The 112,055-nt window shown below is 64.6% G+C and carries 107 protein-coding genes, 8 pseudogenes and 1 other annotated feature (1 of these 116 running past the window's edge); of the genes and pseudogenes, 53 read left to right on the top strand and 62 right to left on the bottom strand.

Translation table 11 applies throughout. The features are described 5' to 3' along the window. The 4 genes from gstA to QM789_RS20905 all read right to left on the bottom strand — a co-directional run. Positions 1-36: the beginning of a glutathione transferase GstA gene (gene gstA / locus QM789_RS20890; RefSeq protein WP_420353750.1), read on the bottom strand. Its footprint begins 606 nt before the window's first position; the window shows 36 of its 642 coding nt (coding positions 1-36); the start codon lies at positions 34-36; its stop codon lies off the left edge, out of view. Between the two features lie 28 nt (positions 37-64). Next, on the bottom strand, positions 65-451 hold the full coding sequence (locus tag QM789_RS20895; protein ID WP_420353751.1) for a cytochrome b: 387 nt from the start codon (positions 449-451) through the stop codon (positions 65-67). 252 nt (positions 452-703) lie between these two features. Further along, positions 704-1,315: an NAD(P)H:quinone oxidoreductase gene (wrbA, locus tag QM789_RS20900; protein WP_420353752.1), complete on the bottom strand. Its 612-nt coding sequence runs from the start codon at positions 1,313-1,315 to the stop codon at positions 704-706. Positions 1,316-1,464: 149 nt separating this feature from the next. Beyond that, positions 1,465-1,809, bottom strand: a complete 345-nt coding sequence (locus QM789_RS20905) for a hypothetical protein (protein ID WP_420353753.1) — start codon at positions 1,807-1,809, stop codon at positions 1,465-1,467. Positions 1,810-1,907: 98 nt separating this feature from the next. Here QM789_RS20905 and QM789_RS20910 point away from each other — a divergent pair, with 98 nt between their 5' ends. Both QM789_RS20910 and QM789_RS20915 read left to right on the top strand, forming a co-directional pair. Further along, entirely contained in the window at positions 1,908-2,843 is a 936-nt protein-coding gene (locus QM789_RS20910) for a LysR substrate-binding domain-containing protein (protein WP_420353754.1), read from the top strand. 177 nt (positions 2,844-3,020) lie between these two features. After that, complete coding sequence (locus QM789_RS20915) at positions 3,021-3,947, top strand: aldo/keto reductase (RefSeq protein WP_420353755.1); 927 nt, start codon at positions 3,021-3,023, stop codon at positions 3,945-3,947. A 934-nt stretch (positions 3,948-4,881) separates the two neighbouring features. Here the strand turns inward: QM789_RS20915 and QM789_RS20920 are convergent. The 11 genes from QM789_RS20920 to QM789_RS20970 form a co-directional block, all read right to left on the bottom strand. Continuing rightward, the gene (locus tag QM789_RS20920; RefSeq protein ID WP_420353756.1) at positions 4,882-5,262 is read right to left on the bottom strand and encodes a hypothetical protein; all 381 of its coding nucleotides are present in this window, start codon (positions 5,260-5,262) and stop codon (positions 4,882-4,884) included. A 171-nt stretch (positions 5,263-5,433) separates the two neighbouring features. Then, positions 5,434-5,886 (bottom strand): hypothetical protein, encoded by a 453-nt coding sequence (locus tag QM789_RS20925; RefSeq protein ID WP_420353757.1) that lies wholly within the window; start codon positions 5,884-5,886, stop codon positions 5,434-5,436. Further along, a complete protein-coding gene (locus QM789_RS20930; RefSeq protein WP_420353758.1) occupies positions 5,870-6,550 on the bottom strand; it encodes a TniQ family protein in 681 nt (226 codons plus the stop codon). The genes QM789_RS20925 and QM789_RS20930 overlap by 17 nt, the downstream gene beginning before the upstream one ends. A gap of 164 nt (positions 6,551-6,714) precedes the next feature. Beyond that, entirely contained in the window at positions 6,715-7,110 is a 396-nt protein-coding gene (locus tag QM789_RS20935; RefSeq protein ID WP_420353759.1) for a TniB family NTP-binding protein, read from the bottom strand. Between the two features lie 76 nt (positions 7,111-7,186). Then, a complete protein-coding gene (locus QM789_RS20940; RefSeq protein WP_420353760.1) occupies positions 7,187-7,555 on the bottom strand; it encodes a hypothetical protein in 369 nt (122 codons plus the stop codon). Between the two features lie 4 nt (positions 7,556-7,559). Beyond that, positions 7,560-7,784, bottom strand: a complete 225-nt coding sequence (locus QM789_RS20945; protein WP_420353761.1) for a hypothetical protein — start codon at positions 7,782-7,784, stop codon at positions 7,560-7,562. Between the two features lie 71 nt (positions 7,785-7,855). Next, complete coding sequence (locus QM789_RS20950) at positions 7,856-8,476, bottom strand: hypothetical protein (RefSeq protein WP_420353762.1); 621 nt, start codon at positions 8,474-8,476, stop codon at positions 7,856-7,858. Next, positions 8,454-9,404 (bottom strand): hypothetical protein, encoded by a 951-nt coding sequence (locus QM789_RS20955; RefSeq protein ID WP_420353763.1) that lies wholly within the window; start codon positions 9,402-9,404, stop codon positions 8,454-8,456. The genes QM789_RS20950 and QM789_RS20955 overlap by 23 nt, the downstream gene beginning before the upstream one ends. Further along, on the bottom strand, positions 9,405-9,686 hold the full coding sequence (locus tag QM789_RS20960; protein WP_420353764.1) for a hypothetical protein: 282 nt from the start codon (positions 9,684-9,686) through the stop codon (positions 9,405-9,407). Further along, positions 9,683-9,883, bottom strand: coding sequence for a hypothetical protein (locus tag QM789_RS20965; RefSeq protein ID WP_420353765.1), 201 nt, complete (start codon positions 9,881-9,883; stop codon positions 9,683-9,685). Before QM789_RS20965 ends, QM789_RS20960 begins: the two co-directional genes overlap by 4 nt. Before the next feature lie 138 nt (positions 9,884-10,021). Then, the gene (locus tag QM789_RS20970; RefSeq protein ID WP_420353766.1) at positions 10,022-10,405 is read right to left on the bottom strand and encodes a hypothetical protein; all 384 of its coding nucleotides are present in this window, start codon (positions 10,403-10,405) and stop codon (positions 10,022-10,024) included. Positions 10,406-10,544: 139 nt separating this feature from the next. On the opposite strand from QM789_RS20970, the gene QM789_RS20975 reads away from it, so the two are divergent. Beyond that, entirely contained in the window at positions 10,545-11,891 is a 1,347-nt protein-coding gene (locus tag QM789_RS20975; protein WP_420353767.1) for an IS5 family transposase, read from the top strand. Positions 11,892-12,991: 1,100 nt separating this feature from the next. Here QM789_RS20975 and QM789_RS20980 read toward each other — a convergent pair. Beyond that, the gene (locus QM789_RS20980; RefSeq protein WP_420353768.1) at positions 12,992-13,333 is read right to left on the bottom strand and encodes a hypothetical protein; all 342 of its coding nucleotides are present in this window, start codon (positions 13,331-13,333) and stop codon (positions 12,992-12,994) included. Positions 13,334-13,734: 401 nt separating this feature from the next. Here QM789_RS20980 and QM789_RS20985 point away from each other — a divergent pair, with 401 nt between their 5' ends. Together QM789_RS20985 and QM789_RS20990 are read left to right on the top strand one after the other, a co-directional pair. Next, on the top strand, positions 13,735-14,202 hold the full coding sequence (locus QM789_RS20985) for a DJ-1/PfpI family protein (RefSeq protein ID WP_420353769.1): 468 nt from the start codon (positions 13,735-13,737) through the stop codon (positions 14,200-14,202). After that, positions 14,199-14,537, top strand: a complete 339-nt coding sequence (locus QM789_RS20990; protein WP_420353770.1) for a helix-turn-helix domain-containing protein — start codon at positions 14,199-14,201, stop codon at positions 14,535-14,537. The genes QM789_RS20985 and QM789_RS20990 overlap by 4 nt, the downstream gene beginning before the upstream one ends. Before the next feature lie 285 nt (positions 14,538-14,822). On the opposite strand, the gene QM789_RS20995 is transcribed toward QM789_RS20990, so the two are convergent. Together QM789_RS20995 and QM789_RS21000 are read right to left on the bottom strand one after the other, a co-directional pair. Beyond that, complete coding sequence (locus tag QM789_RS20995) at positions 14,823-15,227, bottom strand: GFA family protein (protein ID WP_420353771.1); 405 nt, start codon at positions 15,225-15,227, stop codon at positions 14,823-14,825. Between the two features lie 164 nt (positions 15,228-15,391). After that, complete coding sequence (locus tag QM789_RS21000; RefSeq protein WP_420353772.1) at positions 15,392-16,051, bottom strand: GntR family transcriptional regulator; 660 nt, start codon at positions 16,049-16,051, stop codon at positions 15,392-15,394. A gap of 182 nt (positions 16,052-16,233) precedes the next feature. Here QM789_RS21000 and QM789_RS21005 point away from each other — a divergent pair, with 182 nt between their 5' ends. Together QM789_RS21005 and QM789_RS21010 are read left to right on the top strand one after the other, a co-directional pair. Continuing rightward, the gene (locus QM789_RS21005; protein WP_420353972.1) at positions 16,234-17,262 is read left to right on the top strand and encodes a trans-3-hydroxy-L-proline dehydratase; all 1,029 of its coding nucleotides are present in this window, start codon (positions 16,234-16,236) and stop codon (positions 17,260-17,262) included. Between the two features lie 15 nt (positions 17,263-17,277). Continuing rightward, positions 17,278-18,225 (top strand): ornithine cyclodeaminase family protein, encoded by a 948-nt coding sequence (locus QM789_RS21010; protein ID WP_420353773.1) that lies wholly within the window; start codon positions 17,278-17,280, stop codon positions 18,223-18,225. Between the two features lie 71 nt (positions 18,226-18,296). Here QM789_RS21010 and hpbD read toward each other — a convergent pair whose 3' ends face one another. Genes hpbD through QM789_RS21025 form a run of 3 tightly spaced genes read right to left on the bottom strand, consistent with a single transcriptional unit; the run spans position 18,297 to position 21,780 of the window. Beyond that, the gene (gene hpbD, locus QM789_RS21015) at positions 18,297-19,406 is read right to left on the bottom strand and encodes a 4-hydroxyproline betaine 2-epimerase (RefSeq protein WP_420353774.1); all 1,110 of its coding nucleotides are present in this window, start codon (positions 19,404-19,406) and stop codon (positions 18,297-18,299) included. A 50-nt stretch (positions 19,407-19,456) separates the two neighbouring features. Then, the gene (locus QM789_RS21020; protein ID WP_420353775.1) at positions 19,457-20,512 is read right to left on the bottom strand and encodes a 2Fe-2S iron-sulfur cluster-binding protein; all 1,056 of its coding nucleotides are present in this window, start codon (positions 20,510-20,512) and stop codon (positions 19,457-19,459) included. Further along, entirely contained in the window at positions 20,509-21,780 is a 1,272-nt protein-coding gene (locus QM789_RS21025) for an aromatic ring-hydroxylating oxygenase subunit alpha (RefSeq protein ID WP_420353776.1), read from the bottom strand. The genes QM789_RS21020 and QM789_RS21025 overlap by 4 nt, the downstream gene beginning before the upstream one ends. Positions 21,781-21,898: 118 nt before the next feature. Between QM789_RS21025 and QM789_RS21030 the strand changes: the two genes are divergently transcribed. Next, positions 21,899-22,741 carry a LysR substrate-binding domain-containing protein gene (locus QM789_RS21030; RefSeq protein ID WP_420353777.1) on the top strand — a complete coding sequence of 281 codons (843 nt, stop codon included), beginning with the start codon at positions 21,899-21,901 and terminating at the stop codon, positions 22,739-22,741. A 15-nt stretch (positions 22,742-22,756) separates the two neighbouring features. On the opposite strand, the gene QM789_RS21035 is transcribed toward QM789_RS21030, so the two are convergent. The 6 genes from QM789_RS21035 to QM789_RS21060 all read right to left on the bottom strand — a co-directional run bounded on the left by QM789_RS21035 (position 22,757) and on the right by QM789_RS21060 (position 28,906). Then, positions 22,757-24,226 carry an FAD-dependent oxidoreductase gene (locus tag QM789_RS21035; protein WP_420353778.1) on the bottom strand — a complete coding sequence of 490 codons (1,470 nt, stop codon included), beginning with the start codon at positions 24,224-24,226 and terminating at the stop codon, positions 22,757-22,759. Continuing rightward, entirely contained in the window at positions 24,223-25,020 is a 798-nt protein-coding gene (locus QM789_RS21040) for a pyrroline-5-carboxylate reductase family protein (RefSeq protein WP_420353779.1), read from the bottom strand. The genes QM789_RS21035 and QM789_RS21040 overlap by 4 nt, the downstream gene beginning before the upstream one ends. Further along, positions 25,017-26,039, bottom strand: coding sequence for a quaternary amine ABC transporter ATP-binding protein (locus tag QM789_RS21045; RefSeq protein ID WP_420353780.1), 1,023 nt, complete (start codon positions 26,037-26,039; stop codon positions 25,017-25,019). The genes QM789_RS21040 and QM789_RS21045 overlap by 4 nt, the downstream gene beginning before the upstream one ends. Next, a complete protein-coding gene (locus tag QM789_RS21050) occupies positions 26,032-26,919 on the bottom strand; it encodes an ABC transporter permease (RefSeq protein ID WP_420353781.1) in 888 nt (295 codons plus the stop codon). Before QM789_RS21050 ends, QM789_RS21045 begins: the two co-directional genes overlap by 8 nt. Positions 26,920-27,163: 244 nt before the next feature. Then, complete coding sequence (locus QM789_RS21055; RefSeq protein WP_420353782.1) at positions 27,164-28,165, bottom strand: ABC transporter substrate-binding protein; 1,002 nt, start codon at positions 28,163-28,165, stop codon at positions 27,164-27,166. A 102-nt stretch (positions 28,166-28,267) separates the two neighbouring features. Continuing rightward, the gene (locus QM789_RS21060) at positions 28,268-28,906 is read right to left on the bottom strand and encodes a TetR/AcrR family transcriptional regulator (protein WP_420353783.1); all 639 of its coding nucleotides are present in this window, start codon (positions 28,904-28,906) and stop codon (positions 28,268-28,270) included. Positions 28,907-29,075: 169 nt separating this feature from the next. Between QM789_RS21060 and hpbA the strand changes: the two are divergent. The 14 genes and pseudogenes from hpbA (at position 29,076) to QM789_RS21130 (ending at position 41,883) form a co-directional block, all read left to right on the top strand. After that, positions 29,076-31,113: pseudogene (gene hpbA, locus QM789_RS21065) on the top strand (N-methyl-L-proline N-demethylase HpbA). Between the two features lie 33 nt (positions 31,114-31,146). Next, on the top strand, positions 31,147-31,752 hold the full coding sequence (locus QM789_RS21070) for a dimethylsulfonioproprionate lyase family protein (protein WP_420353784.1): 606 nt from the start codon (positions 31,147-31,149) through the stop codon (positions 31,750-31,752). Positions 31,753-31,754: 2 nt separating this feature from the next. Next, positions 31,755-32,513: an electron transfer flavoprotein subunit beta/FixA family protein gene (locus QM789_RS21075; RefSeq protein WP_420353785.1), complete on the top strand. Its 759-nt coding sequence runs from the start codon at positions 31,755-31,757 to the stop codon at positions 32,511-32,513. Beyond that, positions 32,513-33,439 (top strand): electron transfer flavoprotein subunit alpha/FixB family protein, encoded by a 927-nt coding sequence (locus QM789_RS21080; protein ID WP_420351094.1) that lies wholly within the window; start codon positions 32,513-32,515, stop codon positions 33,437-33,439. Before QM789_RS21075 ends, QM789_RS21080 begins: the two co-directional genes overlap by 1 nt. A gap of 8 nt (positions 33,440-33,447) precedes the next feature. Next, positions 33,448-34,836 (top strand): Glu/Leu/Phe/Val family dehydrogenase, encoded by a 1,389-nt coding sequence (locus QM789_RS21085; protein ID WP_420351095.1) that lies wholly within the window; start codon positions 33,448-33,450, stop codon positions 34,834-34,836. Between the two features lie 75 nt (positions 34,837-34,911). Next, positions 34,912-36,043 (top strand): annotated as a pseudogene (locus QM789_RS21090) (S-(hydroxymethyl)glutathione dehydrogenase/class III alcohol dehydrogenase). Between the two features lie 53 nt (positions 36,044-36,096). Next, positions 36,097-37,044 (top strand): LysR family transcriptional regulator, encoded by a 948-nt coding sequence (locus tag QM789_RS21095; protein ID WP_420353786.1) that lies wholly within the window; start codon positions 36,097-36,099, stop codon positions 37,042-37,044. A 164-nt stretch (positions 37,045-37,208) separates the two neighbouring features. Beyond that, the gene (locus QM789_RS21100; protein WP_420353973.1) at positions 37,209-37,760 is read left to right on the top strand and encodes an alcohol dehydrogenase catalytic domain-containing protein; all 552 of its coding nucleotides are present in this window, start codon (positions 37,209-37,211) and stop codon (positions 37,758-37,760) included. Further along, on the top strand, positions 37,739-38,002 hold the full coding sequence (locus tag QM789_RS21105) for a zinc-binding dehydrogenase (RefSeq protein WP_420353787.1): 264 nt from the start codon (positions 37,739-37,741) through the stop codon (positions 38,000-38,002). Before QM789_RS21100 ends, QM789_RS21105 begins: the two co-directional genes overlap by 22 nt. Continuing rightward, the gene (locus QM789_RS21110; RefSeq protein WP_420353788.1) at positions 37,999-38,268 is read left to right on the top strand and encodes a hypothetical protein; all 270 of its coding nucleotides are present in this window, start codon (positions 37,999-38,001) and stop codon (positions 38,266-38,268) included. The genes QM789_RS21105 and QM789_RS21110 overlap by 4 nt, the downstream gene beginning before the upstream one ends. Before the next feature lie 24 nt (positions 38,269-38,292). Beyond that, complete coding sequence (locus tag QM789_RS21115; RefSeq protein ID WP_420353789.1) at positions 38,293-38,619, top strand: hypothetical protein; 327 nt, start codon at positions 38,293-38,295, stop codon at positions 38,617-38,619. Further along, positions 38,600-39,403, top strand: coding sequence for an enolase C-terminal domain-like protein (locus QM789_RS21120; RefSeq protein WP_420353790.1), 804 nt, complete (start codon positions 38,600-38,602; stop codon positions 39,401-39,403). The genes QM789_RS21115 and QM789_RS21120 overlap by 20 nt, the downstream gene beginning before the upstream one ends. 279 nt (positions 39,404-39,682) lie before the next feature. After that, positions 39,683-40,684 (top strand): glycine betaine ABC transporter substrate-binding protein, encoded by a 1,002-nt coding sequence (locus QM789_RS21125; protein ID WP_420353791.1) that lies wholly within the window; start codon positions 39,683-39,685, stop codon positions 40,682-40,684. Positions 40,685-40,830: 146 nt separating this feature from the next. Then, complete coding sequence (locus QM789_RS21130; protein WP_420353792.1) at positions 40,831-41,883, top strand: proline racemase family protein; 1,053 nt, start codon at positions 40,831-40,833, stop codon at positions 41,881-41,883. 328 nt (positions 41,884-42,211) lie between these two features. Here QM789_RS21130 and QM789_RS21135 read toward each other — a convergent pair whose 3' ends face one another. Next, a complete protein-coding gene (locus QM789_RS21135) occupies positions 42,212-43,240 on the bottom strand; it encodes a hypothetical protein (protein WP_420353793.1) in 1,029 nt (342 codons plus the stop codon). Between the two features lie 88 nt (positions 43,241-43,328). Here QM789_RS21135 and QM789_RS21140 point away from each other — a divergent pair, with 88 nt between their 5' ends. Next, on the top strand, positions 43,329-43,553 hold the full coding sequence (locus tag QM789_RS21140) for a DUF6118 family protein (protein WP_420353974.1): 225 nt from the start codon (positions 43,329-43,331) through the stop codon (positions 43,551-43,553). Here QM789_RS21140 and QM789_RS21145 read toward each other — a convergent pair. After that, positions 43,525-44,634, bottom strand: a complete 1,110-nt coding sequence (locus QM789_RS21145; protein ID WP_420353794.1) for an NAD(P)-dependent alcohol dehydrogenase — start codon at positions 44,632-44,634, stop codon at positions 43,525-43,527. The two genes, QM789_RS21140 and QM789_RS21145, sit on opposite strands and share 29 nt — an antisense overlap. A gap of 102 nt (positions 44,635-44,736) precedes the next feature. Then, complete coding sequence (locus QM789_RS21150) at positions 44,737-45,786, bottom strand: aldo/keto reductase (RefSeq protein WP_420353795.1); 1,050 nt, start codon at positions 45,784-45,786, stop codon at positions 44,737-44,739. Positions 45,787-46,186: 400 nt separating this feature from the next. Between QM789_RS21150 and QM789_RS21155 the strand changes: the two genes are divergently transcribed. From QM789_RS21155 to QM789_RS21180, 6 genes are all read left to right on the top strand, one after another. After that, positions 46,187-46,330 (top strand): helix-turn-helix domain-containing protein, encoded by a 144-nt coding sequence (locus QM789_RS21155; RefSeq protein ID WP_420353796.1) that lies wholly within the window; start codon positions 46,187-46,189, stop codon positions 46,328-46,330. A 56-nt stretch (positions 46,331-46,386) separates the two neighbouring features. After that, positions 46,387-47,070 (top strand): LysR substrate-binding domain-containing protein, encoded by a 684-nt coding sequence (locus QM789_RS21160; protein ID WP_420353797.1) that lies wholly within the window; start codon positions 46,387-46,389, stop codon positions 47,068-47,070. Between the two features lie 212 nt (positions 47,071-47,282). Next, positions 47,283-48,146, top strand: a complete 864-nt coding sequence (locus QM789_RS21165; protein ID WP_420353798.1) for an aldo/keto reductase — start codon at positions 47,283-47,285, stop codon at positions 48,144-48,146. An 85-nt stretch (positions 48,147-48,231) separates the two neighbouring features. Next, positions 48,232-48,696: a cyclophilin-like fold protein gene (locus QM789_RS21170; protein WP_420353799.1), complete on the top strand. Its 465-nt coding sequence runs from the start codon at positions 48,232-48,234 to the stop codon at positions 48,694-48,696. Positions 48,697-48,894: 198 nt separating this feature from the next. Continuing rightward, a complete protein-coding gene (locus QM789_RS21175) occupies positions 48,895-50,082 on the top strand; it encodes an MFS transporter (RefSeq protein WP_420353800.1) in 1,188 nt (395 codons plus the stop codon). Between the two features lie 118 nt (positions 50,083-50,200). Beyond that, positions 50,201-51,004 (top strand): aldo/keto reductase, encoded by an 804-nt coding sequence (locus QM789_RS21180; protein ID WP_420353801.1) that lies wholly within the window; start codon positions 50,201-50,203, stop codon positions 51,002-51,004. 410 nt (positions 51,005-51,414) lie between these two features. Here QM789_RS21180 and QM789_RS21185 read toward each other — a convergent pair whose 3' ends face one another. From QM789_RS21185 to speB, 4 genes and pseudogenes are all read right to left on the bottom strand, one after another. Continuing rightward, positions 51,415-51,699 carry a hypothetical protein gene (locus QM789_RS21185; RefSeq protein WP_420353802.1) on the bottom strand — a complete coding sequence of 95 codons (285 nt, stop codon included), beginning with the start codon at positions 51,697-51,699 and terminating at the stop codon, positions 51,415-51,417. Further along, on the bottom strand, positions 51,675-52,496 hold the full coding sequence (locus QM789_RS21190; RefSeq protein ID WP_420353803.1) for an AAA family ATPase: 822 nt from the start codon (positions 52,494-52,496) through the stop codon (positions 51,675-51,677). The genes QM789_RS21185 and QM789_RS21190 overlap by 25 nt, the downstream gene beginning before the upstream one ends. Positions 52,497-52,570: 74 nt before the next feature. Then, positions 52,571-52,876, bottom strand: a pseudogene (locus QM789_RS21195) (DUF6634 family protein); the annotation flags it as partial. Positions 52,877-53,263: 387 nt separating this feature from the next. Next, entirely contained in the window at positions 53,264-54,259 is a 996-nt protein-coding gene (gene speB / locus QM789_RS21200; RefSeq protein WP_420353804.1) for an agmatinase, read from the bottom strand. Positions 54,260-54,381: 122 nt separating this feature from the next. On the opposite strand from speB, the gene QM789_RS21205 reads away from it, so the two are divergent. After that, the gene (locus QM789_RS21205) at positions 54,382-55,281 is read left to right on the top strand and encodes a LysR family transcriptional regulator (RefSeq protein ID WP_420353805.1); all 900 of its coding nucleotides are present in this window, start codon (positions 54,382-54,384) and stop codon (positions 55,279-55,281) included. Positions 55,282-55,459: 178 nt separating this feature from the next. Here QM789_RS21205 and QM789_RS21210 read toward each other — a convergent pair whose 3' ends face one another. Then, positions 55,460-57,436, bottom strand: coding sequence for an AAA family ATPase (locus QM789_RS21210; protein ID WP_420353806.1), 1,977 nt, complete (start codon positions 57,434-57,436; stop codon positions 55,460-55,462). Between the two features lie 259 nt (positions 57,437-57,695). Here QM789_RS21210 and QM789_RS21215 point away from each other — a divergent pair, with 259 nt between their 5' ends. From QM789_RS21215 to QM789_RS21250, 8 genes and pseudogenes are all read left to right on the top strand, one after another. Next, a complete protein-coding gene (locus tag QM789_RS21215) occupies positions 57,696-57,890 on the top strand; it encodes a hypothetical protein (RefSeq protein WP_420353807.1) in 195 nt (64 codons plus the stop codon). An 88-nt stretch (positions 57,891-57,978) separates the two neighbouring features. Then, positions 57,979-58,137: a hypothetical protein gene (locus tag QM789_RS21220; protein WP_420353808.1), complete on the top strand. Its 159-nt coding sequence runs from the start codon at positions 57,979-57,981 to the stop codon at positions 58,135-58,137. Positions 58,138-58,194: 57 nt separating this feature from the next. Further along, on the top strand, positions 58,195-59,022 hold the full coding sequence (locus QM789_RS21225) for a HugZ family protein (protein ID WP_420353809.1): 828 nt from the start codon (positions 58,195-58,197) through the stop codon (positions 59,020-59,022). Between the two features lie 194 nt (positions 59,023-59,216). Beyond that, positions 59,217-60,344, top strand: a complete 1,128-nt coding sequence (locus tag QM789_RS21230; protein WP_420353810.1) for a TonB-dependent receptor plug domain-containing protein — start codon at positions 59,217-59,219, stop codon at positions 60,342-60,344. 57 nt (positions 60,345-60,401) lie between these two features. Next, a pseudogene (locus tag QM789_RS21235) lies at positions 60,402-61,394 on the top strand (TonB-dependent receptor domain-containing protein); the annotation flags it as partial. Between the two features lie 298 nt (positions 61,395-61,692). Beyond that, positions 61,693-61,854: a hypothetical protein gene (locus tag QM789_RS21240; protein ID WP_420353811.1), complete on the top strand. Its 162-nt coding sequence runs from the start codon at positions 61,693-61,695 to the stop codon at positions 61,852-61,854. Between the two features lie 255 nt (positions 61,855-62,109). After that, the gene (locus tag QM789_RS21245) at positions 62,110-62,319 is read left to right on the top strand and encodes a hypothetical protein (RefSeq protein ID WP_420353812.1); all 210 of its coding nucleotides are present in this window, start codon (positions 62,110-62,112) and stop codon (positions 62,317-62,319) included. A 528-nt stretch (positions 62,320-62,847) separates the two neighbouring features. Then, positions 62,848-63,063: a hypothetical protein gene (locus QM789_RS21250; protein WP_420353813.1), complete on the top strand. Its 216-nt coding sequence runs from the start codon at positions 62,848-62,850 to the stop codon at positions 63,061-63,063. A 16-nt stretch (positions 63,064-63,079) separates the two neighbouring features. Here the strand turns inward: QM789_RS21250 and QM789_RS21255 are convergent, their stop codons facing one another. From QM789_RS21255 to QM789_RS21265, 3 genes are all read right to left on the bottom strand, one after another. Beyond that, positions 63,080-64,219: a YncE family protein gene (locus QM789_RS21255; protein ID WP_420353814.1), complete on the bottom strand. Its 1,140-nt coding sequence runs from the start codon at positions 64,217-64,219 to the stop codon at positions 63,080-63,082. Positions 64,220-64,304: 85 nt separating this feature from the next. Continuing rightward, positions 64,305-64,676, bottom strand: a complete 372-nt coding sequence (locus QM789_RS21260) for a hypothetical protein (protein WP_420353815.1) — start codon at positions 64,674-64,676, stop codon at positions 64,305-64,307. A gap of 564 nt (positions 64,677-65,240) precedes the next feature. Further along, the gene (locus QM789_RS21265; RefSeq protein ID WP_420353816.1) at positions 65,241-66,470 is read right to left on the bottom strand and encodes a CaiB/BaiF CoA transferase family protein; all 1,230 of its coding nucleotides are present in this window, start codon (positions 66,468-66,470) and stop codon (positions 65,241-65,243) included. A 483-nt stretch (positions 66,471-66,953) separates the two neighbouring features. Here QM789_RS21265 and QM789_RS21270 point away from each other — a divergent pair, with 483 nt between their 5' ends. From QM789_RS21270 to QM789_RS21280, 3 genes are all read left to right on the top strand, one after another. Then, positions 66,954-67,691, top strand: a complete 738-nt coding sequence (locus QM789_RS21270; RefSeq protein ID WP_420353817.1) for an IclR family transcriptional regulator — start codon at positions 66,954-66,956, stop codon at positions 67,689-67,691. Positions 67,692-67,724: 33 nt separating this feature from the next. Next, the gene (locus QM789_RS21275; RefSeq protein ID WP_420353818.1) at positions 67,725-68,879 is read left to right on the top strand and encodes an acyl-CoA dehydrogenase family protein; all 1,155 of its coding nucleotides are present in this window, start codon (positions 67,725-67,727) and stop codon (positions 68,877-68,879) included. An 85-nt stretch (positions 68,880-68,964) separates the two neighbouring features. Continuing rightward, complete coding sequence (locus QM789_RS21280; RefSeq protein ID WP_420353819.1) at positions 68,965-70,221, top strand: MFS transporter; 1,257 nt, start codon at positions 68,965-68,967, stop codon at positions 70,219-70,221. Between the two features lie 137 nt (positions 70,222-70,358). On the opposite strand, the gene QM789_RS21285 is transcribed toward QM789_RS21280, so the two are convergent. Next, positions 70,359-71,132: a hypothetical protein gene (locus QM789_RS21285; protein ID WP_420353820.1), complete on the bottom strand. Its 774-nt coding sequence runs from the start codon at positions 71,130-71,132 to the stop codon at positions 70,359-70,361. Between the two features lie 558 nt (positions 71,133-71,690). Next, positions 71,691-71,748, top strand: a sequence feature (sul1 is cis-regulatory element that is thought to sense ions involved in sulfur or methionine metabolism; They are found in Alphaproteobacteria). Between the two features lie 44 nt (positions 71,749-71,792). Between QM789_RS21285 and QM789_RS21290 the strand changes: the two genes are divergently transcribed. Then, the gene (locus QM789_RS21290; protein WP_420353821.1) at positions 71,793-73,247 is read left to right on the top strand and encodes a SulP family inorganic anion transporter; all 1,455 of its coding nucleotides are present in this window, start codon (positions 71,793-71,795) and stop codon (positions 73,245-73,247) included. A gap of 73 nt (positions 73,248-73,320) precedes the next feature. Then, positions 73,321-76,638 carry a DEAD/DEAH box helicase gene (locus QM789_RS21295; protein WP_420353822.1) on the top strand — a complete coding sequence of 1,106 codons (3,318 nt, stop codon included), beginning with the start codon at positions 73,321-73,323 and terminating at the stop codon, positions 76,636-76,638. Between the two features lie 160 nt (positions 76,639-76,798). On the opposite strand, the gene QM789_RS21300 is transcribed toward QM789_RS21295, so the two are convergent. Genes QM789_RS21300 through QM789_RS21315 form a run of 4 tightly spaced genes read right to left on the bottom strand, consistent with a single transcriptional unit; the run spans position 76,799 to position 83,292 of the window. Beyond that, a complete protein-coding gene (locus tag QM789_RS21300; protein ID WP_420353823.1) occupies positions 76,799-77,104 on the bottom strand; it encodes a DUF2149 domain-containing protein in 306 nt (101 codons plus the stop codon). Further along, the gene (locus QM789_RS21305) at positions 77,104-77,568 is read right to left on the bottom strand and encodes a MotA/TolQ/ExbB proton channel family protein (RefSeq protein ID WP_420353824.1); all 465 of its coding nucleotides are present in this window, start codon (positions 77,566-77,568) and stop codon (positions 77,104-77,106) included. The genes QM789_RS21300 and QM789_RS21305 overlap by 1 nt, the downstream gene beginning before the upstream one ends. Beyond that, complete coding sequence (gene cobN / locus QM789_RS21310) at positions 77,565-81,320, bottom strand: cobaltochelatase subunit CobN (protein ID WP_420353825.1); 3,756 nt, start codon at positions 81,318-81,320, stop codon at positions 77,565-77,567. The genes QM789_RS21305 and cobN overlap by 4 nt, the downstream gene beginning before the upstream one ends. 4 nt (positions 81,321-81,324) lie before the next feature. After that, positions 81,325-83,292 (bottom strand): TonB-dependent receptor domain-containing protein, encoded by a 1,968-nt coding sequence (locus QM789_RS21315; protein ID WP_420353826.1) that lies wholly within the window; start codon positions 83,290-83,292, stop codon positions 81,325-81,327. A gap of 133 nt (positions 83,293-83,425) precedes the next feature. On the opposite strand from QM789_RS21315, the gene QM789_RS21320 reads away from it, so the two are divergent. Both QM789_RS21320 and QM789_RS21325 read left to right on the top strand, forming a co-directional pair. Further along, positions 83,426-83,635: a hypothetical protein gene (locus tag QM789_RS21320; protein WP_420353827.1), complete on the top strand. Its 210-nt coding sequence runs from the start codon at positions 83,426-83,428 to the stop codon at positions 83,633-83,635. Between the two features lie 745 nt (positions 83,636-84,380). Beyond that, a pseudogene (locus QM789_RS21325) lies at positions 84,381-84,928 on the top strand (IS5/IS1182 family transposase); the annotation flags it as partial. Positions 84,929-85,071: 143 nt separating this feature from the next. Here the strand turns inward: QM789_RS21325 and QM789_RS21330 are convergent. The 4 genes and pseudogenes from QM789_RS21330 to lldD form a co-directional block, all read right to left on the bottom strand. Further along, entirely contained in the window at positions 85,072-87,195 is a 2,124-nt protein-coding gene (locus QM789_RS21330; protein ID WP_420353828.1) for a TonB-dependent siderophore receptor, read from the bottom strand. 185 nt (positions 87,196-87,380) lie between these two features. Beyond that, complete coding sequence (locus QM789_RS21335; RefSeq protein WP_420353829.1) at positions 87,381-87,668, bottom strand: L-lactate permease; 288 nt, start codon at positions 87,666-87,668, stop codon at positions 87,381-87,383. Positions 87,669-87,711: 43 nt separating this feature from the next. Further along, positions 87,712-89,010: pseudogene (locus tag QM789_RS21340) on the bottom strand (lactate permease LctP family transporter); the annotation flags it as partial. Positions 89,011-89,072: 62 nt separating this feature from the next. After that, positions 89,073-90,221: an FMN-dependent L-lactate dehydrogenase LldD gene (lldD, locus tag QM789_RS21345; protein WP_420353830.1), complete on the bottom strand. Its 1,149-nt coding sequence runs from the start codon at positions 90,219-90,221 to the stop codon at positions 89,073-89,075. 604 nt (positions 90,222-90,825) lie between these two features. On the opposite strand from lldD, the pseudogene QM789_RS21350 reads away from it, so the two are divergent. Then, a pseudogene (locus QM789_RS21350) lies at positions 90,826-91,091 on the top strand (IS5/IS1182 family transposase); the annotation flags it as partial. A gap of 167 nt (positions 91,092-91,258) precedes the next feature. Here the strand turns inward: QM789_RS21350 and QM789_RS21355 are convergent. Both QM789_RS21355 and QM789_RS21360 read right to left on the bottom strand, forming a co-directional pair. Further along, positions 91,259-92,605 (bottom strand): FAD/NAD(P)-binding protein, encoded by a 1,347-nt coding sequence (locus tag QM789_RS21355; RefSeq protein ID WP_420353831.1) that lies wholly within the window; start codon positions 92,603-92,605, stop codon positions 91,259-91,261. A 4-nt stretch (positions 92,606-92,609) separates the two neighbouring features. After that, entirely contained in the window at positions 92,610-93,164 is a 555-nt protein-coding gene (locus QM789_RS21360) for an NAD(P)H-dependent oxidoreductase (protein ID WP_420353832.1), read from the bottom strand. A gap of 310 nt (positions 93,165-93,474) precedes the next feature. Here QM789_RS21360 and QM789_RS21365 point away from each other — a divergent pair, with 310 nt between their 5' ends. Then, on the top strand, positions 93,475-94,044 hold the full coding sequence (locus QM789_RS21365; protein ID WP_420353833.1) for a hypothetical protein: 570 nt from the start codon (positions 93,475-93,477) through the stop codon (positions 94,042-94,044). A gap of 18 nt (positions 94,045-94,062) precedes the next feature. Then, positions 94,063-95,637, top strand: a complete 1,575-nt coding sequence (locus tag QM789_RS21370) for a rhodanese homology domain-containing protein (protein WP_420353834.1) — start codon at positions 94,063-94,065, stop codon at positions 95,635-95,637. 193 nt (positions 95,638-95,830) lie between these two features. Here QM789_RS21370 and QM789_RS21375 read toward each other — a convergent pair whose 3' ends face one another. The 10 genes from QM789_RS21375 to QM789_RS21420 form a co-directional block, all read right to left on the bottom strand. After that, positions 95,831-96,553, bottom strand: coding sequence for an ABC transporter ATP-binding protein (locus tag QM789_RS21375; RefSeq protein ID WP_420353835.1), 723 nt, complete (start codon positions 96,551-96,553; stop codon positions 95,831-95,833). Then, a complete protein-coding gene (locus QM789_RS21380) occupies positions 96,526-97,365 on the bottom strand; it encodes an ABC transporter permease subunit (protein ID WP_420353836.1) in 840 nt (279 codons plus the stop codon). Before QM789_RS21380 ends, QM789_RS21375 begins: the two co-directional genes overlap by 28 nt. Next, positions 97,362-98,306 (bottom strand): ABC transporter substrate-binding protein, encoded by a 945-nt coding sequence (locus QM789_RS21385; RefSeq protein ID WP_420353837.1) that lies wholly within the window; start codon positions 98,304-98,306, stop codon positions 97,362-97,364. Before QM789_RS21385 ends, QM789_RS21380 begins: the two co-directional genes overlap by 4 nt. Before the next feature lie 10 nt (positions 98,307-98,316). Beyond that, positions 98,317-99,642, bottom strand: coding sequence for an LLM class flavin-dependent oxidoreductase (locus QM789_RS21390; protein ID WP_420353838.1), 1,326 nt, complete (start codon positions 99,640-99,642; stop codon positions 98,317-98,319). A 125-nt stretch (positions 99,643-99,767) separates the two neighbouring features. Next, positions 99,768-101,612 (bottom strand): copper resistance protein CopC, encoded by a 1,845-nt coding sequence (locus QM789_RS21395; RefSeq protein ID WP_420353839.1) that lies wholly within the window; start codon positions 101,610-101,612, stop codon positions 99,768-99,770. Further along, the gene (locus tag QM789_RS21400) at positions 101,609-102,373 is read right to left on the bottom strand and encodes an ABC transporter ATP-binding protein (RefSeq protein WP_420353840.1); all 765 of its coding nucleotides are present in this window, start codon (positions 102,371-102,373) and stop codon (positions 101,609-101,611) included. Before QM789_RS21400 ends, QM789_RS21395 begins: the two co-directional genes overlap by 4 nt. Further along, a complete protein-coding gene (locus tag QM789_RS21405) occupies positions 102,367-103,350 on the bottom strand; it encodes an ABC transporter permease (protein WP_420353841.1) in 984 nt (327 codons plus the stop codon). The genes QM789_RS21400 and QM789_RS21405 overlap by 7 nt, the downstream gene beginning before the upstream one ends. A gap of 9 nt (positions 103,351-103,359) precedes the next feature. Further along, positions 103,360-104,361 carry an ABC transporter substrate-binding protein gene (locus QM789_RS21410; RefSeq protein WP_420353842.1) on the bottom strand — a complete coding sequence of 334 codons (1,002 nt, stop codon included), beginning with the start codon at positions 104,359-104,361 and terminating at the stop codon, positions 103,360-103,362. Further along, positions 104,358-105,506, bottom strand: coding sequence for an acyl-CoA dehydrogenase family protein (locus QM789_RS21415; protein ID WP_420353843.1), 1,149 nt, complete (start codon positions 105,504-105,506; stop codon positions 104,358-104,360). Before QM789_RS21415 ends, QM789_RS21410 begins: the two co-directional genes overlap by 4 nt. A 344-nt stretch (positions 105,507-105,850) precedes the next feature. After that, positions 105,851-106,051 (bottom strand): hypothetical protein, encoded by a 201-nt coding sequence (locus QM789_RS21420; RefSeq protein ID WP_420353844.1) that lies wholly within the window; start codon positions 106,049-106,051, stop codon positions 105,851-105,853. A gap of 635 nt (positions 106,052-106,686) precedes the next feature. Here QM789_RS21420 and QM789_RS21425 point away from each other — a divergent pair. Beyond that, the gene (locus QM789_RS21425; RefSeq protein WP_420353845.1) at positions 106,687-106,890 is read left to right on the top strand and encodes a hypothetical protein; all 204 of its coding nucleotides are present in this window, start codon (positions 106,687-106,689) and stop codon (positions 106,888-106,890) included. A 285-nt stretch (positions 106,891-107,175) separates the two neighbouring features. Here the strand turns inward: QM789_RS21425 and QM789_RS21430 are convergent, their stop codons facing one another. The 3 genes from QM789_RS21430 to QM789_RS21440 all read right to left on the bottom strand — a co-directional run bounded on the left by QM789_RS21430 (position 107,176) and on the right by QM789_RS21440 (position 108,672). Next, complete coding sequence (locus QM789_RS21430; protein ID WP_420353846.1) at positions 107,176-107,340, bottom strand: hypothetical protein; 165 nt, start codon at positions 107,338-107,340, stop codon at positions 107,176-107,178. 378 nt (positions 107,341-107,718) lie between these two features. Next, positions 107,719-108,135: a hypothetical protein gene (locus QM789_RS21435; protein ID WP_420353847.1), complete on the bottom strand. Its 417-nt coding sequence runs from the start codon at positions 108,133-108,135 to the stop codon at positions 107,719-107,721. A 9-nt stretch (positions 108,136-108,144) separates the two neighbouring features. Next, complete coding sequence (locus QM789_RS21440) at positions 108,145-108,672, bottom strand: hypothetical protein (RefSeq protein WP_420353848.1); 528 nt, start codon at positions 108,670-108,672, stop codon at positions 108,145-108,147. A 274-nt stretch (positions 108,673-108,946) separates the two neighbouring features. Here QM789_RS21440 and QM789_RS21445 point away from each other — a divergent pair, with 274 nt between their 5' ends. From QM789_RS21445 to QM789_RS21460, 4 genes and pseudogenes are all read left to right on the top strand, one after another. After that, positions 108,947-109,087 (top strand): hypothetical protein, encoded by a 141-nt coding sequence (locus QM789_RS21445; protein ID WP_420353849.1) that lies wholly within the window; start codon positions 108,947-108,949, stop codon positions 109,085-109,087. Between the two features lie 89 nt (positions 109,088-109,176). Next, the gene (locus QM789_RS21450; RefSeq protein ID WP_420353983.1) at positions 109,177-109,446 is read left to right on the top strand and encodes a hypothetical protein; all 270 of its coding nucleotides are present in this window, start codon (positions 109,177-109,179) and stop codon (positions 109,444-109,446) included. Further along, positions 109,446-110,462 (top strand): isopenicillin N synthase family dioxygenase, encoded by a 1,017-nt coding sequence (locus tag QM789_RS21455; protein WP_420353850.1) that lies wholly within the window; start codon positions 109,446-109,448, stop codon positions 110,460-110,462. The genes QM789_RS21450 and QM789_RS21455 overlap by 1 nt, the downstream gene beginning before the upstream one ends. Before the next feature lie 293 nt (positions 110,463-110,755). Continuing rightward, positions 110,756-112,055, top strand: a pseudogene (locus QM789_RS21460) (IS701 family transposase).

Below are 112,055 nucleotides of genomic sequence, written 5' to 3' on the forward strand. Positions count from 1 at the left end.
GAGCGAGCAGCTTCCGGGGGCGTAATAGAGTTTCATCTTGGGGTTTCCTTTCGTGATTGTTCGTTCACGCCTTCCGGGGCGGGCCGGCCATGCGCGACAGGGTGCCGTCGCGCCACATCGCCTGGTGCAGCCCGACCATGACCACATGGCCCAGGATCAGCACCGCCATCACCCAGCTCAGTTCGCCATGCAGTGCCCCGGCCAGGGCGACGGTCCATTCGACAGCCTCGGCGCGGGCCGGGAAGATCGCGACGCTGAAGAGCGCAAAGGCGCGTTCCGAGCCCCATGCCCGCAGCAGAGCCACGCCCGGCACGACCAGCATCAGCAGATAAAGCGCCAGATGCCCCAGCCGTGCGGCCAGCCCTTGCAGGCCCGCGCCGTGGGCCGGGCGCTGCCTGCGATTGGCGACGGCCCAGATGAGCCGCAGGACGATCAGCACGAACAGCGTCACGCCGATGGGCTGGCGATGGTGGCGGCGATCGACTCTCGCCCCAACAGACGCATCAACCCCATGCCCAGAAGTTCCCACAGGATCAGCGCCGCCATGCTTCAATGCAGCAGGCGGGTGATCCGGCCATAGCGTCGGGATGTGTCGCGCAAAGGCAGGTTGGCTTGGTCTGGCATCACATCATCTCCTTCTCGGGATGCCACCGGGACTGGCGGCGCGTGGATTGTTTCGACGATCCGAGGGGCGCGGGCCGCATCAGCAATTGCCGAAGGCGACCGCCTTCAGCCCGCGCGCGATCTTTGCCACATGCGCGCCCTGAAAGCGGGCACCGGCCAGATCGCCCTCGGCGGGCGCGCCGTCGGGACCGGCCAGCGTCGAGGCTCCGTAGGGGCTGCCGCCGGTGATGCGGCCGGTTTCCGTCTGGCCCTTGAAGCTGTAGGGCAGCCCGGCCACGACCATGCCGAAATGCAAAAGCGGCAGGTGGAAGGACAGGATCGTGGCTTCCTGCCCGCCATGCTGGGTCGAGGAGGAGGTGAAGACCGACCCCACCTTGCCCACCAGCCTGTCCTGAAACCACAGCCCGCCCGCGCGGTCCAGGAACTGCTTCATCTGCGCCGCCATGTTGCCGAAGCGCACAGGGGTGCCGAAGACGATACCGTCGTAATCGGCCAGCTCCTCGACCTCGGCGATGGGGGTGTCGAAATCGGTGCGATAGCCCGATTGCTTCGCGACTTCTTCCGGCACCAGTTCGGGGACGCGTTTGAGGGCGACTTCGGCGCCTTCGGAACGCGCGCCCTCGGCCACGGCCTGCGCCATGGCGTGGATATGGCCATAGCTGGAATAGTAAAGGACAAGGATTCGGGTCATGATCATCTTCTCTTTCTGCGCTCATCGACGAAGCGCGGCACCCGTGATCGGGAGGCGTTCGTTGGGCCCTGTCAGCCCTTCGGCTCGTAGACGGTTTCCGCCGCCCATTGGCCGTGCGGTTGGGAATGGAGTTTCCGGACCGCCGCCCGTCAGCAGGATGGTTCCATCGCCACGCGCGACGAATGCACCCGCCGCCTGAACGGCGACCAACGCACCGCCGATATTGGTCGCGATGCTGCCGCGTGCCTGCTGATCAAGGGTGGCGTTGCGCAGGTTGGCCGCGTTGTAATGCAGCCCCCGTGCCGGTCTTCGACGGAACCCACGAAGGCGGCCAGGGCATCGGTCACGTCCACGCGCTGCGCTTCGGCGGAAAGCCCGCGATCCTCCACCAGCTTCGCGACATTCTCCAGGTTGCGCGCGGACAGGACGGCATGAAAACCCTGCCTGGCGAACTGCAAGGCCGTCTCATGGCCGATGCTCAGAAACGTCTTCATATTGTGGACCTCTGGTGCAAGCATTGTCATCGACTGCCAGATAGGCTTTGATCGAAACCACATTAACCACCTCGTTCTGCATTTGACTGTTGCAATCCATGCAAGAAGATCCCCCCTCGATCGAGGAACTCAGAACCTTCATCGCCGTCGCGGATTTCGGCAGCTTCGCCGAGGCGGCGCGGCATATGGGCCGTGACACTTCCGTGCTGTCGCGGCGCATCAACGCCTTGGAGCGGCGCTTGGGCGTGCGTCTGCTGGCCCGCACCACGCGCGCGGTCGTCCTGACCGAGGCCGGAGAACAGTATCACCGCCGCGTTCAGACCATTCTGGAAGAGCTGGAGGCGGCCAGCCGCGACGTCAGCGACATCGCCGTCACGCCGAGGGGGCTGCTCCGGGTCTCGATGCCGCTGGCGTTCGGGCGCCGCTGGATCGCCCCGCTTCTGCCGGGCTTCGCCGCTGATTTCCCCGAGATCCGCGTCGATGTCCGTTTCAGCGACCGCCATGTGGACCCGGTGCCCGAAGGCTTCGACCTGACCCTGCGCGTCGGCCAACTTGCCGACAGTGCCTGCATCGCCCGCCGGATCGGCACATATCGCACGATGCTCGTGGCCGCGCCTGCCTATCTCGCCGCGCGGGGGGTGCCGGAACGGCCCGAGGATCTGGGCGAACACGCCTGTCTTTGCTTCACCGGCCATGTCACCTGGCCGCGCTGGCCGCTGAGCAAGGGCGGCAGGCGGGTCATGGTCGAACCGAAGGGCCCGATCATCTCGGACAGCGCCGAGATCCTGGTCGATGCCGCCGTCGCGGGCGCGGGCATCATCCTCGCCCCGGACTGGCACGTCATCGACCACCTGCGCCGGGGAGAACTGGTCGAACTGCTGCCGGGCTGGAGCGCCGCCAATGACGGCCCGATCAACGTCATCCTGCCGCCCGGCCGCATAGTCCCGGCCAAGGTGCGTGTCTTCATCGACCGCGCGGCCGAGCACCTGCGCGAAGGATGGGACTGGGAGAGGGCGGCTGGTTCTCAGGGCTGAGATGGCGGTCCGCGATCCTTCGACGCGCAGGGCGGAGGTTCACCAAGGGGCAGCGCATGGTGGCCTCAGCCCGCGCCATCCTGCCTTCAGTAGACGACCCCGGTCAACGCAAGCCACGCTTGCCCTCGCCCCGGTAACGTGCTCGAACTGGCCCCGGAACCAATTATGGAGGCCCCCATGGAACATCGCGATCTTGGCAGGACCGGCCTGAGGATCATGCCGCTGGTCTTCGGCGGCAATGTCTTCGGCTGGACCATCGACGAGGCGCAGAGCTTCGCCGTGCTGGACGCCTTCGTCGACCACGGCTTCGACGCCATCGACACGGCGGACTGCTATTCCGCCTGGGCGCCCGGCAACAAGGGCGGCGAATCCGAGACGATCATCGGCAACTGGCTGAAGGCCCGGCCCGGCATGCGCGACAAGGTAACGATCTTTACCAAGGTCGGCTCGGTCACCGGCGGCCCGCACGAGGGTGGGTTGACCGAGGCGCATATCCTGCCCGCCTGCGACGCCTCGCTGCGGCGGCTGGGGATCGAAGCTATCGACCTTTACTTCGCGCATTGGCCCGATCCGCTCGGCACCAGCTATCAGGAAACGCTGGGGGCCTTCGACAAGCTGCGGCAGGCCGGGAAGATCCGCGCCGTGGGCGTGTCCAATGTCGATGCGGCGCAGCTTAGGGACTCGCTGAAGGCCGCGCGGGATGTCGGCCTGCCGGGCTATCAGGTGTTGCAGCCGGAATATAATCTCTATGACCGCAACGGGTTCGAGGGGCCGCTGCGCGATCTGTGCCTGGCCGAGAATATCGGCGTGGTGACCTATTACAGCCTCGCCGCCGGGTTCCTGTCAGGGAAATACCGTTCGGAGGCCGACCTTGGCAAATCGGCGCGCGGCGGTGGGGTGGGGAAATACCTGACGCCGAAGGGCAGGGCGATCCTCGCCGTACTGGACGACGTTGCCAATGCCCATGGCGCCAAGCCCGCCGAGGTGGCGCTGGCCTGGCTGATGACGCAGCCCGGCGTGACCGCACCGATCGCCAGCGCGACGACGGTGGCACAGGTCGAGAAGCTTCGCCAGAGCAGCGGCGTTGAGGCTGAGCGCGGATGAACTTCAGGCGTTGACGCAGGCGGGTGAATGATCGCGATAGGGCCGGGTTTCTCGGCCCTTCAACCACTCCGCCGGATCACGAGGCCCGCGCCAGCTGGACCGCAAGCCGATCGCCGATTTCAACGCCACCCTGCCCGCTGTCAGCCAAGAGGGCACAGCGCCGGTTGCCTGCCGCCGCGGCCTTCTTGAGCAGTGCGCGCGACAATAAGGGCGCGCCGAAGGATCCGGTCGAGCATCACACGGCAACCGATCAGCTTTGCCGCGAGATCCGCTGCTTCCCGGTCGAACTGTTTTGGGTCGAAGGACCGGCTTGATCTGGTCGCCTCGCTGATCGAGGAGGTGGATTTTCCCTGGTACCGTCGGAATCACGTTACCAGATCGTCCGACGGGTGAAGCGCGGGCCCTTCTTGGATGCGGCGCGCGGGATGCCGAACCCTGAAGCCGGGGCTGAATCAGGCGATGAACACGGCGCTGCTCATGCCGGGCGCCCGTCCGCTGGGTACAGTGTCCTGCCGTGTGTCGAAGAACGGCGATGGAAGGTCCTGCAAAACCGCGGGTTCGGCGATCATCCTGTAATAACAGCCAGTTGAGATTTTATGGTGATTTTTAATATATTGATTTTCAATGGTTATAATTCTGGATGAAGTGATCTGGGCGGCCCAAACGCCTTTTCGACAAGGGAGTTATCGCCCACCGAAACTTCCCGTCAGGGTATTAAAACCGCCCCCGAAGGAGCGGTTACAGATCGAACTGGTGGAATGATCAGAAAACGGAGCGCGGGTAGAGACCGAACTCGAATCGCGGGGCGCGCAGAACGGGTTCGATTCCGCCCGCAGAGAGAGTTCGCGCCAAGGCCCGAGGGTCAATCATGCGCTCCTGCGCGGCGCGGGCAAGGGTTACATGGTTTTCACAAAACAAATGAAAGTCGGCTTCTTCAAGGTGCCAGAACGTTTTTGTTCCAGCCGATAAGTGGCGCGACGCGCCGGACGATGGGGGCGCCATTGGAAGCGGCTGCTCGGAACAACTTGTCGATCACGGCACGGTCAACCCCGAGAAGGCGTGAGGCTTCGAACTTCGAGAAACACGCGGCCGTGGCGGGGGCCTCGAACAGGTGACGAAGATCTTGCTCATCAATAACGATGGAAGTGAATCCCGATCGGCCGGGCTGCCGTGCGATCCGTTTCAGAACGCCGGACAGAACCATGCGCAGAATGCGGTTGACACGCCAGTGGAACCTATAGGCTGCCTTGCTCATGTCGAGCGGTTTGACGATTGCCGCGAAAGGCAGGGTGGCGAAGCCCTTCAGATTCCTCATGAACCGGTCGATCGACCCCGATTTTGATCAGATCGAGCGAGTTTGGGCACTGAAGCCCTGTCTCATTATGCCCTTCGATGCGGTCTACATGACCATAGGAAACCAGCATCGCAGCGGTTGTGGCGTCGCAACCGAGATATTCGCCAAGGGCATTCATGGGAATGGAGTTTTTCAGTTGATGCGCGATGGCTTCCCCGACTTTGGCGTCGAAAACCTGGCTTTGATGTGGTCGGCCGGTTTCGGGTGGGGTGAGAAGACCTTGATGCAAAAGCATCTTTGAAAGCGACGGTGCGAACCCCCCTCCTGTCGGGAGAGGCTGATGATGCTGTGATTACGGCGCACCTCAACGGGCGTGCCGAGCAGCACGGTCCCCGCGGCGACAGGCATGTTGTCAAGGATGTGCGCGCGCAGAATCGGCCGTAGCGGTGCATAGAGATCAGAATCCCGGTTCGCATGGCGGTAGGCCGCGCCGTAAGCCGCCATGACCGACAACTCTTTCGGGCGCATTTGTGCCTTGGCAAGCATCCGGTCCAGCCCGGTGAGAATGCGAGCACCGCCGCCGCGCAGCATGTCGAAACCACAGGGCCCGGCCGCATCAAGCTGCTGTTCATTGAGATTGGCCATGACAGTCTCGGCACCGTATTGCAGACAGGCCCCCATCAGCGTGGAACATGCCGCGATCTGGTCGATACGATGACTGTCCGGCCATTCCTGGCTTTCGAGACCGTCGAAACGGTATTGGGCGTAAATCCGCAAAGAGGAAAGGGCGCGGGGGAGGGCGTTGTCCGCGAGTGATTAGCAGCTCAGGGGCGGGATAGACGCCGCCTTCGTGCAGATCGACGATTTCCAAGTTGTGTTCCTCATGCCGACGGAACAGGGCAGCGCCGTGCCGGGGGCAGGTGCGGATCGGCGCGAAATCCCAGATCTGGCGGCCGATGCGGCGGCTTCCGGTATGGCTGCACGTGCGGTCCTCAAGCAGGCAGCGCGGGCAGAACGAAATCATGCGGGCAAGACGGAATGGGGCGGCGAACGGTTCTCTCCGATACCGGCGCATTCCCGTGCGATCGGCAAGAACGGCGGCTTCGTTCAACATGCAGCGTTCGGTTCCGGAAAGGTCTGCGATCCGGTCGAGAGTCGGATCATCGGGCACAAGGATGGTGGCCAGGCGCAGGCCGAGGAAGGACAGAAACGCGGTCAGGGACCTGCCCGCCCGACACCGGACCAGGCGGGTCATATAGGAAATCAGGCTTTCCCCTGAGAGAAGGAGAGCGAGCGGAAGCAGCGCCATCGGTCAGCGCCCCTTGTGTCGCTTTGCGCGATGTCCGCGCGGGGAAACGAGATCCAGCGTTTCGGGTTCCAGAACAATCTCGGCCCAGTTGTCGGCAACGAAGACGTTTTTCGACCAGGAACAACCTTCGTTGGAGCCTCACGCTTCGGCGAAATGCTCCGCGGTCAGGATTGGGCCCCTTCTTGCAGCGCCCGTCCGGTGGCGTCGATGGCGGTTTCGATGATGCGGCCGAAGCGGCCCCGGCTGGCATGGATCAGGCGACTGGCCGGGTTGCTCTTGAAGGCACAGCGCAGTCCGGCCTCGTCGCAATAGAGACGAACGAGATCGGCGACATCTGCGGTGTCGGCACCGACCGCCAGGGTGCGGGGGTAGATTTTACGGAACCTGCGGTCGATCTGCGGGTCAGAACGCACGATGCCGGAGAGCAGGTCGGTGCCGCTCAGCACCACGATGACCGCAGCGTCGCCCTGCATCAGGCTTTTGAGCATTTTCAGCATGTCATCGAGTTCGCGCGGCGAGCGCCGGTCGAACAAGTCACGCGCCTCGTCGATCCAGAGCATGACGGTGCCCATGCCCGCGAGGCGATGCCGCACGAGGCGCCAGATCTCTCAGACCGTTGCGCGAGGTGCAACCTGATCAATGCCGGTTTCGCGCAGAATGGCGATGCCGAGGCTTTTTGAGTGGCGGGCTCTCGACACCGACATGGATGAAGCGGGGCGCGCCGGTCTCCGGATTGTGGGCCAGAATGCTGGAGCCGGTCAGCACGGTGCGGATCGCGGTGGTCTTGCCGCCGCCGGCCGCCTCGATCACCGCGATTCCCCGCGTTTCGAGATCCGCAGCGAAGCGGACAGGGATCGGCGCGGGCGTTCGATCGGGCGCTTTGTCGCGGAGGAGCTGTTCTTCAAAGTCGCGGCCGCGTTCATTTTCGATATGGATGCGGCGCAGTCTGGAAAGGGTGCTGGCGGTCCCGTGTGGGGTCGCCTCCGGTGAGGGTTTGTGGGTCATCCGATCAGTCCTTCTTCGACCAGTTGTCACGCTTGCGAGGGGCGGGAAGGGCTCCTTCGGGCGCGATCGGCGCGATGGAGCGCCCGCAACCATCGCCGGCATGGCGGGTTTGCGGGCGCGATTTGCTGATGCAAAAACCCGCGATGAGAGAGAATTCACGCTTGTCGAGGTCCTCCTGGTTCCAGTTCTTGTCGACGATTTTGGCCGCGAGTTGACGGGCGGCATTCATCTCGCGGATTTCCCTGATGGCGTCAGCGACGACAGCTTCGTCCCAGGCCTTTTGTTTCTCGGAACGGGCGTTCAGCGCGCGCCGTATCGCGATCTATTCCCGGGCGTTGAGGCCGTCGAAGAGTCGGCAGTTTCGTGAACCGAAGGAACTTCATTCCAGCCGTCATCGAAGAACACCCCGATCGTGCCGAGATCGGTATGGCTCCAGCGCAGGTTCAGTTCCTGGCCGCCGTCGTGCAGGAACGCGGCCGCCAGTTCCTCCGAGTGGTAGAGGACACCAAGAATGGTCAGGCCGTCCTTGTGCAGATTGCACTTCAGGGCGACCCCGAGGGCCAGTCGCTTGTGGCGCTGGTCCGGCACCGCGTGCAGCGGGAAGTTGCCTTCCTCGTGATCGCAACGCCACTGTTGAAGCGGGACGTGCCCGCCAAGGCCCGACTGCGGGGCTTTGTGATAGACATCGACGATCCAGCGGACGAGGGCAAAGCACAGATCGCTGGTGCTCAGGCAGGCCCGTTCTTCCGCCTCGTGATCGCCGCGCTCCGGAACATTGGCGAAGGTGCGTCCGGACAGACGGCTGCAAACGCCCTCGATCGCGGTCCGGAAAAAGCGTTCGACCTTCCCGCGCATCGCCGGGTGCCCGGCAATGGTGCGTTCGAGAATGATGCCAAGGTCAGCGCAGCAGTCCGTGAACACACGCGACTTGAAACAGCCGTTGTCGGTGGCGAGGAATTCCGGTTTGCCAAATATGTTCCAGGGAGTGACTGCCCCCACAGCATCCGCGAATGCGCCCTTGTCCTCCATCACCATGCGCAGGCATTCCACCGTGGCGGTGGTGCGGGGGGTGTTCACGAGCTGCGACGCGGGTCCGGCAGCCGATGGCGACTGCCACCCACCACCGGCCCTTGCCGTTCTTCGGGCCGATCGCGTCAAGCTCCTCCGGCGTGAAAAGCTGAAGCAGGCCGCCTTCCGCCATCAGGCTGATGAGGTCGATCCGCCATTCATCCATCTCGACGCGTTCGAGCGGGTGCGAGACTTCCAGCCCCTGGCCCACCGGTCCCATGCGCTTCATCGCGACCGTAGCGGGCGACGGTGACGGCGAACCTGTCCAGTTTCCGGATATGAAGCCGCACCGCCTCGCGGCTGGGGATGCGAAAATGCGACAAGCCTTGCGCGTCGCGCTTGCGGTTTTCCTCGGCATAAGCGGCGGCCACATCACGAGCGTCGCGGCAATAGAGATGCGTTGCAGGGTGAGGTGGCGTTCGTTGATCACCCGCGCCATGAGCGCCTTTTCCTGTGGGGAGAAGTAGGTCGCACGGAAGCCGCGGCGACTATAGCTCGGCATCACACCGTATTTGCCGTCACGCCGGACCTGCGTGATCCATTTGCGCAGTGTGCCGGGATGAACGGCATTCGGCATCGGTGCGGATTTGCCGCCCTTGAGCTTGCGACCGCCTCCCGCCCGGTAAAGGCGCAGCTTTTCGATCTGTTCCGGGTCCGGCAAGGCCGCGACCAGATAGTCCGTCAAGAGTTCGCGGATCAGATCCATGTTCGCCTGCAATGCGCGTTCGGTCTTGCTGATCCTGACATCGGGATCTTCATGTTCCTGCAAGTGGATGGCCATCTATGCCATTGCGCAAGCCGTATCCATCCGATCCCGCGCTGCCTGGGTTACAGGTCCGATGAAGCTGAAATCGGGGATGCGTTGCCTTGCGGAGCGCATGTTCTCGTGCAGGCAGTATTCCACCTCATGGGCGATTTTTCTGCTGGCGTTGAGATGATCAGATGCAAAGATCTCGGCGACGCCAGCGCTTTCAACCGGCTTCAGGACGGCACCGCTCCCGGACATATAGGCAAGGCGGAATGCCTTTCCGCCGATGGTGAGGCGGTCATGTTCGCCGATCATAAAGGGCGGGAAGCGGCGATCGAAATCGGTGCTGATTGCAGGAACTCCTTGCGGGTGACGAGAAGGGAAGGGGTGATGCGCCGGCCGGGCTCGAAGCGAATGCGGCCATTGCGGATCAGGCGGAGGAGGGCGCGATAACCGCGCGCATCCATGCCGATCGACCGGATGAGATCGTGAAGGGTGCGGTCGCCGATCATGTGGCGAACCTGCATTCAGGCCGCGCCATCGGCTTCGGCCTCCGGTTCCCGGATCTTGGCGTTATGCACTAGAACAGGGTCGAGATCCGCTTCGGTAATCAGTCGGACGTCATCGGCGAAGCCCTGCTTGCGGACCCATCAGGTGATGATCTGTATACGTTCGAGGAAGGGCAGGCCAATAAGATCGTCCTTACGGTGACGATGCAGATAAGCTTCAGGCTTGACGGAGTAGGCGATACGCCGACCATTGCGACGAACGGCGAGAGCGTCGAAATAGTGCTCCTGTTCCATCTCGGGACCGAAATGGAACAGCACCTGCTCACGCAGTTCGGCGACATCGGGGGAGGCGTTCAGGATCAGCAGGTTCAGCAACTCGGTGTGGGATTCTGCCTGAAAACGGATGCCCGCTCCGTCGCCAAGCACAGCAAAGGCCGTGCAATGGCCGGTGGCGGCATTTGCGATGGGTCTTTCGGCTTTGGAAGCGTCAGGCAACACGATGCCGCCCGCATTCGAGCGGTTCATGAATGATCGCCGATGGATTTAGTCGGCTCTGAACAACGCGGAACACATTGATTTTGCGTTGTTATATTGCTGTTTTGTTGGCATCAGATTGCAAGGTTTCGTAATCTGGCCCCAGAAACCCTGCAAATTCCGATCGCCCATGAAGCCCCATTCCCGCGCCCCCGAACAGAATGATCTCCTGCGCCCCAGGCTGGTGGACATAATCGATGCCCGCCACGAATTGGTGAAGCTCGCCGCCCTGATCGACTGGGAGTTCTTCGAGCGGGAATGGGCCGGGTTCTTCCCCTCGAAGACAGGCCGTCCGGCGACCTCGCCACGCCTGATCGCCGGGCTGATGTATCTGCAGCACGCCTTCAAGCTGTCGGACGAGGCGGTGGTCGCCCGTTGGGTGGAGAACCCCTACTATCAGCATTTCACCGGTGAGACCTTCTTTCAGCACCGCCCGCCGATCAATCCCTCATCACTGGTGCGCTGGCGCAAGAGGATCGGTGAAGAAGGCGTCGAATGGCTGCTGACCAAGACGATCGAAGCAGGCCGCAATTCTGGGACGATCACGGACAAGGCGCTGAAGCGGGTGGCGGTCGATACCACCGTGATGGAAAAGAACATCGCCCATCCTACGGATGCCCGGCTTTACGAGCGGGCCCGGGCCCTGCTGGTCGGCTTGGCGAAGAAGGCCGGGATCGATCTGCGCCAGAGCTATGCCCGTCTTGCACCGCGGCTGGCCATCCAGGTCGGGCGCTACGCCCATGCCCGCCAGTTCAAACGCATGCGCAAGGCGCTGCGCCGGCTCAGGGGGTATGTCGGCCGGGTGCGCCGCGATCTGCGCCGTCACCTGCAGGACATCCCGCAAGGCCCCCTGCACGAGAAGGTTCTGGACGCGCTCTGGCTGGTCGGGCGCCTGCTGGAACAGGGGCCGAAGAGCCGCGACAAGCTCTATTCCCTGCATGAGCCCGAGGTCGACTGCATCTCAAAGGGCAAGGCCCGTGTGCGCTACGAATTCGGCACCAAGGTCAGCCTCGCCACCACCCTCGACAGTGGGTTCGCCGTCGGCGCCCGCAGCTTCGCGGGCAATCCCTATGATGGTCACACCCTGGCGCCGGCGCTGGAACAGGTCGCCATCCTGACCGACCAGGTGCCCGATCTCGTCGTCGTCGACCGCGGCTATCGCGGCCACGGCGTGAACAGCACCAAGGTCCTGATCAGCGGCCAGCGGCGCGGCCTAACGCCATTACTGGCCAAACTCCTGAAACGGCGCAGCGCCATCGAGCCCGAGATCGGTCACATGAAGATGGACGGACGCCTTGCCAGATGCCCCCTGAAAGGCCGTATCGGCGATGCGGTCTTCGCCGTTCTCTGTGCCTGCGGCCACAACATCCGCAAAATCCTGACCCATCTCAGGGCCATTGCGTCCCTCGTCATCCAACTCATACTCTCCATCATCGTGGTTGCTGACAGCTCTCTTTGCAAACCCTGCGCGGCATAAACGCGTTGTTCAGACCTGACGATTTAAGAAAGGGGTGGCTGTCGATCAACCCAGGCGGCGCTTGACCGGCTTTGCCATGCGAATCCACAAACGGGTTCACGTTTCGTGCAGGGTGATTTCGTCGGACAGGCCGAGCGGGTTTCAGCCGGCCCGCCGATGATACCGGATCCGCGTTTGGTTGCAGACGGGGATATCTCCGGTCAATCCTTGAAGGATGGAATTGAAGGTCATTGCGTTTCTCCGAGAATTCTATTTTCCTATCCGGGTTTTTGGTAAGAAAAAATCATAGCCGGTGATTTCTTGCGGAATGCGAAGCATTCTTCAGAGAAACCGGTGGATTTTTCAGGCGTCGCCGCGTGGAAGAAGGCGGTTTCGGACTGCAAAAATGCAAATCCGTAAAGCTATCTCTCCTCTCAGCTGCCGTTCATGTCCGGGGAGGCGCGGAACCATTGCAGCCCGTGTCTGGATCTGCTATGGGACAGCTGCTTGATGGCTGGCTTCGGTCTGCTCTGATGCGGCCTTGGCCGGATGCTGGAACATCCTTCCGGGGTCGGTTTCGCTTTGTGTTACGTCATGTCTCGTCTTGCTCCTTTTTGTGCCGGGCTTGGACAGCGGCGGCTTGGCGTTCATGGTGTATTTCGGAAATAGACGATCTCGTAATATCTTGACTCGAAATTGATTTCCTGAATAATTTCTGATTATGGCGGATGCGTAATGCGAAAAGAGAAACGATTTTTTCTGGGAGTCATCCCGACTTCACCGATTTCTCCCCGAATGTTTCCCTGATCCTGTAGATGGCTTCGCGGTTCTGGCCAGATATGCGCATCGTTATTCAAATATTTTTCCGGTGTTTCTGCTTTCACATCCGCGCCTGCCCGGAATTTCGTGAAAATGGAGTCCCCATCCGGTCAGATTGCAGCCACGAACGATTTGGCGGAGTATATGTCAGGCCGAGTTCGGCGCGAAAATTTCTTCGGGAGTGGTGAAATTTTTCGCACAGAGCCGTCTGAAACGGTGACTGATACAAGAAGTCTGGGAGCTGTTTTCGCCGTGTTCCGGTCCCGAAATCGAGGGTGGGATGAGAATTTTCCTGACAAAAATCAGCCTTCCCCTGACCCGAATTCCATTTCGAGGACGAAGACCGACAGAGGCGTCGCCGCACCAAAGATGTTCATCTTGAGAAAAGTCATGTTCCGTTCCTTCCATGAAAACGGACCAGACGGCCCGTCGATGCCGGGTTTGGAATGGCGTGGCCAAAGCAATGATCTGGCCGCCTGTTTCCCCTGCTTCCGATCCGGTCGGATCGGCCTGTTCGCCTTCAGGCGGATATGAGGTGCAGGGTCGGGGTCATGGCTGTTCTCGCAAGGTGAACATGTGAAGGTCGGTTGCCAGCAAGCGGCGACAAGAAATTCTCTGACCACATCGCTGCCGGAACGCAACATCTGAATTTAATTGGATTCCTGACTCTGAACACCCTCGTGACAAGGGCCCTTCTATACTCCCTATGGTCATAATTGTAGAAGGGCCGCCGAGCCGGTGCCCCTGTTTATTTTATCTCTTGAAATCTTCCAACTCGCTGTGTTGCACATGAACATGCCTGAAAAATAGGCAGTTTTACGAGAATCCGGGAGATGAACATCATCTGCCTCGCCGGAGTTGCAATTGTGGTGATCCAAGTTCTCCGGAACGAAGCGCGGTGATTCGTCAGGCCGCGGGTCGATTTGCCGGTGTCAGCCCACCACAGGCGCTCCGGTGAAGTGGTCCCGGAACCCGTATCGGCAGATGGCTTTCCATTGCAGTTTGCGCTGTGCACGGGGAATCACACTGCGGGGTGAACCAACACATGAACCTTCCCGACCAGCGCTTACGCTCGACGCCGGGCCGCCGCCCGAAGGTCCGCTGGCGACGGTCATCGTCGCGGGTGCCGTGGACATTCGGGCGGCGCTCGCGCGAGAAAGTGGACTGGCGCCGCAGGCGAACGCCAGAGGCCGAACGCTTCGCGGCCTTGTGTTCCGGGTCGTTCTTCCTTGCGTCGGCGGGCCTGCTGGATCGCCGCCGGGCGACGACGCATTGGAGTGTGGCCGGGCTGTTGCCGCACAGCTTTCCCATGGTGCGTGTCGATGCGGATGCGATCTTCGTGCAGGACGGCAGCCTGTGGACATCGACCGGGGTGACAGCGGCGATCGACCTGACGCTAGCTTTTGTCGAGCAGGATTTCGGCCGCGACCTGGCGCTGGCGCGCGATGTGGTGACCTATCTCAAGCGGCCGGGCGGTCGTCCCGGTTCAGCACCGCCCGGACCGGCCAGATGACCGCCCCGCCGGGGATACGCGACATCCAGTCCTGCTTGCTGGCCTATCTGGACCAGCCCCTGCGCATTCCAGACATGGCGGCCCGCGCTGGAATGAGCCCGCGCAACTTCAGCCGCCTGTTCAGTGCCGAACTCGGCGCAACGCCAGCCAGCTATCTGAAAGGCAGGCGCTGCGAGCGGGCCAAAACGCTGCTGCTGGACGGCGACCTGCCGCTGAAGACCATCGTCTTTCGTAGCGGTTTTTCCTCGGACGAGCAGATGCGCAAAGCCTCCGCCCGCCGCTATTCGTTGACCCCGCGCGACTATCGCGACAGGTTCAGGGCCGCACGGGCGTGACAACGCGGGATGGACCCTCGCCGCCGGATCAACCCGCCCGGACAGATCGGAAAGAAGCCATTCGTCCGGGGAGGCCAATGAGCGCAACATTGCTGTTCGGCCTCTGCCGGGAAGACATGGCGACGGGAATCGACGCCGCTGGTCGTATGTTTCCGCGCCCGGAAGATATCGTCCCCCCTGCGGCTCGGCCTTGGCGGCCTGCTCCCGCAGCGTATTGCCCGCACAGGCTGAGCCGGGGAATGACCGGCCATGCCGCGTGTCCTCCCGGGTCCGGCCGCAAGTCTGTCAATCGCCGGAGCGGCCGGGAATATCCGGGATATCTTCCAGCCATGGCAGGGCGGAAGCGCACCAGATCTGTGATGTCGGCCTCAACTGGCTGCGTTGACTCAGGGTGCCGGTTCGGATGCCGATTTCACGTGCCGCCGCTCCCTCACCGGTCGTGTAGATCGGCGTGCCGCATTCCTGGCAGAAGAACTGCAACCTTCGTTTGCCGTTGTCTCCGGTCTTTATGTAACAACGCGGAGCGGCGCCGGTCAGCCGGAATGCCTCGCGCGGGACTGTCGCGGTCACGCGAAAAGCACTGCCGGTCAGTTGCTGGCAGTCCGTGCAATGGCAGATCGACACCTGTTTCGGGTCGATCTCTGCCAGGTAGGTGATATGGCCGCAGTGGCAGCGTCCGTCGACTTTCACCCCCGTCTCCGCCTTTCGTCATGATTGTCCGGCCCATCCTGTCATGGGCAACAGAAAATGAAATCCCCTGCCATCTTGAAACTTTGGGCACTCTTTGACTTTTGTGACCGGACTGCTTTCGCGAATGTCGCGGGGGGGGGGGCAGGAAAGCGGATGGGACGGCTTCAGCGGACGCTTTTCTCGGCTGGCAGGTGATGCAGCAGCGAGGAACAGGCCCCCATGATATGGCCATGGACGCATTCGGCCGCCCGGTCGGCATCCCCGGACCGGCAGGCGGCGAGGATCTCGCGGTGCTCGCGGTCGGCGGTCGCCTGCCCATGCGAGAGGCTCAACTGGATGCGCAGGTAGCGTTCCAGCCGATCGTTGACCGAACGGATCACGCTGACGAGAAACGGCCTTTGTGCGTCCAGATAGAGGCGGCTGTGGAACTTCCAGTTCAGCGCCGACCATTGCGCGACATCGGTTTCGCGGGCGAAAGCGTCACAGAAGGCCTCGGCCTCGGCGAATGTTTCGGGCGTCATATGTGGCACTGACAGCCTGATGGCATTCGATTCCAGAATGGCGCGGGTCTCGAAGATCTGGGCGATTTCCGGTTCGGTCAGTGCAATGACGACGGCGCCCTTGTTGCGCTGAAACGCGACAAGTCCCTCGGCCTCCAGTCGCTTCAGCGCCTCCCGGACGGGGATCTTGCTGACGTTGAACAGGCGCGCGACATCATCCTGACGGATCGGTTCGCCTTCGTCCAGCGAACCGTCGGCAATGGAATCGCGAATGAATCTCAGGATGATATCCGAGGCGGTGGGGGCCTTTCCAAGGTCGGGCACCTCTGCTTCCCTGAATGGCATCCCTTACCTCCCGCCTTGTCATGAACGTGCGAAGGATATGGTAGTCGATATTTGGCCGCAAGAGACGGCCGCTGCGCGTATTGACAGCAGGGGCTGGTTTCGCCAATCTTAATATCGTATACGAAATATAATGCTGACAGCCTCCGATGCAGGGAAAGCAAATGCGGACGTCGAGAATAGTGCATATCGTCTCCTGCCACGCCGAAGGCGAAGTGGGCGACGTCATCGTTGGCGGTGTGGCGCCGCCCCCGGGAGAGACGGTCTGGGATCAGGCACAGTGGATTGCCGCGGACGGGGGGCTGCGGAATTTCGTGCTGAACGAGCCGCGTGGCGGGGTGTTTCGGCATGTCAACCTGCTGGTGCCGCCCAAGGATCCGCGCGCCCGGATGGGCTGGATCATCATGGAGCCTGCGGATACGCCGCCGATGTCTGGGTCGAATTCCATCTGCGTGGCGACGGTGCTTCTCGATACCGGGATCGTTCCGATGCAGGAGCCGCTGACCCGCATGATCCTTGAACCGCCGGGCGGGCTGATCGAGATCGAGGCCGAATGCAGGAACGGCAAGGCAGAGCGCATCCGGGTGCACAATGTGCCCTCCTTCGCCGACCGGCTGGATGCGCGGATCGAGGTCGAGGGGCTGGGCACGCTCACGGTGGACACCGCCTATGGCGGCGACAGTTTCGTACTGGTGGATGCGGCCTCGGTCGGTATGCGGATCGTTCCCGATCAGGCGCGCGACCTAGCCGAATGGGGGGTGCGGATCACGCGCGCCGCCAATGAGCAACTGGGCTTCCGGCATCCGGCAAACGACTGGAGCCATATCTCGTTTTGCCAGTTCACCGACCCGCTGACCGAAACGGACGGGGTGCTTTGCGGCAGGAACGCCGTGGCGATCCGACCGGGCAAGATCGACCGCTCTCCGACCGGGACCGGCTGTTCGGCGCGGATGGCGGTGCTGCATGCGCGCGGGGAAATGAAGGTCGGGGACCGCTTCATCGGCCGGTCCATCATTGACACCACCTTTCATTGCTCGATAGCTGAAGAGGTCGATCTGAACGGCAGGCGGGCGATCCGCCCGGTCATCTCGGGGCGGGCCTGGGTGATCGGCACCAGACAGCTCATGGTGGACCCCGACGATCCGTTTCAGAGCGGCTATCGTCTGTCGGATACCTGGCCGATGGGCCTGTAAAAGAGGTGTATTTTCATGGCAAGCAGCAAGGCCCCGCGGCTTCTGTCCTATGATGCCGCCATCGGTCGGCTCGACTGGCCCGGCGCGGTGGAGGCGTTGCGGCAGGGGCATGGCCTGCCGCGGGCGCAGATCGCGGATGTGTTCCTCGGCCCGCCCACCGGCACGATGATGAGCCGCTCGGCCTTCATTCCGGGGCTGGGCTACGGCGCCAAGACCTTCACCGTTTTTGACGGAAATGCCGCGATCGGCCTGCCCACGGTGCAGGGCGCGATGCTGGTTTTCGACAGCGAAACCGGAGTGTTGCAGGCGGTCGTGGACAGCCCTCTGGTCACCGAGTTCAAGACCGCCGCCGATTCCGTCCTGGGCGCCAGCCTGCTGGCGCGCCCTGACAGCCGCCACCTTCTGATCGTCGGGGCGGGCACCGTCGCGGCCAGTCTGGTGCGGGCCTATACGGCGGTGCTGCCGGGGATCGAGCGGGTTACGGTCTGGGCGCGCCGGGCGGAACAGGCGCGGGAGCTGGTCGCGGGGCTGAAGGGCATCGGCGCCGATCTGGCGGTGACCGAGGATCTGCAAACGGCGGTCGGGCAGGCCGACATCATCTCTTCCGCCACGATGGCGCGGCAGCCGGTGATCCTGGGCGACTGGGTTCGCCCCGGGACGCATGTCGATCTGATCGGCGCCTTCAAGGCCGACATGCGCGAGGCGGACGATGCGCTGATGGCCAAGGCATCGCTGTTCGTGGACAGCCGCGAGACGACCCTGAACCATATCGGCGAATTGCTGATCCCCATCGCCTCGGGTGCGATCACGCGCGACAGCGTGCGGGGCGATCTCTACGATCTGGTGCGCCCCGGTGCGCTGCGGCGGCAATCGGGCGAAGACATCACCGTTTTCAAGAACGGCGGCGGCGCGCATCTGGACCTGATGATCGCCGTCTGGATCGCCCGGATGCTGGCCGATTGAACCATGCCTGTCCTTTGCCGGGGGGGAACGCCCCAGCATGATCTCGCGCGCCGTCTTCTGGTGACCCCGCGTCAGGAAAACGACGCAACCGGCGGGCCGAAGAGACTTTCATCGGGGATGATCCCGAGACCGGTCCCCCGGGGCAGGGCGATATGGCCGTCCGTGATGCGGATGCCGTTCCTGTCGTCGTAATTCCCGGAGATATAGGGCTGTGCGACCCAAACGCCTTCGTTCAGGCGCGGCAGGACGGTGGCGCCGATATGGGTGCAGGCGGCGGCGATGATGTCTCCGCCCCAGGCGTCGTCGCAGGTGTGCGGCAGGGTCCGCGCCTCGCAGATATCGCGGAAGGCCCGCATGGCCTGCAACCCGCCGATGCGCGTCACCTTCATGCCGAAGCCATCGCACAGCCCCTGTCCGGCGGCGCGGATCACCGTCGAGAGGTCTTCGCCGTTTTCGTCCAGATAGATGCCGTGATGAACGCGACCACGAATGGCGGCGATTTCCTCAAGCGTATTGCAGGGCTGCTCCAGAACGAAGGGGATCTCGGGGCATTCGCGGCTGAGCCGCAAAACGTCGCGGGCGGGCAGGCTGCGGTTGCCGTCCACTGCAAGCCGGGTGCCGGTGCCGCGGATGCGCTCCCAGACCTTGCGGACGGTTTCGATATCCAGTTCGACCGGGCGCGAGCCGATCTTGATCTGTAGGCGCGGGAAGCCATCGGCCACCTTCTCCGCCGCGATGCGGGCAATCTCATCGGGTTCGCCGATGCCGGTCGCGTAATACGAGGGTACGCGCTCCGCCGCGACGCCGCCCAGCAGTTCGGCCACGCGCAAGCCGTAATGCTTGCCCATCAGGTCATGCACGGCGATGTCGATGGCTGCTTTTGCATAGTTGTGCCCGCAGAGCAGCCCGTCCATCCTGCGCCGCAGGATCAGCGGTTGCAGCGGGTCGGCGCCGATCAGGCCGGGCGCCATCTCGGCCAGCGCAGCGCGGGCGCCGGCGGCGTGGCTGGGCGCATAGGTCGGGCCGACCGGGCAGGTCTCGCCCCAGCCTGTCAGCCCGGTGTCCGCGACGATCTTGACCAGCGTGGTTCGCAGTGACCAGACCGTCGAACTGGCGATGGTATAGGGACCATTCTTGACCGGAAGGTCGTGCGCATACAGGTGGATTTCGGAAATCTTCATGGCCTGTCCTTGTGGGATCGAATGAGGGGATTCAGCGACCATCGGTCCTGTTACAGGTCGATGGTCACGTTGCCGATCGGCCGCGAACAGCAGGCGAGGATATAGCCCGCCTCGACATCCTCGTCGGTGATGCCGCCATTATGGACCATGTGGACCTGACCCGAGAGTTTCTGCACCTGACAGGTGCCGCAGATGCCCATTCCGCAACCGGAGGGAATGGGGATGCCCGCCGCCCGCGCTGTGGCCAGGATCGTTTCGGTCTCCGCCGCGCGCATGGTCTTGCCCGAAGCCGCAAAACGCACCTCCGCGAGGGCGTCGTGCTGAGGCACGACATCCTCGGGCACGGTCTCGGCCTCGACCGGCGGAGCGCCGAAGCTCTCCTGATGATAGCGCGCCATATCGTAGCCCAGCCCGTGCAGGATGCCGCGCACCGCCTGCATGAAGGGCTCGGGTCCGCAGCAATAGACGTCGCGCTCCAGGTAGTCGGGCGCGACAAGGCCCAGCATCAACTGATTGAACATGCCGCGAAAGCCGGTCCAGGGGCGGTAGGGATCAGGTTCCTCGACGATCCATTTCGGGTCGATCCCGGGCGAACGGGTGGCCATATATTCCAGCCCCTCGCGGAAGATGACCTCGGACGGGCGGCGGGCGCAGTTGACGAAGACGATATCCGGATCAACCCCGGAATCGTAAAGGAAGGTCGTCATCGACATCATCGGCGTGATGCCCGACCCCGCCGAGATGAACAGGTATTTCCGCGCCGGATCGCGCATCATCGAGAATCTGCCCGCCGGTCCCCGCGCCTTGATCCGCATACCGGGCCGCAGATGGTCGAACATCCAGCGCGTGCCAATGGACTCCTTCTGCGCCTTGACCGTCACCGTCAGCGAGGTCGGACGCGAGGGTGAGGAGGAGATCGTATAGGTGCGGTGCAGCACCCCGCCGGGCAGGGGCAGTTCCAGCGTCAGGAACTGCTCCGGATCGAAGCTGAACAATGCGCCCGAGGGGCTGCGGAAACAAAAGGTCATGACATTCGGCGCCTCCCGAAGAAAGGAAGCGCATTCGAGGTCCTCGGCATCGGTCCAGAAGGCCAGCGCCGGTTTCATTCGGCGGCCATGCGGGTGGGGGCGGTCGCCTTTTCCATCCAGTCGGCATACCAGTCGATGAACTGGATCACGCCGCTTTCCCAGTCGGGCGAATAGGGACCGGGGATATAGGCGGGGGAAAGGATGCCGTCCTGATTGGTCTCGACGATCTCGCGATCCTCGTCATTCGTGGCAATCCAGACCTCGGTGAGACGGTCGAAGTCGTAATCCACGCCCTCGACCGCATCCTTGTGCACGAGCCATGTCGTCGTCACCTCGGTCTCGGTCGGGCTGATCGGCGTGACGCGGAAGGTCAGCGAATGGTCCGGCAGGAAGTGGTTCCAGGTCGAGGGGTAGTGGAAGACCATCAGGGAACCGGCATCGGGTTTTGCGACGCGGCCCAGTTGCCGGGCGACCGCCGCCTTGCCGTCCATCGTGTAGCTGACGGCGGTTTCCTGTAGCGGCATGCGCGCCAGCCGGAATTGCCCGTCGCCGTTGATCAGGAACTGTGCCGGGGCGCCGATTGCGGCACAGGCATCGAAATGGTCCTGAATCCGCTGCGACAGCGACCCGTCCGCCGACACACCCGCAACCTCCGGGTCCAGCGGGAAGGACCGGCACAGCGCCGGGTGGTTGCCGCTGCAATGATAGCATTCGCGGTTGTTTTCCCAGACGAGTTTCCAGTTGCCCTTCTCGATGATCGAAGACGTATGGGCGACCTTGGCCTCGGACAGGTCGTGGACCGCCAGATAGGGTTCGGCCTTCCGGGCGAAATCCTCGAAATCCGGCGGGGTGTCCGACAGGCAGATATAGATCAGCCCCTTGAGATTGCGCAGCGCCACCGGGCGCAACCCATGCTGTGCCGGATCGAAATCAGGTCCCATGCTGTTCGCCCAGAGCAGCTTGCCGTCCAGATCGTAGGTCCATTGGTGGTAGGGGCAGACCAGCTTCGCCACCTGACCCTGACGCTGCTTGCAGACGATCGAACCGCGATGGCGGCAGGTATTGTGGAAGGCGCGGATCTCGCCGTCGCGGCCCCTGACGATGACGATGTTATAGGCGCCGACCCGCAGCGTCGCATAGCTGCCCGTCTTGACCAACTGGCAGGCGGGGATGGCATAGAGCCATTCCCTGTAGAAGATATACTCAAGGTCGAGCTGATAGATTTCCGGCGAAACATAGAAGGGCTGCTCCAGCGCATGCCCCGGACTCCGGCGGGTGAGGAGATCTGGCAGATTCGGATCGGTGGCGGACATGTCGGCTTCCATATGATGAAGGTGAATCTGCATGGACGTTCCATCGGGGGTGGCATCTTGACAACGGCATAAAAATTCACCCTGAGTTAGATCATCTAATCTGAGAGCGATAAGGGGACATTGGTTGCCCAGGCCCTATGACCTTTCTTCCATGACCGCGCTGATATGTTTCGAGGCTGCCGCCCGGAACATGAGCTTCAAAGTCGCCGCAAGCGAAATTAATGTCACCCCGGCTGCCGTCAGCCATCAGATCAAGGCGCTGGAACAGGATCTGGGCTGCGCGCTGTTCATCCGTCGGCATCGCGGCGTTGAGCTGACCGAGAAGGGCGCCTTCCTGCTGGTTGCGCTACAGCGCAGTTTCGAGACGATCTCGGACACCGTGGCGCACCTGCGCGCGCGCCCCGAAACGGTAGACGTGACCATCCGTGCCTCGACGGCGATCAGCGCGCTTTGGCTGACGCCAAAGATCGGCGCCTTCTGGAGGATTTATCCGGAAATAACGGTGTCGCAGATCATCTCCGATGTGCCGGGTTCCGCCGGGCGGCATGACCTCAGCATCCGCTACGCCATTCCGCAGGACAATGGCGAAGACTGGCGCCCGCTGTTTCACGACCGGATCTTCGCGATCGGCACGGAGCGGTTCCGGCAGGAGCATGGCATTCGCAACGTGGCCGATCTGCTGACCGCGCCGCTGATCCACCTGCGAAGCGAGGAAAACGACTGGACGGGCTGGTCCGATTGGTTCGCGGGGCTGGATCATCCGGCGCCAAGGGGGCGCAGTCTGCATGTGAACAATTACATGATCGCCCTGCAAGCCGCCGAAGACGATATTGGTGCGGTTCTGGGTTGGGACGGGCTTCTGGGCAATCTGCTGGATCAGGGGCGGCTGGTCCGGCTGGTGCCGGAGAGCATTCCGTCGCCCGCCGGATTTTACCTGACCGTCCATCCCCGCGCCTCGGCCAAGGCGCGGCTGTTTGCCGACTGGCTCTGCTGACGCGCCCGAAAGGCGCTACGGCTGACGATAGACCCGCGCGGTATCCGCTTCGAAGTGGCGCAATTCCTCCGGCCGCCGGGTTTCGGACCAGCCGAGAGCGGCGGCGGCGATCTGCGACAGGTCTTCGGCCCGGCTGCGGCCAAGGTCTGGGTCCAGCCCGTCGGGCAGGCGGCGGCGGATCAGGTCGGCCAGCCGCACGACAGGTTCGCGCGCGAGCCGCTGGCCGATGTCCTCTTCCGGCACGGGTATCACGCCCCGGGGTTCCGGCCCGCGTTTGCCCAGCCGGTCTTCGACCGCGCGCGCCACCTTCCGCGCCGCATGGCGGTGCAACATGATCGTCGAGCCGGTGACGGCAAGCAGCCCGGGCCGCGCCGCCTCCTCGGTCACCTCAACCGGCAGGCTGGTGACCTTGCCGTCGCGGGTCGAGGTCGGGCGCACGCCGCACCAGCAATGCACCACATCCGCGCGGCTCAGGCGCAGGTCGGGGAACAGGTGATTGGCCTCGGCGAGGATATAGTCGATCTCGGCGTCCTCGACGCGGATGTCGTCGGGGTTCGCGGTGACTTCGGTCTCGGTCGGGCCGATGAAATGCAGGTCGCGCCAGGGGAAGACGTAATAGGGCTCGCCCTTGCTGGAAAAGGCTTCGAGCCCCTGCCCCCGGAACGCTTCCGGCAGGCGGACCATGACGTTGACGCCCTTGACCCCGATCACCCGTCGCCTGCCGGTGCCGCCGCCCGGCACCCGGTCGATCCACGGACCGGCGGCATTCACCATCAGAGGCGCGCGGACCTGCGCCTGTCCCTGCATCCCGGGCGCGCATTCGTCCAGCGTGACCTGCCAGCCCGCGCCCGCGCGGCTGATCGCGGTGACTTCGGCATAGGTGCGCAGCGTGGCGCCGCGCCGCTCGGCATCGAGCGCGGTATCGACACAGATCCGCTCCGGCCAAGCATACATATATTCCTCGAACACGCCCACGCCCCGCAGCGGTCCGCCAAGCGCCGCCGCCAGCGCGCTTTCGCGCCCCGCCTGCTGTGCGGTCAGGCGGCGATAGGCCAGCGGCACCCGCCAGCCGTCCAGCGCCGCGACCAGACGAAAGCCGATGTCGACCAACCAGGGCGGATAGCGGTCGCCCGGGCGGAACGGATAGTGGAAGCGGTGCTTCGTCAGGTGGCCCGGCATGTCGCGCACCAGCTCCGCCCGGCAGCGCATGACATCGCGGGTATAGCGCAGCCGCTGGACCATATCGCCGGGGCGGAAGGGCATCTGCCACAGCGGATAGCGCGCGGCGAGATAGCCCAGCCCGGAATAGAGCATCCGGCTGGATCGCGACGAGGTGCCCGCCCCGATATCGCCCCGGTCCACCAGCAGGGTGCGGAAGCCGCGCCCCGCCAGTTGCCGCGCGCTGGCGCAGCCCACGGCCCCGGCACCGATGACGATCACGTCGTAATCCGTGCCGTCGAGACTGGCGATGTCAGGGCGCGTCATGCCGGGTTCCCCGCATCCCGGGTCATCTGGCGTGACTTCTCGGTTGCCGCGGTGAGAGCTGCCTCAATGGCCTGGTTGAAACCCGCAGCCTCGGCAGCGTCCAGTCCCGCCTCGGTGGGGCCGCGATAGGCACGATAGGCGGCAAGCAGGGCGGGGGCCTCGGTGATGCGGCCTTCCAGCAGCCGGGCGCCGCCGGTGACCGCAGCCTCGGCCGCGCGCCATGCGGTGGCCTCGGAAACGCCCTGTGCGCGCATGAAGCCGGCCATCGCTGCGGCCATGAGCGCCGGATAGGCCGCGCCCGAGCCGGGGAGCGCGGCCATCAGGTCGATTTCGGCTTCGTGGGTAAGTTCGTCGGTGGTGCCGATGGCCGAGAGCAGGTGGCGCACCGTGTCGCGGTCTGCATCGGTCACGCCTTCGGAGGCCCAGAACGGCGAATAGGAGGCACCGATCCCGGCGGCGGCGTTCGGCATCGCTCGCACGATCCGGCCGCCACAACCGGCCAGCGTGGCCGCGTCCACCCCGGCCATGAAGGACAGGACCAGCCGCCCTTCGGCCCGCAGCGTCAGCCTTGACCAGTCCTCGGGCCGCACCGAGACCACGATCACATCGCTTTGCGCCGCGAGATCCGCCACGTTTCGCGCCCAGATCACATCGGCATGACCGTGGTAGTCAGCGTGCGGGCCACTCCGATTGAGCAACACCAGATCGCCCGGTCGGACGATCTGGTTCGAAAGCAATCTGGCACCTAGGGCCGACCCGAGCCAACCGGTGGCGCCGATGATGCCGATCTTCATGCCCTTGCCCCGGTATATGCGTCGATGGCGGTCTGGAACGGGAGCCAGCCGATGATCTGGCCGTTGTCTTCGACCTGAAGGGCCTGTGTCTGATGCGCGCCCATGGCCTTCAGCGCCTCGGCGAGGGTGGCGGTGGCGGGGATGGTCGGAGCGACCGCCGTGCCGGGCGGAGCCATGACGGAAGCGACCTTGAGCACCTTGCCACGATCGACATGCTGGACGAAATTGGCGACGTAATCATCCGCCGGACGCATGACGATATCCTGCGCGGTGCCCTGCTGGATCACCGATCCGTCGCGCAGGAGCGCGATGCGGTCGCCGATACGCAGGGCCTCGTCGAGGTCGTGGGTGATAAAGACGATGGTCTTGCGCACCTCCTGTTGCAGGTCGAGCAGCACCGTCTGCATGTCGTAGCGGATCAGCGGGTCCAGCGCGGAATAGGCCTCGTCCATCAACAGGATCGGCGCGTCATTGGCCAAAGCCCGCGCCAGCCCCACCCGCTGCTGCATCCCGCCGGACAACTGGCTCGGATAGCTCTTCTCGAACCCCTTCAGGCCAACGCGCTCGATCCAGCGCATCGCGGTGCGATAGCGGTCGGCCTGCCCGATGCCCTGCACCTCCAGCCCATAGGCGGCATTGTCGAGCACGGTGCGATGCGGCAGGAGGCCGAATTTCTGGAACACCATCGCGGTCTTGTGCCGGCGGAAGTCGCGCAGTTCCTCGGGCGACATCTCGACGACATTGCGCCCCTCGACCACGATTTCCCCGGCCGTCGGGTCGATCAGCCGGTTGATGTGGCGGATCAGGGTGGATTTGCCCGAGCCCGACAGCCCCATGATCACCTGGATGCTGCCCGCCGCGATGGAGATGTTGATGTCACGCAGGCCAAGCACATGGTGGCGATCGCGCTGCAATTCGGCCTTCGTCATGCCGGCGCGGACAACTTCAACCTGCGCCGCAGGATCCGGGCCGAAAATCTTGTAAAGGCTGCGGATTTCAATGCCGATGGGATCAGTCATGGCTGGCCTCGCGATGCTTTTGCAGCCGCTTGCCCCAGGCCTGGCTGATGCGGTCGAACAGAATGGCGATGCCGACGATGGCAAAGCCGTTGAACAGGCCGAGCGTGAAATACTGGTTCGAGATCGCGCGCAGCACCGGCTGGCCCAGCCCCTGCACCCCGATCATCGAGGCGATCACCACCATCGCCAGCGCCATCATGATGGTCTGGTTGATGCCCGCCATGATGGTGGGCAGGGCGAGCGGCAGCTGCGCCTTGATCAGCTTTTGCCACGACGAGGAGCCAAAGGCATCGGTCGCCTCCAGCACCTCGCGGTCGACCTGCCGGATGCCGAGGTTCGTCAGCCGGATCATCGGCGGCAGGGCATAGATCACCACCGCGATCAGGCCGGGCACCCGGCCGATGCCCAGAAGCATCACCACCGGGATCAGATAGACGAAGCTCGGCATCGTCTGCATCACATCCAGAACCGGGTTCAGGATCGCCTGCGTGCGCGGCGAGCGCGCCATCAGCACCCCGAGCGGCAGGCCAATGGCGATGGACAGCAGCGTGGCGGCGAGGATCATCGACACGGTTTTCATCGTGTCGGTCCACATGCCGAACATGCCGATCAGGACCAGCGTCACCACCGAGCCGATGACGATCCGCCAACTCCGGCTCGCCCCCCATGCCAACCCCGCGACGATCAACAGGATCACCGGCCAGGGCGTGTTCAGAAGCAGCCGCTCGAACCAGATCAGCAGCGTTTGCAGCGGGCTGAAGAACCCCTCGATGACATCGCCATAAGAGCGGGTAAAGCTGCGGAACCCGTCGTCGATCACCTTCTTCAGGTCACGAAGAAAGCCGTCGCTCAGTTGCGGAAAGGTGGTGAAAACGCTCATGGGGTGTCACCGGCGCAGCGCGCAAGAAGTAATGACATGCTTGTTTTCCCTGTCGCGACATATGGTCTTGCTGCCCGGTTCGTCGCAATGCCCCGGGCGGCTGGATGAAAGTGCGAAGGACGCCGGGTTCGGCCTCGCGACACGGGGTCCGTTTTTCCTGTTCGTCCCGGTTTCCCGAGGCTGGCCTTTCGGAAACGCCCCGGGGTTCTACCAAAACGCCGCCCCGGGGCGCCCGCAGACGGGCTTACAGTGCCGCCTTGATCTTCTCCGCCGCCTCGGGCGTGACCCATTGAGTCCAGATTGCTTCGTTGCTGCGCAGGAATTCGCGCGCGCCATCCTCGCCCGTGGCCTGATTGTCGGTCATCCAGGCCATCAGCGCGTTCACCGTGGCATTGGACCAGGACCGTTTGGACAGGTAATCCATCACCTCCGGCGGGGCGGCGTCGGCAAAGCCCTTGGCAACGACGGTCTGCACCTTGTCAGTGGGCCAGTCGTTCTTCTTCGGCTCGGCGCAATCGGCATTGGAGGTGCAGGCCTTCCATTCCTCCGGATCGAGCGGCACGCCGTGGCCCAGCTTGACCATCTCATAGCGACCGAGCAGCGCGGTCGGCGCCCAGTAATAGCCGACCCAGCCCTGCCCGCGCTCATAGGCGCGCGCGATAGAGCCGTCGAGTCCCGCCGCGGAACCGCTGTCGATCAGGTTGAATCCGGCCTCCTCCGCACCGAAGGCCTTGAACAACTGGCCGGTGACCACCGTGCCGCCCCAGCCCTGCGGCCCGTTGAAGATCGCGCCCTTCGACGGGTCCTCCGGATCGGGGAACAGTTCGGGATGCTTCAGCAGATCGTCGATGGTCTTCAGGCCGGGGTTGGCATCGGCGATGTATTTCGGAATCCACCAGCCCTGCACCGCCCCATCAGACAGGATGTCGCCGGTGACGACGATCTTGTTCTCGGCAAGGCCCGCCTGGATCACCTCGGGCACCAGATCGACCCAGCCTTCCGGAGCGATCTCGGGCTGGCCCTTTTCCACCATCGAGGTCAGCGTCGGCACCGTATCGCCCTGAATCACCTCGGCATCGCAGCCATAGCCGTTGTTCAGCACGAAGGCGTCCAGCGCGGCCGCAACTTCGGCGCTCTGCCAGTTCATGCTGGCGATCGTCAGCCTGCCGCAATCCGCCGAGGCGGTGCCGGCCAGCGCCATGAAGGGCAGCGCGGCGATGGTGCCCAGAAGAAAGGATCGTTGCATTTCGGTCTCCCTGTCGCGACTCTTACAATCTTGCTGACCCGGGATGTCGCATTGCCCGGACGGCTGGATGGAGGAAACCTCTAGGTCGGGACCGCGCAGGATCTACCGCGGGCGGGCCGAACTTTTGACGCGGGCCTGGAACCGGGCGAGTTCGCGCGGTGCGGCGGCCTGCCCCGTATAGATTTCGATATAGGCGGGGATGCGGGCGAGGCGGGTGTCCGTATCTTCCTGCGCACGCATCGAGATATAACCGATCTGGGTCAGATAGATGGTGCGTGCACGGACATCGGCCTCCTGCTCCTCGCATCCCCATCGGGTCAGCATGTTGCGCAGGGCCACCAGCCGTTTTTCATCCGCCGCCGCGAGGCGCGCCTCCACCTTTTCGTCCTGCAAGGACCAGCCCCGCACGACGAATTCCAGTTTGCTGTCGAACAGGCCGCAGAGAAAACAGGCCAGGACGTTCAGCATCCCCTCGGCCAGCGTTTCGGCATATTCCTGTGTCGCACGGATCAGCGGATCGGTCGTGCGTTCCTCCCACCCCTCGATCAGGGCAGTCAGCAGCGCCTCGCGATCCTCAAAAAACCAATAAAAACTGGTGCGCGACAGATTCAGCCGCTTCGCCAGAGGCTGAATCTTCACCGCGTCGATGCCGCCTTCGATCAACGCCTGATAGCCGGCCTCCAGCCAGCCCCTGCGTGATCCGCGCCATCCCGTTTCTGCCGTTTCTGCGAGGTTTTCCATATCCAATGGCTAACCCGGTCCCTGATTCGGTTCAATTGGAATGTTCCGCTCTGATCTTTTTTTGTGCACATATGATTTTCAATAGTTCACTTGTGAATTTATAATTGACACATATGAACATTACTTCGATCCTGAAATTCGACTCTCCACCCTTTCACAGGCAGATCCGATGTCGAACGATCCCCTTTTGCAGCCTTTTCAACTGAAGCATCTGACGCTTCGCAACCGCATCATGATCACCAGTCATGAGCCCGCCTATCCCGAGGACGGGATGCCGAAGGACCGCTACCGTGCCTATCATGTCGAGCGGGCAAAGGCGGGTGTCGCGCTGACGATGACGGCGGGATCGGCCTCGGTCTCGCGCGACAGCCCGCCGGTGTTCAACAATATCCTGGCGTGGAAGGACGAGGTTGTCGGCTGGATGAAGAAGCTGACGGACGAATGCCACGATCACGGCTGCGCGGTGATGATCCAGTTGACGCACCTTGGCCGCCGCACCCGTTGGGACAAGGCGGACTGGCTGCCGGTCGTCTCGCCCAGCCATGAACGCGAAGCGGCGCACCGTTCCTTTCCGAAGAAGCTGGAGGATTGGGATATTCAGCGCATCATCGGCGACTATGTTGATGCCGCCGAGCGGATGAAGGCTGCCGGGTTGGACGGGCTGGAGCTGCAAGCCTACGGGCACCTGATGGATCAGTTCTGGTCGCCGCTGACCAACGACCTGGACGGCCCCTATGGCGGCAGCCTGGACAACCGCCTGCGCTTCACCTTCGACATTCTGCGCGGCATCCGGGAACGCTGCGGCGAGGATTTCCTGCTGGGCGTGCGCTATACCGGGGATGAGGACCTGCCCGGGGGCTTCGACGCGAAGGACGGGATCGAGATCTCGCAGAAGCTCAAGGACAGCGGACTGGTCGATTTCCTGAATGTGGTGAAGGGCCATATCGACACCGATGCGGGCCTCACCGACGTGATCCCGGTGCAGGGGATGCGGGGCGCGCCGCATCTGGAATTCGCCGGTCAGATCCGCAATGCCACCAACTTTCCGACCTTCCACGCGGCCAAGATCCCCGACGTGCCGACGGCGCGTCATGCCATCGCCGCAGGGTTGGTGGATATGGTCGGCATGACGCGGGCACACATGGCAGACCCTCATGTGGTGCGCAAGATTGTCGAGAAGCGCGAGGATGATATCCGCCCCTGCGTCGGCGCGAACTATTGCCTCGACCGGATTTATCAGGGCGGCATGGCGTTTTGCCTGCACAACCCCGCGACGGGCCGCGAAGAGACGATGCCGCAGACCATCCCGGCGGCGGAGGTGAAGAAGCGCATCACCATCGTCGGCGCCGGTCCCGCAGGCATGGAGGCGGCTCGAGTCGCTGCCGAACGCGGCCATGCCGTCACCGTCTTCGAAGCAGCCGATCAGCCCGGCGGGCAGATCCGTCTGACCGCCCTGCAAGAACGGCGGCGGGAGATGATCTCGATCATCGCCTGGCGGCAGGCGATGTGCGAAAAGCGTGGCGTCACCTTCAACTTCAACACCTTCGCCGATGAAGGCGACGTCCTGGCCACGAACCCCGACGAGGTGATCATCGCGACCGGGGGCCTGCCTCATACCGAGGTTCTGACGAGTGGCAACGATCTGACCTGTTCGGCCTGGGACGTGCTGTCGGGGGATGTCAGGCCCGGGCGGGATGTGCTGATCTACGACGATGCGGGCGATCACGCTGCGCTCCAAGCCGCCGATCTGATCTCGGCCACCGGCGCCCGGGTCGAGATCGTCACCCCCGACCGCAGCTTCTCGCCCGAGGTGATGGCGATGAATTCTGGTGCCCTACATGCGCAACCTGCAAAAGCGCGACACCACATTCACCGTGACCTGGCGGCTGATCTCGGTGACGCGCGAAGGCAACAAGCTGCGCGCGGTTCTGGGCAGCGACTATGGCGGCGTCACCCGCGAGCGGGTCGTGGATCAGGTCGTGGTGAACCACGGCACCCGACCGCTGGACGACCTGTATTTCGCGCTCAAACCGCTGTCGTCGAACCTCGGAGAGGTGGATTACGAAGCATTGACCACCGGGCGGTTGCAGGCGGTCCGTAAAAACCCCGAGGGCGGCTTCCGGCTGTTCCGCATCGGCGATGCGGTGGCCGCGCGCAACACCCATGCCGCGATCTATGACGCGCTACGGCTGGTCAAGGATCTCTGACCCAACAGGCGATGGCCGACAGGAACAACCGCAATGGCACGATGCAAGGCCCTGCAAGACTTTCTCGATCTCGCGTTGCCGGCGATGCAGGCGCGCGCACGGGATGGGGGTTCCCCGGCCTCCCTGTGCCGTATCGTCGGCGCGATGCGGCATGTCGGCGCCCCCGGCGCCGAAGCCGCCACGCTGCCGGTCTGCCAATGGCTTGGACCTGCGCTCGACTGGCAGGGGGATTTTGCCAGGCTGCCGGCGGCCATTCGTGCGTTGTCTCCGGACCTCTGCTGGCGGCGGCGGAGCGGCGATACGACTGCCAGCGCGAATTTCGCCGACAATCATGCCAATGCGATGCTGCTCGGCCCGGGCGGCATCGAGGAGCGCCGCGATATCTGGATCGGGCTGAGCCTGCTCGCGCCGCACACACGCTATCCCGACCATCGACACGCGCCGGAAGAAACTTATCTGGTGCTTTCGCCCGGGCAATTCCGCAGGAATGGCTCGGATTGGTTCGAACCGGGGATCGGCGGCAGCTTCTTCGTCCCGCCGCACGCGGTTCACGCCATGCGTTCCGGCGACGTCCCGCTGCTTGCGCTTTGGGCGTTATGGGCGGGGCAAGAGGTTTCGGCCGCTCCGATCGGAGGATGAACATGAAGGTTCTCGTTCCGGTGAAGCGGGTTGTCGACTATAATGTGAAGGTCCGTGTGATGGGTGACGGGTCTGGTGTCGACCTTTCGAATGTGAAGATGTCGATGAACCCGTTCGACGAGATCGCGGTGGAAGAGGCGATCCGGCTGAGGGAGAAGGGCCGGGCCGAGGAGGTCATCGCCGTCTCGATCGGTGTCAAGCAGGCGGCGGAGACGCTGCGCACCGCGCTGGCGATGGGCGCCGACCGCGCCATTCTCGTCACCGCTACGGACGATGTGCAGCAGGACATCGAGCCTTTGGCGGTGGCGAAGATCCTCGCCGCGGTGGCCAGGGCGGAAGGCGTACAGCTCGTCATCGCCGGCAAGCAGGCGATCGACAACGACATGAACGCCACCGGCCAGATGCTGGCGGCGATCCTGGGCTGGGCGCAGGCGACCTTCGCCAGCAAGGTGGAGATCGAGGGCGAGGCGGCCAAGGTCACCCGCGAGGTGGACGGCGGGTTGCAGACCATTGAGGTCAAGCTGCCCGCCATCATCACCGCCGACCTGCGCCTGAACGAGCCGCGCTACGCTTCGCTGCCGAACATCATGAAGGCCAAGAAGAAGCTGCTCGATGAGAAGGCCGCCGCCGATTACGGCGTCGACGTCTCGCCGCGGCTGGAGGTGGTCTCGGTGCGCGAGCCCGAGGGCCGCAAGGCCGGCATCAAGGTCGGCTCGGTGGACGAACTGGTCGGCAAGCTGAAGGAAGCGGGGGTGATCTGATGGCTGTTCTTCTGGTTGCGGAAGTGACGAACGGGGTGCTGAACCGTGACGCGACGGCGAAGGCGGTGGGTGCGGTCAAGGGCCTGGGCGATGTCACGGTGCTCTGCGCCGGCGCCTCGGCCCGCGCCGCGGGTGAGGAGGCGGCAAAGATCGCCGGCGTCGCCAGGGTTCTGGTCGCGGAAAACGCGCTCTACGGCCACCGCCTGGCCGAGCCGACGGCGGCGCTGATCGTGGGCCTTGCCGGTGATTACGACCACATCGCCGCCCCGGCGACCACGGACGCCAAGAACGTCATGCCGCGCGTGGCGGCGCTTCTCGACGTGATGGTGCTGTCGGACGTCTCGGCCGTGATCGACGCGGACACGTTCGAACGGCCGATCTATGCGGGCAACGCCATTCAGGTGGTGCGCTCGAAGGATGCCAGGAAGGTCTTCACCATCCGCACAGCGAGCTTCGACGCGGCGGGCGAGGGCGGTTTGGCCAGCGTGGCGGAGACCGCCGCCGCCGCCGATCCGGGCCTGTCGGCCTGGGTTGCCGACGAGGTAGCCGAGAGCGACCGCCCCGAGCTGACCTCGGCCAAGCGGGTGGTCTCGGGCGGCCGCGGTCTGGGCTCGAAGGAGAGTTTTGCCATCATCGAGGCACTTGCTGACAAGCTCGGGGCCGCGGTGGGGGCAAGCCGCGCGGCGGTGGATTCGGGCTATGCGCCGAACGACTGGCAGGTGGGCCAGACCGGCAAGGTGGTGGCGCCGGACTTGTATGTCGCGGTCGGCATCTCGGGCGCGATCCAGCACCTTGCGGGGATGAGGGACAGCAAGGTGATCGTTGCGATCAACAAGGACGGGGAGGCGCCGATCTTCCAGGTCGCCGATTACGGGCTGGTCGGAGACCTGTTCACCAATGTCCCAGAACTGACACAGAAGCTGTAGGGGAAGCCATGACGGATACCCGGATCACATCGTTCCTCGCCAGCGTCGGTGCGCATTTCGACGGCGCCTTTGCGCATATGACCCTGCCCAAGGGGCTGGCCGAGCGGATCAAGGCCACGAACTCGATCTATCGGGTGACCTTCGGCGTCCGGCTGCGCGGCGAGTTGATCAGCTTCACCGGCTGGCGCGCGGTGCATTCCGAACAGATCGAGCCGGTCAAGGGCGGGATCCGCTACGCGCCGGACGCTACCGGTGAAGAGGTCGAGGCTCTGGCGGCGCTGATGACGCTGAAATGCGCAGTCGCAGGCGTGCCCTTTGGCGGCTCGAAGGGCGCACTTTGCATAGATCCGCGTGAATGGACCGAACTGGAACTGGAAAAGATCACCCGCCGCTTCACGCAGGAACTGGCCCGGCGCGGGTTGATCAGCCCGGGCCGCAACGTCCCGGCGCCCGATATGGGCACGGGCGAGCGCGAGATGGCCTGGATGGCGGATGAATATCGCCGGATTTCGCCTCTGGAAACGCTGAACGCGGCGGCCTGCGTCACCGGCAAGCCGCTGTCGCGCGGCGGCATCGCCGGGCGGACCGAGGCGACCGGGCGCGGCGTGGCCTATGTGCTGGCCGAACATTGCGGGGCCGAAGGGTTGGCGGGCAAACGGATCGTCATCCAGGGCTTCGGCAATGTCGGCTCGCATGCCGCCCATGTGCTGGCCGAGGAATACGGCGCCCACATCACCGGCATCATCGAGCGCGACGTCTTTCTGTTCCGCGAGGACGGCATCGACATCGCAGCGCTGCGCGCCCACTTGGCGCAGGGCGGCGCGCTGGCCGGTTTCGGCGGCGCCGAGGTGCAACCGGTCACGCCCGAGGCGCTTTGCACGGACTGCGACATCCTGATCCCGGCGGCGCTGGAGAATGTCATCACCAGCGAGAATGCCGCGCGGATCAAGGCGCGGATCGTCATCGAGGCCGCCAACGGGCCGATTGATTTCGAGGCCGACCGGATCCTGTGGGAGCGCGGCATCACCGTCATCCCAGACCTCTGCGCCAATGCGGGGGGCGTGATCGTCAGCTATTTCGAATGGGTCAAGAACCTGACGCATATGCCCTTTGGTCTGATGGAGCGGCGGATCACGCAGCGCCGCTTCTCGCATGTGGCGGACCTGATCCAGTCGGCAACGAGCCAGGCGATCCCCTCGCGCGTGCGGTCCGATCTGGCTGACTCCGGGTCGGAGCTTGACCTGGTGCGCTCGGGCCTTGAGGAGATGATCCGCGCCGCCTATCGCCGCATCGCCCAGAGGCTGGCCGAACAGCCCGAACTCGGCTCCCTCCGCCGCGCGGGCTATGTGCTCGCCATCGAAGAAGTCGCCAACGCCTATCGCGACCTCGGAATTTAGGGGACGGGCGCTCTTTATGCTGTCGAGACGGCAAACCGATCAACCAATTGATATGAGACTGAAGGAGAATTCGAAATGAGAACCCGTGCTGCGGTAGCTGTCGCCCCCGGAAAACCGCTTGAAATCATGGAAGTGAACCTCGACGGCCCGAAGGCGGGGGAGGTTCTGGTTGAGATCAAGGCGACGGGTATCTGTCATACCGACGAATTCACGCTTCTCGGGCGCCGATCCGGAGGGGATCTTCCCCGCGATCCTGGGCCATGAAGGGGCGGGGATCGTGCTGGAAGTGGGCGAGGGCGTCACCACGCTGAAGCCCGGCGACCATGTGATTCCGCTCTACACCCCCGAATGCCGGCAGTGCCCGAGCTGCCTGAGCCAGAAGACGAACCTCTGCACCTCGATCCGGGCGACTCAGGGGCAGGGGCTGATGCCGGACGGGACCACGCGGTTTTCGATGCTCGACGGCACGCCGATCTACCACTACATGGGCTGCTCGACCTTTGCGCAGCACACGGTGGTGCCGGAAATCGCGCTGGCGAAGATCCGCGACGACGCGCCCTTCGATAAGGTCTGCTACATCGGCTGTGGCGTCACCACCGGCATCGGCGCGGTGATCAACACGGCGAAGGTCGAAATCGGCGCCAAGGCGGTGGTCTTCGGCCTGGGCGGGATCGGGCTGAACGTGATCCAGGGCCTGAAGATGGCCGGGGCAGACATGATCATCGGCGTCGATCTGAACAACGACAAGAAGGAATGGGGCGAGCGCTTCGGCATGACCCATTTCGTCAACCCGAAGGAGATCGACGGCTCCGTCGTTCAGCACATCGTCAACATGACGAAGACGCCCTTCGATCAGATCGGCGGCGCGGATTACAGCTTTGACTGCACCGGCAATGTCAAGGTGATGCGCGATGCGCTGGAATGCACCCATCGCGGCTGGGGCGTTTCGGTCGTCATCGGCGTCGCGCCCGCCGGGGCCGAGATCCAGACGCGGCCGTTCCAACTGGTGACGGGCCGCGTGTGGAAGGGCACGGCCTTCGGCGGCGCGCGCGGCCGGACCGATGTGCCGGGCATCGTCGACTGGTATATGAACGGCAAGATCGAGATCGACCCGATGATCACCCACACCCTGCCGCTCGAACGCATCAACGAAGGCTTCGACCTGATGCACAGGGGAGAATCCATCCGCGCTGTGGTGGTGTATTGATCGCAGGGCAAAGGGCGGATCAACCCCACCCCTATCGGAGATAGGCGTCGGTCTTGGTCCGCCGTTATTATGGTCTTCCGTCTCTCAGTGCACTCGCCGTGTTCGAAGCCGCGGCGAGGCATTCAAGCTTCAAACTGGCGGCACAGGAGCTGAACGTAACGCCGGATGCGGTCAGCCGTCAGATAAAATCCGTCGAACAGGAGCTTGGTGCGCGGCTTTTCGTCCGAAACGGTAAGGGAGTTGTGCTGACCAGCGCCGGAGAAGACCTGTTTCGCGCGCTGGCCAGCGGTTTTTCTCGCGCCGCAGGGGTCGTCCGCTCGATCAAGGACGGAGAAATTACGAACAATGTTGCCATCTCCTGTAGCGATGTTTTTGCAACGATATGGCTCATTCCAAGAATGTCGGATTTCTGGAGCAGACATCCGGGGATTCTCGAAGATCATGTCGTTTGGGAGAATGTGCGAAATTATCGTCGTAGCGATGTCGAACTGCGCATTCGATATGGCTCCGGCTCATGGTCTGGTGAAACGGTAGAACTGCTTTTCGATGTCTGGGTTTACCCGGTATGCAGCCCGGAGTTCGCCCGGGATCACAAAGGGGCGACAATCGGCGATCTGGCCGATTTGCCGCTTCTGAGTGTGAAATGGGTCGAATCCGATTGGTTAGGTTGGGAAGAAATTCTGTTTCGTGGCGGGATCAAGGCAGAGGCGCTGAGGGGGCGGCGCTTTGGTAAATTCAGCATCGCCCTGCAAGCCGCCGTGGCGAACCAGGGATTGGTCATCGGGTGGCACCGGATAGTCTGGCCACTTGTCGAGCGGAGAGATCTGGTACGGTTCAGCGACCTGATCATGCCGGCGCCGGGGGCTATTATCTCACTTGGAACAGCGTGCGCAAGCTGTCCGAAGCGGCTGAGGTCGTGCGCGAATGGATACGCCAAGTGCGGGCGTTACCCTACCCGACGGGGCGCTCGCTCTGACTGCATGTCACGCCTTCCCGGTTGACTTCAGATCAACTCGCCATGGAATTTTTCGTGCATTGCCCCGAATCCAAATCTTTCCCCTGATGGACGGATGATCATCCCGGCTCCGGATCGTTCGGGCTCGGGAATGAGCCGCGCGAGCCAGGGACAGATGCAATGCCATCATACGATAAAATTCCGATACGAATGACCGGTGCTTTGTTGACTGAGCATGTCGACTTCGAAAAGATTGAAATTCGGAATGATATCCCGGTTCCGCTGCCCGGTCGGGGCGAGGTTCTTGTCAAGGTTGCGGCGACCGGTATCAACAACACCGACACCAATACCCGGATCGGATGGTATTCGAAGAGTGTGACCCGCGCAACGTCGGATGGTGGAGTCGAAGGATATGACATCACGAATGAAAATGATGCGAGTTGGTCGGGTGTGGCTCTGATTTTTCCGCGTATCAAGGGCGCAGATTGTTGCGGCCGTATCGTAGCGGTTGGAGAAGGTGTAAATCTCGACCGTATTGGGGAACAGGTTCTCGTCCGCAATATGTTGCGTTCCTATGTCGACTATCTTCCATGGAAATGCTCTGGACTTTCGGGTCGGAATGTGACGGAGCCTTCGCGCAATATGCCAAGGCGCCTGCGCGGGGAACATACAGGATCGACTGCGATTGGAGCGATGTCGAACTGGCTTCGGTGCCCTGCGCCTATTCGACCGCAGAGGGTATGGTTCACCGGGCGCAGGTGAAAGCGGGCGAGCATGTGCTGATCACCGGAGCCTCGGGTGGGGTTGGTTCTGCAGCGATACAGCTTGCGAAACGCAGGGGTGCGCGTGTAACTGCGGCCGCGGGAAAGAACAAGGCGGAGCAGCTGAGGTCCCTCGGCGCGGAGCAGGTGATCCCGCGTGGCGATCTGTTAGCAGATCATTTCCGCTGCAATCCATTGATGTTGTTCTGGATGTGGTGGGCGGTCCCGGATTTTCCGAATTGATCCAATTGCTGAAACGCGGTGGGCACTATGCAGTGGCCGGAGCTATCGCTGGACCGATCGTGGAGCTGGATATACGCAGATTATATCTCAAGGATCTTACCATTTTGGGATGCACATTTCAGGAAGACGAGGTATTCGAGAACCTGATCTCTTACATTGAGCATGGAGAAATCCGTCCGAATGTTGCGAGTGTTTGGCCGCTGGAGCAGATTGTGGATTCCCAGAAGGAATTCCTCTCAAAGGCCACGGGGGGAAACTGGTCCTGACCATTCCCCAATAGGATGAAACTCATGTTTGAACTTGCAATCGAGAAAATCGACGTTTACCAGGTAAATTTTCCTTACTCTGGAGGGGTATATACATTATCGGGAGGGTGGGAGTATCGCAGCTTTGATACGACGATCGTGCGGATCACGGCGGACAATGGCATTGCAGGATCGGGCGAGAGCACGCCGTTTGGTTCGACCTATATCGCGTTGCATGCCTTTGGTGTCCGAGCGGGAATAGCCGAGATAGCACCTCACCTGCTGGGCTTGGATCTGCGCAGAGTGAAGCGGATCAACGAGGCCATGGATCAGGCACTTCTTGGTCATGAACATGACCAAAACGGCACTTGACGTGACGTGTTGGGGTGTTTTTGGGAATTCCGGTCTGCGATCTTCGGGGGGGCGCACCAATGCGCGGATGCCGCTCATTTCCTCGATCTATATGGGTGACTCCCAGGATATGCGCAATCGCGTTGCAGAACATCGGGCGCGCGGGTATATTGGCCATTCCGTCAAGATCGGCGACGATCTGGCGGATGACGCCGCCCGCATTTCTGCGTCTTTGGCGGACAAACGTCCGGGTGAATTCTTCATCGTGGATGCGAATGGTGGGATGAGCGTTGAAACCGCCTTGCGTATGCTGCGCTTACTGCCGCATGGTCTCGATTTCGTGCTCGAAGCTCCTTGTACGACCTGGCGTGAATGCCTTTCGCCTTGTCGTCGCACGGATGTGCTGATTATTTTCGATGAACTTTCCTTGAGCGACGCTTCGATCGTCCAGCTCATTGCCGATGACTTTGCCGAGGGGATTGGTCTGAAAATCTCAAAGAACGGAGGGTTGACGCGAGGGCGTCGTCACCGTGGTATTTGTCTGGCCGCCGGTTATACGCTCAGTGTGCAGGAGACGACCAGATCTGATATTGCCTTTGCGGCGTTCGTCCACATGGGACAAACAGTCCCGGAAAGGCAGCTCCGTTGCTTGCTGGAATGCCGAGATATAGTGTTGTTGAAGACAGCCGACGGGAACTTCCGTATAGAGGACGGACGTGTTCACGCACCGGATGCGCCAGGCCTGGGGGTGACTCCACGCCTTGATGTGCTTGGAGAGCCCGTCGTCTCGTATAGGTGGGAGTGATCCGATGCGAAATCTGATCCTGATGAACCATCATGCGTGGGAATGTGCGATCGCCTTCGATCCCTGTTCTTCACCTCGTGAAAGAGGATGTTGGAGTTCCTGTATCAGCGCGATTCTTAAAATAATTCCTTGACAGAATCGCGCCTACTGTAAAATATCGTATACGATACACGATCAGGCAGATCAAACCCGAAGCCCACCAGCCTTCGGACGACAAAACTTACTCAACAATAACAATATGATACTTGATTCTCACGACGCCAACAATAGGGAGATAAAATGCAACGGCTTCTTGCTACTACTGTTTTGGCAGCTGGCTTCTTCAGCGGCGCATGTTCGGTCAACGCTCAGGATTGCGGCACCATAACGCTCGCCCTCCACAATGTTCAGAGCGCTGAGCTTTTGACCTATGTCGACAAGATTATCCTTGAAAAGGGCTATGGTTGTAGTGTCGAGACCATCCCGGGGGATACGGTTCCCTCCACGACATCCATGATCGAGAAAGGAACGCCTGACGTTTCTTCGGAGACCTGGGTGGATCTTCTTCCTGAAATTGTTCCGCAGGGCCTGAAGGACGGGAAAATCGTTTATGGCGCGTCGGCTTTGCCGGACGGCGGAATTCAGGGATGGTGGATTCCAAAATACATCGCCGAAGCACACCCTGAAATCAAAACGGTTGAGGATGCGCTAGCGCATCCCGAACTTTTCCCTGATCCAGAAGATCCCAGCAAAGGCGTGATTTTCAATGGCTCTGAAGGATGGGGGGCGACTGTGGTGACGGCCCAGTTGTTCAAGGCCTATGATGCTGAACAAAAAGGCTTCAATCTGATGAGGCCTGGATCGGCTGCTGGTCTGGATGGCGCTATTGCCAGGGCATATGAACGGAAGGTGGGGTTCATTACATATTACTGGGCTCCGACCGCCTTGTTGGGACGGTATGAGATGGTGCTACTCGAACCCAATGCCGCACAAGATTCGGTGGAGTGGCAAAGATGCATTACCAACCTGGATTGCCCGGATCCCAAGGTAACCGCTTGGCCCGTCGATACGGTCATGACGGTCGTGACCAAAGATTTTTCCAACCGCGTCGACCCTGCGATCATGAAATATTTCAACACTCGGGGCTGGCGAAATACTACGGTGGCTTCGCTGATAGCGTGGCAGGGAGACAATCAGGCCATGGGAGAGGACACCGCAATCCATTTCCTGAAAGAGAACAAGGATATCTGGAAAGAGTGGCTGCCCGCCGATATCGCGGAAAAAGTCGAATCTGGTCTTTGAGTATAGTTGTAGCACTCTGTTCCTCCGATGCGCCGGACAAATTCTATCACAATGCACTGTTTGACAAACCATCGGGCTTGTCCGATTTCACCCAGTCGGGCGAGCTACATAAGTTTCCCCGGAATATCTACTCAGGAGAATGAATAATGGAATTCAAGCGAATGATCCATGCTATCGACACACATGCAGGAACCCCGATGCGAGTCGTCACGGGGGGCATTCCTCATATCCCGGGAAACTCGGTTTATGAAAAAATGAAATGGCTGGAAGCCAATGATGATCAGTTGCGTAAGTTGCTTCTACGCGAACCTCGGGGTTATTCGGCGCACTGCTGCAACATCCTTGTTCCGCCTTCGCATCCCGAGGCCGATGCGGGCTATGTGATTATGGAGCAGATCGAATATCCGGTTATGTCCGGTGGCAATACAATTTCGGTTGTCACTGTGCTTCTGGAAATGGGTCTGCTGCCGATGAAGGAACCTGTCACTGAACTTGTCCTTGAGGCTCCAGCAGGGTTGATACGGATACGTGCCGATTGTCATAATGGGAAGGTTACCAGTGTAACATTTCGCAACGTGCCGGCCTTCGCCGCCCATCTGGATGCCGAGATCGAGGTCCCTCATCTGGGTAAAGTCCGGGTCGACGTCGGTTGGGGTGGCATGTTCTATGCTATTGCCGATGTTAGGCAGTTTCCCGGCCTTGAACTCATTCCCCAGCATGGCCGCGAAATCTCCCGAATCTCGGCGATGATCCGGCAGGCGGCGATTGAGCAATTACCGGTCGTGCACCCTGATTACCCGGGAGTTGGTATCACCATTTCACAGCTTTCCGGACCGACAGATGACCCGAAAGCGGATTGGAAAAACGCGGTTACCATGGCTTCGGGTGATTTTTCCTGGGACAACCCGGCAACCTGGACCGGCGCCCTGGACCGCTGCCCTTGTGGCACCGGCACCTGTGCCAAGATGGCGGTGCTGCACGCCAAGGGCGAGTTGCCGCTGGACCAGAGCTTCCGCCACCAGAGCATCTTGGGCAATGTCTATACCGGGCGGCTGGTCGAGGAGACCGAGATCGCGAACCACCGCGCCGTGGTGCCGGAAATCTCGGGAACCAGTTGGATCTATGGCCTCAATACGCTTGTTCTCGATCATGATGATCCCTTTACAGAGGGCTTTACCGTCGGCGATACTTGGGCCTGATATGCAAGAGCCAAACCAACTTTCGTATTGGGGAAGGGGCCGGAGTTATAGACTTAGCCCTCCCGGGATATCTGTTATTTCTGCATTCCCATATTTCCGGAGAATGAGGGTGATGGATAACCGTCCGGTCTGACCGCCCTACCGCGGGGTGAGAGAGGCAGATAGTGTCCGCCAACGATAGTGGACACTATAGTGTTTGCGTGGCGCGTTGAACGAAGCGGCTTTGGACGGATGATGAGAAAGCGGTCGATCTGTTTCCGGCTCACCGTGCCTGGGGTTTCCGTCGCACAGGTGGCACGGCGCTACGCTGCTAACGCGAACCTGATCTTCAAGTAGCTGCGCGATCCGCAGTTCGCGCCAGACCCGGTTTCGGTGCAGTCCCCGTCGGAAGAGGCACGCTGTCTGCCTGTAGAGATTGTCGCGGAGAGCAGGCTTGCCCCGGCAGCACCTGTCGCCGAGAACCATATCGAGATCGAACTGGCTGGCGCTCACCGGATGCGTAGCAACGGCAGCTAATGACACAGAAGCATCCGTCGACCACATCGCCCACCGTTGCCCGCGCGATCCCGGCGACGATGGCGACTTCCGAGCGCAGATGTTCCGACGCGGGCAGGTTGATCCCGCCCGAGCCATGCACCATCGACATCGAATCCTCGACGGTGACGATTTGGCGCGCCCCCGCTGCGTTGCGGTCGATTTCGGTCCGGCCCAGACAGGGCAGCAGGAAGCCGACCTTGCCCGGCAGCAGATGGCCGTGGTTCAGCTTCGTCGCCACATGCACCGTCATGTCCAGCCGGTCCATCGCCCCGGCGATCAGCGCGCTGTCGGGCGTCGCGCGCGCGAAATTCCCGCCCAGCCCCATGAACACCCGCGCCGAGCCGTCCAGCATCGCCCCCATCGCCGCCAGCACGTTATGCCCATGCCCGCGCGGCAGCGGGACGCCCAGTTCGCGTTCCAGCGCGGCGATGAAGGCCTCGGGCGCCTTTTCGTTGATCCCCATCGTGCGGTCGCCCTGCACGTTGGAATGGCCCCGCACCGGGCACAGCCCCGCGCCGGGACGGCCGATATTGCCGCGCAAGAGCATCAGATTCGCGATTTCGCGGATGGTCTGGACCGAATGGCGGTGCTGCGTCACGCCCATGGCCCAGGTCGTGATCACACGATCCGCGCCCATATAGACCTCGGCCGCCGCCTCGATCTGCGTGCGGGTCAGGCCGGATTGCTCCTCGATCACCGCCCAGGGCGTGGCCGCCACCTGCGCGGCCCAGGCGTCGATGCCATCGGTATGTTCCGCGACGAAGGCATGGTCGATCACCGCGCGCCCGGCAGCTTCGGCGGCGAAGACCGCCTTCGCCATGCCGCGCCATCCTCGAAAGAGTGGCGCTCGCTGCGATCAGGTCGGGCGCGTAGCGCGATCGAGTTCCTGAAACCCGGTGCCGTTGAGCGTGACGCTCACGTCTGCGACATTGATCCAGACCGGCGACCCAGGACAGTATCAGCGCGTGTTCAGAGCCGAATGGGTCTTCGCGCATAACAGCGAGGCGTTGAAAAAGTGCGTTACGGACATGCAGGAATCCAAGCAGGATCAGCGATGCACCGTCTCCGTGCCAGCGCCGGCGCATAAAGCACCCGCCGGCTTCGTCATGCCGCCAGTGTCGCGTTGTCTATGACGAAGCGATATTTCACGTCGCCCTTCAGCATACGTTCATAGGCATCATTGATGCCCGAGGCGCTGATGAGTTCTATATCCGCCACGATGCCGTGCGCGGCACAGAAATCGAGCATCTCCTGCGTCTCTGGGATGCCCCCGATCATCGAGCCTGCAATCGAGCGGCGTTTCTTGATGAGGTTGAACACTTGGGGCGCGGTATGCGGCGAGGGCGGGACGCCGACCAGAGCCAGCGTTCCGCCCAGCTTCAGCAGAACCAGAAACGCATTGAGGTCATGGGGCGCGGCTACCGTGTTCAGGATCAGATCGAAACTCTTCTCATGGGCAGCCATTTCTTCCTGGTTGCGTGAAACGACAACTTCATCCGCCCCGAGCGCCCGGGCGGCCTCGCGTTTGGATTCCGACGTGGTGAAGGCGACGACATGCGCACCCATCGCATGGGCCAGCTTGATCCCCATATGACCAAGGCCGCCGATGCCGACCACGCCCACCTTCTTGCCCGGACCTGCCTTCCAGTGTCGAAGGGGAGAGTAGGTGGTGATGCCCGCGCAGAGCAGCGGTGCCACGGCCGCCAACTGGTCTTCGGGATGCCGGGTTCTCAGCACATATCGCTCATGCACCACGATCTTCTGTGAATAACCGCCAAGCGTATGCCCGGGCGCATCCGAGGCGGGGCCGTTATAGGTTCCTATCATCCCGTCACAGTAATTCTCAGCGCCATTCTCGCATTCGGCGTAGGTCCTGCAACTGTCCACGATGCAACCGACGCCGACGAGATCGCTCGGCCGGAAGCCCTTGACGTGTTCACCGACAGCCGAAACCCGACCGACAATCTCGTGCCCGGGCACACAGGGAAACACGGTGCCGCCCCATTCGTCGCGCGCCTGGTGCAGATCGGAATGGCAGACGCCGCAATAGGCGATGTCGATTTTGACGTCATGCGCACCGACTTCGCGGCGCGTGATATTCATGGGTTCAAGGGGGTTGGAACTGGCATGGGTGCCATAGGCTTTCACGGCCATTGGATGATCCTTGATATGACTGTGCGGGAAACGCTCATCCCCCACTGCCGAGAGGATCAAGCTGCCATCCCATGAGACGGATGGCGCAAGTTTATCTGGTCGCAGATACCAGATTGCTTTGGTGGGGTGGCGCCGCCCTGAGTGGGGCGGCGCCTCTGGCGGTCATGTCGGGCGCGCGATGCTGTCCACGGCCTCGAACTCTTCGTCCGTCAGGGTCATGCCGGCCGCCGCGACGTTCTCTTCGAGATGGGCCAGACGGCTGGTCCCCGGGATCGGCAGCATGACCGGGCTGCGCTGAAGCAGCCAGGCGATGGCGAGCTGGGCATTCGTGACGCCTTTCGCCTTGGCGATTTCCTCGTGGACAGCGCCCGGCCGTGCCAGTGTGCCGAAGGCCAGCGGCCACCACGGAATGAAGGCGATCCCTTCCTTTTCGCAGTAGTCGAGAACATCCTCGTGTTCCCGGTCGTTGAGGTTGTAGCGGTTCTGAACCGACGCGACGGGGAAGATTTTCCGCGCAGCCTCGATCTGCTCGATCGACACTTCGCTCAGCCCCGCATGTCGGATCAGGCCCTTGTCGATAAACGACTTGATGGCCTCGTATTGCACGGTTTCCGGCACGTCGGGGTCAACCCGGTGCAGGTGCCAAAGGTTGATCTGCTCCAATTTCAGGCGGCGCAGACTCATCCGCACGCATTGTTCCAGATAGGCCGGGTCGCCAACGGCTACCCACGGGTCCGTTTCCGGGTTCGGACGAACGAAACCGCCCTTGGTCGCGATCTGCGCGCCCTCATAGGGGAAGCCTTCGTAGGGTGCCAGTGCCTCGGCAATCAGGTTCTCGCTGACGTAGGGGCCATAGGCGTCGGCCGTGTCGATGAGATTCACACCGAGTTCGGGCAGACGCTTCAGCAATTGGATCGCTTCGTCGCGACGATCATTTTCACCCCACACCATCGGTCCACAGATCGGTATCCCGCCAAAGCCAAGGCGGTTGACGGTCAGGTCGCCGCCGATCCTGAATTCGCCCGATGCGCTGGCATTAACGGTCGCCGCCGCGCCGCCGCTTTGGGTCTGGGCTATGGCGGATGATGCAATGCCCATGAACGGGGCGGCCGCCAGGCCGGCACTGGCCATTGCCAGCAGCCGTCGCCGGCCCGGTTCCGGCTTGTCGCCATGCCCGGTTATTCTCTGGCCATCATTGTCCTGCTTGTGCATCTCGAAACTCCTTGATCCGGAAATACAGGACAGGCCGTCCTGCTCCGAGTTCGGGTGATCCCGTCACCATCACGTTGTCGGTGACGGACGCAGAGCAAGGTAATCTCGGGCACGGGCTCGCAACACCCGGCACACCTTCATGCTGAGCATGAAGCGGATTCATGGCGCATGAGGAGATTGTGATTTGGGTTCCGGCGGAAAATAAAATCAGCCCCGCGCGCCTCTATGCAAGTTCAATATAATTGGCATGTATTCAAGCATATGAAATATGTGCCTTCAGTGCCCTGGTGCCGAAGAATGCCGCATTTTCATGGTCACCATGATCTTGATTCATGCCTGATGGCGAGAACGCTTGGGTTCCGCCTGGTCTAAGGTGCCGTGACGAAAACAGGAGACCCACATGAAGCGAGACGAACTGGGAGACCTGGCCGTGTTCCTGGCGGTGGCTGAAGAACGGAATTTCACGCGTGCCGCCGCGCGCCTCGGTGTCTCGCAATCCGCGATCAGCCACACGATCCGGCGGGTTGAGGCATCAAGCTGCTGAACCGAACGGCGCGCAGTGTCACCACCACCGACGCGGGCGACAAACTGCTCGCTGCGTTGCGCCCCTGTTTCGGCCGGATCAATGCGAGGATCGAAGAGCTGCGCCTGCTTGGTGATGTGCCAAGCGGCCTTATTCGGATCACGACAAGCAAGACCGCAGCCAGAACCATCCTCTGGCCCGTCGTTGACAAGCTGGTGACCGACTACCCCGAGATACAGATCGAGATCAGCACGGAGACACGGTTGACGGACATCACCGAGGACCGCTTCGACGCCGGAATCCGCATGGGCGAGTTCGTCGCGCCCGACATGATCGCGGTGAAGATCGGCCCCCCGGTTCGACTGGCCGCTGTGGCGGCGCCAGGCTACTTCCGCAACCGACCGATCCCTGAACACCCGGACGATCTCGACCATCACCTGTGCCTGACCATGCGTTATGCCCCCCATGCACGGCCATATGACTGGGAATTCGAAAAGGACGGCGAGGAAATCGTCAAGAAAGTGTCGGGTCCGTTCATCTTCAACGACAGCGATATGGTGATCGAGGCGGCGAAGGAAGGGCACGGCATCTGCATGGTGACGGAACCAGACGTGATCGACAGCATCAGGGACGGCAGCCTGCGCCGGGTGCTGGCCGATTGGTGCCCGCCCTTTGATGGCTTCCATCTGTTCTATTCCGGGCGCCGGCAGGTCAGTTCCGCCATGCGGCTGCTGATCGACCGTCTGCGCTATCGGGAGTGAGGTCCGCCCCCGCGTAAGGCACGCTGACCAACCATGAATCCGGTTCATGGTTACAATGCAAATCCGGCGGATACTGAAACCCCCGGTGCTTTGCTACATATGAGTCACGCTGTTCGCTGTCCGAAACAGCCGCAAGGACTGATTTCGCGGGCAACACAACAAGACGACCCATCCCGTCAAGCTGCGGTATCGGATTGAAAAAGAGAAGCAAAATGATCCTGAATGACTCCTACATGCTGTCCAATGGCGTGGCCATCCCCAAGCTCGGCCTCGGCACCTGGATGATCGAGGATGACCGGGCCGCGCAGGTCGTGCTCGACGCGGTGGAAATCGGCTACCGGCATTTCGACACCGCCGCAGGCTACGGCAATGAGCGCGGTGTTGGCGAGGGCATCCGCAATTGCGGGATCGCCCGCGACCAGCTTTTCGTGACCACCAAGCTGGAAGCCGACTACAAGACTTATGCCGAGGCCAAAGCCGGCATCGACGGTTCGCTGAAGGTGTCCGGTCTGGACTATTTCGACCTGATGATCATCCACAGCCCGCAACCCTGGGCAAAGTTCCGCGAAGGCGAGCATTTCTTCAAGGGCAATCTGGCAGCCTGGCAAGCGCTGGAAGAGGCGCATCAGGCGGGCAAGCTGCGCGCCATCGGTGTTTCCAACTTCGAGCAGGTCGATCTGGACAACATCCTCGACCACGGCACCGTCAAGCCGGTGGTCAACCAGATCCTTACCCATATCGGCAATACGCCCTTCGAACTGATCGACTACTGCCAGAGCAAGGGGGTTCTGGTCGAAGCCTATTCGCCTATCGCGCACGGCAAGATTCTTGCCGATGGAAAGCTGGCCGATCTGGCCGCGAAGTATGGTGTCAGCGTCCCCCAGATCTGCATCCGCTATTGTCTTCAGCTTGGGCTGCTGCCACTGCCCCGAACGGCGACCCCGGCCCATATGCGCGGCAATGCCGCCGTGGATTTCGAGATTTCCGATGCCGATATGGCGGCACTGAAGGCGACCGAACACTTCACCGATTATGGCGATGCCAGTCATTTCCCGGTCTTTGGCGGGAAAATGTAAGGCGGGGACATATCCGCCGTGACCTCTATTGCGCGTCGAGAACGTGGGAACATGGAAGGGAATAGCAATGAACAAGAGAAAGTTCATGATGCTGGCCGCCACGGCTTCGATCGCCGGTATTGGTCTGGCGGGCTGCCTTTACGCCCAGGGGCAGCGTTCCGATAACGCCCATCTGCGGGTGCCGAGCGGCGAGCAGGTCGTGATGCGCATCGGAGACAAGGCTTTCACCGTCGATCTCTACGACAATCCGACGGCGGCGGACCTGTTGCCACGGTTACCGCTGACCGTGCAGGCCAGCAACTACCCGGGCTATGACGAGAAGGTCATCCGGCTGCCGATGGCGCTGTCGATGGAAGGCGCTCCGCGCGGCGACGATCCGCTGATCCCCGAAGTCGGTTACTACCATCCGGGAAAATGGATCGCGCTCTATTATGGCCCCATCGGCTACTGGTCGGGCAAGGTGCCGCTCGGCACCATCAATGCCAGCGTGGATGAACTTCGCGCCATCCCCGACAATGCGCCGGTCGCCATCGAACGGGCGGCCGACTGATCGCCCGCACACAGAAATGAGGCTGCCCGCTGACGGCCTCATCATCTGACCGACACGCCTTTCCCTTTCCTGAGACCATCCAATTTGCCAGCCGCATTTTCGGGCTCTGCGGCCGGTCTTGTTTCGGCCACGGCTATCCCGCGCTGTGGAGCCAATTTCCTCGGAGTCCGGCATAGAATGCCCTGGGAACGATCCTCCATGAATGACGACACAGCATCCGCCCCGGCATATTGGAGCGGCGACTATTCGCTGGCCCTTTGCTCTTTCGTCCTTGTCGCTGCGGAGTTCATGCCGGTCAGCCTTCTGACCCCGATTGCAGCGGACCTTGGGCTGACCGAAGGCGAAGCCGGGCAGACCGTCACGATCTGCGCGCTCGCCGCACTGATAGCCAGCCTGACGATCCGCAAAATCTCCGGGGGCACAGATCGTCGCCACGTTCTGTTGTTCCTCACGGCGATGCTGATCCTCTCCGGGCCTCTCGTCGCCTTTGCACCGAATTACAGCGTGCTGATGTTCGGGCGCATCCTCGTGGGGGTCGCGCTTGGGGGGGGCTGGTCGCTGTCGGCGGCAACATCCATGAGACTTGTTCCCCCCGCATCCGTCCCGAAGGCGTTGGCGGTGATTTCCGGCGGCACGGCTCTGGCGTCCATCATCGCCGCCCCGCTCGGCAGTTTTCTGGGCGGCCTGATCGGCTGGCGTGGGGCGTTCCTCTGCATCATTCCCATCTCGCTGGTGGCTTTTCTCTGGCAGGCGCGGGCGATTCCCCACCTCCCGCCCCGAGGCCGGATCGCACCTGTCGGCATGCTTGGGTTGCTTTGCCAGCCGCCCGTCCTCGTCGGATACCTTGCCGCTATGGTGTTCTTCGCCGGTCAGTATTCCCTGTTCACCTATCTTCGCCCCTTTCTCGAACAGGTGACGAATGCGGGCCTGAGCCTTGTGTCCTTCAGCCTCCTGGTCATCGGGATCGCGGGGTTCGTCGGAACCCTGCTTGTCGGCCGTCTGATCGGTGATCGGCTCCACCTTACGATTACCGGCCTTGCGGCAAGCATGGCCGCCGTGACCCTATGCCTTGCGCTTCTTGGCAGCGTGCCCGCACTCACCATTGCCTTGCTCGCTGTCTGGGGATTTGTCGGAACGGCAACGCAGGTGGTTTGGTGGACGTGGGTGACGCGCGCGGCGGCCGACGATGCCGAGGCCGGGGGCGGGATACTGGTTGCTGTCGCGCAGGTCGGGATTTCCGCCGGCGCAGTCATCGGCGGAATCGCCTATGACAACATCGGGCCTCTCTCTGTGCCCATAGGAAGCGGCTGCGTCCTTGTCATGGCCGCTGTCATCGCACTCATCATGGGGCGATTGGGACGGCGCGCAGTCCATGCAATCCCTTGATGGGCGCTCGCCGTCGTCCGGGCCGGGCTGCGGTTCGGCCGATTTGAGGAAAGCCCCACATGAAGCCGCAGGAGGCAACCATATGGGCAAACATGGAGTCACTCTCAATGACGGGACCATGATGCCCCGCCTTGGCTTCGGTGTCTGGCAAATCCGTGACCAGCGGGCTGAATCCATCGTAGGTAGCGCCATCACGGCCGGGTTCCGTCATATCGACACAGCACAGGCTTATGGCAACGAGGCAGGTGTCGGCCGCGCGGTGCGAAGCACCGCTGTTCCACGCGAAGAGCTGTTCGTCACCTCGAAGCTGCGAGGGCGGGACACGGGCCATGCTCCGGCGCTACGGTCATTCGATGAGAGTCTGAAGCGGCTCGGCCTCGATTATCTGGACCTCTGCCTGATCCACTGGCCGATGCCGGCCCTGGATCGCTACGTCGAGACATGGCAGGCGCTGATCGAGCTGAAGGCCACTGGTCGGGTGCGGTCAATCGGCGTGTCGAACTTCACCCCCGCCCATATCGACCGGCTGCAACGCGAAACTGGCGTGATCCCTGCGGTGAACCAGATCGAAGTCCATCCATTCTTCCAGCAGCGGGCCCTGCGTGATTATCACCATGCGAACGGCATCGTCATCGAGAGCTACAGCCCGCTTGGCGGCAGCGGCAACGGCGTTTTGCGCCATCCGACAGTTACGGCGATCGCAGCAAAGCACGGACGCACCCCGGCGCAGATCGTGCTTCGCTGGCATTTGGAACAGGGCCTTGTGCCGCTGCCCAAGACGGGAACGACCTCACGCATCCCCGAGAACCTGGCTGTGTGGGATTTCGCGCTCAATCCGGCCGACATGGAGCAACTACGCGGCCTTGACCAGCGCCACGGCAATACGCAGCCGTCACCGGATTCGATGAATTCGTCCTTCTAGGCGCGAGCTTGCGATAAATCCACTGTCGTTTGAGATAGAACCCGATGTCGCGGGTGGCAGCTTCGCTCTGCATATGCTGGACCCGCGGCCCCAGCATGGGATAGTTGCCGCTGGCGCCGGCACATTGAAGCGCCATGACCATCCGGTGACGGCTTCCCACCAGACCGACATCGGCTGCATGTGTCCGCCGATCAACATGGCTTCAGCCGGCATCCGGCCCGATCGCGATCAGCGGATGCCCGTGACCTTGCCCCAAAGAACGACGTGGCCGTGCGTCGAGAGCCGGAGCATTGAGCAGATCGGCGCGGTGGGGCCAGTCTCGGCGGCGGCGATCGCGTGCAACACCTTGTCACACCGGATACGCAGGTCGGGAGCGAGCTTCATGGGATGATAGAGATTGGAGGCACCGCTCATTGCAGCGGCGGTCGTCGCTGCATCCGCTCGGCCCGGTCGAGCATGCGGAGCGCGGTGCGCAGGGTCGGCAGGCGATCCTGCGTGGCGGTCCGGTCCAGCGTGGCGCGGATCGCGTCGACCGCCTCGGGCATAAGACCCCGACGTGCACCCTCGTTGGCTGCAAAACCATGCAGATGCTCCGGCGCAGGAACTTCCAGCCGGATCGGAGGACAACGGCTGATCTTTGGATCCGGCAGCAAGCGCCAATTGTTCGAGATCAGCACCCAGATGATCCAGCCCATGTCGAAGCGCAGGTCCAGTTCCCGGCACTCAGCGGTTCGAGCAGCGGCAGCAGGGCGGCGGTCAGATCGAACGATCGCCCCTTGTCCGACTGCGCGATCCCGGCCTTCTCCACCTCGTCGGCCACGACGACCGGGTTCGCGACGCGCTCGGTCAGGGTCAGGTTCACCAGCCGTCCCGGCGCGGCATTACCCCGACCGCGCTGGCTGCCGGCCAGACCAAACGACGCATTCTCGGTGGTCGCATCATAGACCATGCCAGGGGCGCCGATCAGCGTTCCAAGCCGCCGGGCCCAATGGCCCTTGCCGATCCCGGGCGGGCCGTCGAGCAGGATCGGCGGCAGCCGCAACCCGGCATCGCCGCGCTGAACCAAGCGGCGCATCCCATGCCACGCCGTTTCGGTTGCCGGCCCCATCCAGAGGAACTCCGCATGCAGCGTCGCGGCCAGCTCATCGGCCCGGTGTTCGTTCGGGATGCCGATCAGCTCGACCCCACCGCGCAGAGGCGTGATCCGCTTCCGGTCCACGGTCTTCAGCCGCGACAGCGGCGACTTCTCGGTCCGGCGCTCGACAATCCTTGTTGCGCGCTGGCGCAACCGCAAGGTCTTTGCATAGGGCATGCTCTCCAGCAGGGCGTTAAGCCCGGCCTCATCAATGGTGTCATCGGCGTTCAGGGGCGGCTTCATGCCGATCTTTGGCGCGATCAGACCGGCAAGGTGGAGCCGCAAGCGACGTTCGATCACCTCGGCGGACAGGTTCGGGTTCGGGAAAGGGAACAGGGCGAAGGGAATGCGGGTCATGGGGAGACTCCGGGCATGAGAGGGCCGTCGGTCGGGAAACGCCCGCCCGCGGAAGAGGGTTGTGGTGAGGGCTGTCAGCCGTCGGGGAAAATCAGGCCGCGCAGCAGAAGTTCGGCCTCGCCGCCCTCGGGCAACGCGTCGGGATGGCCGGGTGGAACCGGGGCCTCGTCCGCGATGACGAGCGGAGCGCCGAGCCGATACCATCGGTTGCGCGTCCTGGCCCGGCCCGCCTGTGCATCAATGCCGAAGAGCTGCGAGGTGACGATATCGGTGTTGGACTGGTTCGGATGCCCGGTGACTCTGCCGGTCAGGACGATACGACCGATGAACCCCCGCATCGCGAGCCAGCGGTCGAGATGCGGGACATCGGCCAGATCTTCAGCGGAGGGTCGACCTCGGCCAGGGCAAGGATGGAACGGCGGAGGGCGAACTCATCGCGCAGATGTTCGGGCGGCATGGCGGGTTTCCGAGTGGATATGCAGTGCCGGTCCGGAAAGCGGGGCTTTCCGGGCGGGGACTGCAAGGGTGGCGAATTCCGGAAGGGGGCCGCGGCGGGGCCGGGGGATGTCCGTACGATGCGGAAAGGGGCCGGGGCCGTCAAGGCGGGCGGGCCGGAAGCGCCGATGACGATGCGGCGGGACTGCCCGGTTTCGCCGTTCTGGGCGATTCAGGATAACGCCATGAACTATAAATATATTCAGCGGGTGAGGCGGAGAGTGGGCGATAACTGCCTTGCAAGTAACCGCCGAAAACCCGGAAAATGGCTCTCAACAGGCTGTCGTTTCACATCCCGTCTTTCTCCCCCTCGCGTGGAAGATGAAACCAAGGAAGTTCAACAGCACCTGCGCCGCCAGGATCGCGGTCGAGCCGGTCTGGTCGTAATCCGGCGCCACCTCTACCAGGTCGATCCCCACCACCTCGTGTCGGCGGGCCAGCGCTTGCAGCATCTCCAGCACCTCGTAATAGAGGAAACCACCGTGCGAGGGCGTTCCCGTCCCCGGCGCGATCGAGGGGCAGAAGCCGTCGATGTCCAGCGTCACATAGACCCGCGCCCCCTGCGGAATGCGTTCGATCACCGCTTTCGGGCCAAGCGCCCGCGCCTGCCGCACCGACAGGATGTCCGAGCCCATCGCCCGCGCGGCCTCGTAACCGTCCTTCGTGGTCGAGCTGACGTTGCGGATGCCGACCTGTGTCAGCCCCGTCACATAGGGCTTTTCCGCCGCACGGCGCAGCGGGCTGCCATGTCCGGTGCGGACGCCGTGGCGTTCGTCCACGAAATCCAGATGTGCGTCGATCTGTAGGATGTGGATGTCGCCCCGGCCCTCGAACGCCTCGATGCAGGGGATATTGACCGAATGGTCGCCCCCGATCACCACGGGGAATGCGCGGGCATCCAGGATCGCCTGCACGCCCGCGCGGATATTGGCATGGCTTCTTGCCGTGTCGGTGTGGATGATGTCGGCATCGCCGATATCGACGATGCGGATGTCGCTGCCCAGATAGGTGCAGTCGTCCTCGTGATCATAGGCGCCGGCATGGCCGAAGCTGAACAGGGTCGAGGCCTCGCGCACTGCGCGCGGCCCGAAGCGGGCGCCCGCGCGGAACTGGGTGCCGAAGTCGAAGGGCGCGCCCAGCACGGCGACATCGGCCTCGATCCGCGACCAGTCCGCCACATAGGGCCGCTTGCCGAAGGTCGAGATGCCCACGAAGGGCAGGTTCAGCCGAACGGTGTGATGGCCGGGCGAGGAAGGCGTGTCGGACATGGTTCTGGTTCCCTGATAACGCCGCGATCCGGGCCGTCGCGGCTGAAGGCAACTATGCGGCGCTGTAATTTTCGATAAACTGAAATCATGCGATCTTTACTTTCGGTTCAGCGAAGCAAGCCATGCGGATCAGTGACTATACCCTGCGCAACCTGCGCAGCTTCTGTGCCATGGTCGAACATGGCGGCCCCAGCGGCGCGCAGGCCGTGCTTGGGGCCAGCCTGTCGGCGATCTCGACCCATCTGAAGGACCTGGAACTCAGCCTGGGCTTCACGCTCTGCCAGCGGGGCCGGGGCGGCTTTGCCCTGACCGACAAGGGTGAAGCCGTCTATCGCGAGGCGAAGAAGATGCTAGGCGGGATCGAGCAATGCGAGGCCAACCTGGGCACGCTGCGCAAGGTGCGGACGGGCCATCTGCGCATCGGCATCGTGGACAGCGAGGCCGACAATCCCGACCTGCCCGTTCATCGCGCCATCCGCCGCTTCTTCGGGCGCGAGCAAGAGGTGCGCCTGACCCTGGAAATCGGCACGACGCAGGCACTCAGCAAGGCGTTACAGACCGGCGAGGTCCATGTCGCCATCGGTCCCTTTCCGAACCGACAGCCGAACGTCGAATATACCCCGGTCTATACCGAGGAACACGCGCTTTATTGCGGGTGCCTGCATCCGCTTTATGCCCGCGCCGAAGGGGTCGTGACGCTGGAGGAGCTTTCCCTCTATCCGATCACCGCGCGTCCCTATCTTCAGCGTGCCGAACTCGCCGCCTTGCACGATCCGAATGTCGTGGCGTCGGTGTCGAACATGGAGGCGCAGGCGATCCTGATCCGAAGCGGCCGCTTCCTGGGTTTTCTGCCACTGCATTTCGCCAATACCTGGGTTCGGCGCGGCGAAATGCGACAGATTACCGGGCTGGGGCTGGAATGGCTGTCCCAATTCCATATCGCGCTGCGCATCCAGCCGGAACCGCTGGAGATCGCGCGGCTCTTCGCCGCCGATCTGGCGGCGGAACTCGCGCGGGCCTGATTGCCCGGCTGCCGTCCGCTGCCAGGCCCTGCTGTTGCACCAGAGCGGAGAACAGTCGCGTTGGGGGCATCTCGACATCTACCCTCGCAGGGGGGCCGCAACCTTTACAGCGGTAAGAAGGGCTTGTCGCCTGTGGAAGCCGATCCGGCACATTGGTCAGGCCGGATGCGCGACCGGCCTAGGTTTGCGATCCGCGCGGTGGCTGGCCCATGACCTTTTGCCAATAGTCGTCGGCCCGCTTCTCGAATGTCGCGGCGTCGCGGGCATCGCTTTGGTAAACCGTGCCGGGCGGGAGGGGAGAGTATTCCTGTTCGACCCAACCGCGCGGATCGTCATGCGGCAGGCGATAGCCAGTATGGCCAAGCGCCTCGGCGCCCTTATAATGTGCATCGCGCAGGTGCAGCGGCACCGGGGCGGGCGGGGTCGAGGCCACCAGGTGCAGCGCCGCCATGATGCCCCGGCAGGCCGAGGCCGATTTCGGCGCGCGGGCCACATGCAGCGCGGCATGAGCCAGCACGATCTGCGCCTCGGGGTAGCCGATCTTTTCCACCGCCTGCGCCGCCGCCACCGCCGTTTGCAATGCGGTGTTGTCGGCCAGCCCGACATCCTCGGACGCATGGATCATGATCCGCCGGGCGATGAAGCGCGGATCCTCGCCGCCATGGATCAGCCGGGCCAGCCAGTAGAGCGTGGCATCCGGGTCGGACCCCCGCATCGACTTGATGAAGGCGGAAACGACATCGTAATGCGCATCGCCCGCGCGGTCGTGGTTGATGGGCGCCGCTGCATAGGCTTCCTCGATCATCGCCTGCGTGACCGGACCCTGATGCCCAAGCGCCAGGCTTTCCAGCGTGGTCAGCGCGCGCCGCGCATCGCCGCCGGATCGGCCCGCGACAAGGCGGACCTGTTCGGGCGTCATCTCGACCCCCGGCAGATGGTCCAGCCCGCGCCGCACCACCTTTTCCATGTCTTCGATCGACAGCGGCTCCAGCTTCAGAATGGTCGAGCGCGAGACCAGCGCGGGCGTCAGGACGTGATAGGGGTTGCCGGTGGTCGCGCCGATGAAATCCGCCGTGCCGTCCTCGCAGATCGCCAGAAGGTCGTCGGTCTGGGTGGCCGAGAACCGCTGCACCTCATCGACGAAGATCAGCAGCGGGTTCATCCGTGCCTCGTCCGCCAGGCGGCGGATGTCGGCAACGCCGGCGCGGGTGGCGTTCAGCGGGCGGAAGCCCTTGCCCAGCATGTTGCCCACCGCCCGCGCGATCGAGGTCTTGCCGATCCCCGGCGGACCATACAGGATCACGCTGCCAAGCGCCCCCGCCCCAATCCGCCGCCGCAGGATCGAGCCGGGGGCGGTCAGCGCATCCTGCCCGATAACATCGTCCAGCGTGGCGGGACGCAGCGCCGCCGCCAGCGGCATCCGGCCCTTGTGCGGGGCGGCGTCGAAAAGATCGCTCATGCGGGACCCGTGATGTGCGTGTTTTGTTCCGGATAGCAGGAAGGCCCGGCGCTGGCAATGAAGCTTGCCCCGTATCGGCTTCGAGAGCGCGTGTAATGGCGTTTTTGGTTGGGCACAGAAAATCTCGCTGGGAAGATACATGCCTTGCCGATGCCCGAAAGGACCGGCCAACCAGGACCGTTCAGGCGCTTTCGCAGGCAGATTGGAGTTCCAATGTCCCTGAAGGGTGGAGGTCGAGCCCGGCCGCACCTGGCGGCAGCTAACATGTGGTGCTGCCTTGAGATTTCGGGCTGAACGGAGGCTTCTGCCGGTTGGATGGAACCCGGAATGCCGCCCCGGCACCTTTCGTGTGCCCGGCGCGGCCAGCATCAGCAGCACCGCCAGCATGACCAGCGGGGCGATCCCCTTCAGTGTCAGGATCGGTAGCGCGCCCAGATCGGTCCACCAGACGAGGCTGTAGGCGCCAAGGAAGCTGCCGATGCAGAAGAAGGGCAGGGCCAGCAGGCCGACCGGGTTGCCGCTGCCTGCGTTGACCAGCACCACCTGCATCGCGGCGCCAAAGACGAAGGCCCCGCCCACCATCGCCCAGCCGATAGGTGCCTGCGCACCCGCGATTTCTCCGGGACGCGCAGCCAGCAGCGGACAGGCCACCAGCGAGACCAGCGCGATGGCCAAGGGATCGCGGCGCAGGATCATCGCCCGTCAGGGCCCGGCAAAGCCGAAGCGCAAGCCTTCCAGCACGATCCATTCGGCCGACGCCCAATGGCCGGTATTGCAGAAGGCCACGACCGCCTTCCTTGCCGATGCCCAGCTTCGCCGCCGAAGGCGCGTTCATCACCGGAGGCGGGTTGCTGAACCAGACCGCGTGCGAGACGTTCCCGGCCCCGGGCAGGGTGCCGGGCTTCGTGCCGCCGCGTGGGATTGCTGGCCCTGACAGTAGGCTTCGGGGCGCAAATTGATCATCCGCGCCTGTTTCTGGCCGCCGACATCCTCGGTCGTGGCCAGCCAGCGGTTCGAGAAGCTGATCTCGACCTCGGATGGCTGCGGCTGGTTCGCCCGGGTTTTCAGCGGCAGCCCCTCGGCCGCCCGGGCGTTCGTACCGCTGTTCAGGATCGCCAGATGGCTGACGCCCGAGGGTTTCAGCGCTTAATAGACCCGCGCACCGGGGTTTTCGGCCGGGCCGCGGAACAGGGCACTGGAGGCCGGGATCGCGCCGACGACATGGCCCGGGGCAAAGGATGTCCGGAACCAGCGGCGCATCGGGGCCGGATGCGGCCTTTGTGATGACCTTGCAGACGTTCGCGGCGGTGATCTTCGGGCCGATGCTGGCGAACGCAATCGCGCGTGATCTGTCCGCGCTGAGAGCGGCGGAGATCCCTCGCCCGGACCCGATATGAGGCGGCAGGCCTTTGCATTGACCCGCCCCCTTGGCGCGATGGAACCGGGCGGCTACAATGAACCTACCCTGTATCGCCAGCCAGTCGGCCAGCCATCCCGACGCTGAGGAGGCGATTTTGGTCGATCACGTCATCACCCCCCGCGCACAGCCGATTGACGAGACCGTCGGCGCGCCGTTTGACGCGCGTCAGGCGGCGCGCGATCTGCTGCGTACCTCGCGGATGGCGGCGCTTGCAACGCTCGACACGACCAGCGGCTATCCTTATGGCACAATGACCAATCTTTCGGTCGAACCGCAGGGGATGCCGGTATTCTACGCCGCGGGGCTGTCGCTTCACGCCCGCAATATTCTGGCCGAGCCTCGTATCTCGCTGACGCTGGCGCAGGTCAGCGGGCTGGACGTCCTGAACGAGCGGCGGTTGACGCTGGTCGGGCGGGCGCTGCCGATGGAGGGCGCGGATCTGGCCGCTGCCCGTGCCCGCTATCGCCGCCGCTTTCCCAAAGCCGCGACCTATACCGCGCTGAAGGATGCGCGCTTCTTCCGGGTCGAGGTCGAGGGGCTGCATCTGAACGGTGGGCCCGCGCGCAATACCGATGCGCTGAGGCCGGACGATCTGCGCATCGACCTGACCGGGGCCGAGGATCTGATGCGCCACGAAGAGGAGGAAATCGCCCGGATCAATGCCGACAAACGCCTCATCGGGCCGCTGTCCGAACGCGCGGGCGGGGTGCGGGGGCGCTGGAAGGTCACGACTATCGACCCGGAGGGGCTGGATCTGGCGGGGGAGGCGGCGGTTGCCCGGATCTGGCTGCCGCAGCGGATCACCAGCCGCGCCGGACTTCATGCCTGGATCGCCTCGGTCGGCGGGCCGACGCGGGTTTGATCGCCCGCACCGGCCGACGGATAAAAATGTAACAGACATATGCCTTTTTTCACACCGGCGGTTGTGGCCCGGGGCCGGGCTGCGTAATAGTGCAACCGCTGCGTGCCGCAGCGCACGACGATCCGAGACAGCTGCCGGGACTCCGGGCGATCGAGGGGAATGTCGCATTTCTCAAAATCGACGAGGAGACAGAGATGTCACGCGACACGGGCGCATTCCTGCGCCTTGCCCGGCTGATGCTGACCACCGCCCTGGTGACCGCCCTGCCGGTTCCCGTGCTGGCCCAGACGGCCGGCCCCGATACGGAAAAGACGCCGACGGTTCTTGATACGATCGTGCTGGGCGCAGGCGCGCCCGGGTTTGGCGTGCAGGGCGATGGTGTTTATGAGACCCCCGCCGCCGTCAGTTCAACCGATGCCGCGCAGATCCAGACCCGCAGCGGCGGCAATCCGCAAGGCGCGCTGCGGATGATGCCCGGCGTCTTCACCCGGCAGCAGTCGAACCAGCCGGGCATCGAGGTCAACATCCGCGGCATGAGCGGCTACGGCCGGGTCAACGCGATGATCGACGGCGTGCCGCAGACCTTCCGCAATGTCGCGGGGCACGAAGGCTCGGGCGGCGCGATGCTCTATGTCCAGCCCGACCTGCTTTCGGGCATCGACGTGGTGCGCGGCGCCGTTTCCGGCGCGGCGGGCAGCGGCACATTGGCGGGGGCGGCGAACCTGCGCACCATCGACATCGGCGATGTCGTCGCCGAAGGCCGCAAGACGGGCGTGCTGACCCGGGTGAAATTCGGCGACAACGGCTTTCACCGCTCCGGCATGATCGCGATGGGACAGCGGTTCGGCGGGCTTTGGGGCGGCGCGGGCGAGGTCAACTACATCATCGGCACGGCCTATACCGTGCAGGGCGAATACAAGGGCGGCGACAGGACCGAGATCCCGGGCGGCGCCTATGGCCGGGCGTCGGCCAGTTCGCCAAGCGGCTCGCTCGCCAAGATCGAGATCCGGCCGAACGCGGCGCATGAATTCTCGCTCGGCTGGCGCGACTACGACAACACCTTCCAGAACTCCTCCTACGCCTGGAACGTCCGGAACAGGACATGGACCGCAGGCTATAGATACGATCCGGGCAGCCGCTGGATCAACCTCGACGTGGAAGCCTATTACAACGACACCAACCTGCGCTATCTGAACCCCTTCGGCAGCTATGCCGGGCGGCGCACCGAGGACGAAACCACCGGGATCAACATCACCAACCGCGCCCGGATCGACTGGCAGGGCCATCCGCTCAACCTGCAATATGGCCTGAGCTGGAGCTAGAATGACTTTCAGACCCATTACGCGCGCGGCGGCAACCACCCCGGCACGCTCGACAAGGCGAGCCTGTTCGGTGACGCGATGCTCGACCTCGGGCGGGTCACGCTCAACGGCGGGCTGCGGTATGATTACTGGAAGATTGACGGCTACCGCCCGCCCTATCGCGCGGGGTGGGGCGATTGCCCGGCGAGCGGGCCGGACTGCGGCGACGACTGGGTAAGCCGCGACGGCGGCAAGCTGCTGCCGAAGATCGGGGTGACCTTCCGCGCGCGCGAGGATCTGGACCTCTATGCAAGCTACGCCCACACCTTCCGCCCGCCGACGACGCATGAGGCGTTCTTCGCGCTGATCCCCTTCGGCGACGGCATCGGGACCGGCGCGGCGAACAACCTCCACCTCAAGCCCGAAACCAGCAAGACCATCGAGATCGGCGCGAATTTCACGCGCGACGGGCTGTTCCGGCAGGGCGACAAGGCGCGGCTGAAGGTCGGGCTGTTCCACAGCGACATCCGGAATTTCATCGTCAACGATTTCGTCGAAGTGCCCGGGCGCGGCATGACGGCGATGTGGGTCAACCGTTCGGGCACGACCGGCATGGACGGGATCGAGATCGAAGGCGGCTATGACCTCGGCTTCGCCTATGCCAACATTGCCATCACCGCGAGTAACACCGACGATCAGCCGCATGGCGACGGTGCGGGCATGGGCAATGGCGAGGGCTCGGTCCTGCCCGATACGGTCGCCACGCTCGACCTCGGCACCCGGCTGCTGGACCGGCGGCTGACGCTCGGCGCGCAGTTGCGCTATGTCGGCAAGGGCAAGGAGGCGATCCCCAATTTCGGCGGTATACCGGATCAGTGGGGCAGGACCGATTCCTACACGCTCGTCGATCTTTACGGCAGCTACGCGGTCACCGAGCGGGTCGAGGTATTCGTGTCCGTCGAGAACGTCGAGGACAAGAAATATGGCTATGCCGGATCCGGCCTTGGCGGCTATTCCGCCGAAACCGGCCGGGGGCGGACCTTCATCGCCGGTGTGACAGCGCGATTCTGATCCGCGCGGCCTTCGGACCCGGCCCCATCGCAGGGCCGGGTTTCGTCGTTCAACCAGCCGCAATTCTCGGATCCCGCCCAAGGCTTCCGGCGGGCGATGGGCGGCGCAGATCACCCGCGCCATTCGCGCGGCGCCGCGAAGACGCCGATCTGATACAGGGCACCGGCTGCATCCACGGTTCCAGCGCGTCCTAAAACGCCTTGCTCCAGGCGATCCCGCGCAGCGAGATCCAGATGCCCGAGGATCGTTGTGACCACGCCATGCAGCAGGGCCAGCGGGCGGTCGCAGGGGCAGGACTGTGGAACGCGCGACCTTTTGCGCCAGTGCGGCATTGTCGATCACCGATCCCGGCGGTTTTCCCTGTGGCACGCTCACCAGTATCGTGGCCGGACACGACGGCAGCCCGATTTTCTTTGCCGCCAAGCTGACGCTTGCGGCGGCCGGACGGGGGATGTGCTGATACGACTGCGGCTGACGCTGGTCGGCGCTGTCTCGCGCGGTTCCCGAAGGCAAGGCTGTATCTCGCTGCCCGACGCGATCCCCTACCGGATGACGGTTGCCGACCTTCGGATCAACGGCGTACCGGCGCGCGATGCCGCCCGCGTGATGGCCAGGGGACTGGCAATCGACCTCGAAGGCGCCGAAGCGGAGATGCTCGACCGTCTGTCGACCCCCGGACCGTCCGCGCGTCTGGTTCGGGCCGGGGCGCTGGCGGGTGACCGGCATCGAACGCGAAGGTCTGGACCTCGCGGCGGTCACATTGCTGTGGTTCGGCAGGACCGCCGCGCTCGATGCCTGGGGTCTCTTCGACGGCCCGGACAGGCCCCAGACATCGCGCCATTCCGGGCAGTGGGATCAAACACCAGCCATCGCCCATCATGGGATTCTTATGGCGTCACAGGAACTCGCCCCGGAGCAGGCGTGAAATCCCCTCCATGCCAGATGCCCCATGTCGCTTGCGATCCGCTGTCGCCGAGATCGCTGTTTTTCAGGCTCACCGCATCCCGCCCGGCCCGCACCGGTGGGTAACCCATGGCCGGTGATCGCACCGATGCTCCCATCGACAGGCCGAGCGCGGGTTCGTGGCGGTGGCACAAACCGGCCCCCTGAAGGACGCCACCCGGATCGCCCAAGGACGACGCGCACAGGTTCAACATTCAAACCGGGTCTGGAGCAGGAGGTGAACCGGCAGGATCCGGATCCGACCTGACGTCTCCGCAGGCTATACGTTCCGCACTTCGAAGGACAAGGACGGCAATAAGTTCGCCGCCGATCAGCTGAAACGCGCGACGGATTACAGCCTCGGCGACAGGCTGACGCCCGGCGGCGCGATGCGCTGGCAGACCGGCACCGACAGCATGGATTTCGCCTCGGATGTGGCACGGCCGAACGTGCATCAGGGATCCTGAACGCCGCCTGTGCGCTGTCGGAACGGGCGGATCTGACGCTGAGCGTGAACAACATCCTCGACAGGAAATATGACGCCACAACGGGGTTCTGCGACACCGTGGTCCATGGCGAGGATCGCAGCCTCGAACTGACCCGCGCGGTTGCCTTGCGATGTGGCGAGCGGGGCGGGGCGCAGGAGATCGTGCTGCCCCCGCGCGGTTCTGACGGCCCTCAATCGTGCCTGCGCTGTCCGGCTATCCCCCGCGGCTCTGACCTTTGAGGCGCGGGGGCAGCCTTCAATTCGCGGCGGCGAGCCGAGCGAGATCCAGCCGCAGCACCGAATCCAGCCCACCCGCGCGGTAATCCGGGTGGTCCTTGTCATGCGGGGCCTTCACCGTCACGAACAGCGTCCGGCCATCGGCGCTGACCTCCAGACTGTTGGGGTGGGCGGGCAACGACAGCCGCTGCTTCACGCTGTAATCCCCCGCGTCGATCACCGTCAGCCCGCCGGTTCCCGCCTTTTCGTCGCGTGTCACGCCGCGCCAACTGACGTAGATCTCGCCCCGCGCCGGATTATAGGCCACGTCGAGCGTCCCGGGGCCGGTCGGCACCTGCGCCACGCTCCTGCCGCTGGCGATGTCGAAGACATGGAGCGTGCCGGTCTCGGCATCGGCGGCGAACAGGCGCTGACCCACTGTGTCGATCGCCAGGTTGACGAAGAAATGCCGGGAGTCGTCCTCGCCCGTGCCGGTGGTGTCGCCGGTCGAGAGCGCGCCGATCCGCTGGCCGCTGGCGTCGATCACCGAAATCTCCTCGGTTCCGCCGCCGCTGGCATAGAACCGCCCCGCCGGATCATAGGCGGCCCCGGCGGTCCAGAGCCCGCCCTCGATCCGGTGCAGCAACCGGCCCGCGCGGGTGTCCACGATCCAGACCACGCCCTGCCGCCCCGGGCTGGTGACGAAGGCGAGGCCCCGCGCCTCGTCCAGCGCGATCATCCGGGTATGTTCGACGCCCTCGTCCTCCGGCTGGCCAAGCTGGATCGTGTCGATGACCTGCCCGCCCCGCGCGTCGATCACCGTCAGCGAGCCGTCCAGCGTATTGCCCGCGTACAGCCGCCCGGTGCCGCGGTCCAGTGCCAGCGCGAAGGGCCGCCGGGGCAGCTGGATCTGCCGGATCGGGGCGAGGGTGGCCGCGTCCAGCACCTGGATGAACCCTGCGCTGCCCTTGTCGAAGGACGGCACCGAGGCGACGAAGATCAGCCCCGCCTCGCCCCAATGCACCACTTCATAGGCGCCGGAAATGCTGTCCGTGCGGATCAGCGCGGGCGCAACCTGCGCCGTACTCAGGAACTCGGGCGGCTGCGCCACCGCAGGAAGCGCCAGCGCCATTGCAACGGCCAGCGCCACGCAACAGCCCATTCGGGTCGGAACATACATCGGTCTCTCCTGAAAACAGCCGCATCGCGGCATCTCGGTCAAACGCTGGCAAAACCGCTTGCGGGATCATCGGGCGCGAACCCGGTCAGGGATTCGCGCGCAGGCGGAACCGGATCAGAACCGCCCGTGAAGTGTCAATACGATGTTGCGCGGCTCGCCGGTGGCCGCAGGCGCGATGTCGTATTCCAGAATGCCGTTGAGGACATGTTTCGTCCCGTCGCCGGGGGAATGGAAGAAATCGCGTGCCTGCCAGCCGACCGCGCAGTGCGCCGCTTGTATCGGCGTCGATCGGGCGGTTGTTCCAGCTTCCCCAAAACAGGGCGACGGCGGATTGCAGCCGCTCCGTGGGCCGCTTGCGGACGAGGTTGACGCTGCCGGAAAACAGCTCCTCCGCGCCCCGGGCATGGATCGCCATGTCGAAATCCGGCCGGAAGGAGGACACATAGGTCGGGCCCATGCCGTCGATCTGGCAATTGTTGATCTTGAAGCCGCGCGCATGGGGCGCTGGTCGCCTCGCGCGTTGTGACGATGCCGGGCGCCTTCGTCGTCAGGTTCTGGTCGTGGAGCGCCTGACGCGTGACGGGATTGTCCGGCGCGTTCTGGCGTCGGATCTTCAGGTCCATGGCCTCGTCGAGCAGGCGTGGCTTCCTGTCCAGCGGATCCGGCGGCGCCATCTTACCCCACGGTACGCAGAACGATCCGCCGGTAGCTATCCCCGATCAGTTCCCATATCCGCGTCGGCGATCCTCGCGCCCGGTTCATGCCGCAGCTTCATCACGGCACTGCAACCGTTTACCCTTGGCGCCAATTATTTGCGGACCCCGGGGCAGGGCGCAAGCCGATGCCCCCGGGATTCCGGGTTCGGTTCCTGTCCGATGGCGAGACGGTGGCCGAAGGGTTCGTATTCCTCGGCCACCGGCAGCATGCCCCTGTCCCCGCCGTCTCGGCTGCGATCCGTCCGAACAGCGGGAAAGCCGGCAACCGGCACCGGCCCATCGGGGGAGCGTCAAGCCGGGTTTCGTCAGCGCTGCTCGACCACTCCCTTCGCCTTCAACTCGTCCAGCGTCTCGTCGCTCGCCCCGGCCAGTTGCTTCAGCCACATGTCGGTATGCTCGCCGAGCATCGGCGCCGCGCGCGGATACGCCACCGGCGTTTCCGACAGCTTCATCGGGCTGCCGACGGTGACGAAATCGCGCTTCAGCGGATGCGGGATATTGACCAGCATATTGCGCGCCTTGACCTGCGGCTCGTCCAGCGCCCGAGCGATGTCGTTGATCGCACCCACGGGAACGCCGCAGGGATGGATCCGGCCCACCCAGTCATCCGCCGTTCCGGTCAGGAAATGTTCGGACAGCAGCGCGACCAGAACCGCGCGATGCACCACCCGGTCGGAGTTGCGCGCGAAGCGCGGATCCTCCGGCAGATGCGGCAGGCCGATCGCCTTGCACAGCGAGCGGAACTGCGAGTCGTTGCCGCAGGCGATGATAAAGTCGCGGTCGGCGGCGCGGAACACCTGATAGGGCACGATATTGGCATGGGCATTGCCATAGCGCCCCGGCGGCTTGCCGGAGGTCAGGTAGTTCTGGCTCTGGTTGCACAGCGCGGCGACCTGCACATCCAGAAGCGCCATGTCGATGTGCTGGCCCTTGCCGGTCTTCTCCCGGCTCAGCAGCGCCGCCTCGATCGCGATCGTCGAATAAAGGCCGGTCATCAGGTCGGCCACGGCGACCCCTACCTTCTGCGGGCCGCCGCCGGGCAGGTCGTCGCGCTCGCCGGTGATGCTCATCAACCCGCCGATGCCCTGGATGATGAAGTCATAGCCGGGTTCCGCCGCGCGCGGGCCGGTCTGCCCGAAGCCGGTGATCGAGCAATAGACCAGCCCCGGATTGATCGCCGACAGGGTGGCGTAATCCAGCCCGTATTTCTCCAGCGACCCGGCCTTGTAGTTCTCCAGCAGCACATCGCATTCGGCCACCATCTTGCGCAGCATCTCCTGCCCCTCGGGCGTGGCGATGTTGAGCGCGACGGAGAATTTGCCGCGGTTGGCGGACTGGTAATAGGACGCCTCGCGGGTCGGATTGCCCGCGTCGTCCTTCATCCATGGCGGGCCCCAGTCGCGGGTGTCGTCGCCGCTGCGCGGGCGTTCGATCTTGATCACCTCGGCGCCCAGATCGGCAAGGATCTGGCCACACCACGGCCCGGCCAGGACGCGGCTCATGTCGAGCACGCGATATCCGGTTAAAGCTCCCATCTCTCCTCCTTCGACTATTCCGCTTCGGTCAGGTCCAAGCCGGCGGAATCAGATCCCGGCCAAGACGGCGCCGATGAAGCCGCCCTCGGGATCCGACATCTTTCCGCTTCGGAAATTCCGCGTGGCGGACCAACCGTTCGTCAACGCATCATAATATCAAATCCCCATAATGCAAAGCCGGTTGCGAAACGCCGTGTCAGGTTTGCGATAACATTTTGATTGCAAAGGGCGGGAAATCGCTTCTCCCCATGAAAAATACCGAATCTGCGGAACGGATTCAGGCTTCCATGTCCTTAGGATATTCGCTATGCGAAACTCAATTCCGCTATATTGACAAAGAGAAAAGGTGCGCTAAAAATGCCCCGCAGCAAGACAGACTTGGACGCTACCGACAGGGAGAACCGCAAGGCGGAGGTCGGCAACGTGGGTGAGTCCGCGCAAGCTCCCTTGCGCGCGGCGAAAGAGGGGAAGGATCGCCAGTTCGTGACAGCGCTGGCCCGCGGGCTGGATATCCTGCGCTGTTTCACGCCCAAGGAGCACATCCTTGGAAACCATGACATCGCGCGCAAGACGGGCCTGCCGAAACCGACGGTTTCACGCCTGACCCACACCTTGACGCAGCTTGGCTATCTGAAGCTGGATACCGGGTCGGGGCGCTACAGGCTCGATGTCGGGGTTCTGGGATTTGGCTATGCCATGCTGTCGAACATGATGATCCGCACGGTTGCGGGGCCGCTGATGATGGAGCTTGCCCAATATGCCAAGGCCGCGGTGGCCCTGGCCGCCCGCGACAACCTGCAAATGGTCTATGTCGATGTGGTGCAGGGCGGCGGCAACAAGACCATGCGGCGTCAGGTGGGAAGCTACCTGCCGCTGGCGCAAAGCTCGGTCGGGCGGGCCTGTCTCGCCGCCATGCCGGAGAGCGAGCGGGTGTTCCTCATGGATCACATCCGCCGCCGCGATCCGGAGGGCTGGCCCAGCGTTCGGCGCGGGCTGGAACGGGCGCTGCGCGATTATCAGGACTACGGCTACTGCCTGTCGATCGGCGACTGGCACAAGGACGTCAATTCCGTGGCGGTGCCGCTGGTCCATGAACAATACGGGGTCGTCGCCTTTAACTGCGGCGGGCCCAGTTTCCAGCTTCCGCAGGAAAAGCTGGAGGAGGACATCGGGCCCCGGCTGATCGCCATGGTCCGGAACATCGGTTCCGCCGTCCCCTAGCGGCGGGGCCCCGACATGCCGTTAGGAGAAAGCATGATCCGCGACCCTGAGACCGCCCGGCTGCTGGTGGAGACCGTCCACCAGTTCGTGACCGAAACCCTGATCCCGCGCGAAGAGGAGGTCGCCGAGACCAACGCGATCCCCGCCGATGTCGTGGAACAGATGAAGGAGCTGGGCTTCTTCGGCCTGACCATCCCGGAGGAATACGGCGGGCTTGGCCTGACGATGGAGGAGGAGGTCAACGTCGCGTTTGAACTGGGCCATACCTCCCCGGCGTTCCGCTCTTATATCGGTACCAACAACGGCATTGGTTCCATCGGGATTCTGGTCGATGGCACCGAGGCGCAGAAGAACGCCTATCTGCCCCGGCTGGCGAGCGGCGAACTGCTCAGTTCCTTTTGCCTGACCGAACCGGATGCGGGGTCGGATGCCGCCTCGCTCAAGACCACGGCGGTGCGGGACGGCGACCATTACGTTCTGAACGGCACGAAGCGGTTCATCACCAACGCGCCGCTGGCCAGCATCTTCACCGTGATGGCGCGCACTTCGCATGAGATCAAGGGCGCGGGCGGGATCAGCGCCTTCATCGTCGAACGCGGCACGCCGGGGCTGTCCTTCGGCAAGCCCGACCACAAGATGGGCCAGAAGGGCGCGCTGACCAGCGATGTGATCTTCGACAATGTGCGCATCCCGGCCAGTCAGTTGATCGGCGGGGTCGAGGGTGTCGGCTTCAAGACCGCGATGAAGGTGCTCGACAAGGGCCGGATCCATATCGCGGCGCTGAGCGTGGGCGCGGCGGAACGGATGCTCTCCGATGCGCTGGCCTATGCGATGGAGCGCAAGCAGTTCGGCCAGCCGATCGCGGAATTCCAGTTGATCCAGGCGATGCTGGCCGACAGCAAGGCCGAGATCTACGCCGCGAAGTGCATGGTCCTCGATGCGGCGCGCAAGCGGGACGAGGGCCTCAACGTCAGCACCGAAGCCTCCTGCGCCAAGATGTTCGCAACCGAGATGTGCGGCCGCGTGGCCGACCGCTGCGTGCAGATCCACGGCGGCGCGGGCTATGTCAGCGACTATGCCATCGAGCGCTTCTACCGCGATGTGCGGCTGTTCCGGATCTACGAGGGCACGACCCAGATCCAGCAGGTGGTGATCGCGCGCAACATGATCCGCGCGGCACGCGGCTAGGACACACCCGGATCGGGGGGATTTTCGAGGCGGGCGCAGCGCGTGCCCGTCCATGGCGGAGCCATGACATGGAGGGAAGAGGACAATGACGAACACACAAGCCACGGAGGCGGGACATAGCAAGGTCTGGATCCTGGCCTTCATCTTCTGCTTTCTCGGCCTGATGATCGACGGGGCCGACCTGATGCTGCTGTCCTACAGCCTGACCAGCATCAAGGCCGAATTCGGCCTGACCGCGGTCGAGGCCGGTAGCCTGGGCAGCATCACGCTCGCCGGTATGGCGATCGGCGGCATCTATGGCGGCTGGGCCTGCGACCGGTTCGGGCGGGTGCGCACGGTTTCCTGGACCATCGTCGTCTTTTCCGTCGGCACGGCGGTTCTGGGGCTGACGCACAGCTACCTGCAATTCGCCGTGGCGCGGTTCATCGCCTCGCTGGGGCTCGGGGCGCTTTACGTCGCGTGCAACACGCTGATGGCGGAATATGTGCCGACGAAATACCGCACCACGGTTCTGGGCACGCTTCAGGCGGGCTGGTCGGTCGGCTATATCGTGGCGACGCTGCTCGCGGGGTGGCTGCTGCCGACCTATGGCTGGCGCTACCTGTTCTACGTCGCGATCATCCCGGTGGTTCTGGCGCTGGTGATGCGCCGCGCGGTGCCGGAACCGCAAAGCTGGATCTGGGCTCAGGCTGCGCGGGGGAGCGAAACCCCGAAGGCCAAGGCCGCGGGCAAGAGCGAAGGGGCCTTCAAGGCGATCTTCGCCAATCCGCAGGCGCGGGCGATGTTCCTCCTCTGGGCGGCGACGGCGGGCTTCCTGCAATTCGGCTATTACGGCGTGAACAACTGGCTCCCGTCCTATCTGGAAACGGAAATGGGCATGAACTTCAAGTCGATGACGGCCTATATGGTGGGCAGCTACACCGCCATGATCCTGGGCAAGATCCTTGCCGGGATTGCCGCCGACTGGCTCGGGCGGCGCGCGGTCTTTGCCTTCGGCGCGCTCGGCACGGCGGTGTTCCTGCCGGTCATCGTGCTTTACCACAGCCCGGATACGATCCTGTGGATGCTGGTGGTGTTCGGCTTCCTCTACGGCATCCCCTACGGCGTCAACGCCACCTATATGTCGGAGAGCTTCGAGGCCCGGTATCGCGGCACTGCTGTCGGCGGCGCCTATAATATCGGCCGTGCGGGGGCGGCGGTGGCGCCGATCATCATCGGCTTCTTCGCCAGCCAGTCTTCCATCGGCCTCGGCTTCCTGGTCATGGGCGGTGCCTATTTCATCTGCGGCATCATCCCGGCGCTGTTCATCCGCGAAAAGCAGTTCGACCCGGAAAAGCAATAAAAACTTGGTCAGGGCCCGCATGCACGGGCCCTGACATTTGCCATCCCCGCGCAGATGTCGAGCGTGCGGCTATTGTATTGATGTTCGATGATAAACCCTTTGCGCGGGCATCTGGCGGAGTATGGTGTGGTCGCGGCTCAGGCGCGGGTGCGTCTGACGATGCAATCGACTGATGGAAAGCAGATACCCGGGACGGCATCGAAGATGCGCCGGCTGCTGATGCCCAATGGCAATGGTCCGCAACTGTGCCCCAGGCACTGCATACCCGCAGAATGACGGCTGACGCGTATGGTGGTCGCGATTGCATTGGCAAACAAAATAATCCGCGGTATCTGGGCGACGCTGATCAAATAGAAGACCTGTCGGGATTCGGTGGCGACAGCATGATGTCCACCGCCCTCGGGGAGACCGGAATATGAGGGGTCTGCGAAAGGTAGGGGAAAATAAACCAGACTGAAATAGGGACCCCAGAGCCCGCGAATGTGATCCGAACTCGATCTGCGAATCTCCATACCGGCCTGCGGCCATATCAATCGCCGCAACGAGAGGCCGGATACATGACCGCATCCGATTACACGCTCAAGCCGTTCAGGAACCACTTGCTTCAACGTGGGTATCCATACAGGATTCATCTCCATGCGGTTGATGCCGCCATCATTCGGCACCGGATTACGCTCAGCATGGCAGAAACCGTTGGGCGATGGCGAGATAGCGAAGAATCTAGTAATCCGTCTTATGTAATAAAACTGGCTCGTAACGAGCGGATAGCGATTGGAATGAGACTCGATGAAGCACACCAGCCAGCCTATCGCGGCGGGGCCGATTGTTTCGATATCGTCAATCCCGTTGAAGACTATCGCTCCGCCGAGCAAAGCGCGGTCGCGCGGGAAAAGGCTGTCATAATTCATCATGGTTTTGGCCAGAAGCCGGGCGCCTGATCTCGACCGGGCAATGTTCCCTCGATGCCCGGCCAGTGTCCGCGCGGACCATCAGGGGTACGAGAAGCAAGGGGATCAGGGTTGGGGCCATAAGCATTGAGAGCACTGACCCTTTGCGTGATCCCGGAAACGAACTGGCCGTGGGCGCGCATCATAGGCCGCACCGCCAGTTTCTCGACAGAGCGACGCAGGAAGTTTTCCTCATGGCCTAGATTTACGAGGCAGCAGATGGTGCCGCCCGTGGGGTGAATGATCCCGGTCATGTCGAAGGTGATGCACGGAGGGCTTCGATGTCCGTACAAGGGTCATGGTCGGTTCAGGCGAATGCTCTCGAAAACATGCGTCTTGCCATGGCGTTTCCGGATCGGTCGGCGGCCACCTTCCTCAGGCACCTTTGTGCAATCGGGACGAAGGTTTTCCAGTGTCGCGCTTGAACCTCATGTTTTCCCTGCCACCCTCCCCCCTCGCCGCTATCATGGCTCCAAACCGACTTGCCCGTTGTCGCGGTTCCGATTATGACGCCGCGAACCGCCAGGACTCGGGTGTGACTCCCGGGTGGCTCTTCCGGCCGCCGATCCGCCGGACCATTCTGATGACCCGTTCCGATGATTGCGTTTCGGGCATGGATTCCACATGAATTCGCTTTCTTCCTATCGGCAGGAGTGGTTCGGCAATATCCGGGCCGACCTGCTGTCGGGCCTTGTCGTCGCGCTGGCCCTCATCCCCGAGGCGATCGCCTTTTCGATCATCGCGGGGGTCGATCCGAAGGTGGGGCTTTATGCCTCTTTCTCCATCGCCGTCATCACCGCCATCGCGGGCGGGCGGCCCGGCATGATTTCGGCGGCAACGGCGGCGACGGCGGTATTGATGGGAACGCTGGTGCGCGACCACGGGCTGCAATACCTGCTGGCGGCCACGGTTCTGACCGGGCTGATCCAGATCGGCATGGGGCTGCTGCGGCTGGGGTTCGTCATGCGCTATGTGTCGAAATCCGTGATGACCGGCTTTGTCAACGCGCTGGCGATCCTGATTTTCATGGCGCAGCTGCCGGAGCTGGATCCGGCGCGTGTGCCGCCGCTGACCTATGTGCTGGTGGCGGCGGCGCTGGCGATCATCTACCTGCTGCCAAGGCTGACGCGCGCCGTTCCCTCGCCACTGGTCGCGATCGCCGTGCTGACGGCGCTGAGCCTGAGCTTTGGCTGGGACGTGCGCACGGTGGGCGATATGGGCGCGCTGCCCGATGCGCTGCCGGTTTTTCTGCTGCCGGATGTGCCCCTGACGCTCGACACGCTGGTGATCATCCTGCCCTATGCGCTGGCGGTGGCCGTGGTCGGGCTGCTGGAAAGCCTGATGACGCAGAACCTCGTGGATGAACTGACCGACACCCGGACGGACCGCAATCAGGAATGTATCGGCCAGGGGCTGGCCAATGCGGCCACCGGCTTCATCGGCGGGATGGCGGGTTGTGCGATGATCGGGCAGTCGATGATCAACGTGCGCTCCGGCGGGCGGGGGCGGTTGTCGTGCTTTGTGGCGGGGGTGTTTTTGCTGATCCTCGTCGTGGGGCTGGGCGATCTGGTGGCGCGCATCCCGATGGCGGCGCTGGTCGCGGTGATGATCATGGTGTCGGTGGGCACGTTCTCCTGGGCCTCGATCAGGAACCTGCGGACACATCCGCGGTCCTCCTCGACGGTGATGCTGGCGGTCGTGGCGGTGGTGGTCTGGAGCCACAACCTCGCCATCGGGGTGCTGGTGGGGGTGCTGCTGTCGGGCCTGTTCTTTGCCGCCAAAATCGCGCATTTCTTCCGCGTGACTTCGACCCTCGCGCCCGACGGGCGCAGCCGGACCTACCGGGTCGAGGGGCAGCTTTTCTTCGGTTCGGCAGAGGATTTCACCCGCGCCTTCGACTTCCGCGAGCGGCTGGAGCGCGTGGTGATTGACGTTTCCGCCGCGCATATCTGGGATTTGTCGAGCGTACAGGCGTTGGAAACCGCCGTGCAGAAATTCCGCCGCGACGGGGCCGAAGTCGAGGTCATGGGCATGAACGAGGCTTCCCGAACCATTGTCGATCGTCTGGGCCGCGCGTAACAGAGCGGGTGGCGTTGCCGGTCGGATTTGGGCATAGTCGCAAAGACACAGCATCGACACTCAGGGCAGCGCGGTGACCAGTATTGCCAACCACAAGACCGATGATCTTCTGGAAATCCTCAGATTTTGGCACCGCCTTGAGTTTTTCACCCCCTTCGATCTGAGCAATCGCACCGAACCTTCGGAGAAGAAAAAGGTTCTGTGGCTCGACGGCGACAATCTGGACGGACAACTCGCCGAGCTTCTGTCCTTCCGCCCCCCGGATGGAATGCGGATTTCCTCCGCTCATCTGTTTGCGGGTGTTTTCCCGATGTCTGACCTGAAGAAGTTCGCCCGGGAAATCATGCCGGAGGCACCGGCGACATTCGAGGATGACGAGCGCGGGCTGGCAGAGGGGCGCAGTTGTTTTGCCAGATTTGGCGTTGATGTCGGCGCCGCATTCCGGATCAATTTTGCCGATATTGAGATTTCGACCCTGCCATGGGCCATCGGCCAAAGCCGTCAATATGGTCTGGAAATTCTCAGGGATTCGACTTACTTTGACAGCCTGCCACGTCTGAAAGACCAGTTGCGGCAGATATCCGATCGTGCAGCCGATGATACGGGCCCTGCCCTCGGTTCCGCGACCCTGCGCGACGTGATCCGCGCATTGGAGATCTGGGCCGGCTATGATTTGCCGGGCCATGGATTGCCGATAGCCTGTATCGAAATCAATCTTGCGGATGCAAAGCGCACCCCCACACAGAACGAGGAGGAAGATGAGGAACCCACAGCCGAGACGGAAATCGGTATCCTCAACAGCTTCTACATTACCGATCTGGAAATGGCCATGGCTCGCCTTGCGAAGGGCGAAGATGTCGGCGCCTTGCTTCCCTATCTTTCGGCTTCCATGACCGGCGCACCGGTCGATCTTTACGGACCGGAGGGGCAACGTGCCATTCTGGAGGGTGTCGCGCCCCGACTATCCAATCGGGGCAGATGGATGAGCCCTCCCCACCATGCCATGAGCTTGATGCAGCAATTTGCCATCAACAAGGCGATCGGGCTGCGCAATTCCTCCGGGATTTTTTCCGTCAACGGACCACTCGGCACCGGAAAAACTACATTGTTGCGCGATATAATCGCGGATAATCTGGTTGCCCGCGCCGAGATCCTGAGCAAACTTCCAAACGCCAGAGACGCATTTGAAACCGGGAAATGCGCCGACCGGGGTGGCTCAAAACAGAATACCGGTATGCTTTCCATCCTGAAGCCGGAACTGTGCGGTTTCGGGATGGTGGTGGCCTCATCCAACAACGCGGCAGTCGAAAATATTTCACTCGATCTGCCGAAATCATCCTCAATTCAGGATCCGCCGGATTTCGGATATCTGAAACCGGTCGCTTATAAGATCGCAGCGCAAAAACGCGATGGCGGCTTCGCGATCTTGTCGCAAAAAGACACGCCATGGGGCCTGATCGCCTCGGCCTTGGGAAAGAAGTCGAACCGGCGTCAACTCCGGGAACGGCTATTCTTCTCTCCGGATAGATCGGCTGCAAACAAGAATTCCTATCCGGTGACACCGCAAAGCATCTGGGAGTGGCGCAAGAATTACACCGGCCCCGGATTCCGTGAAGCAGCGAAAGAGTTTCGCGCCCTGTCAGCGCGGGTTACGGCGGAAATCGAACTCGCCGAACGCTTTTGCACATTGGCCCTCAGCCTGTCCGGTCAGACCTGTGACAGCTACGTTTCGGACTTTCGGATCAAGCAGCAGGAAGCCGAGGCGCAGGCTTCACGCAATCGCGATGCGCTGGATCGGGCTCGGGAAACCGTGCAGGCCCTTGAGCGGAAACGAGATGAATTGCGCGAAGACGAACGCCTGCTTGATCGCCAGCGTCCGCCGTGGTGGAGCCGTCTTCTGGGGCTGCCGGAGGCGCGAAAGCATCATCAAAAGGTTTCCAAAAACGCCGTCCTGCAACAGGAATTACAAAAGGAAATTGCCCGGGCCACCGCGCATGTCGAAACGGATTGTGCCCGCCAACAGGAAGCGGATCTGGTGCTTCAGAAAGCAACAGATGAACTGGCCCGCGCCAGAACCGATTTTGAAACAAAAAAATCGGAATTCAGGGCGCTGAAACAAGAGGGATTTTCCTTACCAGAAACCGGTTTGTTTGATCTGGATCAGGAGAGCGTGCAGATTGAAGGGCTTTGGCACCATGACCGGATTGCCAAATCACGCTCGGAACTGACATGTGCCGCCTTGCGGTTGCATGAGGCCTGGCTTGCGGAAGTCAGCCAGACCGGTGGTGGTTTCGGAACCAATTTGGTTGCGATCTCGAAATTCCTGAACGGCGAATATGAAGGCGACCCGGCGCCGGTCTGGGAAAGCCTGTTCATGGTGGTGCCGCTGGTATCGACAACCTTCGCATCCTTCACACGGCAGTTTTCCGGGATGGCGCCGGGCTCTATCGGCTGGTTATTCATCGACGAGGCCGGCCAATCCGTGCCGCAGGCCGCGGTCGGCGCCATCATGCGCGCGCGCCGGGTTATCGTGATCGGTGATCCGCTGCAAATCGAGCCCGTATTCACCTTGCCAACTGCATTGATTGATGCGCTCGCCCGGCTGAACTCCGCCACCTCTGATGGATCCCGTTCTCCCGACCGGGTATCGGTGCAGGTTCTCGCCGATCAGACCAATCGGTTCGGCGCCCGAATTACAAAGGATGCGGACGAAACCATTTGGATTGGCAGCCCGTTGCGCGTTCATCGCCGATGTGCGGATCCGATGTTCAGCCTCGCCAATGAAATTGCCTATCAGGGCAAGATGGTTTTTGGCGCCGAACAGCGGCTGCCCGCCGAAGATGTCCCGCCTTTCCTGGGCGAGAGCGCATGGATCCATCTTGGTGGCCGGGTCGTGGGAAAGCAGACGGTTCCGGCGCAGGTGGGGTTCATGGTGGAACTTTTGCATGCGGCCTGCCAACGGCAAGGAACGCTCCCCGACCTCTATGTCATTTCGCCCTTCAAGGAAATCGCCTCTCAGTTGAAGGATCAACTGATGCGGGCGGATTGGACCGGTCTGAAAAAGCGCGATCTCAATACATGGGTGACCCGGCATGTCGGCACCGTCCACACCTTTCAGGGCAAAGAGGAGCAGACCGTTTTCATGGTTCTGGGTGCGGACGGAGACCATGCTGCGGCTGCTCGCTGGGCTTCCTCGAAACCCAATCTGCTGAATGTTGCGCTGACCCGGGCGAAGAAACGGTTTTATGCGGTTGGTGATCGTGACCTGTGGTCCGAGATGGCGGGGTTTGAACTGGTGGCGCGGACCTTGCCGGTCATATCGTCTCAGGAAGCGCTGCAACGTGCCCGCGTTCCGGATCAGAGTGCCAATGGGCGGACAACGCAGGACTAGAGATTTCCGATCCGGCCTGCACCGCGCGGAAACTGACTGCCTCCCCGCGATACCATAGGAATATGGAGTGCCCCATGCACAGAAAGGCCCTCCGCCAAATGCAAAGGCGCATATCGCCCCCGAGCACGCTGATGAAACATGTCCGGACGCCCACCGCAGGCTAATCCTCGGGCACATAGATCATCCGGCCGTCGTCGAGCCGATAGGTGATCCCGGCGCGGATGCCTTCGCCTTCGCCGATGCCGTCGCTGGCCTCATAGCGCCGTAGTTCCTGGCCTTTCTTCACGGTGATCCGCATCTGTTCAGTGCCCGGGTTTTCGACCACGGTCACATTCTGCGCCGCAAAGGGGTTCAGCGGGTTTTGCAAGATCACGATCATCAGGATCCCGATCACCACCAGAAACAGGTCGATCAGGTTCACCACCGACAGGATCGGATCGTCATCCTCGGCCTCAAGAAACCGCATCAGCCGCGCTCCCGTTCGATCGCGCGCAATTCGCTCAGCAGCCAGCGGCGGCGCACGGTCAGCACCAGAAAGCAGATCGAGGCCGCGACCAGCGCGAGGATCACCGCCGAAAAGGCAACGACGAGGTTATCCGCCACGCCTCCGGCATCGCCCCGGCCAAGCGCGAGCAGCGCCGGCCCCATCGGGATCATCGTCGCCACCAGACCAAGCATCGGCGCCGCGCGCGACACGATCCGCAGCCATTCGGTGCGGCGCAGGATCTCAAGCTCCAGATCGTCGCTGGCCGAGGAGGCTGCCCCGCGCGCAAGGCCCGGCCGCCAGTGTCCGCGCCGCCGCTGTGCCGCCTCGGTCAGGAACATACCAAGCGATACCAGCGCATAGGCCAGCGCGGCGAGGATCAGCCCCAGAACCGGCAGCAGGAACAGCCGGGAGATTTCGTAAAGGGTGGATTTAAAGAGGGTCATTCGGTCTTTCTGCCTGCGATACGGTTGGATCTGATCTGCATTCCGGCACCAAGGGCGACGAGCGCGAGCAGGGCCCCTGCCCCGAGAAGCGCCCGGTGATCGGGCACGCCTGCGGGCGGCGGAACGGGTTCCAGCACCTGCCCGCTGACCTGCTCGGGCACGGTTTCGCCCGCAGAAACGGGAGCCTGCGCACCGATCCCGTAACCCGCCGCCAGATCGGCCAGAAACTCCCGCGTGGCCTTCGCCTCTCCGGCACGAACCTCCGGATCGGCGTTCAGCTCCTGCCAGCGTTCGGCCATTTTGCGGCGGGTGTCCTCGGGCGCATCCCAATAACCCTTGCGCACCGCTTCGGCCATGCGGGCGATGATCTGCGCCTGCGCCGAGGGGTTATGCGCCTCGAACCAGGCGTCGATGCCCAGATCGTTGCTGTCCTTCACATAGGTGTCGAACATCGCCTGCCACTGATCGGCGCGCACGCTTTCGGGGGCGGTCACCTGCCAGCCGAACAGGTTGTTGGTACCGTCCAGAACCGCCAGCGTCCCGGCATAGCCCTCGGCCTGCATCGCGGTGATCCATTGCGGGCTGAGATAACGCAGCCGCAATTCGTCCGACAGGAAGGCAGCCAGCGTCGCGGTACGCGGGCTGCCCCGGCGCAGGTCCGAGATGAAGAGATCGGGGCTTTGCCCATCCAGATGCCGGATCGCCAGCGCCAGCCCGCCGAGGAACTCGAACGGGTGATCGCTGCCCAGCACGCCATGCAGGTTCGACGACCGCGACATGATCGCCGCATCGCTGCCGCGCAGTTGCTCGGCGAACAGGTTCACGCCCTTCGGCGCCTCGCCCCAGGCTCCGGCGCCATAGGCATGGCGGGTGCCGTCGAGATAGGTCTGCGCCGGAACCGCCTCATCCTCCCAACCGGAGGAATTGAGCGTCACATGGCTGACGCCAGAGCCATAAGTGTCGGGCGAATTGCTGAAGATCCGATAGCGCGACAACCGCGCGGCGTCATCGGGCGCGGTACCCTGCCCGATCAGCCCTTTCGCGATGCGGCGGCTGTTGGTGGCGACCGGATTGCCCGGCTCGTCCAGCGCCGCCAGCCGGGTGATCGCCCCGTCGAGCAGCCGCATGAAGCCGTCGAACTGATCGCGGTAGACGCTGGTGACCGAAACCACCACGTTGATCCGGGGGCGGCCAAGCTCCGCCATCGGGATGATGTCCAGCGCGGTGACGCGGCCCGCGCGATCGCGCACCGGGCGCAGGCCGAGGGCGTGGAGGATCTGCGCCTCGGTCACGCCCAGATGGCTGATCGCCTCCGAGGCCCAGAGGCTGAAGGCGAGCTTTTCCGGTGCCGCGCCGTCATGCCCCTGTGCATAGGCGGCAATGACCTGTGCCAGCGCCTCGCCGCCCGCGGCATAGGCGCTTTCGGCCGGGATGCGGTCGGCCTCGAAGGCATAAAGGTTGCGCCCGGCGCGGATCTCCGGATCACGGACCGGATCACCCCCTGCGCCGGGCAGGACGAACCGCCCCGCAAGCCCCGCCAGCAGCGCCTCGACCTCGCCCGGTTCGGCCAGGGCGGCATCGAGTTCGGCGGCCCGCGCCCGCAGCGGATCCCCCACCCCCTGCCCGTCCCGCAGCCAGCCGCGCAACATGGCGACCGGGGCGCTTTCTCCGATCCGCGCCGGATCGTCGCTGAACGGTTCCGCATCCATGCCGAAGCGCGACAGGAACGGCGCGCCCAACTGCTGCATCACTGTGACCAGCCGATGCTCCGGCTCCGCCGCGCGGCCAAAGCTGTGCAGCCCCAGTGGCACCGCGCTTTGCGCGAGGAAATGCAGGTGGTCGTGCAGTTCGGCCAGATAGCCAGCGAAATCGGCGTCGATCCGCGCGGTGTCCCATCCCATATCCGCGCCGATCCCGCTCGCCTCCACCGCGGCGCGGATCCGCCGGGCGGCTTTGTCCTGCACCGGGCCGGGTTCGAGCTGCGCATGTTCATGGATCAGATGATGCAGGTCGCGCAGGTCGTCGTGCAACCCGGCGGGGGCAAAGGGCGGGGTCTGATGGCTTATGATGACCGCCCGGCCCCGGCGCTTTGCCTGCATCGCCTCGGCCACATTGTCCTGAAGATAGGGATAGAAGACCGGCACATCGCCCACGGCGAGGTAAGGATAATCCCCCGCCCAAAGCCCGCGATCCTTGCCCTTCAGCCATTCCTGCGTGCCATGGGTGCCAAGGTGGATCAGCGCATCCGCCCCGAACCCCTGCCGCAGCCACAGATAGGCCGCGAGATAGAGGTGATCGGGCGCGCTGGCGGTATCGTGGTAATGCCCGCCATGGGCATCGCGCGGCATCTGCGGCAGGATCACCAGATTGCCGAGGCTGAGACGCGGAATGACGAAGGCGGGACGGCCATCGACCTCGCGCACCGCCCAATGCCGCTCCGGCGTGCCAGAGGCGCGCATCTCGCGGCGCCGGTCCTCGGGCAGGGTGGCGAGCCAGGCGGTATAGTCCGCCACCGGCAGCGCCACCGCCAGATCCTTTGCCAGCAGGTCTTCGGGCGGGGTGCTGCGCCAGATCCCGGCCAGCAGCGCCTGCGCCCCTTCGATCGCGGCCGTCTCGCTCAGCGGTGTCACGCCATACCCCGCCTGCGCCAGCCGGGTGGTGATTTCCTCGATGCTGCGCGGCACGTTCAGATTGGAGGCCGACAGGTTCTTCTCCCCCGCCGGATAGTTCCAGAACATCAGGGCCAGCCGCTTCTCCGCCGCCGGTTTGTGCCGCAGCGCCACCAGCGCGCGCAGCTTGCCGGTCAGCGCGGCGAGTTGTTCGGGGATCACCACCTCCGCGCCATCCTCGACCGCCATCAGCACCAGCGGATCGGAGGCCCCCCAGACCTCGGCCCCGGCAAGGAAGATCGCCGCCGTGCCCTGTGCCACCCCGCTTTGCGCGGCGCGGAATGCCTCGGGCGTGCCGCCGCGATACCCGATGGTCTGGATCACCGGGACATCCATCCCCCGCAGCGCCGCGGCAAAGGCTTCGCCGCCCTGCGCATGGGTGCGGATCACCAGCGCATCGAGCCCCTCCGGCATCTGCCCGACCGGTGCCCAGAACGCGACGGGGAGCAGCCCTTCCGCCTCGATCGCCCGGATCAGCGCATCCTCCACCCCGCTTTGCAGGCCCGACACGGCGCCCGAACTGATCAGGATGCCCACCGTCCCACGCGCCGCGATGCCCCGCCAGTCGCGGTATTCGGCGACCGAGGCAAAGATCCGGGGCGCATCGGGGTGATAGATCCCGGTTTCCGGCAACGGCACCGGATCGGGAAAGCCCTCCCGCTCCGCCCCCCGCGCCAGGGCGGCGACATAGCGGAAGAACTGCCGGTAATTCGCGGCCCCGCCCGCCGCATACCAACCGGCAAGGCGCGTGGCATCCTGTTCCGTCAGCCCCTGCCAGTCGGGCCGCCCGCCGCCGACGGTCAGCCGGGGGCTGTCGCCCGCCTGCCCTTCCAGCGCGGCCTCGACCTGTGCCCGATCGCTGGGCCGGGGAACGTCGAGCACGACCAGATCCGCCCCGCGCAACGGTGCCTCCCCGCCCGTTTCGATCCGCACCCCCTCCGCGGCGGCCAGCGGCTCCAGCGCGCGGAACTTGCCCGGCAGCACGAAATCCGAGGTCAGGAACCGCACCAGCGGCCGCTCGTCCGCCAGCGCCGGGGTCATCGCCACAATCAGAACGGCCAGCAGCCAGAAAACACCGCGCATCGGTTCAGAACCGCGTCGTCAGGCCAAGGAACAGCCGCCGCCCCGGATCGGCCAGCGCATAGGCCGCATTCTCATCCGCCAGCCGCTCGTCGCCCAGGTTTTCCACCCCGAAGCGGATCGCCGTCGCCTCATTGGCCGCATATTCGCCGAACACCGAGGCCATCGTATAGGACGGCGCCCGGCCGCTGCCCGTCGAGGTCTTCTGCACGCCCACATATTGCACCCGCAGCACCGCCGAAAGCGCCTCGGTCGCCTGCCAGTCCAGTTCCGCCGTGGCGGCATGGCGCGGCCGCCCCGTCAGCTGCCCGCCATCGGTCCGGTTCACCGCGTCAAGATAGGTGTAATTCCCGCGCAGCCGCAGATCCGGGCGCAGTTCGACATCACCGCCCAGTTCGGCGCCCCGGATCCGGGCCTTGTCCACATTGTCATAGCTCCAGATCGCCCCGCGCGGTGCGGCACAGCCGGTCAGGCAGGTGGTCCGGATCAGATTGTCGACGTCATTCTGAAACAGCGTCGCCGTCAGCCGCCAGCCCTGCCCCGCGTAATCCACGCCAAGTTCCGCCGTCACGCTGGTTTCCGGCTCCAGGTCCGGGTTGCCGATGATAGTGAACCGCCCGCCGCCCGCCAGCGCGCGATATTCGGGCGACAGTTCCTTGAGCGTCGGCGCCCGGAACCCCTTGCCCACCCCCGCACGGAAGGTCAGCGCCTCGTTCGCATGCCACAGCAACGCGGCGCGCGGGCTGATTTCCCAGCCGAAGGTCTCGTGATGGTCGAAGCGGCTGCCGAAGACCAGCTCCACCCCGTTGCCCAGCCGGATTTCATCCTGAACGAAGGCGGCGTAATGGGTCTGGCGGGCCTTGCCCCGGGTGTTCACCGTCTGATCGGTAAGCGTCTCCTCCCGGATCTCGCCGCCCAGCGTGGCCTGATGCACCCCCCAGGACGCAAAGGCCAGATGGCCGTCGAGCGTGGTATCGGTCAGCCGATGCGGACGCGACGCCTCCGCGCCATCGTTGCGGTGGTTGCTGCGGTCAAGCTCGGTCCGGGTCAGCCGCAACCGGCTGTCCGCCCAGCCCCACGCGCCTTCATGCGACAGCATCAGGCGGTTGCGCCGGATCTTGTCCTCCGACCGATAGGCCCCGCGCGCCGAAACCACATCGCCCCAGCGGGTTTCATAGCCCGCGCCCAGGCTCAGGTCGATGCGCTGGCGGTCATCCGGCGTCCAGGTCAGGCCGACCCCCGCCATGCTGGCCTTTTCCTCGCCCATCGACGTCGCTTGCGGTTCGCTCTCCGAGGTCAGCGCCTCGCGGTTACGCTGTTCGACCCATAAGCCCAGCCCAAGCACCCCGGGCACCAGTGGCCCGCCGGTATGGAACGCGATCCCCCCCTGATCACCGCCCCGCCCGTGCCCCGTCGCCGCGCCGTTCAGCGTAAGGGCGGAGCGCCATTCATCGGTGGGCCGCCGGGTGATGATATTGACGACGCCCCCCAGAGCTTCGGAGCCATAGAGCGCCGACATCGGCCCGCGCACCACCTCGATCCGGTCGATCGCCGTCACCGGGATCCAGCCCAGTTCGTAATCCGAATGCGCCACCGCCGAGGCCGAATTCGACAGCCGCGCCCCGTCGATCAGCACCAGCGTGTGATCGGTATCCATCCCGCGCACCGAAATGCCACGATTGCCAAGGCCGACGCTGCTCACCGTCACCCCCGGCGTGCCCTGAAGCGCGTCGGCGAGATCATGGACAGGGCGCCGTTCCAGTTCCTCGCCGTCAATCACCGAAATGCTGGCCGGAACGTCGCGCAGGTTGCGTTCGGTTCCGGTCGCGGTGACGACGAGCGTGTCGAGCGTCACCGCCTCCTGCGCCGTCACCGGGCCGGCGATGAGTGCAGCCAGCGTGATCGCGGACGTTCCGCGGAAGAAAGAGAGTTCGAGCGGACATGGGCGGCCTCCGTTGGGTTCGAGCGATTGCATTATGTAATATCATCACATAATGCAATCGCAGAAATCTGATCAGCGGCCCCATGGTCAGAGGGCAAGGCGCAAACCGCCCCGGAACTCCTTGGAGCTATGCTGCGCGAGCAGTTCCGCCGGACAGTGCCCGGTCATGATCCCGAACGAAGCCGTGCACAACACGGGCGCGCATCATGCCTCAACAAATCGCGCAGGCGACCAATGGCCAACGCTTTGGCATTTTGCAGCGGTCACCGGGATCACGGTGAAGTCAGGCGAAGCCTGCATCCGGCCGCCCATCTTCACCGGGATCAGCGATGGCCCCACCAAGATACAGTCGTCCCATCTCGACAAGCTGGCGTAAAGGCCGGACCCGCTTCGTAGCAGAAATGCCACCGTGCCCCACTGGCCGCCAGCTTCCGGAGATGATCCGGGCGGTGTGGGACCGTTTCCCAGCGGCGCACCTCATCGCCACGCGCAACCGATATCGCCTCCGTGGACATCCGCGCTTCCGGCACCTGGTCTCTCCCCCTAGTCCTGAGGTTCGGCGCCAGCCAACCCGGTGCAACCCTCGAACGGAGAATGCCGCAGGAGAGGCGACCACCCCAGCCACCTCACAGCGCGATCCTGGGGTATAAGGGATATCTTCATGGCCCCCCCGATTACCGCTTCTATATTCGGCGCGAGAACTAAAAATAACAAAACCGCCGCACCTCCGCGCTGGACCTGTTGGATTTTTTGCGGCGACCGCGCCGCTCTGATTTAATTTCGGCCCCAGAGGGGCGCTGCGATGAGTGATATGTTTCTGCTTTCCGAGGATCAGATGGCGCGGATTTCACCGTTCTTTCCGCTCTCGCACGGGGTGCCGCAGGTGGATGTTCGACGGGTGATCAGGGCGCGCTCCGCAACGGTCTGCGCTGACGGGACGCGCCCGCAAGCTACGGGCCGCACAAGACAATCTGCAACCGCTTCATCCGCGGGAGCGATTTGGGGGTGTTCGGGCACGTCTTCGTCGACCTCGCGAAAGGGGGCGGTGAGACCGGCGAGATCATGATTGACGCAACCCACTCTGGCCGGTCGGTCGCCTGCTGTAGCGGGGGCCGAAGAGCAAGATCTATTCCCTGCACAAACCCGAAGTCGACTGCCTCTCCAAGGGCAAGGCGCGGGTGCGATACGAATTCGGCACCAGGGTCGGCCTCGCCACCACCCTCGACGGCGGCTTTATCGTTGGCGCCCGCAGCGTTCCGGGCAATCCTTATGACGGCCACACCCTGGCGCTGGAGCAGGTCGAAATCCTGATCCCCACGCGGCCCACCCTTGCCGTCGTGGACCGCGATGGCGTCGAGACCACCCATGTCCTGATCCGCGGCCAGCGGCGCGGCAACGCCCCGGTGCTGGCGAAACCCTGAAACGGCGCAGCGCCATCGAGCCGGAAATCGGGCACATGAAATCAGACGGCAGAGTGGCCAGATGTCCCCTGAACGGCAGGATCGGTGACGCCATCTTCGTTCGGCGTATCGCTTGAACCAGTGCTGCGGTACCTCACGGCTCTGCGCCTGCGGCCACAACAAGGGCGCTTTGGCGCCGGATCACCCATCTGATCGTCGGAATCATCATCGCGAAGGCCACCGAGCCCCGAAAGATGACGATAGCCTGATGCCTTGTTCAGAGCCGACTAATTCAGCTTGGTGTTTTCAGGAAGCCAACCCTACGAACAGTTGAGGGCATAGACCCGGCGACGCCCTCAGCGATCATGGGGGGCCATGCTGGACATGCCCCCCATTCCGGGATCCTTCTGTCTCAGAATTTTGCGGAGAGTTTGAAGGTTATGCTGCGGGGTTCGCCGTAGAAGTTGAAGACCGAGGTGCCGCCGACGCGTTCGTAATAATCCTTGTCGAAGACATTGTTGACCGAGAGCGAGGCGGTCACCGACTCGGTGAGGTCGTAGCTCGCCATCAGGTCCACCACGGCATAGCCCGGCGCCTCGATCGGGCTGGCGGTTCCGGCGCGGCGGGTGACGTTCTTGAAGCCGCTGAAGGCCTTGATCCCGCCGCCCAGTTGCAGCCGGTCCCATCCCGGCTGCTGGAACCGGTATTTCGACCAGATCTGCACCATGTTCCGGGGCGAATAGAATTCGGCGCCCGAGGCCATTTCCGTGCGCTCGAAATCCGTGTCGGTATAGGTATAGCCCGCCGTCAGCTCCCATCCCGGCAGGGGCGAGCCGCTGGCCTCAAGCTCCAGCCCGCGCATATGCGCCTTGCCCAACGCGAGCGACGAACCCGGGTTGTCCATATCCCCCACGGCGCGGTTTTCGTCCTTCAGGTCGAACAGCGCGGCCGAGGCATTCACCCCCGCCAGCACCTCGGACTTCAGGCCCAGCTCGTATTGCCGCCCGGTCCGGGGTTTCAGCATGCCGCCCGCGGCATCGGTCTCGCTCTGCGGCTGAAAGATCTCGGTATAGCTGGCATAGGCCGAGGTCGTGGCGTCGATGTCGAAGATCGCGCCCAGATAGGGGGTGAATTCGCCGTTTTCGCTGACCTTGCCGGTCGTAACCGACCCATCCGACAGGCTCGTGCTGCGGACCTCGCCCTCATACCAGCTCACGCGGCCCCCGGCGATCAGGGTCCAGTTCGCGGCGGGTTTGATCCGCCATTGGCCATAAAGGCCGGTCTGGTGGATGTCGGCCTCTTCGCGGGTGGCGAAGCGGGCATCGGGGCGGGGAACGGCGGTGTTCCAGTTCCGCAGATCGAAGCTGCCCGGGATCATGCCGGTGCCGTTCAGCGTGGTGCTGTTGTCGCGGCGGTGGTCGATGCCGACGATCACATTGCTGTCGGCCCAATCAAGCGGCTTGCTGATATGGGCGTCGAGCGACAGCGCGTCTTCGGCGTAATCGCGGTAGAGGTAGCGCATGCCGTTGACGGTATCGCCCACCGCCGCGCCCGCCGCATAGCCATAGAGGAAATCCGCATCGACCGTGGAATACAGCACCGACAGCTTCGCATGCCCGCCATCCGCGAAACGATGCTCCAGTTCCGCGATGTAATCGGTGACATTGTTGTCGAAGTGGTTCCAGTCGGCGCCGGTGAAGGTCTTGTGCGACAGGTCCAGCAGCTTGCCATCCGCAGCGGTCGGCAGGCCGTTGAACGGCGTCATCTCGCGCGCGCGGTGGTTGATCGAGAAGGTCGCCGTGGTGTCCGGCGTCAGGTCGGCGGCGATGGTGCCGTAAAGCACGCGGGATTTGTTCGTGACGTCATCGACCCAGCTGTCCTTGTCGCCATAGGCGGCGACGAACCGGCCGCGCAGGGTGCCGCTGTCGTTCAGCTTGCCGGTCACATCGGCCTCGACCCGGCGGTTGTTCCACGAACCGGCCTCGCCGCTGAAGCGGAAGGCGGGCTCGGCCTGCGCCTGCTTCAGCCGCATGTTGATCGCCCCGGCGGGTTCGCCCGAGCCGGTGAACAGCCCCGAAGGCCCGCGCAGGATCTCGACGTGATCGACCGTCGCCATGTCGGCCTGCGTGCCGTAGATGCTCGACAGCGGCGTCGGCAGCCCGTTCAGATAGAGCGAGTCGAATTCGAACCCGCGCGAATAGAGCGACGAGCGCCCGTCGTCATTGGTCATCACCACGATGCCCGGCGTCTTGCGCATCGCCGTGTCGAGCGAGGTGAAATTGCCGTCCTCCAGCCGCTCGCGGGTCAGCACGGTGGCCGATTGCGGCACCTCGCGCGGGGCGCGGGTGTCCTTGTCGCCAACGCTGATCTGCCCGGTGGTATAGCTGCCGGTGCCCTCGGTCTCATAGCTGGCGCCGATCGTGATGGTGTCGAGCATCTGCGGCTCGGCCTCCTGCGCCCGCGCCGGCACGATTGCAAGGAGACAGCTGCCTGTCAGGATCGAGGTATATGCCAGCGCGGGCCGGATGCGAGCCATGAGACGGATTTCCTGTCACGATAAGAAACTGAGCTTTTCCATCAACTATACCCAGGAGCCCGCCGGATCAACCCGCAAGCTACGGAAGCAATCCGGGGGGGGGGATTTAGGATCGGGCCACGACGTCCGCGCAAGAACAACGCTGTGCTGGACAGCAAACCCCCATAGCCAACCCGGTCACGCGGCTATCCCGGCAAGACGAAGGACAGCACGAAGATCAGAACCGCCGCCGCCACGACCAGCCCGAGGCTATAGGCCAGTGTCCGGCGCAGGATCTGGGATTCCTGCCCCACCTGATTCGTCGCCGCGGCAGCGATGGTGATGGATTGGAGCGAGATGAGCTTGCCCATCACGCCGCCGACCACATTGGCCGCCACCAGCAACGCCGGGCTGATGCCGATCTGCTGCGCCGTAACCGATTGCAGATAGGCAAACAGCGTGTTCGCATTCACCACCGATCCGGTGATCAGCACCCCCAGCCAGCCGAGGAGCGGCGAGATCAGGGGGGAACACCGCGCCCGTCGTTGCCAGCGCGAGGCCAATGGTCGAGGTTCCGCCCGAATAGTTGGCGATATAGGCCATGGCCATGATGATGCAGATCATCGCGATGGAGCGCCACAAGGCGGCAACCGCATTGCCCAGTTGCGCCCGCGCCATCGTCCAGTTCGCCCCCGGAACCAGCAGCACGGTCAGGATCACCGTCAGCAGGATCGCCGTGCCCGAAGCCCCGATCGGCGAAAACGTCCAGACGGCGGCAATCGTGCGCGGCTCGGGTGCGATGGGGGGCAGTTCCTGCACCAGCCCGTCAAGGCCGGGGATCGGCAGGCGAAGCACCGTCCCCTCCAGAACCCCGCCTTTGGCAAACATCGCGCCGAACGGCGGCAGGCTCCAGAGCAGGATCATCGCCGCGAGCAGCGCGAAGGGCAGCCAGGCCCGCGCCACCCCACCGGGCGACAGAGGCGCACCGGTCCCCGCCACGGCGGCGCCGTCCTCGCGATAGGTTTCGGCCGGAGACCAGCGCCGCATGAGCCATGCCAGCGCCGCGATGCAGGCCGCCGGGGCAAAGAAATCCGCAAGCTCCGGCCCGACGAACAGAAGCGTCGCGCTTTGAACCACGGTGAACAGGACGCTGACGATGACAAGCGCCGGGGCGGTCTGGCGGATGCCGCGCCAGCCATCCAGCGCCGCGACCAGAAGCCACGGAACGAACAGGTTGGCGAGTTGCAGCGTGACCATCAGCATCTGCGCGAGTTCGCTCAGCTCCACCCCGCCCTGACGCGCGGCCACCAGCGTGGGAATCCCGATCGCGCCATAGGCCGCCGGCGCGGCATTGGCGATCAGGCACAACATGGCCGCCTTCAGCGGCTTGAAGCCCAGTTCCACCAGCAGGGCGGCACAGATCGCGATCGGGACGCCGAATCCCGCCGCCCCCTCCAGAAACGCGCCGAGGCAAAAGGCGATCAGCAGCACCTGAATGCGCTGATCGTCCGAAATGACGGATATGCTGGCGCGGATCACGTCGAAATTGCCGCTCGCCAGAGCGATGCGATAGAGCCAGAACGCCATCAGGATGATATATCCGATCGGCACCAGCCCGTTCAGCACGCCCAGGGCGCCCGCCCCGGCAATCGCGGGCAGCGGCATGCCGAAGAACAGCCATGCCACAGCGACGGCCAGACCGAGAGAGATCAGCGAGGCGGTCAGCCCCTTCATCTTCAGCAAGGTCAGGGCGAGGAGGAAGAACAGGATCGGAAGCGCCGCCACGAGAGCAGATTCATATGCGTTTCCGGTCGGATCGTAGACTTGTTGCCACATGCGGGGGCACTCCGATCAGGGAGGGGACGGGGTGTGAAACGGCACGCGCCAGCCAGCGCGGCTCAGGACGGCGGCAGCCGCGCGAGGAAGCTCGGGTCCAGATCGGTGACGCTCTTCGCCCCGGTCAGGGTCATCGCCACCCGCATTTCCTTGGCAAACAGGTCGAGGACATTGCGCACCCCGGCTTCGCCCGCCGCGGCCAGCGCATAGATGAAGGCGCGGCCAAGAAGGATCGCATCGGCGCCCAGTGCCAGCCCGCGCACCACATCGAGCCCGTTGCGGAACCCGGAATCGGCCAGGATCGCGATCTGCCCCTTCACCGCATCGGCCATCGCGGGCAGGGCCTGCGCCGAGGACAGAACGCCGTCCAGTTGCCTTCCGCCGTGATTGGACACCACGATACCATCGGCGCCGAAGGTCACCGCATCGCGGGCATCTTGCGGATCCAGAACGCCCTTGATGATCATCGGGCCGTCCCAGAATTCGCGGATCCATTCCAGATCCTTCCACGAAATCGACGGGTCGAAATTGGCGCCCAGCCAGCCGATGTAATCCTCAAGGCCCGTCGGTTTCCCGCGATAGCGCGAGACATTGCCCAGATCGTGCGGGCGGCCCCGCAGACCGACATCCCACGCCCACCGCGGATGCAGCACGGCCTGCGCATAGCGGCGCATCGCGGCGTTCGGCCCGCTCATTCCGGAATGGGCATCGCGATAGCGCGCGCCGGGCATCGGCATGTCCACCGTGAAGACCAGCGTCCTGACACCCGCGGCCTTGGCGCGTTCCAGCGCGTTCTTCATGAAACCGCGATCGCGCAGCACATAGAGCTGAAACCAGATCGGCCGGTCGATGGCATCCGACACTTCCTCGATGTCGCAGACGGAAACCGTCGAAAGCGTGAAGGGGATGTTGCACGCGGTGGCGGCACGGGCGGCCTGCACCTCGCCCCGGCGCGCATACATCCCGGTCAGCCCCACCGGCGCCAGCGCGATCGGCATGCCGAGCGTCTGGCCGAACAGCGTGGTTTCCAGGCTCAGCGCCGACATGTTCTGCAAGACGCGCTGGCGCAACGCGACATCGGCCAGATCGGCCTGATTGCGCCGCATGGTGTGTTCGGCATAGGCGCCGCCGTCGATGTAGTGAAAGAGGAAGGGCGGCAGTCTGCGCCGCGCGGCTTCGCGGTAATCGGTCGGGGAAGAGATGATCGGCATGGCAACTTCCGTTTTGCAAGACGGAGTGCGGGGTGTATCGGGCACAGCCTCCTCCACCGCCGATGTGGCAGGTGAAAGGGTCAATCCGTATCGCCCCGGCTCCGTAGTGATTGGCCAAGGTGGCGATTCGCTGCCCTTATGGTAGGACCAAGATGCGCTGATTTGTCGCGTCATATTGGTCTTGCGCGCCAGATGCCGCTTTGCATTGGCCCTTGTCAAGGGTTTTGGCCACCTTTCCGATACATTCCGTGCCGCAATGGTCGGACCAATGGGGGCTGACGTTCCGGATAATCTGGCCAGCGTCCCGCGGCTGTGCCCCAATCCCACGCGCCTTTCGGTGGGCAACGGATTGAACGCCAGCGCATCTGTCCATTGACTGGCGGGCCTGCTAACGGCCATCCAGACACCTGCGCCACGGACCGGCGCGGCTCGCGGTGGTTTCGTTGTCCTGCAACTGGCCGGGGAACGTCGCGTGGTATTCGCGGCGAAACAGACCAGCCTCGGACAGGCGGGGAACCCGCGCGGCCACTGTCAGGTCCAGCGACGAACGCCCCCTTCGGCACCGCGATGAAACTGCGGAGCGGCGCGTGAGCCGCCACGGTTCAAGGCCTCGCGGCAGATCAAGGGCCATGTCGGCGGGGTGCGCCGTCATTTCGAAGGGCCCTGCGCGGAGGGGGTCTGACTGGTCGGGTGCCTGCTGGAGCAGGCCCCGAAGAGCAGGGGCAAGATCTATTCCCTGCACGAGCCCGAGGTGGGTTGCATCTCCAAGAGCAAGGCCGCATCCGCTACGAGTTCGCCACCACCCTCGGCGGGGGCGTTGTCGTCAGCGCCCGCAGCGTTCCCGGCACCCCCTATGATCGCCACACCCTGACGCAGGAGCCTGACCGACCAGATACCGGGGCTGGCTGTGGTCGACCGCGACGGCCCCGGCAGTGCCGCCGGAGTAACGCCACTCGGCCTTGGCGCCAGTGGTCGCATCGGCCTGCGGCGACCTGTTGCCAGCCGCTGCGCGGCACCTTTTCGGCAGAAGGCCGCTGTCAGGCGGCCCTGGTGGCACCGCGAAGCGCCAGGGCGCGGGCGATCCGCTCGGCCCAGGCGGTGATCTCGGGCACGCCCATCAACTCGCCCACGGCGCCACGCGCAAGCGGCCCGGCGACCAGCAGATCGTCCTGCGCCCGGCCATCCGCCGCGATCGCCCGGCACTCGGCCGTGGTCCGGATCCCCAGCCCGTGCGGATCCGCCGTCACCGCCCCGCCCGCCGCCAGCGCCGCCAGAAGCGGGTTTTCCACCAGTGCCCGGTCATGCGCCGGCCCCGTCGCCAGCACGATCCGGTCAACGGTCAGGTGGTGCGCGCCGATCTCGACCACGATCCCATCCGGCCCGCGCCGCGCTCCGGTGATCCGCCCCCGCAGCGGCGTCACCCGTTTCGCGGCGATCTGCCGGTCCAGCACCGCCTCCGTCTGCGGCGCGATGCGGAAGCGGTGAATGTCCCACAGCCCGCGCAGATGCCGCAGCAGCCGCGCCCGCTCCGGATGTGGCAGCGCGGCCCAGATCTGCGGCCCCTGCGCGCGCAGCCGGTCGAACACCGCGTGCCAGGTCAGCCCCGCCTGCGCATCGCGCGCCACATCGCGGCGCACCCGGCGCAGCAGGCCAAGCGCAGTGTGTTCGGGCGTGGTGGCGTAATCGGCGGCGGTCTCTGGCTGTCGCGGCCCATGCGGCTGCGACCGGCGGCCATGGCGCGAAAGCATCCAGACCGGCCCGCGCTGACCCCGCCGCGCCAGCGTCGCGACCACATCGGCCCCGGTCAGCCCGCTGCCCACGATCAGCACCCGTTCGTCGGGCGCGATGGTATCCACCCCGTCAAGGAGCAGCCCCTCGTCCCCCCGCAGCGGTTCCAGCGCCGCCGGAACCCGGGGCGCCGGATGCGCGACCGCCAGCACGATCCGCCCGGCACTCAACGTCCCGCCATCCTCCAGATCGACCAGCCAGCCCGCACCCTCGCGCCGCGCGGCCAGCGCCCGGGTCCGCCGATGCGTGATCCGCCCGGAGGCGATCCAGGGTTGCACGGTCTGCGCCACATACTGGCCAAACACCCCGCGCGGGGCAAAGACCTCGCCCCGCAGCGTCGCGGAACCGGGCGGCAGGAAGGGCGCCTCGGGCGAGCTCAGCCAGCGCCGGAAATGCAGCAGATCGGCGGTGTCGAGGGTCATCCGATCCTCGGGTACGTTCAGCTTGTGGTCCGGATCCGTCGTGCCATAGGCCAGCCCCCGGCCCAGTTCGGCGCGCGGCTCGACCACCACGATCCGCACCGCGCTGCTGCGCGCGAGGTGCCAGGCCACGATCGCCCCCGACAGCCCGCCGCCCAGGATTGCCACCGTGTCCATCGCCTCACTCCGCCGCATGGCGCAGCGCCGGGGGGAAGATCCGGCCGAATTCCGACACCGCCCGATCGAGCCGCGCCAACGCCGCCTCTCCGGTCAACGCGCCCTCGGTGAAATCCCGGTCGGAGACATGGACGGCGGTGGACAGCACCTGCGCCTCGAAAAACGCGAACAGCGGGCGAAGCTGGTGTTCAACCGCCAGCGCATGGCGATCCCCGCCCCCGGTCATGCCGATCAGCACCGGTTTGTGCAGCAGCGATACCGGGTCGAGCAGGTCGATCAGATGCTTGAACAGTCCGGGATAGGAGCCCTTGTAGATCGGCGTTGCGACGACCAGCGCATCGGCGGCGGCGATCCGCGCCACCTTCTCCTGTGCCGCCGCGGACAGGTCCGAAAGCCGCCGCGCCCGCCCGAGGTCATTGCCGAAATCGGCGATCTCGAACAACTCGGACGTCGCGTCGAGCTGCCCCTCCGCCCGGTCGAGCGCCGCCCGCACGAAGGCCCGCGTCTTCGACGGGCTGGAAATATTGCCGGACAGACCGACCAGCGAAAGCGCAGGCATCACCGCCTCCTTCTGACATCACGATTGCAAACAGGGATAGGCCCCCCGCCGCCTTCGCTCCATTCCAAAGACCACGACGCAGGGAGAAGGCGATACCGGCGAAGCGCGCGTCAAAGAGCAGATCTTTCCCATCTGCCCGCCACGGCGCCAGGGGGAACGCCCGCGGACGTGGCACCGGGCCGTTTCCGCGCAGAAGGATTCCCCCTTTCCGCCCCCGGGCGCGAAACGGATCCGCCACGGCGACCCCCCACAAGAGAATGGTCCGGATCCGACGCCCGCCTATGATCGGGGCGACAAACAGGAGGCAGAGATGACACAGCGACCATTGCGGGATTTCGTGGTCGAGATGACCCGGCTGGTGGAGCGCGAAACCGGCGAGGCGGCGCTGTTCGGTGCGGCGCGGCCGCTGCTTGCCGATCTGCTGCGCGACCGGCACTGGCTGCCCGAAGCCTTTGCCACCACCGGCGCGCGCTATCAGCAATACCTGCTGCATTGCGACCCGCTGCAACGGTTCTCGCTCGTCAGCTTCGTCTGGGGGCCGGGGCAGGCGACGCCGATCCACGACCATACGACATGGGGCCTGCTCGGCATCCTCGAAGGCGCCGAAACCGCGCAGCGCTACGCGCGCGACGATGGGCTGTGGCATCCGGTGGGCGACGAAGACCGCTTCGAGCCCGGCGATATAGATGCCGTTTCCCCCGGCATCGGCGACATCCACCGCGTCAGCAACGCCCGCGCGGACAGGGCCTCGATCAGCATCCACCTTAACGGCGGCAATATCGGCGCGATCGACCGCCACATTTTCGACCCCGAAACCGGCGCCGAGAGGCCCTTCCGCAGCGGCTACACGTCGGACGTCGTGCCGAACCTGTGGCTGTGACCCTTCCGAGGACATCCCATGACCCACGCTTTCCCCACCCTGACGCCCGCCGAAGTCCGGGCCGACCTGCTTGCCCGGCGCGAGATCGCGCTGATCGACCTGCGCGAGGAAGACCCCTATGCCCGGGGGCATCCGCTCTGGGCCGCGAATTTCCCCTTAGGCCGGCTGGAGCTGGACCTGCCGCGCCGGATCCCGCGCCGGGATGTGCGGATCGTGCTTTATGGCGATCAGGCGCCGCTGGCGGCGCAGCGGCTGCGGGGGTGGGGCTATGGCAATGTGTATCTGCTGAAGGGTGGGCTTGCCGCATGGCAGGCGGCGGGCTACGAGACCTTCATCGACGTCAACGTGCCGTCCAAGGCCTTTGGCGAACTGGTCGAGGCCCGGCGCCATACTCCCCTTCTCCCGGCGGAAGAGGTCGCCCGGCGGATCGCCTCGGACAGGCCGCCGGTGATCCTCGATGCGCGGCGGTTCGACGAATACCACACGATGAGCATCCCGACCGGGATTTCCGTTCCCGGTGCGGAACTGCTGCTGCGGCTGCGCGACCTGGCGCCCGATCCGGAAACGCCGGTAATCGTGAATTGCGCCGGGCGGACGCGCTCGATCATCGGCACGCAGTCGCTGATCAATGCGGGCGTGCCGAATCCGGTTGCCGGGCTGCGCAACGGCACGATCGGCTGGACGCTGGCGGGGCTGGATCTGGACCACGGGGCGGAGCGGCAGTTCGGCCCGGTGTCGGACGAAGCCCGCGCCGCCGCGCGCGCCCAGGCCCGCCAGGTGGCCGAACGGGCGGGCGTGCCCCGGGTGGCGGCGGACGCGGCGGTGGCGGATCCGGGCCGCAGCCTCTACCGTATCGACGTGCGCACCGCCGAGGAATATGCCGCCGGGCATCTGCCGGGCTTCATCCACGTTCCGGGCGGGCAGTTGGTGCAGGAGACGGATCACACCGTGCCGGTGCGCGGCGCGCGGATCGTGCTGGCCGATGACGATGGCACGCGGGCGGATATGACGGCCTCATGGCTTGCGCAGATGGGGTGGGAGGTGGCGGTGGTCGATCCCGTCGATCCGGCGCAGCGCAGCGAGACGCAGCCCCCCGCCCCCGCGCCGATCCCGGCGCCGGTGGTGGAGGAGGTCACCCCCACGGAGCTGTCCCGCTGGCTGGCGGAGGGCACGCCGCGCACGGCGGTGATCGACCTGACCACCTCGGCTAACCATGTCCGCGAACATATCCCCGGCGCCTGGTTCGCGCTGCGCCCGCGGCTGGCCGAAGCGCTGGACAGGATCGGCCCGGCTGACCGCTATGTTCTGACCTGCGGATCAAGCGCGCTGGCCCGTTATGCCGTGCCAGAGGTGCAGGCGCTGACCTCGACGAAGGTGGTACTGCTGGCGGGCGGCACGCAGGCGTGGAAGGCCGCGGGCCTGCCGCTGGCCTCGGGCGAAGACAGCCTCGCCGCGCCCCGGATCGACCGCTACCGCCGCCCCTATGAGGGCACCGACGCGCCGCGCGCCGCAATGGAAGCCTATCTGGAATGGGAATACGGCCTCGTCGCGCAACTGGACCGGGACGGCACGCATTTCTTCAATGTGATCTGATCGGCGGCGGCCCGGGGGGATACCCCGCCGGGCCCCGCGTCCGCCCCGGCCCGGCCGAGGATAGCGCCCAGGCCGCATTGATGTTCCCCCGCGATCAGCTCGCGCGAGGTCGTATCGCCCGCAACGAACAGGTCCGTTGTCGTGACGCCCGAAGTGCCGAGTCAGCCCTTCCCGATCCCCAGAACATCCGCCATCAATGCCGCACCCCAAGCCAGTCGAGCAAGACCCCCCGCCTGCGGGCGAAATCGGGGGCGGCGACGTCGCGCGGGCGCGGCAGGGAGATGTGTTCGTGATGCGCGATCACCCCGTCCTTCATCACCAGAACCCGATCGGCGAGCAGCAGCGCCTCCTCGACGTCATGGGTGACCAGAAGCACCGCGCAGCCGCGCCGCTGCCAGAGTTCGGCGACCAGCGCCTGTGCCCGGATCCGGGTCAGGGCATCGAGCGCGGCGAAGGGTTCGTCGAGCAGCAGCAGGTCCGGCCCGCGCACCAGCGCCCGGGCCAGTGCCACGCGCTGCGCCTCGCCACCCGAAAGCACCTTCGGCCAGACATCGGCGCGATGGCCGATGCCGACCTCCGCCAGCGCGCGATCCGCCAGCATCCGGTCCGGCCGCCCCGGCAGGCCGAGAACGACATTGCGCCACACCCGTTTCCACGGCATCAGCCGGGGCGCCTGAAAGGCGATCGCGCGGCGGGCGGGGACGGTGACATCGCCCGCGAACTCCGGATCCAGATCGCCGAGGATTCGCAGGAGCGTCGATTTCCCACAGCCCGAGGCGCCCAGCAGTGCCACGAATTCGCCGGGCCGGATCGTCAGGTCGAGATTGTCGATGACCCGGCGCGGACCAAAGGCCCGGCTCAGGCCGCGCACCCGGACCGCCGCCGGGCTCAGGTTCCGGTGAAATTCGGACGCCATGCGAGGAAGATCCTTTCAAGGGCGCGCACCACGGCATCGACCGCAAGACCGAGGAGCGCATAGACGACAAGGCAGACCACGATCACATCGGTCTGGAAGAATTCGCGCGCATTGGCCATCAGATAGCCGACGCCCGCGGTGGCGTTGATCTGCTCGCCGAACACCAGCGCGAGCCAGGCGATGCCGAGCGCATAGCGCAGCCCCACCAGCGCGCCGGGCAATGCCCCGGGCAGCACGACATGGCGCACCAGCCCCACCCGGCCAAGGCCCAGTGTCCGGCCCGCCTCGACCAGCGTCTGATCCACGCCCCGGATCCCGGCATAGACGTTGAGATACAGCGGAAAGGCAGTGGCCAGGGCGATCAGCGCGATCTTCGGTGCCTCGCCGATGCCGAACCAGATGATCAAGAGCGGGATCAGCGCGACATTCGGCACCGTGCGCAGCATCTGCATCGGCGCATCGACCAGATCTTCGCCCAGCCGGGTCAGCCCCGCCACAACCGCAAGCACAACCCCCGCCGTGCCGCCGATCGCCAGCCCCGTCAGCGCCCGGCCCATCGAGACCAGAACCGCCTGCTGCAACTCCCCCGTCGCGGCAAGGCGTGCGGCGCTGCGCACCACCGTCGCCGGACCGGCCAGAACCTCGGCGGGCAGCACGCCGCTGACCGAGGCCAGGTGCCAACCCAGCACGAGAAGCCCTACGCCCACGAACCGCCGCAGCGGGCGCGGTACCCGGCCGCCCCGCGCCGTGGCGGGGATCAGCCGTTCCGGTTCCGGCGCGGTGAACCGGTCTTTCGCGTCGATCAGGCTCATGGCGCCACCGGCAGACCGCGCCAGACATGGGCGGACAGGTCCAGCGTGCCCGACAGCACCCCCGCCGCGACCCAGGTGTCGAACACCTCTTGCAGACGCGCGACGAAAGCATCATCGACCGGCCCGCGCCGATAACCCGCCTGTTCGGCGTAAAGCGGTTCGACCGTCGCGCGGTCCTGTTTCGTGAAACCTTCGTAGAAGGTCAGGAAATCCTCGCGGTTGGCACGCACCCAGTCGTAGCTTTTTTCGATCCGCCCGAGGTAATCGGCGATCGCCGCCACCTTCGCCGGATCGGCCAGCGCGGCATCCGTGACGGCATAGACGCTGTTGCCGGTATTGACCCCCACCCCGTCGAACAGTTCGCGCGCGCCCAGAACGCCGGTGCTGCGCGCCTTGTAGATGCCCCATGTGCTCCAGGCGTCGATGCTGCCCGACTGGAACGCGGCGGCGGCATCGGTGGGCGTCAGGAAGGCGAGCGTGACGTCCCCCGGCTCGATCCCGGCCTTCTTCAGCGTGCCCAGCACGAGGTAATGCGCGACCGAACCGCGCGTGGTGGGCGAGATCGTCCGGCCCTTCAGGTCTTCGATCGTCCGGACGGGGCTGTCCTTCGGCACGAGGATCGCGCTGCCGAGGCCGCCGTTCGAGAAGACCGCCGCGATCTTCACCTTCGAGCCGCCGGCGATGGCGCTGACGGCGGGGCTGTCGGCGGACATACCGACATCGGCGGCCCCGGCCTTCAGCGCCTCATGCAGGTTGACGGCGGCGGGATAGACCGACCATTCGATGCGATAGGGCAGATCGTCCAGCAGACCGGCGGCCGCCAGCCGGGCGCGGCTTTCGCCGACCTGATCGCCGACGCGCAGCACGACACCGGACAGATCCTGCGCGGTGGCCGATGTCGCCAGCACAGCCGCCAGCAGTGCGGCAATGAAACGGGTCATGGCGGGATCCTTATTCGGCAGCCAGCGGGTGGCTGTAGCGGTTGACGGGTTTCGCAAGGCCCAGCGTCTCGCGGAAGGTCGTGCCGAGGTAGTCGCGCCGGTAAAGGCCGCGCTCTTGCAGGATCGGCACCACGGTTTCGGCGAAGACGGACAGTTCATCGGGCAACGAGTTGTTGTAGACGAAGCCATCCGCGCCCCGGCCCAGGAACCAGCGTTCGATGGCATCGGCGACCTGCTCGGGCGTGCCGACGAAATCAGTGCGCGGGGTGGCAAAGCGCTGCGCGGTCTGGCGCAGGGTCAGCCCGCCTTCCTTTGCCAGCCGGATGATCCGGTCCGAGGTCGAGCGGTTGGAATTCTCGGCGAAACGCGCGACATCGGGGAAGGGCGCGTCCAGATCGTAGTGCGAAAAGTCATGTTCGTTGAACGACCGCGCCATGATCAGCAGCGCATCCTCGATCGAGGTCAGGGCGATGAACTCCTGGTATTTGCGCTCGGCCTCCGCTTCGGTCGAACCGATCACCGGGCGCGCGCCGGGCAGGACCGACACATCCTCCGGATCGCGGCCATGGCCCAGAACCCGGGCCTTCAGGTCGGTGTAATAGCTCTGCGCTTCGGCCAGCCGGTCGAACTGCACGAAGATGGCGTCCGACCGGGCGGCGGCGAAATCGCGCCCGGCCTCCGAAGCACCGGCCTGAAAGATCACCGGCTGGCCCTGCGGGCTGCGGGCGATGTTCAGCGGGCCCTCGACCTGAAAGAACTCGCCCCGGTGGTCCAGCCGATGCAGCTTCTCCGGATCGAAGAAGCGCCCCGTGGCCTTGTCATGGGTCAGCGCGTCATCCTCCCACGAATCCCACAGCCCCTGCACGACGTCCAGATGCTCCGCCGCCAGCCGGTACCGCGTCGCGTGGTCGTAATGCTTTTCGCGGCTGTAGTTGCGCGCCGAACCGTCGAGCCACGAGGTCACCACGTTCCACCCCGCGCGCCCGCCCGAGATATGGTCGAGCGAGGCGAACTGCCGCGCGACGTTGAACGGCTCGGCATAGCTCACCGTCAGCGTGCCGACGAGGCCGATATGATCCGTCACCGCCGCCAGCGCGGACAGGATGGTCAGCGGCTCGAACCGGTTGAGGTAATGCGGGCTCGACTTCGGGGTGATGTGAACGCTGTCGGCCACGAAGAGGAAGTCGAATTTCGCGGCCTCCGCCACCTGTGCCTGCCGCCGATAATAGGCGAAATCGGTCGAGGCGCCGGGCGTGGCGCGGGGATGGCGCCAGTCGCCCCAGCCGGTGCCATTGCCGTGCATCATGAAACCGAGCTTCAACTGTCTCTGGGTCATCGTCCTGTCCTTTCGATCTGGCGACAGGATAGGCCCGGGGGTGTATCCGATTGAATTCCAAAGACTCCCGGCGCCGGAGGGAACCGTTCTCCGCCGGGGGCGCGGCGGGGAACGGCTTTCCCCGCTCAGGGCGCGATCTCCACGATGTCGCGGATCCGGATCGCGTGGAAATCGCTCAGCCGGACATCGAGCGTCAGCACCCAATAGCCATCGAGCGGCAGCACGAAGGTGCCGAGCCCGATCTCCCCCGCCGCGCCGGGCAGGCTGTGCTGAAACGGGCCGAGGCCATAGGCGGGCTTCGCAAGCTCCACCTCCACCGCCTGCGGCACCACCGGCACACCATCAAGGCGCAGATCCGAGAGCCCGAGCGTCACCGGCCCCCGGCGCGGGGGCGCAACGCGCAGCGTGGCGCTTAGCCCCTCGGCGGCGATGACCTGCACCCGCTCGGGCAGGCTGCGCGGCGGCGGGGTAAAGCGCCACAGCGACAGCGTGCCCACGATCAGCGCCGCCAACACCAGTTCCACCACGATCGCCCGGCGCAGCGGCCGGATATCGCCCGCCTCCGCACGCGGGGCCAGCCAGAGCCGGTTCACCAGTGCGACCAGCAGCAGCACCGCCACCAGCGCCAGTTTCAGCCCCAAGACCCGGCCGAAATCGGTTTCCCACAGCGCGGCGGGGCGGCCCAGTTGCACCCCCGCGATCACGCAGCCGGAGCCGACCAGCAGCGCGACGATCCACGGGATCCGCCGCCCGAACCGGCGCAGCGGCGCGGGATCCGTCAGGCTGCGCGCCAGCGGCCAGAGCGCGCCGATCCACAGCGCCGCCGCCATGACATGGAGCGCCACCGCAGGCCGCATGACCAGCTGCAGCGGGGCCGTCGCCGCATGGCCCGCAGCCGCTGCCGCCAGCCCGGCGAGCAGCACCGCCACCCCCCGCGCCCGCAGCACCCCGGCCAGCAGCGCCGCCCCGGTCAGCACGAGCGCGATCCCCCCGCCTTCGCGCCATGGGGCAGCGGTCAGCAGCGCCCCGGGCGGCAGGCCGAGCAGATCGAGCCCCTGCGCGCCCAGCACCACCGGCACGAGCGCCAGCCCCACCCAGCCCGCCCGTGCCGTCCCGCCAACCGCCAGCAGAACCGACGCGATCAACCCCGCCCGCGCCGCCCAGAGCAGACCGCGCGTGGCCGGGGAACCGGTATCGGGGGCGCCAACCGCCCCGGTCTCGGCACCCACCGAAAAGACCACGCCCCCTGCCAGCGGATGCCCATCCGCCGCCGTCACCCGCCACGACAGCAGATGCGTCCCCTGCCCCATATCGGGCGGCAGCGGATAGACCAGCCGGTCCCCCTCCGCCCGGGGCGGCAATAGCAGCCGGGTCGTGCCATCCGCCGCGGTCAGCCGGGCGGCAAGGGGGCGGGTGGGTTCGTTGAAGGTCAGGGTGACAGTCCCGGGCGCGGCCTCCAGCAGCGCGCCATCCGGCGGATCGGAGGCCAGCAGGCTGGCATGCGCGAGCGCCGCACCGGCGCACAGCACCAGCACGGCCAGCCCGGACAGAACCCGCCACAGCAGGCTCACGGCAGAATATTCAGCACCGGGCTTCTCAGCGCCGATCCAGCGGGTTTCCGTATCGCCGCAGATCTGGATCACCGGGATCGGCACTGTTTCGGGCGCATCCCCGGCGATGGTCGCGCTGAGCGTGAAGGTGCCGGTGTCGTGGTCCGGCAGCGGGCCGCCGTGCCAGGCCACTTCCTGCGCCGTGGTGGTGACGGTCCAGCCCGGCTTTTCCAGCACAGTGACCGCGCTCAGCGCCGGGGGCAGGGCCGCGCGTAGGGCGGTGGTCGCCGCGCCCTTGCAGCCATGCCCGACGATCAGGGTAAGTTCGGCCCGCCCGCCCCGCGCCACGGTTTCGGGCGCGACATGGACATGGGCGGCGAGCGGCAGCGGCAGAACTGCGAGCAGAAGGAGCAGTCTCACCAGCTCGCCTCCAGCCCCAGATGCCCAAGCGCCTGATGGCGCAGCGCCGCCAGACGCGGATCGCCCCGATGCCGCGGATAGGGCAGATCGACCGCCAGGTCGGCCACCACCCGCGCCGGGCGCGGCCCGAAGACGATCACCCGCTGCGCGAGGAAGAGCGCCTCCTCGACGTCATGGGTGACCAGAACGGCGGTCAGCCCGCTGTCCTGCCACAGCCGCACCAGTTCCGCCTGCATCGTCATCCGGGTCAGGCTGTCGAGCTTGCCGAGCGGTTCATCGAGCAACAGCACATCGGGCCGGTTCACCAGCGCCCGGGCCAGCGCCACCCGCTGCGCCATCCCACCCGACAATTGATGCGGATAGGCCTTGTCGAAACCCGACAGGCCGACCAGACGGATCGCGTCATCGACACGGTGCCCCTCGGTCTTCAACGTGCCCTGCGCCTGAAGCCCGAGCGCGACATTCGCCCGCACATCGCGCCAGGGGAACAGGGTCGGATCCTGAAACACCAGAATCCGCGAGGGATCCGGATCGCCCACCGTATCCCCGCCCACCGCGATGCGGCCCTGTGCCGGATGGTCGAGCCCCGCGATCAGCCGCAGCAGCGTCGATTTCCCGCAGCCCGAAGGGCCGAGCAGCGCGACGAAAGACCCCGGTTCGATGTCAAAGCTCACATCGTCCAGCACCGGCAGCGGCGCCCCTTCCAGATCGAACCGGTGCGAGACCGCCTCGATTGCAATATCCCGGCCGTGATCTACCACCGCACAACTCCCTTTTGCCAGACAAGCACCCGGTCGCGGATGCGGAACAGCAGCGTGATCAGACCCGAGCACATCGCCGCCATCACGAACAGCGCGGCATACATGTTGGCATAGGCGGCCCAGCCCTGCGCCCATTGCAGATACCAGCCAAGGCCCGCCTCGACGCCCAGCATCTCGGCCACGACCAGCACGGCGAAAGAGGTGGAAAGCCCCATGAACAGACCGACGAACACATGCGGCAGCGCCGCCGGAACCGCCACCCGCAGGATCAGGAACAGCTGCGAGGCGCCGAGCGTGCGGGCAATCTCATAGTAGTCGCGGTTCACCGAGGCGATCCCCGACCAGGTGAGCACCGCGACCGGGAAGGCCGTGGAAAAGGCGATCAGGAACACGCTTGCCGACCCCGAAGTGGGGAAGATGAAGAAGGCCAGCGGCAGCCAGGCCGTCGCCGGCAGCGGCCCGATATAGCGCAGAAGGGGCGTCGCCCAATAGCTGATGGTGCGCGACCAGCCCATGCCGATACCGATCAGGAACCCGGCGATGGCACCGAAGAAGAACCCCTTCGCCAGCAACCAGACCGAGAACGACGCGCTGTAGAGGATCTTGCCGTAGTCATAGAGGAACACCTCCAGCATCGCCTGCGGCGTCGGGAAGAAGGGCTGCGGAAGCAGGCCGGTCTTTGCGGTCACCACCGTCCAGACCGCCATGCCAAGGCCGATCGCGAACAGCCACGGCCCGCGCAGGGCGGTCCAGCGTCCGGCCCGGCCGAGCCGGTTGCCGGCGAGGCCGAGGGCGACCAGCGCCGCGCCCGCCGCCGCCCAGATCGCGGCGAGCTCGGTCACCAGCGGCTGATAGGTGATGTCGGGCCATAGCACCAGAACCGCCGCCGCCGCGAACCAGCCCGTGGCGGCAAGAACCGTGCGCGGCTGTGCCGCCCGTGGCGCTGCGGCCGGGGCCACAAGATCAATCGAAGCCATGGTCCCTCCTCATGCGCTCAGCACATCGGCATAGACCCGTTCGGCAAAGGCCTGCGGATCGGTCGAGCGACGGAAGATGTTCACCGCGCGCAGCTCCTCGGCATAAAGCGCGATCTCGGATTTCAGGTCGGAGCCGGTGGGAGTGTGGTTGTGGGTCTGATCCTTCAGCACGGCGATCAGATCCGCGACCGAACGCCCCTTCGGCGCATAGGGCAGGAAGGCCTTCGCCGCATCTTCGGGCCGGGCCACGGTCCAGTCCTGCGCCTCCAGCAGGGCGCGGGTCAGCGCCCGCGCGGTGTCCGGCTCATTGCGCACGAGGCTGCCGCTCAGCCCGGCGATGCAGCAGACGCGATGCTCGAACCCGTGGTCGAGGTTGGTGGCGACCTGAACATATTTGCCCGGCGTGTCATGCAGCCAGAAATAGGCGCGCGGATCGCCATCGACGATCGCCGCGACCTCGCCCCGCTCGGCGGCGATTTCCAGCACGTCGATCGGAAAGACGCGCCATTTCACATCCGTCTCCGGATCCAGCCCGGCCTGTTTCAGCAGGATCGAGATGAAGTTCTTTCCCGGCGCGGCAAGGTCCGGCACCCCGATCGCCTTGCCCTTCAGATCGGCGAGGGTCTTCACCCCCGCCGTTTCGGGCGCGAGCAGCCGGATGCAGCCGCCATGCGTGCCCGCCGTGATCTTGACGTCAAAGCCCTGTTCCAGCGCCTTGAGCCAGCGCAGCGCCATGCCGACGCCGCCATCCGCCTTGCCGGTGGCGATGGCTTCGAGCAGCGTTTCCGTCGAGGCGCCGAAGTTGACGATCTCGACCTCCAGCCCGTGTTTTTCAAAAATCCCGTGGTCGATCGCCACGAAGACCGGCGCAAGGCAGATCGACGAGGTATTGGAGGCAAAGCGCACCTTGCGCAGCCCGCCCGCGCCCGCAAGGGAGCCCAGCCCGAGGAGCGGCGCCGCGAGCAGCGCCCCCTTCAGCAGGCTGCGGCGGTTGGGGGTGTCGAATGTCATGGGGTGTCCTTTCCGATGGTCTGAAACCCGAGCGCGGCGCGCCCGGCGGTGATGCGCACGCTGTCTTCCTGCGGGCTGTGGATGCGGCCGCAAAGCACGTCGCGGTAATGGCGTTCGAGCGGGTTGCGCCGGGCGATGGCGTGGTTCCCGGCAAGCTTCAGCGCCTGTTCGACCGCCGCGATGGCGTTTTCGGTGGCGACATGTTTGAGGATCGCGGCCTCTGGCAGCGGGACGCCGGCGTCCACCTCGGCGGCGGCGGAGCGGATCAGGCGGCGGTTCACGACCAGCCGCTCCTCGATCGCGCCGAGCGCCTCTTGCATCCGCGGCAGTTCCGCGAGCGGCTTGCCGAGGTTCGCAGGCACCCGCGTGCGCAGGAATCCCGCGATCCAGTCGCGCCCGGCCTCCGCCACCCCGGTGTAAAGCGCCGCGAGCAGCAGCGCGATCCAGCCGGAGCCATCCGCGCCCCAGTCCTCGGGGCGGCGGATGTCGGCGGCGTAACCGGGGGCGTCGTCGAGGATCACGTCATGGCTCGATGACGCCCGCAGGCCGAGCGTGTCCCAGCTCCGTTCGATCCGCACCCCCGCCGCCGACATCGGCACGAGGAACTGCCCCACGTGGTCATCCTCGGTCCGTGCCCAGACGATGCCCCAGGTCAGCCCCTCGCTGCCGGTCGAGTAGATCTTGCGCCCGCTCAGCCGCCAGCCATCGGCCACCCGGCGCGCGGTGGTCTGCGGCAGCCCGCCGCGCAACGGCGTGCCGAGGTCGGGTTCGACCCGCAGCGCGTTGATCAGCTCGCCGCGCTGGACCGCGCCGGTGACGACCATTTCAACCAGCGCCGGATCCCAGCGGGTCCGGTGCAGCGTGGCGATATGGGCATATTGCATCACCAGGATCAGCGCGGCGGCGGGATCGCCCCGGCCCACCTCGCGGATCACCTCCGCCGCGATGGCAAGCCCCGCGCCCCCGCCGCCGAACCGCGCGGGCGCCGTCAGGCCCAGCAGCCCGGCCTCCCTCAGCGCGCGGATATGGGCATGCGGAAAGCGGCCCGCGGCATCGTCTTCGGCGGCGGAAAGCAGGAAGTCATCCGCCAGCCGGGCCGCCCGGCGCGGCTCCGGACTATCGGGGGTGAAGGGGGAAATCAGCATAGGGTCCGTTCCAGGGATTTGATGGTGCCGAGGATAGGCGGAACGCGCCCGGAGCCCATTCCAATGATCCCGCCGCCGGGAGAAGAAACCGATGGCCCCTTGGTGTAAGGGGAGCGAAAATCTGCTGCGCGGCGGAGACGAGTTCGGTGCGGGCATCGCGGCAACGTCTGCGGCCCTGTCGTCGCCCGGCCCGGCATGATGGGCGCACGGCAAAGGCGCGCACCCGGTCCACCACCTGCGGATCGCGCCGCCGCCCCATCCCGTGCGAGAACCCGCACCGCATTCAGCGCCAGTTGAGAGCAGGCGGTTTGATAGCGGAAGCAGGGCCCGACCCCTGCGCCGGTCTAAACCGTGATGCCGGTCAGCCGATGGACGAAGCCGGTCCGGCCGTCTCCCCGCGCGATGCCCGGCCGATCGGCCTGCACGATGGCGATCACCGGGGCGCCGGTGTCCGTGCGGGGCGCGAAATGGCCGCGCAGGGTTGGGCGATATTGGTGTCGGCCTCGGCAAAGGTCCACCAGCAGGTCACAGAACTGTACCAGCAACGCCCCCGACGCCGTATTCCACCGGCACGCGCAACGCAGTGAAACCCGAGTCCTTCAGCCAGCCGATTTCCGCGAACGACAGGATGCGTTTGCGCTCCGGCGATCCGATCGACGACCGGGCGGAACCGGGCCTTCAGGTCGGCGGTGTCGGGGATCTTTGCGGTCATGGTGTCGCTCCGTCTTTCGCTCTGGCGAACGTTTTGTGGCCGCAAGCACAGGGTCCGGCTTCCCCGGAGGGGTTCCCTATTCGGGGGGCAGCAGGTGCGGGTTCTCCGTACGAGCCCGATGAGAAGAAATTTCCCGCCCGCAGAAACCTGCCCGCGAATCGTTGGGCCGGGCGGAGGAGAAGGCCATCGCCCCGAACAAAGCGCAAACTCCGGTCGGGGCGCGGAAGACGATGCCCCATTCCTTGCCGGAGCCCGCCCGACACGAAATGAACTGCGTGTTTTCAAATGATTACATTTTCCGCCTCCGGCACGAGATTCCCCGACCCGCATCACGAAAGGACAGGCATATGGGATCGCTGACCGGAGCTGAGATCGACCGCGCACGGCACCCAAGGGTGAACTCGGCAGACCCGGTTCCACCGCAGCCACGCCCTGCGGAATCGCCGCATCTGCTACGCGACGACGCCGATGCAACCGCGCACGCCCAAGGCGCGCGGGGGCCTGCTGCCGCTTGCCGAACTCGACCGCTCGTCGCAAAGCGGGCTGTGCTCGATCCTGATCCCGAAACGCTTTGACGGGCCGGGGCTGTCGCATGCGACCCTGACGAAGGTGATCGCCATCGTCGCGGCGGGCGATCCGGCGGCAGCGCAGATCGCGAGACGCCGGGCCTGAGCGTCACCAACGACGGGTGGAGCTTTGGCCAGCGCGCCACGGCTTCGGGTTTGGTGAAGATCGACAAGATGCGGCTGCCGCGCGACCAGCTTCTGCACGCCATAGGGTTGCGCGCCGACACGGATCCGCGCATGGGATCCGAGCCCGAGCAGTGCCAGCACCCGGAGATGGCGCGGGCGCGCGGAAGGCGCAGCGCTGCTTCGAGCACCAAGACACGGGACAGCCGCGACAGGCCGGCGAAAAGCGCATTGTTCTGGAACCCCCGGGCGACGTTGAAGCCGCAGTCTAAAATCGCCTTTGCAACTCCGGCACGACATGGCTGATCACATCCGCAAAGGTCTCATGCGCCACCGCATAGGCGAGGTTGAAGCCATCAATATCGGTCTCCTCGGCCCATTCGTGCAACAGATCGGCCACGGTCGCGACCGGCCCCGCGAACAACGGCTCCATTGCGCCCGTTCCTCGATGGTCGAAACGATCGCATGGATCCTGGCCTTCTTCACCGTATCGGTTGGCGCATAGGCGCCGAAGTCCAGCCAGACATCCCCATCATAAGAGGCGCATTGAGCTACTCCCCGGCCCTTGGGCAGTTTCGGGGATGACCGTCGCCATCGTCCCAACTGCCTTCCGGAATAGTGTAAAGCACCTCGACATATTCCGCCGCCACGTCATAACGATTTTCAGGACTGCGCAGGCCGCCAGCCCGCCCTTTCCTATGGCGCTCAGCCGTCGCGCGAAAGTATAGCGATGCTTGAAACTCGTTGACGCAGAGAGGCCGCGCCGTGCAATCGGATTGGCCAGTTGCAGCGGAACCTGAACACCCTGACGTCAGTGATCAGGGCGGCCTCCCCCAAGGCCATTCGCCGCGCAGACCAGAACGAGGTCGGCCATCTCGTCCGGTGTCACCCCCGCCGCCGCGAGGCGGGTGATGTCGTGCGGGCCGATCCGCGCCGGAATGGCGCTCAGCGACGCAGCCGCACCCGCCAGCGCGCCGAGCCGCCCGGTCAGGGGCGAGGGAAAGCCCTCCTCGATCAGCAGATCGACCGGGCGCGGATCACGCAGGAGCCGCGCGGCCTCCCGGCCAAGCCGCTGCGCCGCCGCGTGATCGCCCCGTTGCAGCGCCGCCGCCACCGCGACAAAGGCCCGCTCGCCACGGTTCAGCCCGCCGCGGTTGCGCAGCGCGGCGGTTTCCAGCCGCGCAATATCGCCGCTGGGGGAGGTCACGGTCGGGAACGGAATCCGCATGACCGCCCCCTATGCCGCGCGCCGGGCATCGGCATCGGTATGGCCAAGCACCGCGCGCAGCCCCGTCACCACCCGCGCCTGAAAGGCGACGAGCGCGACGATGCTGTCCAGCACGGCGCGGGCCTCCGGGCTCCAGCCCGGTGTGTCGCGCGCAGGGCGTGCCACCTGTTCCAGCCCCTCCGCCAGCCGCGTCCCCACCATCCGCACCGTGCCGGGCGACAGCCGGAACGGCGCGGTCCCGGCGGCGCGCAGGGCCTCGGCCTCGATCCGTGCGGCCAGTTCGGGGGACTGCGCCATCAGCACCCCGCGATAATGGCTGATGCAGGCCGGATCGCCCAGCAGAACGGCGGCAAAGGCGGCAATCACCTGCCGTTCCAGCACCGTCACCTCGCCCGGTCGCGCGGGTTGCAACAGGTTCAGCCAGGCCAGTTCCGCCATCCACAGAACCGGGTCGTTCGCGCGCAGCAGCGGGGACAGGGGTTGCCCCAGAAGGTGTTCGATCAGGGTTCCTTCGATATGGGAATTGCCATTGGCCATGGGTCGCCTCCTGTTGCATCGTGGATAGGGGCATTTTAGCCAAAACCACCCCCGGCGCGGTTCCGTTCTCGGCCCGGCGCGGAGAGTTTCCATTTCGCACACCCCGTTTCGCGCAGGGAATTTTTCCACGACGCCGGGTCCGATTCGGATCCGGGGAACGAAACTCCACCGCAACGCCCCGTCGGAGATGGAGACTTTCCCGACGCGGCGCAGAACGAAACCGCGCCCCCGACGGAACCGGTTAGAATTCCCCGACAAACGAGGAGAAACCGCCATGATTTACGGAGAACACGACCCCGGCCTTGCCATTCTTCTGACCGAGGGGGAGCCGCCCACGGAGCCGCTGCTTCCTGTCTGGCTGGAATTCCTGATCGCAAGCGGTGCGCTGGCGTTGATGGCGTTGCTGATGCTCTGACGACCACGCCAGGCAAGCAACCTCTCGCCGGATCGGGAGCAATGAATTCCGGCGCCATTTCCACAAAGAACACAATCGGAGGAGACCCCATGACAACGAGCCTTCCCCCCGAGACCACGGCCTGCGCAGTGCCGATCCGGACCGAGGCGACGCACGATCGCCCCGCGGATGAAGCGAGAAAGGGGGCGGCCCGCGCATGGGTGAAGCTGTCCCGCCCTGTCGCACATATCGGCGATGCGCGGTCGCTGGCGATCCCGGCCTCGACCACGCATCAACGGATCGCCGGGGTGACGCCGGGCCCTGTGCGGCTTTCGGTAATAATCGCGGATCTGGCGCAGACAACGCGGGAGGCGGCGTGATGACCCTGCCCGTTCTGGACCTGTCGGGCTTCCACGGACCCGACCGCGCCGCATTCGTCCGGCGGTTGAAAGACATCCTGCATGACCACGGCTTCTTCTACCTCACCGGCCATGGCGTGCCGCAGGAACTGAGCGACGCGCTTTTCGCCGCGGCGAAACGGTTCTTTCCCCTGCCCGAGGCGCAGAAGCTCGACATCGAGATGGTGCGCTCGCCGCATTTCCGGGGCTACAATCGCGCGGGCTATGAACACACCCGCGGCGCGCCCGACTGGCGCGAACAGATCGACTTCAACACCGAAGGCACAGCCGAAAGGATCGCCCCCGACAGCCCGCCGTGGAAGCGGCTGCACGGGCCGAACCAATGGCCCGCGCAGGTGCCGGAGTTGAGGGATCTGGTGCTTGCCTATCAGGCGCAGGTGACTGAGGTCGGGATCATGCTGCTACGGGCGATCGCACTGGCGCTGCGCCAGCCCGAGGATGCCTTCGCCGATGTCTACGAACCCCAGCCGACGCAGCTGCTCAAGCTGATCCGCTATCCCGGTCGCGATACGGCAGAAAGCGATCAGGGCGTGGGCGCGCATAAGGACGGCGGGCTGGTGACGATCCTGTTGCAGGACAGCATTGGCGGGCTGCGGGCGCAGACGCCGGAGGGGGAATGGAGCGAGGTGCCGCCGCTGCCGGGCAGTTTCGTCATCAACGCGGGCGAATTGCTGGAACTGGCGACGAATGGCTTCGTACGCGCGGATATACATGAGGTGGTGGCGCCGCCGCCGGGGGTGGAGCGCTATGCGATCGCCTTCTTCCTCGGCGCGCGCTACGACGCGACGATCCCGGTCCTGCCGCTGCCCGAGGATCTGCGCGAACTGGAACGCGGGCTGACGGTCGATCCGCTCAACCCGCTGTTCCGCAGCGCGGGCCTGAACCACCTGAAAAGCCGGCTGCGCTCGCATCCCGATGTGGCGGCGGCGCATCACGCCGATCTGGCGGCGCTCCGGATCATCGAGCAGGTCGGATAAGACCCCGGGCGGCATCAGCCCCGTTGCAGATGCCGCCGGGCCACAGGCTGTAGCGCGACCCCGGCAAAGCAGATCCCGAAATGGATCGCCGCGCGGAACAGGCGCCTCGTCATGGAACCCGAGCCAGTTCGGATCCGTGGCCGCGGCCTTGGCGGCGTTCAGCAGGTCGAAGACCCCGATCACCGCAACCGATCGCCAGCAGCACCTACCACTACTTTGGCAGAAGTGTATTTTCAGGATTCCCAAGAGTCACTTGCGGTGATTCATAGAGTGCCAGCTTGTGGAGGCTGGCGATGGCGGATGATTGGCGGGACGATCTGGCGGAGTGGCTTCGTCCCTTTGTGGCAACATTGGGCGATCGTCGCAGGGCGCGGATGTGTCCGGCTTACGTTGAGGGGCTGATTGGTCCTGGCGATCGCAAGAGCGTGCAGCCCATGGCGATGCGTTCGCCCGGGATTGGCTATGATCAACTTCATCATTTTATTGGTGCCGCGCTGTGGGACAGCGCGCCGCTGGAGAAGGAACTGTGCCGGCAGGCAGACGCCTTGGTTGGTGGCAGCGATGCCTGGCTGATTATTGATGATACCGCGTTGCCCAAGAAGGGGCGTGCCTCGGTTGGGGTCGCACCGCAATACGCGTCGGCGCTCGGCAAGAACGCCAACTGCCAGACCCTTGTGTCGGTGACGCTGGCATCAGGCGAAGTGCCCGTGATGATCGGGCTTCGGCTGTTTCTGCCCGAGAAGCTGGACCAGTGATACGGCGCGCATGGATCGGGCAAAGGTTCCTGACGAGGCGCGCACCTACCGTACCAAGCCGGAGATCGCATTGGCCGAGATCGACCGTGTGCGCAGCGCAGGTGCGCGCTTTGGCGGCATCCTGGCCGACGCCGGCTATGGCCTGTCTGGCCCGTTCCGGCAGGCGCTCACCGAGCGTGGACTGACCTGGGCCGTGGGCATCCCTCACAAGCAGAAGGTCTACCCGGCCAACGTTGCCCTGATCTTCCCGATCGCCGGTCGCGGGCGACCGCGTAAGAACCATGTCCCCGATGTCCCATCTCGTCCGGCGCAGGAGATACTTGAGAAGGCGAAGTGGCAGGCCGTGAGTTGGCGGCGCGGCACGAAAGGCAAGCTCTCAGCCCGGTTCGCTGCCATGCGTGTCCGCGTCGCCGACGGACCGCCGCAGCGCATTGGCAATCTTGGCCAGCAGCATCTGCCCGGCGAGGAGGTCTGGCTGGTCGGCGAGCACCGTTCCACCGGCGAGCGCAAATACTACCTCAGCAACCTGCCGGCCGACACACCGCTCAAGAAACTGGCCGGGGCCATCAAGGCCCGTTGGGTCTGTGAGCAAGCCCATCAGCAGCTCAAGGAAGAGTTGGGCCTTGACCACTTCGAGGGCCGATCATGGCAGGGCCTGCACCGACATGCGCTCATGACCATGATCGCGTTCTCCTTCCTGCAAGCCCGACGCCTGAAGGCAGCGGGTGGGAAAAAAAAGGGCCCCAGCTCCCCCGCCGCAACCGAGCCTACCAGCTATCAGGCAGACGATCTTGATCCAGCTCAGTCAGCCGCCGCCCAACTGTCCCCACTGCCGTAG

It is taken from the genome of Paenirhodobacter sp. (assembly GCF_047600745.1).
Lineage (GTDB): Bacteria > Pseudomonadota > Alphaproteobacteria > Rhodobacterales > Rhodobacteraceae > Rhodobacter.

What these genes read in the sequence shown, in the direction of transcription:
- QM789_RS20945 (WP_420353761.1), bottom strand. Translation starts at nt 7,784, where the DNA reads ATGAATGCCGCCCGTCAACTCGCGGCCAAAATCGTCGACAAGAACTGG.
- lldD (WP_420353830.1), bottom strand. Translation starts at nt 90,221, where the DNA reads ATGCCGATCATCTCTTCCCCGACCGATTACCGCGAAGCCGCGCGGCGC.
- wrbA (WP_420353752.1), bottom strand. Translation starts at nt 1,315, where the DNA reads ATGACCCGAATCCTTGTCCTTTACTATTCCAGCTATGGCCATATCCAC.
- QM789_RS20985 (WP_420353769.1), top strand. Translation starts at nt 13,735, where the DNA reads ATGAACCTTCCCGACCAGCGCTTACGCTCGACGCCGGGCCGCCGCCCG.
- QM789_RS21380 (WP_420353836.1), bottom strand. Translation starts at nt 97,365, where the DNA reads ATGAGCCTGATCGACGCGAAAGACCGGTTCACCGCGCCGGAACCGGAA.
- QM789_RS21070 (WP_420353784.1), top strand. Translation starts at nt 31,147, where the DNA reads ATGGCACGATGCAAGGCCCTGCAAGACTTTCTCGATCTCGCGTTGCCG.
- QM789_RS21100 (WP_420353973.1), top strand. Translation starts at nt 37,209, where the DNA reads ATGACCGGTGCTTTGTTGACTGAGCATGTCGACTTCGAAAAGATTGAA.
- QM789_RS21410 (WP_420353842.1), bottom strand. Translation starts at nt 104,361, where the DNA reads ATGACATTCGACACCCCCAACCGCCGCAGCCTGCTGAAGGGGGCGCTG.
- QM789_RS21305 (WP_420353824.1), bottom strand. Translation starts at nt 77,568, where the DNA reads ATGACCCTCTTTAAATCCACCCTTTACGAAATCTCCCGGCTGTTCCTG.
- QM789_RS20955 (WP_420353763.1), bottom strand. Translation starts at nt 9,404, where the DNA reads ATGGCCATCCACTTGCAGGAACATGAAGATCCCGATGTCAGGATCAGC.
- QM789_RS21125 (WP_420353791.1), top strand. Translation starts at nt 39,683, where the DNA reads ATGCAACGGCTTCTTGCTACTACTGTTTTGGCAGCTGGCTTCTTCAGC.
- QM789_RS21435 (WP_420353847.1), bottom strand. Translation starts at nt 108,135, where the DNA reads ATGCGGATTCCGTTCCCGACCGTGACCTCCCCCAGCGGCGATATTGCG.
- QM789_RS21210 (WP_420353806.1), bottom strand. Translation starts at nt 57,436, where the DNA reads ATGATCCTGCGCCGCGATCCCTTGGCCATCGCGCTGGTCTCGCTGGTG.
- QM789_RS21430 (WP_420353846.1), bottom strand. Translation starts at nt 107,340, where the DNA reads ATGGAGCCGTTGTTCGCGGGGCCGGTCGCGACCGTGGCCGATCTGTTG.
- QM789_RS21315 (WP_420353826.1), bottom strand. Translation starts at nt 83,292, where the DNA reads ATGCAATCGCTCGAACCCAACGGAGGCCGCCCATGTCCGCTCGAACTC.
- QM789_RS20910 (WP_420353754.1), top strand. Translation starts at nt 1,908, where the DNA reads ATGCAAGAAGATCCCCCCTCGATCGAGGAACTCAGAACCTTCATCGCC.
- QM789_RS21080 (WP_420351094.1), top strand. Translation starts at nt 32,513, where the DNA reads ATGGCTGTTCTTCTGGTTGCGGAAGTGACGAACGGGGTGCTGAACCGT.
- QM789_RS21045 (WP_420353780.1), bottom strand. Translation starts at nt 26,039, where the DNA reads ATGACTGATCCCATCGGCATTGAAATCCGCAGCCTTTACAAGATTTTC.
- QM789_RS21135 (WP_420353793.1), bottom strand. Translation starts at nt 43,240, where the DNA reads ATGGCGAAGGCGGTCTTCGCCGCCGAAGCTGCCGGGCGCGCGGTGATC.
- QM789_RS21445 (WP_420353849.1), top strand. Translation starts at nt 108,947, where the DNA reads ATGATTTACGGAGAACACGACCCCGGCCTTGCCATTCTTCTGACCGAG.
- QM789_RS21375 (WP_420353835.1), bottom strand. Translation starts at nt 96,553, where the DNA reads ATGGCGTCCGAATTTCACCGGAACCTGAGCCCGGCGGCGGTCCGGGTG.
- QM789_RS21300 (WP_420353823.1), bottom strand. Translation starts at nt 77,104, where the DNA reads ATGCGGTTTCTTGAGGCCGAGGATGACGATCCGATCCTGTCGGTGGTG.
- QM789_RS21275 (WP_420353818.1), top strand. Translation starts at nt 67,725, where the DNA reads ATGATCCGCGACCCTGAGACCGCCCGGCTGCTGGTGGAGACCGTCCAC.
- QM789_RS21225 (WP_420353809.1), top strand. Translation starts at nt 58,195, where the DNA reads ATGAACCTACCCTGTATCGCCAGCCAGTCGGCCAGCCATCCCGACGCT.
- QM789_RS20935 (WP_420353759.1), bottom strand. Translation starts at nt 7,110, where the DNA reads ATGCTCTGGATCGACGAGGCGCGTGACTTGTTCGACCGGCGCTCGCCG.
- QM789_RS21115 (WP_420353789.1), top strand. Translation starts at nt 38,293, where the DNA reads ATGTTTGAACTTGCAATCGAGAAAATCGACGTTTACCAGGTAAATTTT.
- QM789_RS21175 (WP_420353800.1), top strand. Translation starts at nt 48,895, where the DNA reads ATGAATGACGACACAGCATCCGCCCCGGCATATTGGAGCGGCGACTAT.
- QM789_RS20980 (WP_420353768.1), bottom strand. Translation starts at nt 13,333, where the DNA reads ATGTTGCGTTCCGGCAGCGATGTGGTCAGAGAATTTCTTGTCGCCGCT.
- QM789_RS21290 (WP_420353821.1), top strand. Translation starts at nt 71,793, where the DNA reads ATGAATTCGCTTTCTTCCTATCGGCAGGAGTGGTTCGGCAATATCCGG.
- QM789_RS21180 (WP_420353801.1), top strand. Translation starts at nt 50,201, where the DNA reads ATGATGCCCCGCCTTGGCTTCGGTGTCTGGCAAATCCGTGACCAGCGG.
- QM789_RS21355 (WP_420353831.1), bottom strand. Translation starts at nt 92,605, where the DNA reads ATGGACACGGTGGCAATCCTGGGCGGCGGGCTGTCGGGGGCGATCGTG.
- QM789_RS21030 (WP_420353777.1), top strand. Translation starts at nt 21,899, where the DNA reads ATGACCGCGCTGATATGTTTCGAGGCTGCCGCCCGGAACATGAGCTTC.
- hpbD (WP_420353774.1), bottom strand. Translation starts at nt 19,406, where the DNA reads ATGAAGATTTCCGAAATCCACCTGTATGCGCACGACCTTCCGGTCAAG.
- QM789_RS21040 (WP_420353779.1), bottom strand. Translation starts at nt 25,020, where the DNA reads ATGAAGATCGGCATCATCGGCGCCACCGGTTGGCTCGGGTCGGCCCTA.
- QM789_RS21150 (WP_420353795.1), bottom strand. Translation starts at nt 45,786, where the DNA reads ATGCACAAGCAGGACAATGATGGCCAGAGAATAACCGGGCATGGCGAC.
- QM789_RS21035 (WP_420353778.1), bottom strand. Translation starts at nt 24,226, where the DNA reads ATGACGCGCCCTGACATCGCCAGTCTCGACGGCACGGATTACGACGTG.
- QM789_RS21405 (WP_420353841.1), bottom strand. Translation starts at nt 103,350, where the DNA reads ATGGCTTCGATTGATCTTGTGGCCCCGGCCGCAGCGCCACGGGCGGCA.
- QM789_RS21005 (WP_420353972.1), top strand. Translation starts at nt 16,234, where the DNA reads ATGCGGACGTCGAGAATAGTGCATATCGTCTCCTGCCACGCCGAAGGC.
- QM789_RS21155 (WP_420353796.1), top strand. Translation starts at nt 46,187, where the DNA reads ATGAAGCGAGACGAACTGGGAGACCTGGCCGTGTTCCTGGCGGTGGCT.
- QM789_RS21025 (WP_420353776.1), bottom strand. Translation starts at nt 21,780, where the DNA reads ATGCAGATTCACCTTCATCATATGGAAGCCGACATGTCCGCCACCGAT.
- QM789_RS21165 (WP_420353798.1), top strand. Translation starts at nt 47,283, where the DNA reads ATGATCCTGAATGACTCCTACATGCTGTCCAATGGCGTGGCCATCCCC.
- QM789_RS21285 (WP_420353820.1), bottom strand. Translation starts at nt 71,132, where the DNA reads ATGATGAATTATGACAGCCTTTTCCCGCGCGACCGCGCTTTGCTCGGC.
- QM789_RS21060 (WP_420353783.1), bottom strand. Translation starts at nt 28,906, where the DNA reads ATGGAAAACCTCGCAGAAACGGCAGAAACGGGATGGCGCGGATCACGC.
- QM789_RS21280 (WP_420353819.1), top strand. Translation starts at nt 68,965, where the DNA reads ATGACGAACACACAAGCCACGGAGGCGGGACATAGCAAGGTCTGGATC.
- QM789_RS21170 (WP_420353799.1), top strand. Translation starts at nt 48,232, where the DNA reads ATGATGCTGGCCGCCACGGCTTCGATCGCCGGTATTGGTCTGGCGGGC.
- QM789_RS21105 (WP_420353787.1), top strand. Translation starts at nt 37,739, where the DNA reads ATGGTTCACCGGGCGCAGGTGAAAGCGGGCGAGCATGTGCTGATCACC.
- QM789_RS21370 (WP_420353834.1), top strand. Translation starts at nt 94,063, where the DNA reads ATGACCCACGCTTTCCCCACCCTGACGCCCGCCGAAGTCCGGGCCGAC.
- QM789_RS21185 (WP_420353802.1), bottom strand. Translation starts at nt 51,699, where the DNA reads ATGGGCTGGATCATCTGGGTGCTGATCTCGAACAATTGGCGCTTGCTG.
- QM789_RS20925 (WP_420353757.1), bottom strand. Translation starts at nt 5,886, where the DNA reads ATGGCCAATCTCAATGAACAGCAGCTTGATGCGGCCGGGCCCTGTGGT.
- QM789_RS20975 (WP_420353767.1), top strand. Translation starts at nt 10,545, where the DNA reads ATGAAGCCCCATTCCCGCGCCCCCGAACAGAATGATCTCCTGCGCCCC.
- QM789_RS20920 (WP_420353756.1), bottom strand. Translation starts at nt 5,262, where the DNA reads ATGAGGAATCTGAAGGGCTTCGCCACCCTGCCTTTCGCGGCAATCGTC.
- QM789_RS21330 (WP_420353828.1), bottom strand. Translation starts at nt 87,195, where the DNA reads ATGGCTCGCATCCGGCCCGCGCTGGCATATACCTCGATCCTGACAGGC.
- QM789_RS21190 (WP_420353803.1), bottom strand. Translation starts at nt 52,496, where the DNA reads ATGACCCGCATTCCCTTCGCCCTGTTCCCTTTCCCGAACCCGAACCTG.
- QM789_RS21360 (WP_420353832.1), bottom strand. Translation starts at nt 93,164, where the DNA reads ATGCCTGCGCTTTCGCTGGTCGGTCTGTCCGGCAATATTTCCAGCCCG.
- QM789_RS20970 (WP_420353766.1), bottom strand. Translation starts at nt 10,405, where the DNA reads ATGAACCGCTCGAATGCGGGCGGCATCGTGTTGCCTGACGCTTCCAAA.
- QM789_RS20940 (WP_420353760.1), bottom strand. Translation starts at nt 7,555, where the DNA reads ATGACCCACAAACCCTCACCGGAGGCGACCCCACACGGGACCGCCAGC.
- QM789_RS20960 (WP_420353764.1), bottom strand. Translation starts at nt 9,686, where the DNA reads ATGATCGGCGAACATGACCGCCTCACCATCGGCGGAAAGGCATTCCGC.
- QM789_RS21425 (WP_420353845.1), top strand. Translation starts at nt 106,687, where the DNA reads ATGCAACCGCGCACGCCCAAGGCGCGCGGGGGCCTGCTGCCGCTTGCC.
- QM789_RS21320 (WP_420353827.1), top strand. Translation starts at nt 83,426, where the DNA reads ATGATCCCGAACGAAGCCGTGCACAACACGGGCGCGCATCATGCCTCA.
- QM789_RS21050 (WP_420353781.1), bottom strand. Translation starts at nt 26,919, where the DNA reads ATGAGCGTTTTCACCACCTTTCCGCAACTGAGCGACGGCTTTCTTCGT.
- speB (WP_420353804.1), bottom strand. Translation starts at nt 54,259, where the DNA reads ATGTCCGACACGCCTTCCTCGCCCGGCCATCACACCGTTCGGCTGAAC.
- QM789_RS21205 (WP_420353805.1), top strand. Translation starts at nt 54,382, where the DNA reads ATGCGGATCAGTGACTATACCCTGCGCAACCTGCGCAGCTTCTGTGCC.
- QM789_RS21265 (WP_420353816.1), bottom strand. Translation starts at nt 66,470, where the DNA reads ATGGGAGCTTTAACCGGATATCGCGTGCTCGACATGAGCCGCGTCCTG.
- QM789_RS21365 (WP_420353833.1), top strand. Translation starts at nt 93,475, where the DNA reads ATGACACAGCGACCATTGCGGGATTTCGTGGTCGAGATGACCCGGCTG.
- QM789_RS21075 (WP_420353785.1), top strand. Translation starts at nt 31,755, where the DNA reads ATGAAGGTTCTCGTTCCGGTGAAGCGGGTTGTCGACTATAATGTGAAG.
- QM789_RS21055 (WP_420353782.1), bottom strand. Translation starts at nt 28,165, where the DNA reads ATGCAACGATCCTTTCTTCTGGGCACCATCGCCGCGCTGCCCTTCATG.
- QM789_RS21440 (WP_420353848.1), bottom strand. Translation starts at nt 108,672, where the DNA reads ATGGCCAATGGCAATTCCCATATCGAAGGAACCCTGATCGAACACCTT.
- QM789_RS20905 (WP_420353753.1), bottom strand. Translation starts at nt 1,809, where the DNA reads ATGAAGACGTTTCTGAGCATCGGCCATGAGACGGCCTTGCAGTTCGCC.
- QM789_RS21415 (WP_420353843.1), bottom strand. Translation starts at nt 105,506, where the DNA reads ATGCTGATTTCCCCCTTCACCCCCGATAGTCCGGAGCCGCGCCGGGCG.
- QM789_RS21385 (WP_420353837.1), bottom strand. Translation starts at nt 98,306, where the DNA reads ATGACCCGTTTCATTGCCGCACTGCTGGCGGCTGTGCTGGCGACATCG.
- QM789_RS21230 (WP_420353810.1), top strand. Translation starts at nt 59,217, where the DNA reads ATGTCACGCGACACGGGCGCATTCCTGCGCCTTGCCCGGCTGATGCTG.
- QM789_RS20990 (WP_420353770.1), top strand. Translation starts at nt 14,199, where the DNA reads ATGACCGCCCCGCCGGGGATACGCGACATCCAGTCCTGCTTGCTGGCC.
- QM789_RS21260 (WP_420353815.1), bottom strand. Translation starts at nt 64,676, where the DNA reads ATGGGCCCGACCTATGTGTCCTCCTTCCGGCCGGATTTCGACATGGCG.
- QM789_RS21220 (WP_420353808.1), top strand. Translation starts at nt 57,979, where the DNA reads ATGTCCGGAACCAGCGGCGCATCGGGGCCGGATGCGGCCTTTGTGATG.
- cobN (WP_420353825.1), bottom strand. Translation starts at nt 81,320, where the DNA reads ATGCGCGGTGTTTTCTGGCTGCTGGCCGTTCTGATTGTGGCGATGACC.
- QM789_RS21020 (WP_420353775.1), bottom strand. Translation starts at nt 20,512, where the DNA reads ATGAAACCGGCGCTGGCCTTCTGGACCGATGCCGAGGACCTCGAATGC.
- QM789_RS20930 (WP_420353758.1), bottom strand. Translation starts at nt 6,550, where the DNA reads ATGGCGCTGCTTCCGCTCGCTCTCCTTCTCTCAGGGGAAAGCCTGATT.
- QM789_RS21120 (WP_420353790.1), top strand. Translation starts at nt 38,600, where the DNA reads ATGACCAAAACGGCACTTGACGTGACGTGTTGGGGTGTTTTTGGGAAT.
- QM789_RS21390 (WP_420353838.1), bottom strand. Translation starts at nt 99,642, where the DNA reads ATGACCCAGAGACAGTTGAAGCTCGGTTTCATGATGCACGGCAATGGC.
- QM789_RS20965 (WP_420353765.1), bottom strand. Translation starts at nt 9,883, where the DNA reads ATGATCGGCGACCGCACCCTTCACGATCTCATCCGGTCGATCGGCATG.
- QM789_RS21130 (WP_420353792.1), top strand. Translation starts at nt 40,831, where the DNA reads ATGGAATTCAAGCGAATGATCCATGCTATCGACACACATGCAGGAACC.
- QM789_RS21450 (WP_420353983.1), top strand. Translation starts at nt 109,177, where the DNA reads ATGACAACGAGCCTTCCCCCCGAGACCACGGCCTGCGCAGTGCCGATC.
- QM789_RS21455 (WP_420353850.1), top strand. Translation starts at nt 109,446, where the DNA reads ATGACCCTGCCCGTTCTGGACCTGTCGGGCTTCCACGGACCCGACCGC.
- QM789_RS20915 (WP_420353755.1), top strand. Translation starts at nt 3,021, where the DNA reads ATGGAACATCGCGATCTTGGCAGGACCGGCCTGAGGATCATGCCGCTG.
- QM789_RS21085 (WP_420351095.1), top strand. Translation starts at nt 33,448, where the DNA reads ATGACGGATACCCGGATCACATCGTTCCTCGCCAGCGTCGGTGCGCAT.
- QM789_RS21010 (WP_420353773.1), top strand. Translation starts at nt 17,278, where the DNA reads ATGGCAAGCAGCAAGGCCCCGCGGCTTCTGTCCTATGATGCCGCCATC.
- QM789_RS21255 (WP_420353814.1), bottom strand. Translation starts at nt 64,219, where the DNA reads ATGTATGTTCCGACCCGAATGGGCTGTTGCGTGGCGCTGGCCGTTGCA.